Origin of the sequence: Legionella busanensis (assembly GCF_900461525.1) — a bacterium.
GTDB classification, from domain to species: domain Bacteria; phylum Pseudomonadota; class Gammaproteobacteria; order Legionellales; family Legionellaceae; genus Legionella_C; species Legionella_C busanensis.
Genome location: NZ_UGOD01000001.1, coordinates 2310487 through 2425829 on the forward strand (window position 1 = coordinate 2310487; position 115343 = coordinate 2425829).

Sequence of the window (115343 nt, forward strand, 5' to 3'; positions counted from 1 at the left end):
ATTCTTTTGCAAGAAGAATTAGCCCTCGACAAAGAATCTATCTACGATGCATATAAAAAAAATGACTATAAACGTATCAAAGAGTTAGCTCATAAAATGCGCAGTAGTGCTATTTATTGTGGTGCAATTAAATTACATAAAGCTTGTCAATATACAGAAGATGGTTTAAAGATTAATAATCCAAAGCTACTTGCGCAGTTAAGCTCACAATTACTAGATGTTATTGAAGAAACAAAATTAGCAATAGATAATTATTTAACTATATGAATATATTGCTCAATTAATTTAAATTAATTGAGCAATATATAAATTTTTATGGTGTAGTTACTGTTGTAGAAGTATCAGCTGGCACCGTAGTTGTAGTAGTTGTTGTAGCTGTAGCTGGCTGTATATCAAAAACTGTAGTATCAGCAGCATAGCAATACCATGGCATCGTAGTACCATTAACTGATACATTAATAGTTACCATATCAATATTACCTAAATTAGGTTGGGTACTGCTGTAGCATACTCGATTTGTACCATTAACTGTAACATAGTGATAAGTAGTTGTTGTAGCTGTAGCTGTAGTTGCTACATCTGCTGGTAATGTATATACAACTGCATCACCTGTACCTGATTGTTGTAATACAACAGGTTCACCTGTAATTACGACTCTGTCAGCTGCCGAGGCAGAAAAACTAACGCCTAAAACTAGTAGAGATATAATATTTTTTAACTTTTTCATCATAATTCGCTCCATGAAGTTAACTTGCAAAACCCTTTAAATCTAGTTCTACCCTAAAACTAGTTGATACAGGCGACGTAGAACGTTGGTTTAATTATAGTAGAAAATTAATCAAAAAGTATGCAATTATCTTGTTAAGATACAAGATCTTAATAAAATAGATTTATCTTTAATTGAAAGTCAGCTAGATTATTTACGCTTTTAATAATTAAATGAAAAAGATATTTATGAGGGTAAGATGGCATTCCTGACTTCAGTTCTTAGCTGCTATTGGATGTCTTCAGAAACGTTTTAGGAAACTTACATCTCGTAAAGCTTCGCACCACGCTTACAATCCGACTTCCTAAATAATGGTGTTAGCTGAGCAGAAACTACCATCCTTACTATTAAAAATAGCTCAATTTAATTATGATATCAAATTAAAATACAATTTGTTTAATTTTTATACAAATATTAGGACTATGAGTGAAACCGTTTCTCTTTAAGTTGGTCTCTATTTTAATTAAACTATCTTTACCATATATCTGACAAGAATAAAATCATTAGTAATTCCAAACTAACTGCCCACCAGTATTTCAAATAGAACATAATTTATTGCCTATAATTAAATTAAACGCGTTTTTATAATGAAGTTATGAAAGATAAAACAGCACCTTGGGTTATTGTAGGTGGCGGTCCAGTAGGAGAAATGCAAGCTGTGCTTTTAGGAGCAATTTTTCCTAAGCAAAATATTTATATCATAGACAAAGAAAGAGATGTAAAACGTCAGCACGGGCTTTTAATTTGGCCTGAAACAATTGAGCATATTATCCATCAGCTTGATCAAATTCGTAAGCACTTAGAGCCTAAAGGCCAGGAAATCGATCCAGGTGATAATCATACACGCATTACAAAAATTAATGAAACGATTGATTTTTTAAAGAAAAATTTCTTGCAGAATAGAAATGGTACTTTTATTCCTACACAAGCATTAATTGAAAAATTAAGAAGCCTATCTACGAAACGACCTAATATCCATTATAGATCAGATGAAGTTACTACTTCTCGGTTAAATTTCTCTGAAGATCACGAGATAACTAATCTACTGAAGACGGCAAGTTTAATTTTGGGTGCCGATGGAGCACGCAGCATAATTCGAAAAGATATATTTCTTGATCCTGAGGGCAATGAAAATAAAAAAATTGTGGCTGGCTATATTATTGAAATTAAATTTAAGGCACGCGCAAAGAAATCTTCATTTATAAAAGATCAAATTAATAAAACTGTTTTGCCAACGCTCTTTAGAGGCAACTTCCATGTTTGGATGCAAAGCAAAGATAATTCAACTACTTTGCGTATTTTTATTGATAAAGAAGTCTATGATAAATTAAGAAATAAGCGTGATAACAAAGGTCGAGCTTATGGAACCTTCGCTAACCCTTACCGCCGATTGATTGATTTACCTAAAGAATTTAGAGAGGCTATTGCTGAAGTTATTAGCTCTGTTATTGGTGATCAGAATATTGAGCATGACACTATAAAAATTACGACTTTAGCTTTATCTACCTTTACTGCAAAAAGACTAGTTACGGTAAGAAATGAAACACTTTACGCATTAGTTGGTGACGCAGCTGCAGGTTTAGTATTAGCCCGTGGTTTAAATAATGGATTAGAGTGCAGTATGGAATATGCTGCTGCTATGTATTATTCTTCTTTACACGAAGAAGACTTTGTTAAAAGTTTTTCTCAATATGAAACATTACTACAAGACCATATTCTATTAATTGATTCATATTGTAAATATTTGATTCAACAGCTCTTACCCCCTAATGAAAATAGCAATTCTCCTGTACCTACTTCTATTTCAGGCGCAGAATCGCCTAATGCTCCTAACCGCTTCCCGGAAGCAACACCTAAAGCAGAACAACTTGCAGACTCTACGGCATCTAGCAACCTGCCTCTTTTTAATACCGATCAACCTATAGATCCTGATCTAGCCAATCTAATAAAAAAGATTCGGGACAAGTATTTATATATCTTCAATCAGATTACAGATCACCCAGCAAGGAACAAACAAAAACATTACGATATGGTTACAAGATTAGCTAAAGAGTTTGAGGACTTTGTAAATAACTTACTTCCAAATACTTTAACTGAGGAGAAATGGAAAAAGATATTATTTGAAAAATTAATCAACAATACCTCACTTTTAGGAAAACCGAAAAGTGAATTCCATATTGCTGAAGAAAATAGCCAAACAATTACTGAAAAAAACTTAAATGCTATCAGACAAAATACTAGTTATTTAGGATTATATAATAGCCTATTGGGTTGCTTTTCAGTCTTTAAGCCGAAGTCTTCTACAAAGGCAAAACAGCTTACAAGAGATGAGTCATCTCAGCCACTCACCATTTCAGAAATTGAAGAAAAGATGAGTATCTATAAAAATTTATTGAAAGATAATGAATCACTTTACATCCAGACATTTTCTGTAGAATGGTATTATCTCAGCCAAAGAGTTTATGTAGAATTGGATAAATTAATTTCAAGTTTACTTAAAGATAGTACTACCAGACATGGTGTGTATCTTGACTATTTAACGCAACTAGATTTAATAATTGAATTCCTTTCTTCTAATTTAGAAGATGATTTAGAGAATAAAATATCTTCTTTTAGTCAAGGTATCGTAAATCCAGCAATTCCCTATAAGGACACTATACCTAGTGAATATTTAAAATTGCTCTTTAAGTTCGTAGATGAAACATATGATTCTGCTTATAAACAAAAAATTTTTTCGATATCCTACTAAAAGTAAGTTAAGTAAAAAAAGTAGTTCTTAATACTATTTAATAGCATCAAATGCCAAAATAGGAATCTTCTATGGTCATTAATATACATATTTTTATTAACTCAATTTTACTTTCCTTTATTAAGGAGAATATATACTCAAAGCTACACTTAGTTAATTACATAACTTAATTAATTTTTAAATTTCTATATCATGAGCCAGCCGGCGCCGATTGGCCCGAAAATAAGTTAAAGGTGAATGCGCTAATAAGTCAGATAACTTCTCCATATAAATACAAGCAAACCGATCAACCTGATAAGCAAAATAACTTTCCTCAGCCCCTGCTCTAAAAATACGACCCCAACGAGGATTATAAAAAGCTTGTTGTTCTTTGAGCAACGCTGTTATATGTGTATCAATTCTAGCAATTTGCTGCTGCCAATTATTAATTTCTTCTTGATAAATCTGAGTATCTTCATCAATACTTTTTGTGTATAAATCAATATATTTTTGCTCAAATTCTTTTTTAGTTTCCATTGCAGTAATAATTTGTTTCTCAACCGGTAAAGCACGCTTTTGTGAAGCTATTTCTTCACTTAGCTCTTCAACAACGAGCGCTGTTCGCCAATTACAATCTTTCTTTAATCGGAGAATATCCCCATAGATATGGTCACCGATATATAAAATTTCATCACCTTTAACTTGTAAGTCTTCTGTAAACTTACGAGCACAACCACCTTGATAGATCCCAGGTTTTATTGCACCATGAAAATTGGTCATAGTGCCATCCACAGGATTTACTGCAAGAAAGCGTGGATTATCATAGAAAAAACGTGGTTTACCAGCTAAGGTAATGACATATTCAAATAAATCGCGCCAATCTTCATTAGGCTCTAAAAAAGGATTAATAGCATATTCTAATAATAACTTCGTATAACTATATTCAGAATTAGTAAGAATAAATATTCGTTTTCCATAACGTTTTAATCGCTTTAATCCTTCAACAACTGCCTTTTCTTTAAGAACATAGTCATCAAGATGCTCACTAATATAATTTTTAATACTACCATCTGCATGCGCTTTATCAACACTACTTAATACATCTAAAGCAATTTTGTTATAAGTTGGTAACTCATTGGGATACTCATCTTTATAATCAATCAACTGACTGTATAAAACACAAAAAGCAATTGAAAATGAGGTATCAATAGCCATGTAATTAGGATCTTTTAAATCAACATAAATACTTTGATAAATCTTTTTTTGTTCAGGATAACTAATAAGCTTAGTACCATGATAACTTTGTCGAATGGCACCATATCGACTTAATTTTAAAATATTACCATTACGGCTATCGACAATCAGGCCACGAATTGCATCATCAAAATTAAACTGAAATTCGCGAATTTTAACTGGGTAATTTCTATCTTGAATAAGTTTTTCAATAACAATTTTGTAAACAAGTGTTTCAAAATTCTTAGTATTATAGCGTATAAGCGTATGATCCATATCTAAGCCTATGAGCTTAATTTTTTTCATATTTAAAATACGATTTACAAAAACTTTTTGATCCATAACTTTTCCTTTTCTTTAATACTATTAACTACCAGCTTACGTTAGAACCATATTTTTTTTGTAAATAATGAGCTAGAGCACGTATAGCCATTGCTTCTCCGCCTTCAGGTTTCCCTGGTTTACTACTTATATTCCAAGCCATAATATCAAAATGAGCCCAAGTAGCTGTAGTTGGTACAAATCGTTTCAAAAATAAAGCAGCTGTTATAGCGCCAGCATAAGGGGTATTTCCACAATTTGATAAGTCGGCGATACTTGAATCTAATAAAGAGTTATAATTTTCAAATAGTGGTAATTGCCAAATTGGGTCTTCTACTTCCATCGCTGCCTTTATTAATTCTTGTGCCAAACTTTCATTATTTGCAAACATTGCTGCAATTTCTGTACCTACCGCAACTCGAGCAGCACCTGTTAAGGTTGCAAAATCAATAATAAGCTCTGGATTAAACTCTGCGGCTTTTACTAACGCATCAGCCAAAATTAATCGACCCTCTGCATCAGTATTATCTACTTCTACAGTTAGCTTATTACGCATCGTTATAATATCACCTGGCCGAAATGCTTGCGGTCCAATCGAATTTTCAACAGCGGGTATGAGCACTTGTAAATGAACTGGTAATTGGCAAGCCATAATCCATTGTGCTAATCCTAAAGCGTGGGCCGCACCACCCATATCTTTCTTCATTAAACGCATGCCTGCTGATGGTTTAATATCAAGACCACCGCTATCAAAGCAAACGCCTTTACCAATCAAACAAATAGCAGGATGTTTAGGAGACCCCCACGTAAAGGAAACGAGTCTTGGTTTATTTTCTGACGCTTTACCCACTGTATAAATTGCCGGAAAGTTATTTTCTATTAATTCCTTATCAACCCATTGCTTAAAATTAGCCTGATATTGCTCGGCAAGATTTTGTGTAACCTGAGCAAGTTCTGCCGGCCCCAAATCATTAGTAGGCTTATTAATTAAATTCCGAATAAAAAAGATACTGTCCACTTGTCTCTTAATTTGAAGTAATTCTTCTTCTGAAACAATTAATCGTCGAGCAACTATGTCAGATGCTTGTTTATATTCAGTAAACTGGTATTGCGCTAAACCCCAAAAAATTAATGCCACTTGTGATAGCGCTTGGTCTGGCTTATATGAGCCCGCTGGAAGACGGGTAACCACATGCGCTATTGCTGAAAAAGTATCACGTTGCTCTCCTGCTCCTATATAGGCTTTTGCTAACGAGCCATCTTGATGGCTTACTAAACAGATATCCCCTAACCGTCCTTTAAATTGTTGCGAATTAAATAAATTACGTTCATAGTCAGTTAAATTAATTATATCTTTATTCCAGTATTCTTGCGTAATTAAAATTAGAGGACACGCCTGCTCGTCAGCGCATTGATAAAATAGTTCACTATTCATAGCTACTCCTTATTAAATCCGCGAAATTGTGCCACTCGCATACCAGAAAAATATAAAATTAGAAAATAAATAACTATGCTCACACTAACATGAAAAAAAAGTTTACCTAGCCTTAACCAAGGAGTAAGTGATAGCCAGTCAAATGTTGTGCCTGACATAAAATATAAATATAAAGCAATAACACTATTAGCTAGTATTAATTGCAAACAAAAAAATAACCACCCTGCTTTTGGTTTATATATTTTACGACGCCGAAGCAGGAATAACAAAATGCCACTATTAACATAGCCTGCTAAAGCAGAAGCCAAAGCTAAACCTGCATGGGCTAAAGGCCAAATGAGCAATGCACATAAAATACTATTCACTACCATAGCAATAGCGCCTACTTTAACAGGCGTTTTAATATTTTGTTTAGCATAAAAACCTGAGGCTAGTACCTTAACCATCATAAAGGCAGGAATACCGGACGCAAGTGCTATTAAGCTTTTTTGTGTTTGTATTAGATCAATATTTGTAAATTTGCCATAAGCAAAACAACTTGCTATCAATGGCATAGAGAAAAAGATAAGGCCAATGCTAGCAGGAATACCAATTAATAATATAGTCTTTAATCCCCAGTCAATTGCCAATGAAAAGTGAATATTATTTTCCTCAGCATGACGACGCGATAGGTGAGGTAAAATCACTGTAGCAATAGCCACACCAAAGACCCCTAAAGGAAAATCCGTTAACCTATCTGTATAGTATAACCAGGAAACACTACCTACTTTTAAAAAAGAAGCGAATATGGAATCGATAATTAAATTTAGTTGAGCAATAGAAACCCCAAATAAAGCAGGAAGCATTAATCGCATAACCCGTTTAACGCCTTCATCAGCGTAAGCCCGTGTTGGCCTTATTAATAATTGACGTCGATGTAAGAAAGGTAATTGAAATAAAAATTGCACAACCCCAGCAAACAAGACTCCCCAGGCTAAGGCCATTATTGGGGGATGACAATAATTTACTAAGAATAACGCTGATAAGATTAAAGATAAATTTAAAAATACCGGCGTAATAGCAGGCACAACAAAATGTCCATAAGTATTTAAAATAGCACCCGCCATGGCAGTCAGCGAAACAAGCATTAAATACGGAAAAGTAATTCTTAACATTTCTGTGGCCAATAATGTTCGACTACTATATTCACCGAAACCTGGGGCAAAAATAAAAATAATGACTGGCGTTGCAATAATGCCTAGCAATGTAACTAAAGTCAGTATAGAACTTAATCGACCCGCAACGCGCGCAATAAATGTGCGTACATCTTCATGTGATTGCGTTTGCTGATATTCAGCCAGAACAGGCACAAATGCTTGTGAAAAAGCGCCCTCTGCAAAAAGTCGACGCATAAAATTAGGTATTCTAAAGGCAACTAGAAAAGCATCCATGCCTGCTTGAGCACCAAATAAATGAGCCAATAACATATCTCGTACAAATCCTGTCATCCTTGATAAAAAAGTCATAAGGGAAACAAGTGTACTTGAACGTAGCAGGCTTTGTCGTTTCGGGACCATAGTTTCGATTGTAGACATAAATTTTAGAAATTATAAAAAAGTCTTATCATATAATGTTAATGTAGAGTTTTGCGACAATTAAATAAATTTCGTTAATATTTTTGCATACCAGTTTAATTAACTTATTGAAAATAAATTAAAATAAGATTATTACATTTAATTACTATAAATTCGATATAAAGATATAAGATTAATTTTATGTCTAGTTTTTGTCTACCAAAATAGACTTTAATAAAAACACCCTATCATAATAGGCAGCTTTCTTAAGGACGTTTACAGTTTAGGCAATTAGATTGTAGAGTATAGGCTTATCTTATGACAAAAAATCAGTATAAATTAATAGGCTTAATTGCTTTAGGCGGCACATTAGAATTTTATGATTTTACAATTTACGCTTTATTTGCGCCTTATCTTAGTCAACATTTCTTTGCCAATACTAATCAATTTATTACCTTAATTAATACATTTGCCGTTTTCGCACTAGGTTATTTAGCTCGTCCTTTAGGCGGCATTATTTTTGGCCATCTAGGCGATAAATTTGGACGTAAATCAGCCTTTTCATTATCAGTGTTTATAATGGCGATTGCGACTTTACTTATTGGGTGTTTACCTACTTACCAATCTATCGGTATGGCGGCACCTATTTTTTTAATTATATTAAGATTATTACAAGGCTTTTCAGTAGGCGGGGAAATTCCTGGCGCTGCTATATTTAGCAGTGAACATATGCCAACTAATCAAAAAGGTGGGGCCATTGGCTTTGTATTTATGTGTATTACTCTAGGAAATACTATTGGTGCTGGAGTTGGCTTAATTTTAACTACATTTTTAACCCCCCAGCAAATGCTATTGTGGGGATGGCGTATCCCTTTTATCTTAGGGTTTATAGTAGGTATTATTAGCTATAAGGTTAGAAATAAAACGCTAGAAACACCTACCTTTCTAGCAATATTAAAAGAAAATAACATACATCGTCTTCCATTGTTAGGGGTTCTCCAACTATCGCGGGTTAAATTATTCAGCGCTTTTTTATTAACAGCAGTGCCAGCAAGTATTATTTCTTTTTTTCTCTATTTACCTACCTATCTTATTAATAATATTAATATTCAGGTTTCACATACCTATGTCATTAACTTTTTTGCTTTCTTAAGTCTAGGTTTAATGACTTTTTTCTCTGGCCGCGTCTCAGATTATATAAATAGAACAAGGCTGTTAATAATCAGTACAATACTCTTGATTGTTTTTAGCTATCCACTCTTTTATGGCTTAAAGCTGTATGGCGACACCTTTTTATGGCTATTTATTTTAGGTCTAGCAGCTCTTGGCGGCATGGCAAATGGCAGCTACATCATTTTACTTCTTGAATTATTTCCAGCAAATATTCGTTATTCTGCAGTAGGCTTTAGCTATGGTCTAGGTATTGCAGTATTTGGTGGCATAGGCCCCCTGGCATTTACTTGGCTAATTCGCTACTTAGGAATATTAGAAGCGCCTGCGTTTTATATATTAAGTTGCGCAATTCTGACCTTATTTGCCGGTTTAGTAAATGTTTCTACAAGTAAATTCACAAAGTATGCAAATAAGCCCTTAATTAAAAAACATCCCATACACATAGAGTCTTAAAGCATTTATTTAGTGTATATATATTGACAAAAATAGAGTGATTAGGCATGATTGGCACTTTTGTGACACCTGAATGAGTGGAGATTTTTAAGTGGCAAATATTAAATCAGCAATCAAGCGTGCTCGTCAGAACGTAAAACTTCGCAAGCATAATGCTAGTGCACGTTCTATGTATCGTACTTATATAAAAAACGTTATTAAAGCCGTTGAAGCTGGTGATCAAGAAGCAGCACGTGCAGCTTATGCTAAAGCCCAACCTGTTATTGATAAAGCAACAGGCAAAGGATTAATTCATAAAAATAAAGCTGCAAGGATTAAAAGCCGTTTAAGCGCTCGTGTTAAAGCGATGGCTTCTTAAGTTTAATTCATAACATCGTTAATTTTAAAATATCTTCCATCCCGCTTAATTAAATAAGATCCGAGCCATCTGCTTCGGATCTTACTATTGGCTGGCCTAAAAAGTTATTTTCACTTGCTTGCTGATTAAGTTGCTCATAAACGCGCTTAGCTGGCATATAATGAGGGAATTGTTTTATTAACTGATTTAAAATCATTCTTGATGAAGCCTCATCTCCACGATTCCATTCGTTAATAGCATCCATATACATTAAATCTGCAGTCTGCCCTGCAAATACGGGAACCTGATTTAAATTAATAGGTTCAATATAACTGAAACGTTGTTCTTTTAAGGCACCCATCCAATGCACCATCTTACGAGCCTGCCAACTGCCATTATCACTAGCAAGCTTTAATAATTCTTTACCTTGTTCTGGTTGCCGCTCACCTAAAGAGCCATCAAGATAAAGAAGAGCTAATTGATATTGAGCATAGGCATTATTATTATTAGCTAATTCCTTATAAATAGATGCAGCATGTTGAGGGTCTTTATTAACACCTAGGCCATGTTGATACATGCGTGCTAGCGCTAATTTAGCTTTTGCATTACCTAAATTAGCGGCTTGTTGGTAAAAGTTTATAGCTTCTTGAAAACTCAGCTTCGTTGATACACCTGTTTCAGACAATAATCCAAGCTCATAAAGAGCGCTGCTATCGTCTGCTTGAGCGGCTTTTTTATACCAGCTCAGAGCTTGCTGCTCATCACGCTTGCCTAAGTCACCACGTAGATAAATACCCGCTAACTGATTCATTGCTTTTGCATAACCTTGCTCGGCAGCACGTGTATAAAGCTCTTGAGCTTTAGAGTAATCAACGTTTATAGCTTTACCCATTTCATAGATTAAAGCTAAATTATATTGAGCAATCTTATCTTGTTTGTTAGCTGCAAATGAGTAACTATTAAACGCATTCTGATAATCATTATCTACCGTTTCATAAATAAAACCTAGTGCTACTGCGGCAGGCGTATAACTATCTTGGGCTTCCCTATACCATTTTTTAGCTAAATCATAATTAGGTAATTTATCAACACGTCCTAATTGATAAAATTGGCCAAGCAGATACTGGGCAACAGGTTGATCTTGTTCAGCTGCTAATTGATACCAATAAAAAGCCTGCTCTTTATTTTCTTCCCCTCCTAACCCTTTATCATAAAGAAAAGCAAGTTTAAGCTCAGCCTCTTTATCCCCTTTATTAGCAAAATCCTGATAAATTTCTTTTGCCTGCTTCATATTATCTGGATTATTAGCCATTAGCATATAGTAATCGGCTAATAATATACCTGCCTTGCTATTACCTAATTGCCGTGCTTTATCAAGTTCTGGCAAGAAATCTTCCTTTAATTGGTGCTGTAGAATAGCTAAATTAAAGTTTGCATAAGAAAATCCTGCTTGTGCTGATTGCTGTAATAACTCTTTTGCTTTTGCAACATTTTTACTAAGGCCTTTTCCATTGCTATAGTAGGTACCTAAAATAAAGTCATGTGCTGGGTTATTAGAGGTTTGTTCATACCAATACATTGCTTCTACAGGGTCAGCAGCTACAGCAATGCCTCTCTCATACATTAAACCTAACAAGATTGCTGCAGTCGAATTGCCTTTTTGCGCTTCGTTTTTTGCAACATTGAATGCTTCTTTTTGTTTTACAGGATTAGCATCCATAGCGTTATAAAACGCTAGAGGTAATTGCGCTTCAATAACGCCCGCATTAACTGCACCTTGATACAAATTCTTAATAAGAGTCACTCTAGCTTGTTTAGCATTTTTACTAAGCGCATTATTACTATCTTTACTTAAAAAAGAGGCCAATTGATATTGGGCAGGGCCAAAACTATTGGAAGAAGCAATTGAAAGTAAAGCAAGTGTTTGCTCATGGTCTGGCTTAACAACTAACGTACCATCAGAAGCCACTAGCCCTTGCTCATAAATATTGGCTAAAACATATTGGGCATTAGGATTACCTTTAAAAGCGGCATCTGTAATCCACTGGACCCCCTTTTGATAATTAACAGGCTCCGTTTTTCCTTCTAAATATAAAAGACCTAAATTATATTCAGCTCGTAAATCCTGCTGCAGAGCTGCTAACTGAAAATAGGTAATTGCTTGAGGAATATTTTTAGCTACCCCAATCCCATATTGATAAAGCTGCCCTAATTCATATTGAGCACCTGGATCACCTAATATCGCTTGACTATATAATTGATTTAATACAGATTGTAAGTTGGCTTTATTTTGCCAGCCTGCAAGCTTTTCTTCTAAATAATCAAAGGGCTTAATTTCATTGCTAATTGGGTAAGTTGTACTTAACTTAACAAATGAATCAGGCTCATGCTTTAAAACTAAATACTGATCACGAAGTATACTTTCTATTCCTTTTGAATAAGGATAGCGTGGATAAGCCCAAGATGTATTATTAGCTACTGATGTTAAAGTAGGCGCTATAACATCAAAATAATCACTAATTGATATGTCCGCTGGCTCGACCATTACAAACTGCGGTTTATATAAATCTTGCCGCGTTATTTTATCTACATGTGGCGCTGGATTATAATTATTTTCTTTTAAAGCCGCTGGATTTTTCCATGCAGTATAGATTCCACTTAACTGATATTCTTTACCAAAACTTTCGCTCTTATCCTCACTTAACCATTTAGCAACGGCAATATTTGCTGCCAAAGAGGCTGGTTTTTCCTTAATTTTCTTTTTCGCTTCCTGTTCCCAATAATTAGCTAGCTCTAAATTAGCCGTTATACCTTTACCATCCTTATAAAGTTTAGCAACTGCTTTTTGAGCTTCTTTTGAGCCATTTTGGGCAGCCTTAAGTGTCCAATTAAAGCCTAATTTTTCATCATACAGAGGGCTTTTTTTATCAAGATAAAGTTCAGCAAGCGTAGTTTGAGCTTTGATATTTTGCTTTTCCGCAGCTTTGGTTAGCCACTCTTTAGCTTTAGCGCTATCTCCTTCCTTACGCGCTATTTCCCCATAAATAAACATTGCGGGCGGATAGTTTTCCTGGGCTGATTTTTCAACAAAACTTTTAGCTTTAGCCAAATCTTTGGTAACACCTTGTCCATTAACATATAGTTCAGCCAGTTTTATTTGCGCATTAAAATTTCCTTGAGCTGCTGCTTTAGTAAGCCAAATAACTCCCATCTTCTTATTTTGCGCTTGACGACTTTCTAAAAAATGCTCTGCTAAAGTATATTGAGCAATAGCGTTCCCATTTTTAGCTGCAGTAATATAATAATGTTTAGCAGCTTCGGGATTCTTTTTTACACCATAGCCATATAAATAAGCTGCTGCACAATACATATTAGCTGCAGTATCATTTGCCTCTGCTGCTTTTTTAAACCATTTAAATGCTTCTTCTGGATCCGCTTTATTTAAGGAATAATTAGCTAATAGGCGTTGCGCGGGTAAAAAACCTTTATTAGCCGATTCCATAAAATAACGTAAAGCTAGGGTGTCATTTCTTAATTCCCCATAACCATAAAGACGCATTAAACCAAGGTAGTAATTAGCTACCGGATCTGTAGACGCTAAGCCTGGTAGGGTTTTCGCTGCAAGCGTATAATTACCTTGTCGATAAGCCTCTAAACCATCAGCAGCATTGACCAATTGGCTTGAAGCTGTAGCAACTAAGCAAAACCATGGTAGCAATGATTTCATGGTAATCTTCCTTTTAATTTAATTAATACTTACCTTTAAATAAAATCCTTACATATCAATAGAAGGAATAATACCGTATCTCACTATGGCTCTAATTGCATCATTTTTGGAGCCTGTATTAGCAAGCCAATAATTACCTCGGTTATTTAAACCATATTTGACATTGGTATATTCACAAACTTGTAAATGATCTTGACAATTAACTATCCGCCCATAAGGTGATTTTCCTTCAGCAAGCGAGCAAATATATTTAACTACAGGTTCACTTGTTGCTAAAACAGCCCATTGCTTTCCAGAAATAGAATGGTTTAAATAAGCACTATAAGCACTATCTTCTGGACGCATTTGAAAGAGATTAATGGTTTGGTTTGTTTTATTAAAAACAACATAGAGCGACTGTGTTGCTCCCGCATCAGAAGGTTTTAATTTTAGTGTTTTTAAATCAAAAGCGTAGCCCTCATTACGACAGCCTATAGGATTACTTGTATTTTCTTTTTCTGCTTTTTCAGTTTTTATAGCTTTTTCGGTTTTTATAGCTTTTTCCGCAAAAAGGTTATTGCACCCCATTAAAAATAAGAGAAAGAACAAATTTTTTAGATTTTTTTGGCTTAGTTTGTTCATTGTCTTTTTCCACTTGCAGTTGATAAAATAGGTCGTACAGTTACTTTGGTACCTAGACCATTTGGACTGTTTGTATCTACAAATTCACGATTTAACCAAAGAGCGTCTTGCGTAAATAATCTCACACACCCATGACTGGCACGATAACCGGGAATATCATCAGAACCATGTAATGCAAACCCTTTATGAAAATACATACAATAGGGCATTTTTGCGCCGCCTTTACCGATTGGATAAACATTAGAGCGACACTTTTCATTTTCCTTACTAAAAAAGTGGAAGATACCCGTCATAGTACGGCAGGAATGACTACTATCTGGACATTTATCAATACCCGATGAAATAGGGCCCCATTTAACTAACTTTCCTTCAGCATTATAGGCGCCCCAGGCAAGTTTATCTTGGTCAACAATGACTTGCTTTTCACCTTCAGGCTTTATTTGTAAAGGAAAAGGAGCAAAATCTAACAGGGTCTTATTGGCTAAATTACGAGGTACTACAATTTCTTTACCATACCATAAATGGTTATAGCTACGATTAATACGCTGCACAATGTCACGCTGCTGTTCATCAGGAAAAAGTTTCTCCCAAGTTTGCCCTTTCCCAACTTTAATACATTCATATTGCGGATAAGCACAAAGTCCGTTTCCATAATAGGCATTGGCATGTACTGCAAAAGCAGGTATTAAAAGAGTAATCATCACCAAAATTCTTTTCATGACGTGACCCCTATAATTTAAGTAAAGGATTGCGCTTTAAATCCTTCTTCACTCTATGTCGGTTAACTACCTAAAAAGTTTAGTATTGCCTCTATTTTTAATTCTTGTTAAAACCCCTATTAACCTCTCAGTTAAAAGGTACTAGCGGCCTTCTTTATAGCTTTCATTAATATTGGATAAGCTAAATGAAAGCAGCTAATTGATAACTAAGCTATTGCAAAAACTAGGCCAATATCTAGTGTTTAACGAACTTGCTGTAATAAATTAATAAAATTAGACAGCCATAGCTTTACAAAAATAGAAAGCTTAGCTGTCGATTGATAATGGATTGGTGTGGAAGTAGATTAAGGATGAAAATGCTGATATATCCGCAAAGCGAGTTCCGCATTAATGCCGGCAACTTTTACAATTTCTTCAATAGGCGCTTTAGCAAGCTCTCGTAAGCCACCAAAGCGTTGTAATAATGCATGACGTCTTTTTGGGCCAACACCTTCAATCATTTCTAAAGAAGATTCAAGCCCTGCCGTATTTCTTTTTTTACGATGAGCCATAATTGCAAAGCGATGTGCTTCATCGCGTATTTGTTGTAATAGATGTAAGGCTGGTGAATCGCTTGGCAGCGTAATTTCCTTTTCTTGAGCCACAAGAATTAATCGTTCCCAGCCTGCTTTCCTATCTACACCTTTAGCAATACCTAATAAAGTAATACCTTCTATACCAAGCTCTTGTAGAACACGCTTAGCAACACTAACTTGTCCTTTACCACCGTCAATAATTAATACATCGGGTAAATTTTGCTCTTGTAATAAGCGTTTATAACGTCTTGATAAGACTTGTTGCATTGCCGCATAGTCATCAGATGGCGTAATACCATTAATATTAAATCGACGATAATCACTCTTACGGGGGCCCTCGGCATCAAACACAACACAGGAAGCGACTGTTAATTCTCCTTGCGTGTGGCTAATATCAAAGCATTCCATACGCTCGATAGGTTTTTCAAGTTCTAAAAGTATGGCCAAAGCAGTATAGCGTCTTGCCATTGTTGCTGCTGAAGCCTGATGCTCGCCCACTGCTAAACGCAGGTTATTCTTTGCAAATTCAAGCCACCGAGCTTTGATGCCCCGTGGGTTTACTTGTATCCGACATTCTTTACCTCGCAATTTGGTTAGCATATCTTTGAGAGGACCTAATTCGGGAACTGCTTCATCTAAAATTAGTAATTCAGGGATTCTCTCGGGAACTTCAACATAATAAAAAGAAATAAACGCCTCTAGGACTTGTTGACGTAATTCATCCTCTTGCATCGTTAAATCAGGTACTGTAGGAAAAAAGCTTTGACTAGCAATAACATGACCATCCCGAATAGAAATACACTGCACGCAAGCGAAACTTAGTCGAGCTTCAATCGCAATAACATCTGCATCGCCTCTTAATTGCACTACACCTTGTTGCTCTTGTACTAAACGTAAACTTTTAATTTGATCCCGCAATACTGCTGCCTGTTCATAAGCGAGCGTTTGCACGGCAGATTCCATACGCAATTCTAGTTCTTTTAAGATATCTTGACATTTTCCCTGAAGAAACTTAACAGCATCATTTACAGATTGCTGGTAATCATCTGCAGAAATATAACCTGCGCAGGGTGCTGTACAACGCTTTATTTGATATTGCAGGCATGGCCGAGAGCGAGTATTAAAATAACTATCCCTACAATTTCGAATTTTAAATACTTTTTGAATGGTACTTAAAGTATCGCGAACCATGCCTGCACTTGGATAAGGCCCAAAATAAGTGCCCTTTTGTGGCTTCTTTTTACTTCGGTACATTTCTAATCGGGGATAAGTATGTTCTGTCGTAAGATGAATGTAGGGATACGACTTATCATCGCGCATTAAAACATTATATTTGGGACGAAATGTTTTAATCAAACTGCTTTCTAAAAGAAGAGCTTCTGTTTCAGTTTTAGTAACTGTTACTTCAATGGAGGAAATTTGACTAACTAGAGAGCGGGTTTTGGCGCCCACTATCTGTCTGGAAAAGTAGCTACTTACACGTTTTTTTAAATTTCCTGCTTTGCCAATATAAAGAATGTCACCTTTTATATCTAACATTCGATAAACGCCAGGTTCCATAGTAAGGTTAGCTAAAAAATTACTTAATTCGTTTGATAAAATTTGCTTACTCATAGATTAATTACTAAGAATAGATACTCCCTTGCAATAACTAAAAGACTATATGCCAAGAGAATTCATTTGTTTGAGTTTAAACCTGATTTAATATAATTTGCTATAAGAGATTTCCCTCTTACATTAAATCAATATAGTTGATTTCAATTGTTCAAAGTCATAAAAAAGCTTCATTGCTTTTATGGCAAATCGTTTATTTGATCTAGAGCGCGCAAAATTACGCGATCATTTTTATCATAGCATAAAAAAGCTTGTATCTCTTTATACTTAACTCACATTAGTGATCATCTAATAACACATCCGACGGTTTTTCAATTACTTTATGTTTTAAGGCAAGATGGGTCAACTCTACATCGTTTTTAATACCTAATTTTTCAAAGATTCGATATCGATACCCATTAATAGTTTTTGTGCTTAAAAACAAGCGCTCAGCAATATCTTGTACCGTCATACCACTCGTAATCATTAACATGACTTGCATTTCACGCTCTGATAAAGCATCAAAAGGTGAACCTTGAACGTCCATCAGACTATTAATCGCCATTTTCTGGGCAATCTCAGCACTTAAATATTTTTCACCTTTTGCTACTTTACGAATAGCTGCGGCCATTTCTTGTACACCAGACTCTTTGGTGAGATAGCCCATAGCTCCTAGCTGTAAAATACGTGTAGGTAATGGTTCAGCACAAATTGCCGTCACAGCAATGATTTTAATATGAGGATTAGATTTTTTAAGACGTCTTGTTACTTCCCATCCATCAATACCAGGCATTTTCATATCCAGTAAAACGACATCTGGTCTGTGAGATTTCACCAACACTAGGGCTTCCTCGCCACTTGCAGCCTCAGCAACTACATCCATATCAGGCAAATCTTCTAAAAGTCGGCGAATACCCATTCTAACCAACGCATGGTCATCAACAATGAGTATTTTGATCAAGCGATGCTCCTTGACAATTTGTCAGCCAATAAACCCTTACATAACTTAACTATTTTGCTTACAGCAAGATAATATTATTATTTGAGCAAATAATGTAGTAACACTTGCAACTTTGTATTAAAGCAAAATTGCAAGTATGCAAGAGGTCTCACAATTCAAAAGTACGACGATATTAACAAGACTAACTAGGCATTACAATTAAAGAAATCTATTAAATTTTTGCAAACCTTAGCAATTGTGTCTTAGTAAATCGCCAAATGACTTTAAAATGGTCTAATTTAATTGCATATCGATTTTATTCTAGCTTTTAATGAATTTAATTGATTATATAAATTATAACAAAAGCGTTTTAACATGCATGAATATGAATGCTTGGATTATCTTTTTCCACCTCAAATAATGGCAAAAATTCCCCTAACTCACACGCTCGATGCATAAATTTTTCTATATCCTGGCAAACAAAATCATACAACACCTCATACTTGTCAATAACAAAGTAGATTTGCTGTAACTTATCAATGCGATAAGGCGTGCGGAATGCAGCCACTGGATCAAATAAAACGCGCATAGGTATATCGCTTTCAACACTATAAGCAGTTTCACTGATTGATGACAAAATCCCCCCACCATAAGCACGTAAACCATAATCCGTTTTAATTAAACCAAATTCAACAGTAAACCAGAATAAACGCTGCAACAAAGGCCATTGACTCTCTGGAAAAGCCAATACTTTACGAGCATAGTTACAAAGAAAATCAGCATATACAGGATCAGTTAGCATTGGGCAATGGCCAAAGAGTTCATGAAAAATATCAGGCTCTTTAATATAGTTTAGCTCTTCTTGACAGCGTATAAAGGTAGCAGCTGGAAAATGTCGCTCTGCTAATAACTCAAAAAATTCACGTGCAGAGATTAAAGCGGCTACTGGTTTAACCTGCCAACCAGTTAATCCAACTAATTTAGAACTAATATCAGCAAGTTGCGGAATATAAGTAGATGGTAAATTAAGTATTTGTAACCCTTTTAAAAACTCATCACAAGCGCGATTAGGTAAAATTGCCATTTGTCTTTCATAGAGCTGCTGCCAGATACCATTTTCCTCTGGGGAATAATCTATAAGTCCTTCTGCATTAGGTTGATGCGAGACATAGCGACTAACAAATTTCATAATAGCTCCTGGCACCCATAGTTATTTATGACGATTATTAAAATAATAGACTTCTTTGGGCAAACACATATCTGTTTATAAATAATTACTCTCTTAAATTAATCAATAGAGCTCTAATCCACTAATGTCAATATAAAAAATAAGGCGTCATCTATAAGACGATATGAATTAAATTATAGCTATTTATATTAGAAATCAAGAAATGCGCTTACCAATTTTAGAAATTGGAATAAACGTTTCAATACCCGTCTCTAAACGACGTTGCTCTCCCTTCCAAGCATGGCCATAAACTACTTCATAGGTCAGAGGATATTTACCATTAATAAGGAAAGATTCGTAGTTTCTTTCAAATGCCTTCCAGTGCCCTTTTGCAGTTAAACCTTGATTACGGCCTGGGTTTATATTGCGTACACCCTGGGCTTTTAGGCCAAGAATAAGTTCTTTTAAATTGCGATAATGAACCGTTAAATACTCCATATCAACAACAGGATCTAAAAACCGCTCTTTGAGTAAACAGTCACCAATATCATGCATATCCATAAAATTATTAATATGGGCATAGTTATCAACCAGCGACCAAGCTTGTTTTAATTCTTTAAAGGTATCAGGCCCTAATGTTGAAAACATGAAGCAACCATTAGATGACATTACACGATTTAATTCCCGCATTAAAGATGCTAATTTCCCCCAATGGATAACTTGGTTAGCAAAAACCAAATCAAATAACCCATCCGTAAAAGGTAACGTTGCCATATCAGCATTAACTAAAAACCATTTCCGCCAGAACGTTTGTTTTTGTTTGGCTTCTAATAGCATTTTATAAGCGATATCAATACCTAAAATAACTGCTTTAGGATATTTCTTTTTTAATAAAATAGTAAAAATACCAGGCCCACAACCTAAATCAAGTATAAAACGTGGGCTTATTTTTAAATAATCTAAGCGTTGAAATAATCGGCTACCTATTTCGGATTGAACTTTCGCTGCTTGTTCATAATGGGAGGCATGCTCATTAAAAGCATTGCAAATTTCTGTTTTAGGATTCATCATGTAGACGCTTAATTAATAGGAAGTTCAACGGATTATGCTTCATAATTTCGCAAGTATATCACGACTACTACGTTTAACTGCAGTATGTATTTTATGTAATCAATATCATCATGAACAACTTGCTATTTGCAATCCCTGCTTAAAACTTTTTATTCCTTTAAAATATGCATGCTCAATTTGTCGAGTCGCGTTACCTAGCAATTTCATTACACAGTGTAGCTATTGTCGCAAACAAAAGCCAACCTACGATCAGATATTAACAGCTTATGCGTTTGAAGAACCTTTGCGCACCCTTATTCATCAATTTAAATACTATAAAGCACTGTACTTAAGTACTTTATTGACTAAATTTATGTTAGATGCTTTGCCCAATCAAACCTATCGTCCTGACTGTTTTATACCTATACCTTTGCATTCTAAACGACTGTATAATCGTGGTTTTAATCAATCGGTAGTATTAGCTAAATTATTATCTAAGTATTTAAATGTCCCTATCGACCTCACGCTTGTACATAAAATTATAAATACACCTCCGCAAGCTACTTTATCTAGAAAACAACGCCAGCAAAACTTAAACGCTTCATTTATTGCTAAATCAAATCGCTATCAGCACGTCACTATTATTGATGATTTAATCACGACTGGTAACACAGCAAATGAGGTAGCAAAATTACTAAAAAAGCAGCATGTTCAACGCGTCGATGTCTGGTGTATAGCAAGAGCCTCTATTGATTCTATTTAGTGCACCATACGTTGTAAATCATTTAAAACTAATTGAATAAGAAATATAATAAATGCAATAAATGCTAAACGATAAAGAAGTACTTCTAAAGCAATAGAAATCGGTTTACCACGAATTTTCTCTATCATAGTTAATAAAATTGAACCACCATCTAAACCGGGAACAGGAAATAAATTGACGAGCCCAACTGCTAAGCTAAAATTTGCTATAAAATATAAAAAGATAACTATTCCTTGATTGAAAGAGCCGACGGAAACCGAGATTAAACCGATTGGACCAAGTAATGATGAAAAAGGGATAGCCCCAATTAAAACTTGCTTTAAAGCTAAAATTAAAAAAACTATCATGCGAATAACAGTATTGAATGCTTCACTAAGAGCCGTTAAAAGCGGTTTTGGCGCAACCTGTTTTTTATATTGAGGTGTTTTATCAATTGTTATGCCTAAGTACCCTGCTAGACCTTTGGTATTTTTATTAAAGGGCATAGCTAGATTTAATTTTAATTGTCTTTCTTGATTATTTGCATCAGCAACAGTGGCAATGACATCAGACTTACCTAAATTAACTATTAAGACATTTCCTACTTCTTGCCAAGAATTTGTTGGCCAACCCTCAATACTCACAAAACGATCAGAGGCCTTGATACCTGCAGCTGCTGCAATGCCTTGAGGGTCAATTTCTTTTATTACCGGATTTAACTGCTGATAACCTACCATATAAAAAATAGTTAAAGCCAACAAGGCAACTACAAAATTAGCGAAACCGCCCGCTAAAAGAATTATAATACGCTGCCAAGCTGGTTTTTTGTCAAAACAGTAAGGATAATCGCTAGGTTTAACTTCTTGAATACGTGAGTTTAGTAATTTAACATACCCGCCTATGGGCCATATGGCCCAAACCCATTCCTGTCCCTTTTTATCTTGCCAAGATAAAATAGGCTTACCAAAGCCAATAGAAATACGCTGGATTTTTATGTCAAATAATTTTGCCGCTAGTGCATGACCTGCTTCGTGTAAACCTACAACTAATATCAGAGTTAAAATGATAGCAAGTAAAGCAATAAACATGTTAAATCCAAATTAACGGGTATTATCAACCACTAATTGCAGCACAGGCCGACGTGTACGTCCAGAATTTAATTCACACCCTTTTCTATAGACTTCAAAGGTTCTATAAACTTGATTAGTCTCACTATCTACTAACTCTACATCATCGCCCTGATCATCCAATAAAGTGACGTTTAAACGAATTTCACGAAATTGAGTAATTTGATAGTGCTCTTTAAATAAACGCAATACACTTAATAAACTTTCGGCTACTTCTTCATTTGTATGTTTACCTTGCAAGATAATTTCCATTTCCTGCTCCTTATAAAAGGAATCACTATAGTTAGCGGCATAAATTAAAATGTCTTGAGTTATAGCGCCTCCCACTAAACTTTTATTACGTTGCAAGCGCATTCAGCTCAGTTATGTACTTATATACAAATTATTAGCCCCATTTACTTGCGCCTTATCTAAAGTTTAGTAGATGACGCTTATTAATACTTCTATAATTTATCTAAATGAAACCCTTGATTTTTTTATAAATTCGAACCTTAGCGAAAAAATTCAATCTTAAATTTTTAGGATGTCTATAAATGAAAACAGTTTTGGTTTACAATTCATAATTATAGCGTAACCGTGTAAATATATGGTGTTTGTTGCCTGTGGGCTCAATTACAAAACAGCTCCTTTAGATGTTCGTGAAAAAATTGCCTTACCTCCGGCAGTGCAGGGCGATTTTTTGCAAAATTTAATTGCTCAATCTGCAGTCAATGAAGCCGCTATTTTATCTACTTGTAATCGTACTGAGATTTATTGTGAAACAGAGGACCCTAAGGCATTAATTCCTTGGCTAGCAGAAGAACAACAAGTAGCTAAGCATGATTTATTACCCTTTTGTTATTTATATCATGGTGAACAAGGAATAAAACATACTCTACGTGTCGCTAGTGGATTAGACTCCATGATGCTTGGTGAGCCTCAAATTTTAGGCCAAATGAAACAAGCTTATAGACAAGCCTGTGAGGTGGGTGCTATAAAAAACAACTTACGATTCATTTTTGAGTATGTTTTTAAAGCCAGTAAACGGGTTAGAAACCGCAGTGGTATAGGCATAAACCCTATTTCAGTCGCTTATGCAGCAGTACAACTTATTAATAAATTATTCTCTAATTCTAAAAATTTGGATGTTTTTTTAATTGGATCGGGTGAAACGGCAACCTTAGTTGCAAAATATTTACATAAACAAGGTACGCATCGCTTTAAAGTGGCGAGTCGTACAAGAGAAAATGCACAACAATTAGCTATGAACTTTAATGGCGAAGCTCTAACAATTGGTGATATTCCTGAGCACTTATCTCAAGCTGATGTAGTCATTTCTGCTACTGCTTGTCCACTACCTTTTATTAATAAAAGCTTGGTAGAAAATGCACTAGCAAAGCGCAATCATGCGCCAATGTTTTTTTTAGATTTAGCAGTACCGCGAGATATTGAACCTGATGTAGGTAACTTAAAAAATGCAAATCTTTACAATATAGATGATTTGCAGACTATGATTGAACAAGGGATGAGTGAAAGACGCTTAGCAGCTCTACAAGCAGAACAATTAATTGATTGTGAATTAGATAACTACATCCGTTGGCATCGATCCCTACGAGCTAAGGAAGTCATTTGTGATTATCGTCAGCGTATGCAATCGCTCGCTGAAGAGGAATTGCATCGGGCAAAAACAAAATTATCTAGCGGGCTTAATCAAGATTTAGTATTACGTGAATTCTGCGATAGACTTGTAAATAAGTTAACCCATCATCCTACTATTGGTTTAAAACAGGCGGCCTGGGATGGCAGACAAGAATTACTTGATCTTACTCATTATTTATTTAATACCGAAAATGACCCCGTAACGTTATGAAAAAATCGCTCGAATTAAAATTGCAACAATTATTAGAACGTTTCCAGGAAGTAAGCCACTTACTCTCAGAACCTTCCGTGATTGCTGATCAAAATCAATTTAAAAATCTATCGAAAGAATATGCTCAACTTGAACCCTTAGCTAATTGTTATAATACTTATTTACAGGCAGAATCCAATCTTAAATCATTGGAAGAGCTAGTATCAGGCTCTGATCAAGAATTAGCAACGATGGCTGCGGAAGAAATTAATGAGGCAAAAGAAGAAGTAGATAAGCTTGAAGAAGAATTGCAATGGCATTTAGTTCCTAAAGATCCAGATGATTCACGCAATATTTACCTAGAAATACGAGCAGGAGCAGGCGGTGATGAGGCCGCTATTTTTGCTGGTGACTTATTTCGCATGTATAGTCGTTATGCTGAAAACCAAGGCTGGCATGTTGAAACTGTTAGTGCCAATGCTGGTGAGCATGGTGGTTATAAAGAGATTATTGCACGAATTTCAGGCAATGCTGTTTATGCACAATTAAAATTTGAATCAGGTGCTCATCGAGTGCAGCGTGTACCCGCAACCGAATCTCAAGGCCGCGTACATACCTCAACATGCACTGTTGCTATTTTGCCTGAAGTTGAAGAGATTGATGATATTGAAATTAATGCTGATGAACTGCGTATCGACACTTATCGCTCTTCAGGTGCAGGTGGTCAGCACGTTAATAAAACAGATTCCGCTATTCGTATTACTCACTTACCTACTGGCGTAGTTGTAGAATGTCAAGATGAGCGCTCTCAACATAAAAATCGAGCCAAGGCTATGGCTTTACTAAAAACTCGCTTGCTTGATGCAGAGCAAAGTAAGCAGCGGCAAGAACAGGCTCAGACGAGAAAGCTTCTAGTAGGCTCCGGTGATCGTTCAGAGCGTATTCGTACTTATAATTTTCCTCAGGGTCGTTTAACAGATCACCGGATCAATTTAACTCTTTATCAGCTCACTGATATCATTGAGGGTGATATATCAAGTGTACTTGACGCACTCAAACGTGAGCATCATGCTGAGCTTCTTGCAGAACTTGGACGCCATGAATAATAATATTAAATATTCTCTTGAGCTAGCAATAAGACAATTAGCCGAATATATTCCAGATGATGCGCGAACAGATGCTGAGATTTTATTAGCGCATGCGATGGGTAAAACCCGTACCTATATTTACACTCATCCTGAGGCTGAATTAACAAAGGAAGAATTCAAGCTTTTTCAACGATTTGTTGCCCGCCGTTCACTAGGGGTTCCCGTTGCATATATTATTGGGACACGCGAGTTTTGGTCTCTTCCTCTAAAAGTCAATGAAGAAACGCTTATTCCGCGGCCAGAAACAGAATTACTTGTCGAAATTGCTTTAAATTTATTAAAAAATTGCCCTAAAGCACGTATCTTAGACTTAGGAACAGGCAGTGGTGCTATTGCGCTTGCCTTAGCTAAGGAAAAATCGGACTGGGAAATAACAGCTTGTGATTGTAGCGAAGGTGCTCTAATAACAGCTAAAAAGAATGCGCATCATTTGAATTTATCTAATATTCACTTTTGTTATTCGGATTGGTTTTCACAAATTGAGGAGACGAAAAAATTCCATGCGATTGTTTCCAATCCACCTTATGTCGCAGCAAATGATCCGCATTTAATTTCTGGGGATTTACGTTTTGAACCGCAACTAGCATTAATTGGCGGTTCTAATGGTTTAGCTGCCTTAGAACACATTATTAAACATAGTATTGCTAGGCTTGAACCGAATGGCCTATTATTAATTGAGCATGGTTTTGATCAAAAATCTGCAGTTGCGTCTATGCTTAATAATTATGGCTATCAAGATATAAAATGTTGGCAAGATTTACAAGGACATGACCGAGTTAGTGTAGGAAAATATATAATTAGTTGATGACAGAGCTAATTTTTGGTATACCTAAGCGCCTTTAATTGTCATGTCCTTAGGTTTGCATCTGATTCTTTTAGTGATAAGAAAATCTTGAAAGAAAAGTCAGGTTTAAGTGCAATTAAGTGCAATTAACTCTAAATCACTTATACATAATAAGGCTTTAGAATTATTTTCGCTTAATATGCGCTTAAAGCTTTTGTTGAATTACAAACAAGGATAGGGCGTGTATGTGGATGAGTACCAACGTGGGAGGCAATTATGCCAGCGCAATCAGTTAAGTCAAAATTTAAAAGCGATGCTACAGGTAACATGGGTATTCCCTTCTATCAAGAGACTGAAGGTGAAGAGTACATGAATGAGAAGCAGCTAGCACATATTGAAAAAATATTACTAGCATGGCGCCAATCTCTTATGGAGGAAGTAGATAGGACTGTATCCCATATGAAAGATGAAGCTGCTAATTTTCCCGATCCATCTGATCGAGCCAGTCAGGAAGAAGAATTTAGCTTAGAGTTACGTACGCGTGATAGAGAAAGAAAGCTTATTAAAAAAATTGAAGACGCCCTTGAGCGTTTGAGAGATGCAGATTTCGGCTATTGTGAAGCATGTGGCATAGAAATTGGTTTACGTCGCTTAGAAGCTAGACCCACCGCAACGCTTTGTATTGATTGTAAAACGCTTTCTGAAATAAAAGAAAGACAGAACCAAGGTAGTTAATTCCTTCCTCTGACCAACGTTCCGCGCCTTGTGCGCGAAATCCATACTTAAGCGAAAACACTGGATCCCGCGGACAAGCCGCGGGACGTAGGTATCGTAAGATGTTGCATAGTTAAAAAAGTAGCCTGGGTGCAGGCCTTAAGGCCGTAACCCGGGTTTCACTTCGTTGCACCCAGGCTACTTTATAAACATGAAACTTTCGCCTACATTCCACAACTTGTTCGTGGAATCCACAATCGAGCACTACACCTGGAGCCTGTAGATAAGCGGGAGATGCTGCCTTAAAAAGCTTTAATTTAGTATTTAAATTTATAATAAGTTATTGATCTGATGTAGATAGCGTGACACGGTGCCTTTATTTTTATTTAAAATTTGGGTTGCGTTCTCTACTAACGACTGACGTTTATCTTGATGTTTATGAAGCTCTATAAGCTTACTAACTAATTCATCTGCATTATCTATTAAAATAATTGCATTAGCTTCTTCCAATGCTTTGCAAATTGCCCTGAAGTTGTGCGTATACTTACCACTAATAACTGGAATTTGCATGGCAATAGGCTCAAGTACATTATGGCCCCCAATCGGAACTAAGCTTCCACCTATAAACGCGTAATGACTGAGTTTATAAAAAGTTAGTAACTCACCAATAGAATCTAAAATTATAATATCTTCATCGCTTATCTCATGCGTAATCTGACTTCTTAAGCCCGTTTTATAGCCCATTTTGCAAGCTAATTGATAAACTTTTTGAAATCGTTCAGGATGACGAGGAGCAATTAATAATAAAACATTAGGTATATGAGCTTTTAATTGATTTAAACGATTTAAAACAAGCTGCTCTTCCCCTTCATGTGTACTAGCAACAATAATTCTTATACGATTTTCACCTAAATATTTATCAAACTGTAATAATTGTCTATTTGGAAGTGGCATTTGTAAATCGAATTTTATATTGCCTCCTACTTGGACCTTATTCTCTTTAGCACCTAATTGTTTAAAATAGGCGGCATCCTCTGCGCTTTGCGCAAGAATTAAATGAAATTTATTTAACAAAGGCTTAACTAAGTATTTAATCTTTTTATAACCGTTATAAGACTTTTTAGACAATCTAGCGTTTAATAATAATAACGGAATAGACTCTTTAGCTGCGATAGTAATAAGATTTGGCCACAATTCTGTTTCCATAATAATACCTAAACGTGGCTTATGAAACTTAAAAAAACGTCGTAAAGCTTGCGGTAAATCGTAAGGGATGTAACGATGTGTTAAGCGATTTTTAAAGTGGACTTGAACTTTTTCGGCGCCAGTAGGCGTCATAGTGGTAATTAGTAATTTTAGATTTTCTTGTAATAGCGCCTCAATCAAGGGGATAGCAGCAATGACTTCACCTAAAGAAACAGCATGGAGCCATACATCGTAGTGGTTTTTTGTTTTACCACCATAACCAAACCGTTCATTTATACGCTGTCTATAAGCCGGTAATTTTCGCCCTTTCCACCATAAGCGGAAAAGCAAATAAGGGCTTAAACAATAGAATAAAAAAGAATAAATTTGGCGCATATAAAAAATTTATAACAAAATATGTCATTATACCTGGTATAAAAGCTCTAACTCTAGCAGAAAAATTTAAAATTAGACTATAAAGATTGTTAAAACTTAATAAAACTCGTAATTCTTCAAAACACCTGGCAAAATTAAGGCTAAAATTAACAAAGGCCTTCTACTTTATTAATAGTAACACTTAGGTCATGTTTAATTAAAAGTATAACCATATTGGAACTATAATAGTGAATTTTCGTCATTTCTTTACCACCCATGCATGGTGGGGAAAAATTCTAGGAGGCTTCTTTGGTTACTTGATAGCCGGCGCCACTGGAGCTCTTTTTGGGATATTAATTGGTAATCTTTTTGATCGAGGCTTAGTTTCTCATTTTTCACGCCCGCACTGGACATATTATGATGAGAAGCGTAAATCGGTTCAAAAAATTTTTTTTCAAGCAACTTTTACAGTAATGGGTTATGTCGCTAAGGCAGATGGCCGGGTTTCGGAAAATGAAATTCAGATGGCTAGACAATTAATGGATGAAATGCGTTTAGGTAAAGAGCAGCAAATATTAGCCAAACGATTTTTTCAACAAGGCAAAGACAGTCACTTCAATTTAGACACCATGCTATCTACTTTAAGGAGCGTTTGTCGTGATAATCTTGAATTATTAAAACTATTTATGGATATTCAATATCGTTCAGCTCAAGTAGATGGGTTGACTGAAAAGAAAGTTGAAGTGCTTGATTCTGTATTTATACGTTTAGGTTTTGCACCCCTCCGCCAACAATACCGGTTCTATGAAGATTTCCATTATCGACGAAACACCAGATCCCAGTCCTCGTCTCATTCATCCTCAAGGCAACAGGGATCCTCCTATCAAGGCAACCGGAATTACAATTATCAGACGGCTTCACCACCTAATTCATTAGCACAAGCTTATGCACTTTTAGAAATCAGCCAGTCAGCTACAAAACAAGAAGTTAAAAGAGCTTATCGTCGCCTTATTAGTAAAAATCATCCTGATAAACTTATTGCTCAAGGTTTACCTGAAGAAATGATTAAAATGGCTAATGATAAAACACAAAAAATTACAAAAGCTTATGAACAGATTTGCACTAGTAAAGGTTGGTAGTACTTATTGTCTCATCATAGTAGTAATCTAATATGAATATGTAACTAGAGGATGTATCTATATCTGAGTGAATCATTCTATGACTGGGACTAATCACTACATTTGAATTACCTTAACTAACACGATAGCTAAACTTAAATACGATAAGTTAAATTCATAAAAACAGAGTAAAGAAAAGGGAAATAATCTTTAGCAGGATCAATTTCTGACTCACCATAGCCGGCGGTATAATTACCATTAAAACCTAGAGTAAAATGGCGATTTAGCTGAATATTAAAGCCCATGTCGAATGTAGGTGTTACACGCCAATCATTATTAATTGCATCAAAGCGATGAATAATGGCTGGCCCTGCCCCAGAATAAACACTTATTGGCGTATCAGGTATAACTAGCATAATTTTACCAATAAGCCCTATAGTTTCGGTATGGGTATTAAAATGACGCATATGATGATCAAAAGCGAATAAACTATCTTTATCAAACTTTACACGTGCAACTGGATAATGTCGATAATGGGACTCAAGAGCAAAATAAGGACTAAATTCATACCCGGAAAAAAATCCCCACATAACACCACCTTCCTTCACCCGAATAGGGATTGAAATACTCATAGCGCTATTTCTATTTTTCTTCGAAGGCACCAAACCATCCCACGTAGTTGAACCATAACCGCCTGATAATCCAAGATAAATAGTATTTGAGATAGAGGCTATTTCTGCTTGGGCAATACTCGGGAGTAATGCCATAAGAAAACAGCCTCTTAAAAGATTAGTTATTTTATACATTTAATTCACTTTAAAACGAAATTTATAGTTACCAACTTATTTACAAGCTTTTCCTGTACCACTACATAATCTACCGTTGGAATCTTTACCACCCTTACGATAGCAATTCCATGAATCAATACAAACCTGAGCAGATGTTTCATGTTGGTATGCACAAGCGCGCTCTAAAGTACCAAATAAAGCAAGCATACGTTGATATAATTGTTGCATATTACTGCAAACAGATTTAGGTAAACCTGAGCTAGTACAATGACATTGAGCAGATACTTTAAAAGAGCTACAAAATGCTGGACTTGATGGTAAAGATGCTCCCGGACAAGCTGCAAGGACATTTGTAGAACTAATTAACCCAATTAGAAAAATACCTAAAGTTGTTATTTGTTTTAACATCATCGATCCTTAATGTAGTTAATGAGGGATACTTTTTTGTTATATATCTAATTTTTAAAATATTCTATCTAACTATACAAGTAACTTTATTGAAAAGCCAACTTCAAAACTTAATAAAATTTAAATTTTTATTAATTAGTTAATAAATCTATTTTTAAGTTTAATAAGTTAATCTTCTGTTTTTTTATAGCGGGTAATATAATCTGTTGCTAAATCTTTTGCTTGCTGTAATTGACTAGGCGTTAGGAGCTTTTCTAGCTCATCTCGACTTTGAAGTGCGTCAGAAAAGTCATTAGCCACAGCCGTAGCAAACCAAGCATAAGCTTCTACTGGATTTGACGAGATACCAATGCCATCACGATAAAAGATACCTAATTTATTTTGCGCTTTTCCTAATCCCTGCTCTGCAGATTTACGCATCCAGCTGAGAGATAACTGTGTATCCTTACCTACACCATCTCCATAGAAATACATGTCAGCTATATTGTATTGAGCATTAGCATCCCCTTGCTCAGCACTCTTTTTATACCAAAAAAATGCTTTTTGAAAATTGGCGGGAACGACATTACCTACATCATAAAAAGTACCCAATTGTAATTGGGCTTTAGCATGACCTTGCTCTGCCGCTTTTTGAAAGAAATCAAATGCTTTATTCTCATCTTTCGGGACGCCCTCCCCATATTGATACAATAAACCGAGATTATATTGAGCACGAGTATTACCTTGATTCGCAGATTTAGTATACCATTCTAAGGCTTGTGCTAAATCTTTGTTAACGCCTATACCCATATCATACATATAACCTATTGCCAAAGCGGCTTCTGAATTACCCGCTTGGGCTGATTTTTTGTAATAGGACATGGCCATATTATAATCTTTGGGCACACCATTTCCATTTTCATACATATAACCTAAGCTATAAAGCGCTTGTGACTCATTTTTATCAGCTGCTTTTTTATACCATTCAAACGCCTTTTGATAACTATCTGGCAACTTTTGAAACCAATAAAAATCAGCTAGTAAAACCTGTGCATCAACGTTATCTTGCTTAGCAGCTGATAGTAACCACTGCTCAGTTTTTTGTGGATTATAAGTAACTCCTTGACCGTTATAATACATTTTTCCTAATAAATATTGCGCCTTTGCATCGCCCTTTTCTGCTTGCTCAAATAAAAGAAGATAAGCTTTTTCATAATGTTGCTGATTATATGCTTTCTCACCTGCTTCTGTGGTGGCAAAAATTGGATTTAAAAATATAGTAAGTAAAAAGAGCAAAAGAAAGCGTTTAAGGTTCATAAGCGCCTTATATTAATTGCTTTAGTAAAATATAGGCAAAAAGATTTATTTTAGCCAATCGAGCTTAGCATATTAAATTAGAATTATCTGACGCAGGTTCTCTTTTCCGAACTCTACGATGGATTTTTCCATCTTTACCATGAACAATTAAAGAGGTACCTTGTTTTTTGCTAATTTTTCTAGCAATTTCAGTAGCTAATTGTTGGGTTTTAATTTGCCTTCTAGTGGCACGAACGGCATTATCCTTAATAATATCCCATCCTATTTTACTATTAGGTAATACATGATGATATGTTTTACTTCTTCTCATAATTTCTATAACTTAGACTTTAATTATCTTAATAAAATTTGTTTAACGATTTAAACTATAGTTCTTGCAATTTGATGCTGAACTCTTATTAATTTTAGTACAAAATAACTAAACTTATGTTATTTTGCTTAATAAATTAGACTATATTAATTAAATAAATTAAGCATACTAGGTTTCATACAGAGCACGAGTATGAAGCTTAGTGAGAGACGCTATAATGCGCTAATATTTAAAAAGAAATTAACCTCTTATCAAGGGAATGATGATGACTATATATAATATCGGTGTAATTGTTGGCAGCATACGTAAAGACTCCTGGAACCGTAAACTTGCTAATGTTTTGATATCTCTTGCGCCTCAGTCGCTAAATTTAAAATTAATTGAAATAGATAAGCTTTCATTGTTTAACCAAGATGAAGAAAGCAACCCGCCAGAATCGTGGGTAGAATTTAAAAATCAAGTTAAAAAGGTGGATGGCGTATTATTTGTTACACCAGAATATAATCGTTCAATTCCAGGTGTATTAAAGAATGCTATTGATATCGCTTCTCGGCCCTACGGTCAAAGTGTTTGGGATGGTAAGCCTGGGGCCGTAATAAGCACTTCACCAGGCGCGCTAGGTGCTTTTGGAGCTAATCAACATTTAAGACAATGTTTTGTCTTTTTAAATATCCCCTGTATGCAGCAGCCAGAAGTTTATATTGGTAATGTAACAAAACTATTTGATGATCAAGATAATTTAACTAATGAAAACACGAAGGATTTTTTAACAACCTTTATTAATACTTATGCTAAATGGGTTGAAGCAAACGTTAAGCATTAATGAATTAAATTTATTATATTACTTGATGCTAGATAGGTATCCTCTATTGATTATTTAATTAAAATTCATGGTCAAAGCAGTAATAATTAACTTTCATTAATCCTTAATAATATAGGATGCTTTGACCTTGAAAAAGCTAACTTATCGACCTAAAAAGAAGACAAATAGTTTCTTTCAATCCTCTTTTGTGAGCTAGAAAAAAACTGTCCATAGACCATTCCATTCCTACTTTAATATGAAATAATTATTATGTTTAAATTTTTTAATTAACAAGGAATATAAATTGCTGCCTTTTAAATTTTTCTCTAATAATTTACCAAGTGTTCATATTTTAATGCCCGTTTTTAACACCGAGCCCTTCATTACTCAAGCACTTTCTTCTATTGCCGCACAAAATTATCCTGATATTACATTAATTATTTTTGATGATGCATCTACTGATCACTCTATACAGCATATTGATTCTTTTCTTAAACACCACCCAAGTTGGAAAGTCAAAGTTCATATTGAGCACACATCCAATAATCTAGGTATTTCTACTGCTCGACAACTTCTATTTGATTGCTCAAAAACACTAAATCCTCAGGCATATATTTTTTGGTTAGATTCAGATGATTATTATAAAAGCCCTAATGCCATCAGCACTGTTATCCACCAAATGCGTTCCACAGATGCAGACATTTGTCTTTTTAACTTTTCTGTTACTTTCGAAGATGAAACACAAAAATCTAACGCAACAGGGCTTTTAGCTGATAAAGCAAAAACGGAAGAAATGCTTCAAGCAGTGCAGGAAATTGAAACGAAAGTAGTATCGGCTTCAAGTTTTGATGTTATGCAATTTACTACTCTGGGTTGGACTAAATGCTATGCTCCGACAATTACTCTTCCTAAAACTGAAAAATATCCCTTTGAAGATTTTGTTTATATGAGTGCTTTACTCAAAGCAAATCGCATTACCACCCTTCCACCCCAGATAGAAATTATCAATTATTTAAGACGCTCGACATCTATTTGTGGGCAAAGGACGCCTGAAAATTTTCTAGTTCATATTCCAGCCCAATTAAAATGCTTTATGAAAAATGTATTTGAAGGTAAAAATTGTGATGAAGATACAATCAAGAAAGTTGAAATGGCTGCTGATTTTATCTCAAGAAAAATGAATCAATATCGAAAAACCTTAGAAAACCTAATTATAGCTAAAACTGATCCGGCATTTGATTTTAAATTATTAAAGAAGTTTGATAGTGTAACTTCAAAACTTTATTTGGACATCGAAAATCAAATTCAAGAACATTTATTTCAAAAAATTTATCCAACGTAGATTGGCACTACTTTTTTTCATCTGTATTCGATATACCAATGTATTTTTGTAATCACAAAATCCCTTATTACATGTTATTCATTAGATTCGTTTTTTTCGCTCAGGCAAAACAGAATTAACCTCACTTGGAAGTTCGTTGTATTGTGGTAAATTATCCGTGATCTCATACCAAGGTGACTTGGATGCAACAAAAATATTAGCTATTGGGCGACTACCAGGATCTTGTTCAAGCGCGCCAATCGGTAAACCAATATAATCTGGTTTGTCGACGTATAGGCTGATTAGATTAGAGCCACATTTTTTACAAAAGGTTTTTATTACTTTCTTAGAAGAATGGAACTTTGACAAATATTCTTCACCCTTTATCCAGGTGAAATTTTTACTTTCTACACTACAACGTGTTCTGAAAGCAGCGCCGTGCCATCTTCTACACATAGAGCAATGGCAGTTAACTATAGGTCCTAATGCGCCTTTAATCTCATAAGCAATTTCCCCACATAAGCATCTTCCAGTTAATTTGTTCATTAAGTTTGAATTCCTTTGAAAATCCTCAGAAATTTATCAAGGTTAATTAATATTTCTTAGTAAATTAAATCTATCTTCTATTCGTTAAACTGTGTATCTGATAGAAGCAGCCACACCAACTTCTTTTATTAGGCTAGGAAATAATAATTCTGATAATTAATCAGCCAAAGGTCAAGTTGCAAACTTGACCACATCAATCTAAGCTTACTATCTATCCTTAGATTATCTAATAGTACTTCTTAGACAAATATTCACATTTTGCTGAACTACCGTTATTTTAATTCGCCCAGATATTAAACTTAATTAGAGGATTTTTCAGATAAAGTTAAATACTTTCGCTGTTTATTATTTTCTCTTGTTTGCTTCAAACTATCTAAATTTCTTCATTTGCGACAAGTACATATTTCGTATTGTTAGTTCCCTAATGAGAATAAGAAGGAGGAATGCTAATTTCTTTTCTATAAGCAGAAAATAAAATGCAATTGGTGTTTTTTATACTTAATAATATATTAATTATACAAATGCTATAATTTGTAATCATTAAGATTAATTTTTAGTAAAGTAAACACTCATGCCTTTAAAAAATATCCGAGAAGAATTTTCCTATGTTAATAGACCGACTTCTATAATAATTCTTGGTGTTCCTCTTCAAGATTATATTAATAAAGCAAGAATAAACTTAGAGCGACTTCTAAAGGAATCACTCCCAAAAGAAGAACAACAAGATATAGAAGAGCAACTTGCTAAAATTAATTCACTTAAAGAAGTGACCATCCCTATAAAGGGCAGTAAATCATACTACTCCATGGCAGATAAGGCTGGAGGGGTCACAGAAAAAACCTGTTTAGTTGATGAAGATACATTAAAAAAGAATTTATTGGGACTTGCTTCAGCAGAAACCTATGCAGAAGTGAAGACAAATAAAATCCGCATGAATGCCATTATTAAACATCCTAAATCAGGAAAAAATACGGAAGTGCAAAGAGAAGCTATTGGTTTAGAAATTGCACGCATATTAGGTTTTAAGGTGACAGATAGCACCTTAATACTGCATCTTACTGGTAATGAATGGCGGCCTTGTTTATTTATACCATTTGGAAATATGGAATTGCTAACTGAGTTTATTGATGATGCAGAAAGTATGCATGGAAGACTTAAACAGACGTATTTTGAATCAGTAGAAGACTTTGGTAAATACAGTGCATTTTTTCGTTTATTATGCGATCCTGATTTTATGGGGAAAGAAGGTCAAAATAAGGGTTTAACTAAAGAAGACCATCCTAAAATATTGTATATTTTTGACCAAGTATTTATGACAACCAATAACTTTAGATTTGATAAAGCATTCAACCTTATTCCTGACAATTCATTATCTAAACTCCCTAAATTTTCACGTCATTTTATGGGTAGAAATAAGTCCGTTATTAACGATTCCAGTTTTGAAGAAAAAATTCAAGGCGCTATTAACATTCTGCGAAAAAAAGGTGAGATTAGGACCATGCTTGCAGAAGTCAGTAAGGCTAATAATACTAGATATAATGATTCTTCCTCTGTAAGAGAATTGCAAAATGATGCTGTGGAGTGTTTTAAAATTTTTAATGAACGTATTTGTAGCATTGAAGAGCTCTTTCCTTTGATTAAAATAAAAGGATGCCCAAAACAAGTTAGCGATTTAATAAAAGACAATGACGAAGACAATTTAGTATTATTAAAAAAAGCAATGCTAGTAACTCAGCTAATTAATAAACCTAAATTGTATGATACTTCAGGCAAACCTTATAGAGCGCCTTTTTTTAGCAATCCTTCTACATATGTAGAAAAAGTGTATATATTGAATAATCAAGTTACAATTTCCTTTGCTAGAGGAATTGGCCCAGCACTTTCTAGGATTAAAAAATCACTTTTAGAAGCACAAGGGTTTACTATTGCAGCAAATGAAGAAACTGCCAGTATTTCGAAGGATACGCTGCTAAAGCTCACTGAGCAAAGCTATTATAAAGAGCAAGAAGATAATATCGACGAGACATATAACTACCTTGATCTGGAAAGAATAGAAATGCTTGCAAACACGTATAACGAAAATAGTAACATTATACTGAGAAATCTGATTGATCAGGTCAAAAAATGTGGTATGAATCCAGGTCTCCTTGATGAGGTGCTGGATAATTTAGATAAAATACCCTTTAAAAATAAAGGATTTGTAGAACATATTAAGCAGTGCTGCTTATATGAAGTAATGAAATTAATGATTAAAAGGGAGCCTAGAATCAAGCAAGAATTAGAAGAAGGCATGACCAAAGCCAAGCAAGATGGAACATTAAAAGTACATATATTAGGAGTTTTAGCCAAAGAAAGAAAATCACTAAATAGTCACAGAAGTAGTTTTTTAAAATCTGTAACACTAAATAGTGACCAACATCTACCAGAGGAAAAAGCATCTAAACAGGAACTATCCGATCTTGAAGGTAATTTTAATAACTTAAAATCATATTAACCACTACAGCAGCTACTGGACAGTAAATTCATATTTGAAAATATTAAACTACCTCATTGATCTTGTGTTTTTGAATTGGTATTGTCGATATTAAATGTTTAATTTAATAGGAGAAAACAATGGAATGTAAATGTAACGTATGTGGCATGAGTGTTAAAGGAATGGTATGCGGTAAGTGTGAAGAGTCACTTGTAACCGATACAATAACATCAAAAGATAATAATCAAGTACAAGTAGCAAAATGCCCAAATGGATGCGGCAGAATTAAATCACCTACCTGCTGTGGCCAAGATATGGTTTGCTCTTAAATTTTTATTTATAAATAAAGTAAATGCTGCTAAGTGCTCATAGCAGCTTTATTAAATAATCTATTTCAATTAAGAATTGAAAAATTGTGAAATAAGTTTTGCCACTGGGGCTGGGTTATCCATATGAACATGATGTCCGCCCTGCACTTCATAAATGGTTAGCTTATTTAAACATGCGGCCCTGCTTTGAAATATTTCTTTTGGGTAAGCAACACCTTGCTTGGCACGGATAAGGCAAACGGGTATAGAAATAGCTTTAAATAGTTGGTTTAATTCATCTTCACCTGGAAGCGTTGAACTTACACAGCGTAAGCGTTGATCAAATGTCCAATGCCAGCCATTTTTACTTTTTATAGTTCCTCTGACAACTAACGCTTTTGCTGCTTGGTAGCTTATATTGCCAATTTTCATTCTATCTCGAATTGCTGTTTCCTGGTGAGGAAAGCAAGTACGTTGTTTTAAATTATAAGATAAATAAGTTTCTAGATCATAATAAAAATAGTTCATTCTCTGCTCACTAAAATTTAGTGTTGGCCCTAAAATATCAAGAAAAACTAGTCGGCCTACTTGCTGGGGCCTAGCTATGGCTATAATAGCGGCTAGTAATGAACCTAATGAATGAGCAATAATATCAAATGATTGCCATCCTAATTTCTTTATAAGATGTAACATTAAATACGCATCATTTTTCCAATTAGGCATGACCCCTTCTGGATAGGAGCTAGAAAATCCTGTTCCTGGATAATCGACAGCAACAAATTGCTGCTCAGGAAATAGCGGCGCTAAAAAATCAAAGCTCGCAGCATTATCCATTTTACCATGCAAACATAATACTAAATTTGGACACTGAGCATTCCAAATTTTTAAACCAATTTTAAAACCAAAAATACTGACACTTCTTTCTTCATAGGTCATCTTGAAAAGCCTTTTACAAACTAAATATATTTTAATACAAAAAATTTGGCTGCAATAAGTAAAGTAGTAATAAGACTATTTATAATAACTTGCAAACTTGAATCACAACTATAGCTTTTTTAGAATCGACACTTTTTAATATTTTTTCTAACTACAATTAATTAAGGAATTCCATGTCTCACGATAAATTTGAAAGTTCAGATAATAAAGATCTCAAGTTAGTAAGGCTGGCGCAAACTGCTGTATCAAGAAATTTAACACCTTATGCAACTAGTCAACTATTGAGGGGTTTTGATAAAAACAATTTACAACAATTTTTCTTTTACTACACTCTGTGTAAAGAAGGAAAAATAACTAATGAAAATTACGAAAATATTGTAAAAGAATTTAAAGATAAATTTAATAGTGAAATGATAGAAAGACACAAGCCACTGCCATACTCATCAAAAAGTTCTAATTTATATAAGGTAATCACAGCCGACCTAGAGAAAGCAAATCCATCTTGCGGTATGTAGATATTATTTTGTTATATGAGCGGGTGATGGGAATCGAACCCACGCTATCAGCTTGGGAAGCTAAAGTTCTACCATTGAACTACACCCGCATAACGTTAGGTTAGTTTAGCAAATTTTAATTTTATTTAACTAGCATTTTGACATTTTAATAAATCATCAAGATTATTTAGGGCTTTTTCATCTTGGATTGTTAATAAAGTGACCCAGGCAGCAATGATCTGATGATAAGTTAAAATCCTTTTCAGCCATTGTTTTTGCTTTTCTTCTTGTGCGATTTTCTCACTTAAAGCCTGCTGCCTTTTATTTAATATATTCCAATTAATTATGGCATTAGCAAGCATAAAATTTTTATTATTTATAGCCCATTCATAAATAATTGTATTACGATTTTTTTTATAAGCCACTAAATCAGGATCGTTTTGTTTTTCTGAAAGATATTGCAAATAATACATATCAAATTGATAAGGTTTTATATATAAATTTTCCTTAATGATGGCTTGGTAAAATTCTTTTTCAAAAACTTGCTGTTTAGCATTTAGAGGTGAATTAAGTGTTTGATTAGCTATCTCCTGCCAACTTGGCATAATGACATGTAAAGTAAGGTTCATCATACCTTCCCATATAGCTGTCAATTTTTGCTCTTGTTGTTCTAATTTCTCTTCCATTGTTTTTATTTTTTCTTCTTGTTCATTTAAAGGCAAGGCAGCAAAATCTCGAGCTTCTGGCATTAATTGAATGATTTTATTTTCGGAAGTCTGAACCATATTAATAAATTGTAAAAGATCATGATTATTAATCGATAAAAACCCCCTTTTATAATTTAAATAAATAGATTGAATTGCTTGATTATTATAATTTTTAATACGTGATTTAAAATTTTTTGAGCTAAACAATTTGGCCCATTGTAACAAATAATAATCAGACGTAGCTAAAGGTATATCGACTGTCATATCTTCAATTACGGCATTTTGATGTGCAGCAAACATAGTTTTAGCAGGATCTCTAATTTTTCTGCCATCAATAACACTATGACCAGTGTACCATTCTGTAAATGATCGCTCATACCCTTGATAGGTAGCGCCATTCGCGTCTGCTGTACAGCCACTGGCATAATGATCATCAGTCGAAGCAGTAAAGCCGCAAATTCTAGGATTAGCCGTGGGATACCGACCTTGGGTTGTAACAGACAATTGGTGAAAGCCGCCTGAATAACACTGAGACATAGCAAAAATAATGTATTGGCTAGGTATTAGAGATAGAAGAGAGGCCAATTCATTTTTAGATAAGCAGACTGTATTAAAGTTATTTTGATTAATAAAATTATTAATGAATGGTTTTTGATAATGCCATAGATCAATACAATTGTTGCCATAGGGATTTATACTGTTACTCTCTTGAAATTCATGCGGCATACCATGATCACTAATGAAAAGAAGTAAATTATCCCTTGGGTTAATTTGTTGTATTTTAGATGATAAAAAAAAGGTATTAATATTAAGCTTGTTCGCTTGTTGATTATTAGCAATAATCCCTGTAAACATAACATCTTGCTTATCATCTTCTGCATTAATAAGCTTATGAACGTCAAAAGGCACAGGCTGGGAAGTAAGATTATTACCCCCTCCAAAATATATAGTAACTGTTTGCGGAGAAAAGCGAGTCAGTAAGTATTCGTAAAGTATTTTTGTTTGTAAGTATTGCGTGTAGTGATTTAAGCCTGGATTATCGCCGCCTGATAATACTAAAATCTGTTGATTTGCATAAAGAGGAGCAATACCGAGTAAAAACATCATTATAATACTCTTTCGCATTTATTTGCCCATATTTAGTTCATTTTAAATAAATAATAGCCTCTTTTAACCTTTATTACTAAGGTAAATTTGTTATAGCTGTTAGAAAATAGATTGATTAAAATTATAATAACAATATAACAAAAGTGTAGGTTATTCATAATTTGTTGGGCCGAGTGGCCCAACCTACGATAGCGATAAGTAGCCTGGGTGCAGGCCCATAGGGCCTGCACCCGGGTTTCACTGCCTTGCACCCAGGCTACGTGTTTTATTTTTAATTGGCTTAAAATTTAAGCATTCGATAAATAAAAAAGTGAACTATTTGCGTTTAAAAACAAAAAGCATAAGAGCCTAGCTTAACGCTCGCTTAAATCTAAGATTACCTTATATAAGCCATAAATAACGCGGGCAAGACGTGGATAGTCGATAGTGTTTGGTAAATTAGATGCACGATGATAATTAGGATTACGAAATAAAGCAGTTCCAGTGACCATGATTCCTGGATAACCGTTTTGCCAAAAAGCCCATTGATCCGACCAACCTATACCTGTTACGCTACTTGGTGCAGCTAGGCCTTCTGAAGGGAAAGCGCTATGTTTGCGAAATAAAGCAATGGTCCTTTGTAGTAAATTTCTTGAGGAAAAGTTAGCTACAAAACCGATAAAATCGGCAGTATCAGGATAAAAATAAGAAAATGGAAATGGGTAATTTTGAGAATGTTTTGCGGTCGAATAATATCCTATACTTTCTAAGGAAAGCATAGCCACAACTTGGATATTATTTTCCTTTAAGGAATTAGCATAATAAAAACTACCCATTTCATGTGTTTGAAAAAAAGGAGGCTCTTCATTAACAAAAGCTACAAACCGTACCGTTTTATTCGTTTGATGACCTTTTAATAATCGCGCAAGCTCAAGTAGTGCAGCTATACCTGAACCATTATCGTCCGCACCTGGTGAACCAAATACTGTATCATAATGAGCGCCAATAATAATGACCTCATCTGGTAGTGTTAATCCTCTATGCTCAGCAATAATATTCTTAACAGGCTTATTTTGTGATAAATATTCCTGGGAAACGACCTGATAACCTAAACTTTTAAACTCTTTTTCAATATAATCTGCAGCAGCAAACAAATTACTTTCATGCCATAAATTTCGCTCACCAATTTCTTGGGCAAGTACATGAATATGTTTTTTCGTTCGCTTAACAATTTCTTCTTCTAAAACTGTTAAGGGTAAAAAAGGGCCACGATAAGATTTTCCTGGCATAGCTAACATATAAACTATCCCTAGTAATAGAAGTAGACATATGATGATAATAAACCAAGGCCATCTATAATACCTTTTTAATGGCATTTACCTTACCTAAGATTTATTAGAGTTCTTACCTAAACCGCATCTTTTACTTTATTGCAGTTGTAAACATTTTTGCGGTGCTCCTACACTATGTAAATTTCGCTCCTTGATACGTTTACGCCTTACACTAAAGCAAAATTTGTAAGTTAGGTAGAACGCTATTCCTAAAAAGAAGCTTATCCAGTTAAGCGAGCTCGAATCCTCAACATCGCTTGTGTGTGTATTTGACATACTCGAGATTCGCTTACTTCAAGCACTTCGCCAATTTCTTTTAAATTCAAATCTTGTTCGTAGTACAAAGATAATACTAAACGCTCTTTTTCAGGCAAGCCTTTAATAATTTCTGTTAAATGCTGCTTTAAATCAGTTTGAATAACGTGCGTATGAGGTTCTGTAATACCATTATTATCTGATTTAAGCATATCATCGGTGACGCCCAAATCCTCAAAACCATATAATTGACTACCAGCGGCATCCCTTAACATATCATAATATTCATCTAGACTAATGTTTAATTCAGCAGCTACTTCATTATCTTTTGCTTCCCGACCTAAACGATTCTCTACTGTTTTAACGGCCATTGCGATAACCCTGGCATTACGGTAAACCGATCGTGGAACCCAATCATTACGGCGAACCTCATCTAACATATGCCCACGAATACGTATACCTGCATAAGTTTCAAAGGAAGCACCTTTAGTAATATCATAATGCCTTGCCGCTTCTAAAAGGCCCATCATGCCAGCCTGTATTAAATCATCTAATTGAATAGAATGTGGCAACTTAGCCTGAAGGTGATGAGCAATGCGTTTTACTAATAACGCATAAGCTTTAATAAAAGTTTCTTGCTTTATTTGAGTAGCCTTGCCGTATGCTGCTAACGCATCCACGACTGTCTCCTTATTATCTTTATTCTTTGTTTTTAAATACGCCCTAATCTACTTTAAGAAAGCTAAATAATAAAAATACTAATATTCTTTTGATACTAAACGTTCTAAGAAGAAACTGGTATTTCCTCCTAAAGCCTGTTTAAAGGGCCAACGCTCTATTGTAACAGCCATCTGACAAAACGCCTTAGACGCACTACAGTTAGGGTAAGCCATTAGCACAGCCTGTTGCTTTTTCACTGCATCATGCATCCGTTCATCAAATGGAATAGCGCCTAAGTAATCAAGCCTTACATCTAAAAATTGCTCAGCCACCTGATAGAGTCGGTTAAAAAGTTCGCGTCCTTCTCGTAAGTTACGAACCATATTAGATAATATTCTAAAATGTGCCCAATTAAATCGTTTATGCATCACCTTAATTAATGCATAAGCATCTGTTAAAGCTGTCGGTTCATCACATACAATAACAATAATTTCCTGGGAAGACCGAGCAAAGCTTAAAACGGTATCGGAAATACCAGCAGCGGTGTCAATTATCATGTAATCAAAATCATCCGTTAACTCACTAAAAGCATCAATAATGCCAGCATGCTGTACTGCCGTAAGCTGAGTCATGTACTCAGTACCAGATGCAGCAGGAATTACAGAGATACCGTCAGGACCAGTTAATATTATATCGGTTAGGCGACATGTGCCCTGTATTACATGTGATAAATTATATTTAGCTGAAAGCCCTAACATAATATCAATATTAGCTAGACTTAAATCAGCATCAAAAAGTAATATTTTCTTTTTCTTTTGTGCTAAAGCCACTGCTAAATTTACCGAAACACTGCTTTTGCCTACTCCTCCTTTACCAGCGGAGACAGCAATAACTTTTACAGGTTTAAAATTAGACATATGGCGAAAGCTTGCCTCATTTCTGACTTCCTGCTTTCTTGTCATATTATCTCCCTTAAACCCAGCAGCTTCTTAAAAAATTCTTTTTTATTTATAGAAAATTATGCACTATTCGTGCCAATAAGAATGCGCTATTTACGACCTTTTTCATAACATGCCTTGCCAAGATTATTAAGTCGCTTTGATTTGCTATAAATAGAGGTAATTCGAATACCCCAACCTGCTTCAGATTTTTCTAATTCGCCCTGGGCAATAATCTCGCCATTCACACATAACTCTAAAGGTTCATCAAAAAACTGGTCTAGCTCAATGATATTTCCAGCTTTAAGCTTAATAAAATCATAAAGATTAATTTGTGTGGTGCCATATAAGACATCTATCATTACAGGTACTTTTGCTATTTGCGTGAGTTCATCTTTAGTAGGTTTACTTTTACTAATAGAAAATGGAGAAGTGCTTTTTTGTTTACGTTTTGTCATAACTTAATCTATCAACTAATTTCAATGCACGCTTATCAATATACCTTTCAATTGTTGCTGTAAAGACAGGTGTTTTTGCAAGGTTGATAGTGACAGTAGGCGTCAATTCTAACGGCAAAAAATCACCAACTTGCAAATTTAAGTACTCTTCAAGGGTTATTGTTTTATAAATTAGAGGAACATTAATTATCAAATTAACTGCTAACAAATTTTTTTCTGATAAGGATTTTTTTTCTTCTTTTAATACAGAAGGTTTTGTTTTTTTTAAATTAATTAATTGATTGCTAGGTCTTGCAATACCCAGCAATGCATCAATTTCTTCTTGCGATAAAATACCTTTTCGAGCCATAACCATCCTTAAATCTAGCTATTAAATTAGCCAATTAGCTTATTCTAACGATTGTTCTTTGCATTTATCTTGTGCTTTAGCTTCACACTTTGGAATACATTCTATATCAGTCGATGTTAAACAGTTTGCATTTACACATTCATTTTTATTATTTTGAATACACATATCCATATTAAAATCTTGTGTATCTTCCACAACTGTGGGCTCATCATCAGCATAAGCAGCAACTGAAAACCAAATCATAAAAGAACAAATTATTTTCCATAAATGATTCATAGATGCACCTTTTTATCTTTGTTTTTAATTATAGATAATTTATTAGGTAAACGTTTTACTTTATTAGCTATAATTGTTTAATCTTCAGAAAATTAAGCACTTAAATATTTATAGCACTACCCACTATACTAGGAATGTAAATGCGCAGTAAAAAAATGATTTTTTCAAACTTTACCCAAGCAATATCAGCAAAATCAGAATGTTACCGGCCTGAGAGGGAAGCCCAATTGGCAGCGCTTTTTAAATACATTCAAAATAATGATAAAACCCTACTTGCGAGAGGAAAAGGTTTAAGCTACAGCGACTGTTGCCTTAATCAAAATGGTATTATTGTTGATACATCACGGTTTAACCATTTTTTAGCTTTTGATGAAGATGAGGAAACTATTATTTGCCAACCTGCAATCACTTTTGCAGATCTCCTTTCCGTGCACCCTAGCTATATACCGCCTGTTATTCCGGGCACTTTGCATGCTACCTTAGGTGGTGGTATTGCTAATGACGTGCATGGTAAAAATAATATTCATTTAGGAACTATAGGTCATCATATTCAATGGCTTGAGTTACAAATAGGCGAGCAAACGTTTTACTGTAGTAATAAAGAAAATCAACAACTCTTTCAGGCAACCATTGGAGGGCTAGGATTAACCGGCGTTATAAAAAAAGTAGCTATTAAGATGCGCAAAGCTAGCCGAACGATTAAAGTACAAATAAAAAAATATTATCAATGGGATAGTTTACTGACTCATATGGAAGACCAAGCTGAGAATAATGATTATATGGTTGCTTGGCTTGATTTTTTAAATAATAATCGCGCACTCCTTACTTTTGGCAATCATTATCAGGAAGAAATTACCCATAAAACACCTCTTATACTGACCATACCTTCATTGCCTTTACGTTTAATTACTCGATTAGGGATGAAGGCTTATAATCAATATTATTTTCATCAAGTGAAAGAAACATCCACACTTCAATCTATTAATCAATTTAATAACCCTTTAGATTCTATTCAACACTGGAACCGCTTATATGGCAAACAGGGGCTTTTACAATTTCAAGGATTATTTAGCCCTAGTATAGCGATAAAGTTGTTAGCAGAGTTACAAAAAATTATTAACCACCATCATGCTGTACCTACCTTAGCTGTATTAAAATATTTTAAGCGGCCTGCAAATGGCTTATTATCCTTTGTTGAGCCAGGATTTACCCTGGCTATTGACTTTATTAATAACAAACAAGCTAAGCATGCAATAGAAAAAATGAATCAATTAATAACTGAAGTGAAAGGAAAAATTTATTTAGCTAAAGATTTATTTCTTACTCTTGAGCAATTTGAATCACAATATCCTAATCACCAGTCCTTTTGTCATATCTTGGGGCAATACTCTCCCCAAATAAGCTCTAACTTGTCTCGTCGATTAGGACTTAGTTTATGAAGCCAATAACATGGGTTATTTTAGGTGCAACGTCAATTATTGCTGAAGAATTTGCCCGGCTTGCAGGCCAACATAATCATTCTTTGTTGCTAATAGGACGAGATAAACAACAGCTTGCCATCATTACAGCTGATATACAACTTCGTTATCATGTTTCCTGTTCTTCTATTACTTTCGATTTTACCAGCAGTACTGATGAGCTTATTAAAATTTTACAAAAGACAAAGGAGGAACTTGCTTTATTTATTGCTTATAGTGATATGACAGATAATCAGTCTCTTACCTCCTTAGGCATTAAGACACTTGTTGCGACTAATATTACCAGCACAGTACAACTCATCTACGCCTATTTACAGAAAGAACAATCTGAACATCGAGTCATCTTTTTAAGTTCAGTAGCAGCTTGTCGCGGTAGAGCAAAAAACAGCTTATACGGTGCGAGTAAAGCAGCTATTGAGGTTTTTTTACAAGGCCTACAACAAACCCCAAATAAAAATCGTCATATTACTATTGTTCGTCTTGGCTTTATTGATACAGCGCAAACATTTGGCATGCCAGGTATTTTTTATGCCTCACCCCCTAAAAAATGTGCCCTGGCCTGTTGGAATGCGTCTTATGCTAATAAACCTTTAATTTATCATCCACATTTTTGGCGTTATATTATGGCAATAATTACGCGAGTGCCTTATTTTATTTATCGAAAGCTTAAATTTTAATAAGTTACTTAAAGTTAAAAATAAAATAAGTAGCCTGGGTGCAACGAAGTGAAACCCGGGTTACGGCCCTATGGGCCTGCACCCAGGCTACTTAATCGCTATCGCAGGTTGCTTACTTTAAGAACAAACAAGCTTAAGTGCCTATTTAATAAATTAATTAAGCAATTTTTTATAAAATGTTTTTATTATTCTTAAATGTTCTTGCTCTTGTAGAAAGGCTTTTTGGAATTTTTTGGCAACATCTGCCTTATTACTGTCTTTAAGTAAATCAATTAATAATTCCCAAGCGGCATTATCAGTAAGTTCAAGTGTTAATAAAGCATTTAAGCAATGCGCTATATTAGTACGGGGATCTGTTAAAACTTGCATGGGTCCCTGAGCAATCACCCCAACTACGTCAGCGCTAGGCGTCATTACTGTTGGGTCAGCCCCCAGTTGCTTTAAAGTATCAATAAGCAAAAACATATGCTCTTCTTCTTCATCACGGATATGTTTTAATTCTTTCACTAATTTAGGTTGTTTAAAGGCTGTTGCTTTGGCAATAGCTGCTTCATAAAGCCTAACACCACCTCGCTCATAGGCTAGACGCTCACCTAATTTATCAATTAATAATTCCGGTTGATTTCCCAACAGCTTATCTACTCCAGTTTTAATTGCCCCTTTTGCGGACCCAGGTAGTGGAATAGTTCCTAAAACGTTATTTACTGAAGTCATGTTGGTACGTTCTTTAGTTAATGCAGTCTCATTGCCTTTTATATCAGCAGGATGCTTTTTTACATAGTCTAATAAGCGTTTTGTATCTAGGGGTGACATTTGTGTACCAGTATGATTCATACCCATATTGACTGTCTTAGCCATAATAACTCCTTAGATAGTTGGACGGTTTAACTCAGTTCCGGGTTGCCAATTATAGCCTGCAGATACAATTTCAGCAGGTACACCGTCCGCATTATAACGTTTACGATAAGTTAAAGAATCAGCATTTTCTTTATCGCGTTTAACGTAATTAACGCCATCTGTACGTAAATCCACTTCAGCTGCTAATACTTTACGGACAAAGTCTCGCTGACTCTTAAACTCAATCATTGCTGGAAGTTTGTCAGCTAAAATTTCAGCGGGATCTCGATTTTCATGCTGCTTAAATAAATCACAAGCAATTTTTAAATGGGTAATTTCATAATCCAAGAAGCGTTCCCATATTTTTTTAATACGACTATTGGTTTCCTGTTCAACACAAGAAATATAATTATAGATTTCAGCAGCTTCATGAAGAATCCATTTTTCTATGAATGATTCTCTGGTATCCATAAGGGAACCATACTGCGTTACGTGTTGTTCTTCCACTGAAGCTATTTCAGCATACAATTGGCGTGCGATAGGATCTGCGAATGTAGGCCCTATATTCATATAGTAATCATGGGTCTGATATTCAGCTGCTGTAATCATAGTGGCATGCAGCTTGGTTATTAATGCCGCATTATCTTTATCATAAGGCGAACGTAAGTCATTGATTGGCGCTCGATGATGGAAAGTTGTTGGACGACCTGGAACAATGTCTGTATAACCTTGGAGAATATTATTGGCATCCTTTCCTTCTAATCTATCTAACAAGGCAGAATAGCGATAAAGATGGTCAAAATCTTCTAATAAGCCAAAGCGATAAGTCTGAGCTTGATAGGGATCGGGTTCATTTTGAGCAACAGCTGCAGTTACTTCAATAGCAACTTGCTCATAAGCAATAGTTGTTTCAAGTGGTGAATGATCAGCAGAAAGAAGCCAATTAATCATGGTTGCTTGATGCTGCTCAACTCGACGTACTTCAGCAAGAGGTAATTGTAAGCTACGGTGAAAGCGTGCACCGAAATGCTTAAGCCGAAGTGCATCTAATTCTATGCCATTTAGCAAAATAATCCTAATGCGAGTAAAAGCATCATCATCAAGTTTACTAATTGGTATACCACCTAATTCTCGCCATGTAAAATACTGTTTATTAAGTGGCGAAGATTTCTCCTGCAACAAATCCATAAAATTTATATCCATATAACACTCCTTTTAAATTGGCGCTTCCGTAATTTTATTGCCTTAAATTAGTATAGACTGTTCACATATAAACTTCATCGATGTTAAGTCAATTTATAATTGAATGATTTATAACTATTTCTCCTTAAAGCAAAAATCGATAAAATCATTATTTTATTAGGCGTGGATAGATTTATGATTTCTGCTTTAAAAGGATTTAAATTAAACTTTGAGAAATTTCATTATTTAATTTTCACTGTCATTTTTTTATTACTTATTAGTCTCAATTTTGACGCCTTAGCAACAAATCAAAAGGATGTAACGGTAACGCTTTTTCAATGGCGCTTTGACTCAATCGCGAAAGAATGTAAAACAACCTTAGGCCCCCTAGGCTATGGTTATGTAGAGATTTCGCCGCCACAAGAACATATTCAGGGTCCACAATGGTGGACATCTTATCAGCCTGTTAGTTATCGATTAATGAGCCGCTTAGGCGATGAAGCTTCCTTTAAAGCAATGATTGATCAATGTCATGCGGCGGGTGTTAAAGTGATTGTAGATACAGTTATTAATCATATGTCTATGTTGGAAAAAGGTGTGGGTATAGGAGGTTCTGTTTTTAGTAAATATAACTATCCTGGTTATTATCAAGTACAAGATTTTCATAGCTGCCATGCTGAAATTAAAGATTATAGTAATCGCTACGACGTACAAAATTGTGAATTAGGTGGCCTTCCTGATTTAGACACAGGTAGCCCTTATGTTCAGACTAAAATTGCTGAGTATTTAAATAAGTTAATTAAATATGGCGTTGATGGCTTTCGCATCGATGCTGATAAACACATTTCAGCCCACGATTTACAACAAATTCAGTTAAAACTTGCTGATATTAATAAAATATGGGCACAAGAAGTCATTTATGGTGAAGGGGAAGCTATTCATCCTAATGAATATATTGATCTTGGTTTTGTTGATGAATTTCGCTATGGCCGCGATTTAAAAAGGATGTTTGAGCAAGAGCGGTTAAGTTATTTAAATAATTTTGGCGAAGCTTGGGGGTATTTACCTTATAATAAGGCACGCACTTTTATTGATAATTGGGATACAGAACGTAATGGATCGACTTTAAATTATAAAAGTGGTACTAATTATATTCTCGCTAATATTTTTATGTTAGCCCATCCGTATGGTTCGCCAAATATCTTTTCTGGTTACGAATTTTCAGATTTTAATAGTGGCCCTCCTAATGGGGGTATAGTCATTGATTGTTTTCAAGACGGTTGGACCTGTCTACATAGAAGACGACAGATCGCTAATATGGTCAACTTTCGTAATGTAATTGCTGATGCGCCTCTAACTAACTGGTGGTCAAATGGTTATCAAGCAATTGCTTTTGGCCGCGGTAAGAAAGGATATGTGGTTATTAATCATGATACAACAACCTTAGAGATGACTTTTCAAACATCATTACCTGCTGGTATTTATTGTGATATTTTACATGCAGAATATACGAAAGCGGGCACTTGCCAGGGTGCCCAAGTTAAAGTAGATAGTAATGGTCGTTTTACCGCTCATATTCAACCAAATGATGCCATAGCATTTCATATTGGTGCAGCAAATTTGTAATAAATTTAAGCCCTTTTATCGATGTAAAAAATTTGTAACTATTTACGGGGTATATAATCAAAGAATATGAAGTAGTCCTAGTCATTCCATCACTTTTCTGTCATCCCCGCGTAGGCGGGAATCTATCTCTTAATTAGCACTGAGGCTAATTTCACCATGGATTCCCACCTACGCGGGAAAGACAATTCAAATAAATAGGCTTCTAAGCAGAAAAATTTGTATATCCTAAGCAGTTACAAAATTTAATGTTATGCATAATATTTTATCCCCATTGCAGCCTATTCTAGCAGGCTGCAACTCAAACCAGGGTTCTTTTTAGACAGAGTAATTTAATTCCTTTTGAGTAACTAAATTTTCAATTATCTCCATTACTTTTTCTAGATCTTTACCAGGATCTATATAAGTGAAGTTTGGATGCTCAGACTTTTTAATTGTATTTAAAAAAGAAACAACCAAATCCTTTTCCTCTAACTTAAGTTTATTTACTGCATATTTAAGCGTATCGGAATGCTCAGTACATTTTGACGACATGGAAGGTGCAAATAAAATCTTTTCATTTTCTAACCACTCCTGCTCGTCACTTATAATTAATGATTGCTGCACAGGCAAAATAGCTTGCAGTTGTGATAAAATATAATTCAAATGAGAATAATTAGTATGTGAAACAAGTACAAATTGCACATCATCATGGCTATTTAAAAAATTTTTAAATTTCGTTACCCGCTCTAATGAGCTTTTATCAAGCTCACACATCGAGTTAAAAATTTTATTAAATTCAGTAAAAGATATATTTACATCAAAATATTGATTAAATTGATCACAAAACTGTTTGACTGTAATATTTCCCAGTCGTAAAGGGGCTAGATTATTAGCCATCCATTGCCACACATCCTCACCTAAAACTTCCTTATGTTGCGTTTTAAACCAGTTTTCAAAACCAAGCTTTAAAACATCAAGTTTTGAAGAAACAAATTGTCCTAAAGAAAAAACTCCAATAATCATAAAAATTGCCAATTATCTTTAAATGGAACAAATTATATCAAAGTGCATTATTTTTACATATTAAAATTAATATATATTCGAAATAACCTAATAATATTCATTTAAAAATCAGTTATAAAAAATTAACTTAGCCGTAGATTAATTGATTCTCATCTTCAATAATTTTACTTTTCTTTTCTTGTTCACGCTGAGCAAATATACTCTTTTTAACTAAATGCGTAGCCGAATTTAAGCTTGACTCAATTGTAAGCGCATTAGGTTTGTTCTTAAAATCATCTGTACAGTTAATTAATGTTTGAACTAGCTTATCAGAAGAATTAGGATCATGCTTCCCATCGACGAACCGGTACCATAAATCAGGCTTTACTTTTAACAAAGCATCTACTAGTTTTTGGGCAAAAATGGGCGGCGCTTCTGTATCATCAGTACCCTGAACAATACGAACATCAATATTTTTAAGATTTATTAATAATGCTTCACTTAAAAGATTCAATCCGTTGTAAGCTTGCTTGAAAAGAGTGCTTTCAAAAACGGCAAGCGTTCTTTCAATAGGCTCTATCTTTTGTGGAATATTTCTTAAGTTTTCTAATGTTTCTTTACTTGGATTATCATTAAAATCTTCAAATGCAGTCCATAAATATTGGGCAGCAGAATCATTTTCGTTAACACAAAGCTGATAATATGCTTCTACAAAGCTTTGAGAAGAATTATTATCTATACCAAGTCCTTTTAACCGAGCAAAAGTAACTAAAATATCAAATGCTTCTGGGCCAAGTTCAGGAAAACGTTCTATAAACAATTTTTCATTATAATAAACATCCATCTCCTCAATAGTATTTAAGAAAATACCGTAAATGATAAGGCCTGTAACATGCTGCGGATATTTAGCGGCATAATACAAAGAAAGGGTTGAACCCCAAGAGCCGCCAAAAACTAACCATTGATTAATATTTAGCGCTTGTCTTAATATATCTAAATCTTGGGCCATATCATCAATCGTTAAGTGACCAAATTGTTTTGGATGAGCTGTTTCGGTAGCAACAGAAGGTTTCGATTGTCCTGTGCCACGTTGATCATAAAGAATAATATTATAGTGCTTTGGATCAAACCACTGACTACATTTAGGCGCAGAAGCACCGCCAGGTCCACCATGATTATACACAACAGCAGGACCATTAGGGTTGCCTCGCTGTTCATAATAAATAAAGGTGTCTTTTGTAACTTCTATGAACCCAGAGGAATGCAGTGCGGCGATGGGATATTGATCTAATTGAGGCATATTTATTTTTTATTATTTAATTTATTGCATTATATTAAAAGAATTAGCATAAAAGCCATTAATCTTTTTTGCTTGTTTATTAGTGATTTACTTAAACTAATTAAAAAATTTCTAGCTCTGTTAAAAAATACTTAAGTTATTGATATAATAGAATTTTTTATTTGATATTTGCACCGAGAGTTCATTTCATTTCACCAGGTTACTGATTACTATTTTCTAGATACCGTGAACAAGTCGCATAGGGTTGGGTAAATACTTATATTTAATTATAAAGCTAACTAAGCGTAAAGAATTAAAAATATAACGATTAGCCCTGTAATGAATTCCAACTAGACTTAATTATTTTTTTTATTAAGATTTTGAGCTAACAACTCCTTAATCTCTAATAAAATTTTATCTTGCGTACTAAGCCCACTATGTGTTTCTTCTTTTCGTCGTTGCAAAAGATTAATGAACTTAATAACGATGAATATAGCCAGTGCAATTAAGGTAAAATCAAAAACCGATTGTAAGAAAGCACCCCATTTAATAACGGCTTGCCCTATTCTAAATACTTTATCGGTAATATTGATACCACCTAGCAATAAGCCAATAAAAGGCATAATAATGCCATCGACTAGCGATGACACTATTTTACTAAATGCGCTACCTATTACAACTGCAACGGCTAGGTCAACGACATTGCCACGCATGGCAAATTGTTTAAACTCGCTTATGAAGCCTTTCATTTAATGCCCTTTATTTTACTATTTGTGCTGCAACCGTAGCTTTGATTTCATTGACTTTGGTAGCAAGATCTGCAGGAGCTTGACCTCCTCCTTGTGCCATATCATCTCTACCGCCTCCTTTGCCGCATAAAAGTTTAACTAACGTTACCGCTGATAGCTTACGATCAATTAAACTTTTACTTAATCCTGCAACAACATTAATTCGCTGCCCATCAATTACATATAAAACAATCACAGCATTATTAAGGCTGCCTTTTAATTGATCAAGTGTAGTACGTAAACTCTGATTATCCATATCAAGTTGTTTGATTAATAAGTTTACATCACCTATTTTTTCTACTTCTTTAGTTAATTCACTACCTTGATTCGCTGCAAGCTTTGCTTGTAATTTTGCTATTTCTTTTTCCTGTTGTTTAAAGTCTTGTAAAAATTGATCTACTTTATTTAATACTTTGTCAGTATTTACTTTGAAACGTTGAGCTATCACATCAAGTTGTTGAAGTTGTTGATTAGTCCATTCCAAGGCATGGGCACCGGTCATAACTTCAATTCTTCTTACACCACTTGCAATACCATATTCAGAGATAATTTTAAAAAGGCCAATATCACCTGTTCGCTTGACATGCGTTCCACCGCATAACTCTTTCGAAAAATCCCCTACAGATAAAACTCTTACTTCATCACTATACTTTTCACCAAATAAAGCTTCAGCACCGCTTTTTTTAGCATCATCTAGTGACATATTGTGAGTAGCAACTTCTATATTTTCTCTTATTTTATTATTAACCAAAATTTCTAATTGTTGGAGTTGATCTTTAGTTAAAGATTCAAAATGAGAAAAATCGAAACGAGCTCGGCTTGCATCAACTAGTGATCCTTTCTGTTGTACATGAGAACCCACAATATTTTTAAGTGCAGCATGTAAAAGGTGAGTTGCTGTATGATTTAAACGAATGGCATTACGACGCTCAATATCAACTTCGGCTTTTATATCCTCACCAACACTTAACTGACCCTCTAAGATTTTACCGTAATGTACAATAGCTTGGCCAAAGCGTTGCGTATCAATTACTTGAAAACGTCCCTCACCACTAATTAGATAACCTTGATCGCCTACCTGGCCACCACTTTCTGCATAAAAGGGTGTATTATCAAGAATAATTGCGCCCTTTTGCCCTTCTGTTAACTGCTTGCTCTTCTGATCCTCATGTAAGATAGCTAAAATTTTGCTATCCATATGGTCACTATCATAACCATGAAAGTTAGAGGCTTCTTCTTGAATGTGTACGCTTGAATAATCAGCTGTAAATTGACTGGCTGACTGTGATAATTTCCGCTGCTGCTGCATGCAATGATTAAAGCCTTCAACATCGACAACAAGGTTTTGCTCACGCGCAATATCTTGGGTTAGATCAAAAGGAAAGCCATAAGTATCATACAGTTTAAAGGCAACCTCGCCCGGAATCTCTTTCGTATTTAAACCCTGTATTTGCTCTTGTAATAAGCGTAAACCTTGCTCTAGTGTTTTTTCAAATTGGTTTTCTTCTTGGATAAGAACACGTTCAATTTGCTCTCTATTAGCCACTAACTCTGGATAAGCTGCACCCATTACTTCAATAAGAGGATTAATTAATTTATAAAAGAAAGGCAATGGTAGATTTAATTTACTGCCGTGACGTACAGCACGACGAATAATACGTCGCAATACATAACCTCGTCCTTCATTACTAGGTAAAACCCCGTCAGTAATTAAAAACGCGCAAGCTCGAATATGATCAGCAATAACCTTTAAAGAAGGATGATTGGCATTAACTGAGGGTAATAAAGCAATAATAGCTTTTATAATATGTTGGAAACTGTCTATCTCATAATTATTATGCACACCTTGGACAACAGCGGCAATGCGCTCTAATCCCATGCCTGTATCAACAGAAGGCTTTGGTAAAGGATGCAAATCGCCCGTCTTATCGCGGTTAAATTGCATAAACACTAAATTCCAGATTTCTATGTAACGATCGCCATCGGCTTCAGGGGTTCCTGGGGGCCCTCCAGGAATATCCGGGCCATGATCATAAAAAATTTCTGTGCAAGGGCCACAAGGACCTGTTTCGCCCATTGACCAGAAATTGTCTTTTTCACCACAACGTGAAAACTGATTAGGTGAAATACCAATTTCATTGAGCCAAATATTGGCTGCTTCATCATCATTCAAATAAACAGTAATCCATAGCTTTTCTTTAGGAAGTTTTAAAACGTCAGTCAAAAATTCCCAAGCATATTGAATTGCTTCGCGCTTAAAATAATCACCAAAACTAAAATTACCAAGCATTTCAAAAAATGTATGGTGCCTTGCAGTGTAACCTACATTTTCCAGATCATTATGTTTACCACCTGCGCGTACACAACGCTGCGCACTTACCGCGCGCGTATACAGTCTAGATTCAAGACCTAAAAAAGACTCTTTAAACTGAACCATACCTGCATTGGTAAATAATAAGGTTGGATCATTGATAGGCACAAGTGAGCTGGAAGGAACTAGTTGGTGATTTTTTGCTGTAAAAAAATCAAAAAATGCTTGTCTAATTTCAGAGCTTTTCATAATTACAAATTCATCGTTAATGACTAATTAAGTTGGCACAGTATACTCATTAATTTATAAAAACTCACTTTTTATAAAGTATATGCAAATATAGAATAATAGCGAAAAGACATTTTGGGAAGAAAGGATGACTTTTATAAAAATTTACGACAAAAATTTAACAAATTATTTTTGATAACGATGTACAATTTTCGCAGCGATTTCAGCAGGAAAGCCACGATAAAGTAAAAAACGGATTTGTTTTTGTATATCAGAAATCAGTTGGCTATTTGCATCTTTAAATTTTTTTTGCCAAACGAGATAAGCTTGTTCTTCCCATTGTTCTTGGTAAGTTTCCAGCGTTTGCGCTATTAATTCTTTATTAATATATTTAGCCTGTAATTCTTGCATAATTCTTACAGGCCCATAGCCTTGCTGAAACCTAGTATGACAAAGTGATTCAGCAAATCGCTCATCACTTTGTAAATTAAGCTCTTGACACTTTAAAACAGCTTCTTTGCTTTCTTGTAGGAAAAAGCCTTTGCTAGTTAATTTATTAATTAATTCACGCATTCCATGTTCGCGCCTTGCTAATAAACGCACGGCGCAATCATATGCCTTAGTCATCCATAGACTCTAATTCTTCTTCAGCAGTTACCTCTTCAGGTTGAATAGCTCCTTTTTTATTTAATAACTCTGTTCTAATTTGCTTTTCTAACTCTGCAGCCACGTCTGCTTTTTCTTTAAGATAAACACGCACATTTTCCTTACCCTGGCCAATTTTTTCTTGCTTATAACTGTACCAAGCACCTGATTTTTCAATCAGACCTAATTGCGTACCTAAATTAATGATTTCACTTTCACGTGAAATACCTTCATTATAAAGAATATCAAAATCAACAGTCTTAAAGGGAGGTGATACTTTATTCTTAACAACTTTAACACGTGTCTCATTACCTAGTATTTCTTCACCCTTCTTAATTGAGCCAACACGGCGGATATCTAAACGCACAGAAGCATAGAATTTTAAAGCATTACCACCTGTGGTTGTTTCAGGGTTACCAAACATAACACCAATTTTCATACGAATTTGGTTAATGAAAATAACTAAGGTATTTGAACGTTTAATGTTAGCTGTTAATTTACGAAGCGCTTGTGACATGAGTCGAGCTTGTAAACCGACGTGCGCATCACCCATGTCGCCTTCAATTTCTGCTTTGGGGGTTAAAGCGGCAACAGAGTCAATGATAATAACGTCTACTGCTGCTGAGCGAACGAGCATATCGGTGATTTCTAAAGCTTGCTCACCTGTATCTGGTTGAGAAATTAATAAGTCGTCAACATTCACACCTAATTTTGCAGCATAACTAGGATCAAGTGCATGTTCTGCATCGATAAAAGCAGCCGTACCACCTGCTTTTTGGCATTCTGCAATAACTTGTAATGTTAAGGTAGTCTTACCTGATGACTCAGGACCATAAATCTCTACAATACGACCTTTGGGTAATCCGCCAATACCTAACGCAATATCAAGTCCTAAGGAACCTGTTGAGATTGCTTCGATATCTCGGCTTAATAGATTATCATCACCTAAGCGCATGACAGAACCTTTACCAAATTGACGTTCAATTTGTGCGAGAGCGGCGCCTAAAGCTTTTTGTTTATTAGTTTCCATGATGTTATCCACAATAGTCTACAAAGAGTAAATTATCCCACATATAACTGCCTGCATCAAACAATTATTAACCATTTGATAAATTATTAAGACAATTAAATACGCGTTATGAACACAAAATAACGTGTGTTTTTAAAGTAGTTGATTGAGTAATAAAAATATAAAATTTAAGCTATTGAAAATAAGTTTACTTCACTTGTTAGGTTCATAAATCTAATCAGTTAACCTTCCATAAAAAATGGATTAGAGTTCCTGCATAACTTAAAGATTTACTTCCGTGCAAAGTACAAAAATTTCAAGGAGCAGTGTTTCCAAAGAAGTCTAGCAAGCACCACAAAAACATTTGTAACGCAGCAATAAACTAAAAGATGCAAGTTATGCAATAGCTTTATTTAATCTTCATTAGAAAGCCACCTATTATAGTTTATCTAGATCTTATACAAATGCTTTGCATTTACAGGATAACGTTTGTTTAGTGTTATAAAAAAAATCGTTATTTCTTTTAGGGTGAACTCATCTTATTTAACAAAGTTTGAATACCCTTAAAAGCCTCCTGACATGCAAGCAAACGAATCCGTGTCCTTGTTTTAGCTTGGAAATAATGATGTTCAATTTGCGGTTGCTCACCTCTTAATGCGAAGGCTAAGTAAACAGTTCCTACGGGTTTTTTTAAACTACCACCGGTTGGGCCAGCAATGCCTGTGACCGCTATAGCAACATCAGCTGTACTTCGCGCTAAAGCCCCTTGAACCATTGCTTGAGCTACTTCTCTACTTACTGCTCCATGCTTCTCAATAAGCTTTAAATCGACATCAAGCATTTCATGTTTAGATAAATTACTATAAGTCACAAATCCTCGATCAAACCAAGCTGAACTTCCAGACAAATCAGTTAGGAAACTTGCTATTAATCCACCCGTACAGGATTCCGCTGTAGTAATAACTAACTGTTTCATTTTCAATGTGTTAGTTAAATCTAACAAGGATGTTTTTAAATCAGCCATGGTTAAGTAAGATCTAAATAAAAAATAAGTTCATAAGTTAAATTAGCTAAGCGGGTTAACCCTACTTAATAAATTCATTAATTTAATATTAATTTAATATTAATTTAACCAATAATAGCGCAGAATTTAAACATTAGATAAGATAATATAATGAAAAACGATTCCCCCATTAATAAATGGGGGCATCTCTAACATGACTATCCTATGTTAATATTAGAGCCTGTTAGCCTCAATGTTACAATTCTATATTAACTAATTATGGATTAGTTTTAGTAGTGTTTGCATCTTGAGATTGAGTGTTTGCTTTATTTACATTAGCATCGCTTGAAAGCTCAGCATTAACATCTTTATTAGCATTATTTAAATTGCTTTGTGTTTGATTATCAGTTGCAGTATTGTTTCTATTAGCATCATTTTCACCGCAAGCAGTTAATGACAAAGCTAGAAAAGTAGAAGCAAGCAATATGGCTAAACGTTTCATAATATTTCTCTCCATAGTTAAAATTCTGTTTAATGCCGTTTAATAGTCTAGCAAAAATTTGTCTTAAGTGAAGGACTTAAGTTAAAAAACATCTTTATTAGTATAGTCGCACTTAATCTATTTTGCAGAGTTTGTTAAAATGTCCAAATTTATAGCAGCGAGTTGTTATGTCTACTAATCATACACCAATGATGCAACAATACTTAAGCATCAAAGCTCAATATCCTGATATGCTTTTATTTTATCGCATGGGAGATTTTTACGAGTTATTTTTTGAAGATGCAAAACGAGGTGCTCGTTTATTAGATTTAACACTAACCCATAGGGGCCAGTCCGCAGGCAAACCTATTCCCATGGCAGGGATACCTTATCATGCTGTTGAAAACTACCTCGCTCGACTTATTAAGAAGGGAGAATCCATTGCAATTTGCGAGCAGATTGGCGACCCAGCTACAAGTAAAGGTCCAGTTGAGAGGCAAGTAACACGTATTATTACACCAGGTACGGTTACCGACGATGCCTTGCTAGATTCGCGGCGAGACAATTTATTACTTGCTATTTATCTTAATCGCCAGCAATTTGGTTTAGCTTGGGTGGATTTAAGTGGTGGGCGATTTTATCTATCTGAAGCTAAAGATAAAAGCCAATTACAAGCTACAATCAATCGCCTTAAACCTACTGAAATCCTTATTAACGAGAATTTTCCGGTTAATAACTTTCAGATCAATTACGCCGTTATAAAAACTCGCCCTGCTTGGGAATTTGATTTACACCGAGCTCGCCAACTATTGTGTGAACAATTTGCGGTGAATAATCTTAAAGGACTAGGTGAGCCAGACTATATTAATGCCTTTCCTGCTGCAGGCTGTTTATTATTTTATTTACAAGCAACCCAGCGTCAAAGCTTACCGCACCTAAAGCACTTAACACTTGAAAAAGATGACGATTACTTACAACTCGATGCAGCGACGCAAAAACATTTAGAACTCTTTGAAAATTATCAAGGTGAACGTACCAACTCTTTACTTGCCATTCTTGATCATACTGTTAATCCTATGGGTAGCCGCTTATTAAAGCGCTGGTTAGGCAGACCACTGCGCCAACATGCCTTACTTAAGCAACGTTTAGATGCAGTAAGCGAACTACTTATCAGTCGGCAAGACATTAAGCTACATATTTTATTAAGTGAATTTTGTGATATTGAAAGAATTTTATCTCGAATTGCTTTACGTTCAGCGAGGCCTCGTGATTTAGTTAGCTTAAAACAAGCATTGTCATTGGTACCTTCTTTATTAGAAACTTTAAAAACTAATCAGTCTACTTTAATTCAACAACAAATTAGTCAATTAATACCGCAGCCTGATTTAGTTGATCTTTTAACTAAAGCAATTGTCGATACGCCGCCTGTTCTTATTCGAGATGGTGGTGTTATTGCTTTAGGTTTTGACGAAGAACTAGATGAATTACGTGCTTTAAGCACCAATGCTAATGAGAAAGTTTTAGAATTAGAAACTAATGAAAAACAGCGTACAGGCCTATCGTCATTAAAAGTAGGGTTTAATCGCGTGCAGGGTTATTATATTGAATTAGCGCGTGGTCAAGCAGATAAAGCGCCTGCTAACTATCAACGTAAGCAAACGCTTAAAAATGTCGAACGCTACATTACACCTGAATTAAAATCATTTGAAGAAAAAGTGTTGTCTGCCCAAGCTAAAGCACTTGCTCGAGAAAAATGGCTTTATGATAATTTATTAACTGTACTCATCGATTATATTCCTACTTTAAAAGACATTGCTGACGCTTGTGCAAAACTCGATGTACTAGCCAATTTTGCTGAGCGAGCTTATAACTTTAATTGGTGTAAACCAACCTTGGTATCGGAAGATATTATTCAAATTAACCAGGGACGTCATCCTGTTATTGAACCGCTTTTAAAAGAAGAATTTATTGCAAATTCACTTATGCTTAAACCCAAACAAAATATGCTTCTTATTACCGGCCCAAACATGGGTGGTAAGTCAACATTTATGCGCCAAAATGCTTTAATAGTATTATTAGCGCATTTAGGCAGCTATGTACCTGCAAAAGATGCTATAATAGGCCACATTGATAAGATTTTCACTCGTATTGGTGCAAGTGATGATTTAGCCTCGGGACGTTCAACGTTCATGGTTGAAATGACAGAGACAGCAAATATTTTGCGCCAAGCAACTGAAAAAAGTTTAATATTAATTGATGAAATTGGTCGTGGTACAAGTACTTATGATGGTATGGCACTTGCCTATGCTACTTGTGCATACCTAGCTAGCAAAGTAAAAGCATATACTTTATTTTCTACTCATTATTTTGAGTTAACAAAGTTACCACAAACATTTTCCTGTATTAAAAATGCTCATTTGCAAGCTAAGCTAACTCAAGATAAGATAGTTTTTCTATATCGTCTGGAAGAAGGTTATGCAAATCGTAGTTATGGGTTAGAAGTCGCACAACTTGCAGGTATTCCAACAGAAGTCCTTGAGCTTGCTACTCAATATCTACAAACTGTACCTTCTATTAAAGAACCTGAAGTAAAGGCTCATGAGAAAATAGCTAAGCCTGAAACCAATATTCTTAGGCTTTTAGCAGAGCTTGATATTGATAATTTAACGCCCCGTATGGCTTTTGATCTAATTTGTAGATTAAAACAAGAAACAGACCACGTATTATGTTAATGCTTTAAACAAATATGAACAATAGACCTTTTATTAGCAAAAATATCAAAGTGATTAGTCACAAAATTATAGTTGAGAATTAAGTATGAATAAAACAGTCCGCTTGCTCATTATTATTTTATGCCTACCCTTATTTATTGCTGCGGAAGATGTTAAGAATATTCAAATCAATGGTGTAAGTGGAAAATTACTTGATAACATTCAAACAAGGCTGACTGAAATTGCGCAAAATAAATCATTAAAAGAGGAATCAGAAGAAGAACTAAGAGCACAGGTTATAAAGGCCATGACGCCTTATGGCTTTTTCAAACCAACCATACGAATTTCATATCAACCTAATAAAATCATTTTTAATATTATTCCTGGACCAAGATTAATAGTAACTAAAATTGACACAAATATTATTGGTGCAGGAAAAGATAATCCTCGTTTCAGCCAAGCTTTGAAAGAATTGCCTATTAAATCAGGCAAACCTTTCAATAGTGCTAATTATGAAACAGCTAAACAAAATTTAATGAGTGTTGCTGAACAGGAAGGTTACTTACGAGCATCGTTTGAAAAATCTGAAGTACTTATTGATAGGAAACAATATAAGGCTACTATTATTCTTATTTTTGATACAGGTCCGCAATATTACTTTGGCCAAGTTCGTTTTGACCCAACTTACATTTCACCTGATCTTTTACATAGATTTGTGCCTTTTAAATATGGTCAACCTTATTCCGCTGATAAAGTTTTAGAGTTTAATAATTATTTAAGCGGCAGCGGTTATTTTAAAGCAGTTAATGTGCAACCTAAACAAAATGAAAATTCACAAATTATTCCCCTTGATGTTCATTTACAGCGGGCATCAAGAATTAATTATTCTTTAGGTCTAGGATTTGGTACAGATACAGGTATTCGTGGAAAAGCGGGTGTTCATGTTGTCCCTGTTAATCGAGCAGGACATAAATTTAATGCTGTTGCTTTAGGCTCTTTTAATGAAAATACCTTACAAAGTCAATATGTAATTCCTGGCCAAAATCCTATAACAGATCAATATGAAGCGCTAGGTAGCTTTTCTAATTTAAATTACAATGCCGCTTACAGTAATTCACTATTACTTTCATTAGCGCAACGTCACAATTTGCCCACCTTCCAGCGCTTACTGTCTTTAAACGCTCTTTACGAACGCTTTAATTACGATGATCAACCTACCTTTGGAAACAAAACTAAAAATACTTTATATCCTAAAGCTACTTTTACTTGGCTTAATAAGTCTGATCAACTTTTCTCGCCAAATGGTTATAAAGTTACTTTAACAGGTTTAGGCGCAACTAAAGCACTATTTTCAGACATTAACTTTTCACAAGCGTTACTTGATGCTCGTGCTGCCTATATGGTGAACCCTATCAGAACACGTTTCTTCTTCCATACTATCCAAGGAATAACAGTAATTAATGATATTTATCAATTACCTGTTTCTTTAGGTTTCTTGTTAGGTGGCTCCGATAATTTAAAAGGTTATAATTATAATGCGTTAGGGCCTGGTAAAATTTTAACCTATGGCGGTATTGAGGTCCAAAAAGAAACGGTAGAAAATTGGTATGTTATTGGTTTTTATGATGTCGGTGATGTGTATAAACCTCGCGCTAAGAATATTAAACAAGATGTTGGACTTGGCCTAATGTGGGTCTCCCCTGTTGGGCCGATTAAAATTGGTATAGCACAGGCGATTGAGTCAGACTTTAAATTGACTTCCGGTAAAAAACCTAAGTTAGTTATTAATATAGGACCTGATTTATAATGCATGTTATTTATCGAACACTTAAAATTACTTTTTACAGTTTGCTAATTACCCTTTTATTATTAGCTACTATTGCTCTTTTCTTACTAGGAACGACGCCTGGTTTATGGACGTCAATTAAAATTGCTGAATATATTGTTCCGGGCAAGCTAAGAGTTAATTCCGTTAAAGGAAATATTTTTAATCATATTGGACTTAAAAATATTGCTTATTCTGATAAGGATTATGCTGTAAATATATCTAACTTTGAGCTAAATTGGTCTTTAACAAATCTATTAAAAAAACAGTTAACTATTAACAATTTACAAGTTGATGAAGTTAACCTCGTTACAGTTGCAAAAGAGCAGGAAACAGTAACCTCAGAACCTAAGTTTAGCTTACCTCGTTTTAATTTACCTCATTTACCTCTAAGTATTGTTATTCATAATGCAGACATTAATCGTATTAAAATCAATCAAATTAATTCCACTAAGGAAATAGAAAAGATTCACCTGCAAGCTAAACTTACTAATCAAGAATGGCAATTTCAAAATGTGAGCTTAATAGTAAATGATCATATTATGCAAAGTAATGCAGTTATTAGCTCGATAATGCCTTATCCCGTAACTATATCTGCTCAAATAAAACCTGCTCATTTAACCCAAGTTGGTTTAAATGGGCAAATTCTTTTAAGTGGTAACTTTCTTAATTACTCCCTCAATGGTCAATTTACCAACCCAACGCCTTTTACTATTAAAGGCAATATTATTAATGGGTCCCAACTAAATTTAGTTGGTAATTGGGAAAACCTAACTTGGCCCCTTAGCAAGGATTATCAATTTATTAGTAAACAGGGCCAATTAAAAGTTACGGGTGAATTACCTAATTTAACCCTTTCTTTAAATGGGCAAATTAATGAGCCTCTTTCCTCTACATTACAGGTAGACGCGTCCACTAGCGCCACAAAAGCTCACGCAAATGCAACTCTCTTATCTAAAATTGGTAATGTCAGCTTAAATTTATTATATGATAATAATCAACTACCTCACTTGAAAGGCAATTTAAAATCGCGCCTAATTGATGAAGATGAACGATTGGGCTTACCAATTAAAGAAGTTCAAGCTGAAAATTATTTTTCTGGCGAATCACTTCCTAATCTATCACTAGATAGTCAAATTACTGGGCGTTATAATGATAATCCTATTAAAGTAATAGTTCACTACGCTCAACAAACACTAAATGCTACAGTAGATTTAGGACCTAATCATTTTCAAGTAAATGGCTCTGCACCATTTCCTTGGCACTTACAAGCATCTATACCACAACCATCCTTATTACATCCCTCTCTAAGTGGCCTTAATACAATCATTACAGGTCAAGCTGCGCTTTTAGGCGAGCAACAAGGTAATCTACATCTTTCTATAAATAAAGGCGAGTTTAACTCTCCTGAATTTTCTGCTATAAAATTTAATGGTGGTAAGTTAGCTGCAAATCTTGATGAAACACAACTAAGAGCTACTGGGAATCTTATTCTTGATGATGCTAAAAAATTACTTTTATCGTTTAGTTTGCCTAAATTTAATTATTTCAAAGGTCACTTAAAGCAGCAAAGCGTTAACGGGAATTTAAAACTTATGGTAAATTCCTTAGCTTTTTTAAGCGATTTCAGCCCAGAAATTAAAAGCTTGCAAGGACGTTTAGGAGCGAATTTAAAAGTAACAGGCACCCTTGGCAAACCTACTATTGATGGCGAAGTTCAATTAACTAAAGCAAGCATAGCTATGCCTAGCTTAGGTATTAATTTAAATCCAATCGAATTAACGCTACTTAGTAGTAATAAAAAATGGCAAGCTCAAGGTGAAATTAGTTCAGGCGGTATTCCTTTATTTATCAATGGTAATGGTGAATTTATGCCAAGTGTTAAAGGGGCACTTACCGTTAAAGGTGAGCAAGTTCCTTTAATCTCTAGCAAAGAGTATTTAATTAATGTCTCACCTAATTTAAACTTTGAGTTTACCCCAACTGATTTAAAAATGACGGGACAAGTTCTTATCCCTAAAGCTATCATTAAACCGCAAACCTTTTCAAACTCAGTAAGTTTGACTGATGATGTAGTCTTTGTTGATAAAAAAGAATCCCCCAATCCTTACAATATTGATACTGATGTTAAAATTGCAATGGGCGATAACGTTAGCCTGACTGTAAAGGGTTTAGAAGGCCATTTGGTTGGTTCGATTAACCTTCGCCAGCTTCCCAAAGGTCCGCTCACAGCAACAGGTGAACTAGATGTAAAAGATGGAAAATATCAAGCTTACGGTCAAGACTTGACTATTGAAAAAGGTCAACTTTTATTTACGGGTGGCTTAATCAATAATCCTGCTATTCAAGTACGTGCTATCAGAAAATTTAACAACACCACTAATAATACGCTTGCTGGTTCAAATCATTTATTTGATTTTAATTCTTCTAATGTTCAATCACTGGACTTCGGTAAATACACGACAGTAGGTATTGAAGTGAAAGGACGCTTAAGTAAGCCAAAAGTAGAATTATTTTCAGTACCGTCTACTTTATCTCAAGCCGATATTTTATCAATGTTACTTCTTGGTAGACCAGCAAACCAAGCCGATAAATCAGGCGCCCAATTAATATTAGCTGCCGTCTCAGCGCTTAACCTTGATTCCAGCAGTGGAGGTACGCAGCTCTTATCGCAATTAAAGCAAGGCTTAGGCATCGATTTTAATATAGAAAACAATATTCAATATAATCAAAAAACTAATGAAAGCACAGATAAAACTAGCTTAGTTATCGGCAAATCTTTATCAAAAAGATTATATTTAAGTTATAACGTCGGTTTATCAAAAGCAGATACCAATGTTTTGACTTTAAAATATTTACTCAATAAATTTTTTAGTGTGCAAGTTAATGCTAGTACGACAGGTAGTGGTATTGACCTATTTTACACCCATCAGAAGGAATAAGTTGTATGTCTGATTATCATTTATCTTTACGTTTAAAAAGATTACGCCGTACGCCCTTAATTCGAGCGTTAGTGCAAGAAACGCGTTTGCATCCACAACAGTTTATTGCACCTATCTTTATAGACGAAACAATTAATACTAAACGCGAAATTATTAGTATGCCGGGGCAGTTTTGTTTACCTATTTCTGATTTAACCGAAGAGATTGATGAAATTTCTGACCTTAATATCCCAGCTGTTTTATTATTTGGTATTCCTACACATAAAGATGAGATTGGCAGTGCCTCGCTAAATTCCACAGGCATTATTCAACAAGCAGTTCAACGAATAAAACAAGCTAATCCTAATATAGTAGTTATTACTGATGTTTGCTTTTGTGAATACACAAGCCATGGTCATTGTGGTGCTTTACAAGATGATCTAATTGATAATGATGCAACATTAGCACTATTAGGTAAACAAGCAGTTAGCTATGCAGAGGCTGGGGCAGATTGGGTTGCGCCTAGTAGTATGACTGATGGCATGGTTGGCGCCATGCGCCAAGCGCTTGATAACGCAGGTTTTTATCAAACAGCTATTTTAAGTTATGCAGTAAAATACTGCTCTAGTTTTTACGCCCCATTTGGCGAGGCAGCGCAAGGTGCACCACAATTTGGTGATCGTAAGACTTATCAAATGGATCCAGCTAACAGCAATGAGGCTTTAAGAGAAGCGGCTATTGATTTAGAAGAAGGCGCTGATATGCTTATGGTTAAGCCTGCTATGAATTATTTAGATATCATTTATAAGATTAAAAATCATTTTCCTGAAGTGCCTTTAGGTGCTTATCAAGTAAGCGGAGAATACTCCATATTAAAAAATGCAATACAGCAAGGTTTAATTAATGAAGAACGAGCAATAACTGAGAGTCTTTTAGCAATTAAACGTGCTGGCGCTGATTTAATCATCTCTTATTTTGCTAAAGACATAGCTCGTTTCTTAAAAAAATCACTCTAACTTAGCTGGTGAAGCTTATTTATCAAATATCGTAAGATTAGTCTAATGTGACAAAATTTTTGGCAATATATACTTATCAAGAAATTTTATTGCCTTAAATTCAAAAACACTTAACAATGTGATTATTTTAAATTCATTGATAACTTTTGAGGAAACATGATATGCCTTTGTCGGAAGTTTATGCAGAAACAGCCCGAGATTTTGATCAAAGGGTAAAACAAGTAAGGAAAGAAGCAAAAAATATCTTGTCAATATACCCTCATCATTTTAATGATGAACTATTATATTTGACTGTGAAATCTATCTTAATACAAAATAAGATTGATGCCTATACGGAAGTTCCAGAAACTAAATGGAAAGAAATAATTAATAAGAAAACTCTTTTTAATGCGATTCTTGACTATCATTTTTTCATATTTGATACGCAACTCTTTAGGCAATTGAATTGGCTTAATTCAAATGATGTGCCTACGGAAGAAGATAGCATCCGTATACGAAAAGAATTTTTAGATAAATTATGTAGCATTCGTAATAAAAAATTTGAAGGCTCTACTATTGAAGAAGCGATTCGTTTTAAATTAAAACAAGCCACAGAGTTAAGTGATGTCATCACGCAGACGAATTTGGAAACTCTTAAAGATCGCAATACTCTAAATATCATTCAAGTTATTTCCAATATACTAAAATTATTTTTTATGAGTATTTTTTATCCATTTTGTTTCGATCCTATAGTCTCAAACAAATGCAGCATGGGAAATTCAGTAGGTACTCTTTGGTCTGGTAAATCATTAAATAGTGTTCATATGGAACATTTAAAAGCTAAATCGGAACAATTGGAACATACATGTAAAGAAGTAAATGAATATTTAGACATTCAGCAAGACGAAGAGGCTGAAAAATTTCCTACAATATGAGTTATTGAGCTTTATGAGTGAAGTTATTTTAATTGATGACAGAAAACCATATTTCATAATAAAAGAACAGCAAGGCATGCTGTTTTTAGGATTTCGCAGAGTTTGGTAAAAAAACTAAAAGTTGGTTTTATGATTTTAAATCCTATCTTATTACGAAGCGCGGCAAGTTTATTCCAGTTAATTAGTCACTTTTCACTATTGGGCTAAAAAAAATGAGCTTATTAAGCTCATTTTTAAATAGAAACGTTTTTTAACTGCTTAAGAGAGATAAGCTTTTTTAAGTAATTTACACTACTTAGTCATGACTGGCGGTTCAGCACTGTCCATGGTCCATACGGCTTGGAGCGCAACTAAATCAGCTTTCCCTTTAGCTCTTGCGTTAATACTATAAGTACTGCCAGCACCAGCAGGATCAGTTCTATTGATAGGCACGCTACCAATACCAAATAGATGAGTATACCCGAAATCTACCCCTAAATTTTGATTATATTGGTAATGAGTACCAGCTGATAGTGCCCAGCGATCAGAATCAGCTATACGTATATCACGAAACTCATCAACCGTTGGCGTTTGATCATAGCCACCACCTACACGAACTAACCATTGATCATTAACACGATAATTAGCACCAATAGCTGCACGCCAAGTATTACGGTAGTCCGTAACTGATTCAGAAAATAGTCTAGCCTGCCCTCTTCCAGCTGCAAAGCCAGCCACTTTATATAGTTGGATAGAACGTAATGTATGCCAATTTGTATAGACAACAGAGCCTAATAATGCCAATCTTTCATTAAGATCATGGTAACCACTTAATGTAACAATATCTGGCAGCTGAACGCTATTACTTGAAAGATCATTACTCCAAAATACAGGATCGCCAAACGTTGAAGCAGCAAGAATAGCAGATGTAGGCGATACATTAACTAAGCCTGATCTTGCCAAGGGACCTGTTAAACGACTCCAGCCATGAAACTTATGATTAACTTGCGACTGATAATTGATACCAATTCTAGAATGGTTGTCATTAAACAAGGCTAGGGCACCAGCATGAAAACCAACACCAAACGAATCACCTTTATTATATGAGTAAGAGTCAAGTATTGTGGGGCTTAAACCTGGTACAGGTAATTGACCAAAAGCAGGCGAACCAAGTACTCGATTTAATTTTACTCGCGCATACTGCAAATCAATGCCAAGACCTAGAGATAAATAATCAGTTACACGGCCGCCAATTTCAGGAGCAAGATTAGTTGTAATTACTTCACTATAAGTTGCTTGATAACGAACTGGGCTCGTTCTACTCCAATTAGTTGCTAAACCAAAAGGCGCATTAACGGTTAAACCAGCGGTAGCATTTGGACCTAAAGGGTAAGCTAAATGAAAGAATGGTACAAAACCATCATCTGCACCATCTAAATCATTAAACGATTGAGTATAAGTTCGTAAAGCAGGAATAGGAACAGTCGAAGTAAAAAATGTACTTGTTCCGGTAATTTTAGAGGAAGGAAAAATTCCTACGCCTCCAGTTACTACTTGTGGATTATGTATTAAAGCTAAACCAGCGGGGTTATACCAGCCAGTTGAGGCGTCAGCTACTTCAGCAGCAACACCAGCGGCAAAGTTTCCAGTAGCTACAGCACTTGATTCCGTATATAGGGAAAAACTTCCAGCATAAGTATTACTTACTAAAATAGTAGCAATTGTAGTACTCAGGATTGTTCTCATAGGTTTTTGTATGCTCGACACACCTAACTCCTTACATTATAAAATGCATCCTAAATCTGCAGAGCAGAACATAATAAATGAATTAAAGTTATTTTCAAATGATTATCATAAAAAAATTATAATTAAATCAGCGTATTATGCATATAAAATTCAATATGCATATCTAGGAATCATAATGGTTTTTTATTACAAACAGGACTTACAAAAAATACCAAGGTTAAGACAAAAAAGAGGTTTAATGAGGAAGTTTAGATAGATAGACTAAATAACCGAATTAAACCTGTTTTTTTAAAGAAGAGATTAGTGTTTTTCGTAAGCTCTAACAAATTTAACTCGCTAACTTGTCAGATAAAGGACTCCATGATAATGTGGTTTTTCTTTGTGCGGACAATTTTATGCAACAAGTAGTGACAAAATTTGGCGGTACCAGTGTCTCCTCTTTACAAACCTGGGAAAATATTGCACAAATTACAAAGCAGCATATTAAAAGTGGTGTTCAACCTATTATTGTCTGCTCAGCTATGGCTCAAATTTCAAATAAACTTGAGAAAGCAACAGAAGCCGCCTTATTTGATCAACATAAAGCCATTGAAGATGACATTATTGAAAGTTATCTCTCCCTTGCTCAAACACTCAATGTTTCACCCGATTTAATTAAAATTGAGATTGCTCAACTTAATCAATGGTTAACAGGTATTGCACTACTTAAAGAAGCACCTGCTAAAACGCGAGCTCAGATTTTAAGTTTAGGTGAATTAATGATGACCCGACTTGGTCATGCTTTTTTACAAAAAAAAGAAATTTCTTGCCTATGGTTTGATGTCCGTGAAGCTTTAGTTTCAGTACCTGTCGCTGGTAATGATACTATTAATTTTCTAACGGCACGTTGTCATTGTGATCCAAACCCTGAACTTAAAAAAAGGTTACTTAATTCAGGCACACAAGCCATTATTACTCAAGGTTTTTTTGCTGCTAATCCGCAAGGTGATACTGTTTTACTTGGCCGTGGGGGTTCGGACACATCAGCAGGTTTACTCGCTGCCATTGTCGGTGCGAAAAGTTGTGAAATTTGGACTGATGTACCTGGAATTTATACAGCCAATCCTCATCAATTTCCACATGCACGTCTTCTTAAACAACTCAACTATGATGAAGCTCAAGAAATTGCTTCTATGGGTGCTAAAGTTCTCCACCCTAATTGCTTACCGCCCGTACGCCAAGCTAATATCCCTTTGATTGTAAAATACACAAATATGCCTGAACATTCAGGCACACGGGTTACTCAAGATAGTGATGAGCTAGCGCCACCCATTAAGTCAATTCAAATAAAACATAGTATTGTTCTAATTTCTATTGATACTTTAAATATGTGGCATCAAGTCGGCTTTTTAGCTGATGTTTTTGCAGCATTTAAACACCATGGTTTTTCGGTTGATTTATTGTCTTCATCCGAATTTAATGTAACCCTATCTTTAGATACCAATGCAAAGCTTCATGAAAGACATAATCTTGAAGCATTAATAGAAGACTTAAATCAATTTGGTAAAGCAAAAATTATTGAGCCTTGTAGCGCCATTAGTTTAGTTGGTCATCATATTCGTACAATTCTCCCCAAACTAGGCCCTACCCTAGAAGTTTTTGAAGCTAAACAAATATATTTAATGTCATTGGCTTCGAATGACTTAAATTTAACTTTTGTTGTTGATGAATCACATGCAGAAAAACTCTGCCAAAAACTACATAATTTACTTATTGAAAGTAACCCACAAAGTTTTTATTACTCAAAAAGCTGGCATGAGGAGTTTGGCAATCCTGGACAACGTAATATCCCTTGGTGGGAAAATAAACGTGATAAGTTGCTTGATTTAGCATATAGTCATTCACCTTGTTATGTATATGATCGAGAAACGCTTACAACACGCGCAGATGAATTATTAAAATTGCAAGCAATTGATCAACTTTTCTACTCTGTTAAAGCCAATGCTAACAGCGATATTTTAAAAACCTTTTATAAAAAAGGACTAGGATTTGAGTGCGTCTCCATCAATGAATTACAATTCATACTAAAATTGTTTCCGGATATTGATCCAAAACGTATCTTTTTTACTCCTAACTTTGCACCTAAAAACGAATATGAATTTGCTTTATCTCTAAATTGCTATCTAACTATAGATAGCTTATACCCTTTAGAAAACTGGCCAGAATTATTTAAAAATAAATCAATTTTCTTACGTGTTGATCCAGGAAGTGGCGCAGGTCATCATAAATTTGTTTGCACAGCTGGAAATGAATCAAAGTTTGGCATACCACAAAGTGATTTAGAGATAGCTCATAAACTTATTGCTGAACATCGAATTTCTGTGGTCGGCCTACATGCTCATTCTGGTAGCGGTATCTTAACCACAGAGCTATGGCAAAATACGGCACAAATGTTAACGTTGCTATTGTCCTTATTTCCTGATGTTAAAATTGTGAATCTAGGTGGCGGCTTAGGTGTCGTTGAAAAGCCAGGCCAACAACCTTTAGATCTCGCTGCATTAGATGCTGCTTTGCTCGCTGTAAAAACTCGTTTTGCACACTTATCCTTTTGGTTAGAACCAGGACGCTACTTTGTCTCCGACAGTGGCGTTATTCTAGCTAAAGTTACTCAATGCAAAGAAAAGGGTAAAGTACGATTTATTGGTATTGAAACAGGCATGAACTCATTAATACGTCCTGCTTTATACGGCGCTTATCACGAAATTGTTAATTTGACTCGCTTAACAGATGAAAAGACAGATTTTTCGCATGTGGTTGGCCCAATTTGTGAATCTTCAGATACACTAGGATATGATCGTCTTTTTCCTCGAACTTTTGAAAACGATATTATTTTAATTGCTAATACAGGTGCCTATGGCCATTGTATGAGTTCTAATTATAATTTAAGACCTCCTGCACAAGAATTAGTAGTAGATTAACTATGCTTAAGGATAGTAAGCAACGTGAACAAGCAACCGATCCAAAATGTTCTTTTATTGTTCAAGCACCAGCTGGCTCAGGTAAAACAGAGTTATTAACCCAACGTTATTTAAGGTTACTAAGTACAGTAACTTCACCTGAGCAAATTGTTGCCTTAACTTTTACACGCAAAGCAGCCAGTGAAATGCGTGAGCGAATTATAACCGCCTTACAACGCGCAGAACATGGTGTTGAAGCCAATACGCTTCATCAGCAATTAACTCAGCGCTATGCTAAAGACGCTTTAAATCATAGTTTAAAATACAATTGGCAGCTCCTTAAACAGCCAGGTTGCTTAAAAATTATGACTATTGATGCATTGTGTCAAACCATTAGTCAGGCCATTTTTTTAAATGATGAGCAAATTCCTTACGCTAAAGTAAGTGAAGATTCGCACGATCTTTATCAACAAGCAATACGCGATTGGTTAACTGATGTACTTAACAAAGACTTTTTACATAATCCCTTAAAAATATTACTTCATCATCTTGATAATCGCCAAGATCGATTAGTTCTTTTACTAAGTGACCTACTTAAAACGCGGGAGCAATGGTTGCCTGCTGTTTATGCAGCACACGAGCAGACAAAGAAAAATTTTGAACAAGCTCTTTACTTGATTGAGCAACATGAATTACAGCGCTTTCTTAGTAGTTTTCCCTCAATACTATGTGAAGAGCTACGTAAATTATGTTCGCAATTTGCCATGCTTGATTTAGAAATAAATCAATCAAGACAACCACTAAGAGAGTGGACAACAGTTAATCAATTTAATCGCCAAGTAGCAAACTGCTTAGCTTCTTTACTACTAACTAAAGATAATAAGCTACGGAAAAGCTTTGATCACCATGTGGGTTTAAAACGAGATAGTTGTAACAAAGAAACTTATGAGGATTTAAAAACTAGAAGTAAAAATATTTTATATAATTTAAGCAACATTCCACAATTTTTAAAATTATTAATCCGTTTAAAAAATCTTCCAGCTCCCTATTATAATGATGAGCAATGGGAAATTTTACAAGCACTACTTGCACTTTTACCTTTGTTAGCTGCCCACCTACATGTCACTTTTTGTAGCAAAAATCAAGTAGACTTTACTGCTATTTCACAACAAGCTTTACTTGCACTTGGTGATGATTTATATCCTACAGACTTAGCTCTTTACCTTGATCATACGGTTCATCATATTCTTGTTGATGAATTTCAAGATACATCTTTGCAGCAGTTTCAACTGCTTAAAAAACTTGTTCAAGGCTGGAGCCCAGAAGATGGTAAAACATTATTTATTGTTGGTGATCCTATGCAGTCAATTTATCGTTTTAGACAAGCTGAAGTAGGATTATTTATTAAAGCGCGTGAAGAAGGATTAGGTGGTGTTAAGTTAATACCACTTGAGCTTAGTGCGAATTTCCGATCTACTTCAGTGATTGTTGATTGGGTTAATGATCACTTTAGCTCTATTTTTCCTCTTCATGATGACATTGAAACCGGCGCTATTTCGTTTCACGCCTCTAGTGCTGTAATAAATTCATCCACAGAAAGCTGGATAAAGGCGCAACAATTTAACGATAAACAACAAGAAGCAGAAGCAGTTGTTCAATTAGTTGAACAAGAATTAATTAATTATCCAAAAGATACCATGGCTATATTGGTGCGCTCACGTACCCATTTAGCGGAAATAGTTCCTTTGCTGCGACGAAAAAAAATTCCTTTTCAAGGCGTAGAAGTTGAAAAGTTATCAAGTTTGGCACATTTAGTTGATATTTGGTCATTGACTAAAGCGTTACTGATGCCTGCTAATCGGCTAGCTTGGTTAGCTGCTCTAAGAAGTCCCTGGTGTGGCATTTCTTTAAAGGACTTATATCAAATCGCTAATTTTAATAAGCATCGTTCAATTTATTATACACTGGCTCACTTAGATAAATTAACACAATTAAGCAAAGAAGGTTTAATTCGCGCCCGTTATTTTTATACTGTTATGCAACAGGCTTTAAATACTCGTCAGCAAAAACCGTTAATAGAATCCTTAATTGAAATTATCAAACAGTTGCATGGTGATTTACTATTAAGTGATTCACAACAATTAGACATTGAACAATTTTTTAATTTGCTCAATAGATTTACGAAAGATGGGCAAATTAATGATATAAAACAATTTGAAATAGAGTTCAAACGACTCTACTCTCAAAATACGTCGTCTTCACGACTACATATTATGACTATTCATAAATCCAAAGGCCTGGAGTTTGATACTATTATTCTACCGAGCTTGGGCAGTAAATCGCAGCAACAGGATAGACCGCTAATTCGCTGGTTAAAATTACCTAGACAAGTTGGTGATGACTTACTCCTTATGTCTCCTATTCGGGCAGCTCAGCAAGAGCAATGTCTCTTATATAATTATTTATCAGATATTGACGCCGAAAAGGATAGCTATGAACAGCAGCGCCTTTTATATGTTGCTGTAACACGTACTAAAAAAAGGCTTTATCTTTTTGATAATCACCAAAAATTAACGCCTAATACTTTACGTGAATTCTTAAGTAAACAATCATTTACCTCCATAGATTACCCTCCTTCCATATCCAACCTACAAGTGATATTACCTATATTAAAGCGCCTACCTTTAGAGCACTACATACAAGCTAAAGAAATACCACCTCTAGCGCGATCACATATATCAATTGAACAAGATATATTGACCAGCCAAACGAATGAAGCTATTTATGAGTTACTCTATTGGATTTTTAACAATCATCCAAAAGATATTACTGAATTACCTTGGATTATGCTTCAGAAGCGATTGCAAATGATGGGCTTTACTCACAGTGAGCAAACTAAAACCATTCTTACTATTCAATCCCAAATTGCAGCAATGCTAACAAGTGAGCTTGGTCAATGGCTTTGTAAATTGCATACAGATGAACGTAATCAATATGAATTACTAATTAATGAAGATGGCTACATTAAAACGAGATTAATTGATAGAACGTTTTATGATCAGGGTGCCTATTGGTTAATTAATTTTAAAACAACCCCTGCTACCCAAGAACAGCAACGATTAGATCAAGAAGAATTAAATAAAAATATAGAACCTTTAAAAGAGATCATTAAGGTGCCAATGCAGTTAGGGATTTATTATCTTCCAACCCAATTTTGGCTATCTTGGAAAGTCGAAAATAAAGCACAGATTAATACTTGTACATTGCTCTGATCCTATTAATACAAAAAACTTGTATCTCAATCTCTCATTATTTTGCGTTTAACTAGGCATGACTATTCATAAAACCTTACATACCGCAACTTAGTCGCGATATCTAGAACAAAATCGGCCACCTTTGAAAGGTATAGAAATTAATGCCAGAAAATCGCTGATTGCTTTTAGTTAATTTCACCATCTCCTGGATGCCCCGAACAAGTTAGACACGTAGGCGATAGAAGTCAGTAGATATCAGAATATAACTTAGTTTATATTAAATACTTAACATTGAAGCTTTGGAAAAGCCAGACTCTTCCTGATGTTTTAACTCTCTTGCATCAAAAACTTCTATCCCCTGCTGCTTACATTTTTGCAGCTGCTTAATAAAATCATTATTGTTAGGATATAACTCATATAATCTTTGCTCTGAAATTTTATCTATTCTGTTATATTCTAAATCTTCCTCAAATTCTTTTCGATCATAATAAAGCTTTCGCATTTTTATATCTGCGACTTGATCTTGATAATATTTTTTCTTAAAAGTAGATTCGTTTAAAATTTTTATATAGCCCTTAATTTTTTCGATACATTGAGTAATCTGCTGTAATAAATTTTTAACCTGTAAATCCGGTAGCGCTGTAGTAGTAAGCTTAGCTTGATGTTCATCACGCCATAAATTAAAGTGATTTATAAAACTATCAATAGCTTCTTCTTTTTCTTGTATAACGCCATTGTCGCACAACTGATTTAAAGGATGCTTCATTTGCAAGAACTCACGCTGTAATTTATAGAGGCATGGTTCTTTACTCGCTTTGCTACTTCCTAAGTCATCAATTAAGTCAAAAAGAGTCGATTTGTAAGTTTCAGCTTTGTGAATTAAATAAAAGTAATAATTATCTAACGCTTGATCATTTTTTAAGTCATCAAATACCTGACTGACTAATTGTTCTTGTTCAAAATTAAGTTTATCAATAATAATTAGGGCACTTTGCGTTAGTTTTGGTTGATAAGGTTTAGCGCGTGCTTGAGATATTAACTCTTTTGCTAGCTTAATGTGTAATTCTTTATTTTCTAAGGCTTTTAACAAGTTTTCTATTTTTTCTTGAAAATCATCTTTTTTTAAAAAGCTCTCTACCTGAACTAAGTAACTATTAAGAAGTTTGCTATTGTTAATTAGATTATCTTCATCTTGACTTACACTAACAGGTGGTAAATTTTCTTTTATATTTTTAAATGAATTCTGCTTATTTAACTGCTTAAGATAGGCTAATTCCTCAATAGAATAACTAAAATTATTTTCCTTTAAAAAAGCGGATGAGAAATAACTTAAATTGTGTTTATAGTATTCACAATAGCTGTAATTTCGTTTATCCGACTTAGACTGATTAACCAACGCCCTTAACTCTAAAATCTCCTTTCTAAAGCTAGGAACAAAAGGTAAAAAACTAAAAAAGTTCTGAACCCTAAGTCTGAACATGCTTGGTAATTGTTTATCTAAAAACGCTCTCAAAGATATAAATTGCATAATTTTAAATAGTACACCAGGATTTGGGATACTATTATCCATAATGTTGATTTTATGTCAACATGAAATCAAATTTTGTCAATTTGAATAAATTTAAATTTATAAGTTAATCCAATTTACTTTGGTTAACTAAAGCGTCTGATTCTTCTTTTATTAATTGATCAATAACATTTTTTTTCACCGCCCAATTTTTAATAAAGGTTTGATTAATTGCAGTACAATTATCACCAAACCAAGGGCCTAACTGAACTATCACTAAAGGAATTGCGGTTTTAAGACAATTATTAACCTCCTGTTGTATTTCTTTTTTACATAAATCACCTTGTTGATAACAAGAGTCAATCAAATTATTAAGCAATGTTTCCCAATTCTCAGGAGGTTCAGCGCCTAAAAATTCTTTATTTAATATCTTAGGCAAACTATTTTTTACTAGCCATTTTATACGCATAGGCGACATGGGTTTTTGACATAATTTTTCTTCAAAATCTTGTTTTAAATCCTTTCCAATAAGAGATATTTGTTTTAAGTCCGGACAAGATGGTTGTTGCGACTCAGCAAATAAAGGGAGATAAAAAAAGCTAACAGTTATGATTAGAATTATTTTTAATAATTTCATGATCATCCTTAAAATTATTTAATTGAAATTGGTCAATTTACAAATAAATCAATTCAGTTATTATAGTCTAAAAATAATTACCCTATGATTACCATGACTATTTCTTCTTACTCTGGTGAGATTTTACAAACAACTAAAGACGAACTTCTTAATTTAACGGCCGCAGAAATGGACTTTAAATTTAATGAAGAGAAAGAAGGAAGTCACCTTGCAGTTTATCTACAGGCAGGTTTTCCAGTTAATTTCTTACAAAAACATTATCTACCTACTATTAAAGCGAAATTGGAACATATTTACCCTTCTTTAAAAATTGATGTTCATCTAGACTCTTTTATTAAAGCCCATCAAACGCAATTGGCAGGTAAAGGATTACGAGGCGTTAAGAATACAATTGCCATAGCCTCAGGTAAGGGTGGTGTAGGTAAATCAACTGTGACAGTTAATTTAGCTACCGCATTAGCGCGTGCTGGTGCACGTGTAGGAATTTTAGACGCTGATATTTATGGACCTAGCATCCCTTTAATGCTCGGCCAACATAAACCAGTTGAAATTAGTGGAGAACATTATTTACCTGTTAAAGCGCATGGCATTGAAGCAATGTCAATTGGCTATCTCATGCCAAGTGACGAGCAAGCATTAATCTGGCGTGGTCCCATGCTTGCTAAATCTCTTATTCAAATGTTGAATTTAACCTTATGGGACGAACTAGATTATTTATTTATTGATCTTCCTCCCGGTACAGGCGATATTCAATTAAGCTTGGTACAGAAAATTCCTTTAACAGGCGCTGTTGTTATTACTACACCTCAACCCGTAGCAACACTGGATGCTCAGAAAGCAATTCAGATGTTTGCCAAAACAAATATTAATGTATTAGGTATCGTCGAAAATATGTCTTATCATAATTGTAGCCAATGCGGTCATCAAGACAGATTATTTGGTGAAGGTGGTGGACAGAAGTTAGCATCCAATTTCAATCTTCCGCTACTAGGCCAGTTACCTTTAGACCAACATATTCGCAATCACTGTGATATTGGCCAACCTACAGCAATTTTAGCGAATAATGAATTATCAACAATTTTTACTAAAACAGCATTAAATTTAGCCATTAATATAGCAAAAAAACCTTTAAATTACGCCGACCGATTTCCACCTATCGTAGTCGAATAAATTCTAGTGTTTGCGCACTATAACTTTTGATTAGGGTGTGTTGACACTTAGCTCTTACAGATTAGTTAAAAAAGTATTTAAGTCTTATCTACTTTTTTTCTCGTCTTTACTAGTCGAACGGCGACTGGTGTTTTTGAGGCTATTTTTAAGTAACGTCATAAAATCAATTAAATCGTCATTTTTCTCTGTAGGTTCTTCTGCTTTTCTTTTCGTAGTCTTCGTCGATTTCTTCTCTTCAATCCATTTCATTAATGCATCACGATATTCATCATGATACTTCTCTGGCTTCCATTTTGCACTCATTTCATGAATTAGATCAGTAGCAATTTTTATTTCCCGATCATTAATATGGTAAGCTTTTAAGCCTTCATTAGGAAAATCAAATTCATTTTCACTACGAATTTCCTGATGATAACGAATAACATATAAAATCAAAGCTTCTTCATGAGGTAAAATTAAAGTTAGATATTCTCGATTGCGAATGACAATTTTAGCTATACCAACTTTTTCAGTTTTCTTTAAAGCTTCGCGCAATAAAACATATGCCTTTTTATTAGAGCTATCTGGGACCATGTAATAAGGTCTATCAAAATAAAGGGAACTAATATCACTTAAATCGACAAATTCCTCTATATCAATTGATTTAAATGCTTCAGGTGCGGCGTGCTTAAAATCCTCATCATCAAGAACGACATAACTACCTTTTTGAAATTCATACGCTTTAACAATCTCATCCCAAGGAACTTCTTTGCCTGTTTCTGCATTAACCCGCTCATAGCGAACCCGCGATTGATCGCGTGCATCTAAAAGATGAAAACGCAACTCATTTTTTTTCTCAACGGGGTATAAATTGACAGGAATTGCCACTAATCCAAATGATATATATCCTTTCCAAACTGGTTTTGTCATAATTATCCCTGTTATTGATTTTAACCAATCCTTAATTGAGTATAGAATAAAAATAACTGATGTGAATCAGCTAACATACTTTTTGAGTTTATTAAGGCAGGTGTCTAATGCTTATAGTAAAAAGAAATTATAGAGAGTGATATCCAGCAAATTTTGCTGGATATCATGTTGAGGTGATCAATATAGGTAATTAAGCGCCGCCGCCTGTTCCAGTAGCACTACCGCCAGTTGTATCCCCACCACCTGTAGTACCAGTTGTTCCAGCAGCACCGCCTGTAGTTCCAGTACCTGTAGTACCTGTACCGGTAGTACCACCAGCACCTGTAGTACCAGTGCCTGTAGTACCACCAGTGCCTGTAGTACCAGTTGCTCCGGTAGTCGTCGTGGTAGTACCCGTGGTATTAGCGTTATCAGTATGACGGCCAAATAAGAAATAAAGGACAAGAGCAGCGATAACAATAATTCCAATTATCGTTAAAATTCCCGTACGCTCATTATTAACCATGTTATTCTCCTTAAATCATAATTGTTAAAATAAATTAATCTTATTGACCAGCTCCACCTGCACCAGCTCCACTACCACCTGTAGCACCGCCCATTGAGCCCCCTGATGTACCAGTACCACCTGTAGTGCCGCCCATTGAGCCACCTGTTGTACCAGTGCCACCTGTAGTACCTGTTCCCATTGAACCACCTGTTGTACCAGTACCACCTGTAGTACCTGTTCCCATTGAACCATCTGTTGTATCGGTACCACCTGTAGTACTAGTACCCATAGAGCTATCTGTATTACTTGATGCATCAGTACCCATATTAGTACCTGTACCATTTGTATCTACACCATTATCCGTACTCATAGTATCATTAGTGCCATCACCTATAGGATCAGTACCTGTTACATCACCACCTGTAGTATCAGTACCCATAGAATTACCAATACCACTATTATCTGTACCGGTAGTAGTAGTATCGATACCCGTACCGGTATTTGTACCTGTAGTATCAGCACCTGTGCCAGTTGTGGTAGAATAACTACCATTTGAAGAATCATTTGTTGTATCTGAATCAGAAGATGCAGCAGCATTAACAGCAGAAAAGACCATAGTAGTAAGCATTACTGAAAGTATCCGTTTCATAGCAGCGACTCCTTTATTTGTTAATTTAAACATTTTTCTATTTAGAAATGATTAGGAATTTAAACTCTCTATTAATCTTAAGCCGAGTTCATTTATCGTTGATTCGTTACTGATTCCAGCCATTGTTTATGACGTCTCTCATCAGCCCATCCCCTGCTTAATATTTCAACAGAATCAGGCCATATATACTTGTGAGAATTAATGCGTTCATAAGCTGTATTTGTATCTACTTCATTGCTTATCATCGCTTTTAAAATAGCTTCATCACCAAGCATATTTGCTAATACCACTTTACCTTGGGTAAGTAATTGTTTAAGACTAGGTCCATCAGGGGCTTTTTCTTGATGGCTTTCTAAGAGTGCTGTTATTTCTTGGACATGCCTTTGATGATCATTTTTAAATTCAGTTAATTTACTACGGTACTCAGCATTATCAACTCGATTGATAGCTGCTTCATAAGCTTCAATAGCATCATAATCAAGTTCACAAAGCTCGTATAAGGCATCCTTAAAATGCTCTTGGGTTCCAACTAATGTTGTCATTATCATTCCCTTGTTTATAATTAATTGACATCTATATCAAACCATACCTCAGTAAATCCTTTTTACTTCAAGATAAAGTCCTTTATCATAATATTACAAATTTAATAATTAGCAAGCGATTACAGGAAATCAAGGTTAGGGATAAAATAATTAATTTATCCCTAACAGTTGCAGGCTGCCTTTTATTTAACAATAAAAAGCCTATATCTTTTTATCCTGAACTTACCGTCTACTTATCTTCTTCATTACGAAGTGGAATATCCATTTTCTTTTCAATGATTTTCTTTTCCTTTTGCATGGCTAATTCCATTTCCTGTGCTTCATCAGAAGATAATTCTTTTTTAGCATCTTTGAAAATTTCATTTTCTTCTTCTTCAATATGATGCATTAAAGAATCTGCCATTTTTTGAAATAACTTTGTCCAAGCAGCACCATTTAGAGTTTTATCTGATAAACGATCTAACATTTGCTCAACTTCTTCATGCTCTTCTTTAGCATGTGGAATTTCTTCTTTAGTTGCTTCTTCCTTTTTTAAAGGCTTATAAAATACTTTTTCTTCAGCTTTACTATGAATAATAATTTCTTTTTTTAATTGATTAAATAAATCGTCTCGTTGCTCAGTAGCATGGGGATCTAAGTGCAATATTTTATTAATCAGTTCTTTAGCTACCCGATGATCTTTTTTTAGATAGGTAAAAATGGTCATTTTATTCTCCTTATACCTCAATAAATCAGTTCAGATTTAAAATCATGTCGTTAATTAAAATACTAATTTTCTATTGAAAACAACAACTTCTTCAGTCGCGTCCCTTTTAGTATACACTAATTATCTTGAATTAAAATTTGTTTAAATTTAGATCAACTTATGAGTTAAGTATAGAAGTAAAATAGTAAAATTAACCAATGGACCTTTTTCCAAAGGATTAACTTAGCCTTAATTAAGGCTAAGTTGTCTTAGTTATAATTGATTTTTTGGAGGATTTAAGGATTCTTCTATATGTTGTAAGGCATCTGCTTTCTTTAGACCAAAGAAACTGAAAATCCGATGATAGCCCAAAGCTGCTCTTACGCCTTCATCATTTCTTACATCGTCACCTTTTCGAATTGCTTCTTGTAAAGCTGTCTCAATAAGCGTTGCTTTTTTTTCACACCGAATGGCAAAGAAACTTTTTGAGGCTTTACGTAATCGATCAATTTCGTCTTGTACATATTTCACACCACTGGGAGAGCTTACCGTGCTTTTATTTAAATTATTTTCTTCAAGTATATTTAAGTTTGTGTCAAACGACACTTGAGGTTGATTATTTTCAACTTTTTTTATAATTGAATTATTTAATTCTTCTAGCTCCATTTTATTTTCGACCTGTTTCTGCGGTGATAGCTTAGGCGATGAATAAGGTGTGATTATAGTCATTTCAGGCTTTAAATTTGGACTTGTCGATGGTGTATTTATAAGTTCTCCTTTATCATCTGGATTTTCTTCCTCATCGCTAAATTCCTCCTCATCACTTGCATCATACAATTCACTTTCAGAACCGTAATTATCCTCTGAAAACCAATCATCTTCGTCAAATTGGACTGTCGCTTTTACACTATCTTGTCTTAACCAAGTCATTAATCCATTAAGCATTGCCTCAATAATAAATTTATAATCTTCATCTAATTGATCTAAATCAGTTTCGGTAACTTGCGTTAATAATTGATCATGCTTGAGACGATATTTTTGTATAATTTCTTGATACTCTTCTTGTAAAGGAGCGAGTAAATCTGGCGGTAGTTTAAAATCTTTATCAAGCATCGTTAACCAATCTAGATTAGACATAGCTATTCTTAAAAATTCTACGCAAATTGGACCACAAGAAACAAGCGGGCCATTATCTTTTTCAGTACTTTGAATAGTATGTGGCGATGAAATAATATTAGCTATGTTCAGACTGTCTTTATCAAGTTTCGCTAACTCAGTACCTATTCTATCGTGTTTAGATAATCCTATTGGATTAAAGATAATTATATCTACTTGGCCTTTAGGATTTCTTCTTAAAAAACCAGCGATATAATGTGCGCCACCTGTTTCCGGCTTAACCATAAACGGAAAAAAAACTTTATGTTGATTTTCCGCTTGCTGAAAAAAGTTAATTAATACAGAAAAAAAGTTAACGACATTAAGTCTATCATCATCGAATGATACATAAGGCGGCAACATAACATCTTTAATAGATTGATTAGTGCCAAATGGAAAATTATCTTTTATATCATTATAATATTTCCAGACTAGCCTTTGAGCATCATCTATATGATACCAAGTTTTGAAATCACGCCCATCTTTCACAAAGTTACCTTCTTTACGATATCTAAACTCCCTTGATGCTCTAGTTAAAACTTGCGAATCATCATTCTTAAATACTTCTTCTGGTCGAGTCGCCATTTCATTGCCTTAATTTGGATTTATTGTTAGATAAGAAAGCACAATGATAATTTTTATATTTATAAAATCAAACTATTTTCATCTATAATTTAATTGATTTACTAACTTAGATTATATTTTTGCTTAATGAAGCTAAATAATGCTATAAACACTAGTTTCATTCCTATTTTGAGTGCTTTTTATGCTAAAATAGCTCTCTTTAAAAAGAAGTGATCAAGTCATGTCTGATAATTATACGGCTCAAGCAATTGAAGTATTAAGCGGCCTTGAACCAGTACAACGCCGGCCAGGAATGTATACTGATACAACTCGGCCTAATCATTTAGCACAAGAAGTGATTGATAATAGTGTTGATGAAGTTATTGCTGGTTTTGCCAACAGTATTACAGTGACACTCCATCAAGATAATTCCATCGAAGTTACGGATAATGGCCGTGGCATGCCTGTAGATCTTCACCCGCAACTTGGTTTAAGTGGGGTTGAGGTTATTATGACACGCTTGCATGCAGGTGGAAAATTCTCGGATAAAAATTATACTTTTTCAGGTGGTTTACATGGCGTTGGGGTTTCTGTCGTTAACGCATTATCAGAGCATGTAGAAGTTACTATTAAACGTAATGGCGTTGTTTATCAAATGTCTTTTGCTAATGGTGATAAGACACAAGAATTAAATGAAGTAGGTGTGGTAAAAAAACGAGATACGGGTACAACAATTCGTTTTTGGCCTAATCCCAAGTATTTTGATTCACCTAAATTCTCAACTAAACAATTAATGCATGTATTAAGAGCAAAAGCAGTGTTGTGCCCTGGTTTAGCGATGACATTCATTAATAATATAACCCAAGAGAAGGCTTTTTGGTGTTTTGAGAAAGGGCTTGTTGATTATTTAAAACAATCTTTGCCAGCTGACTATTTCCCTGATGAACCTTTTACAGGTGAATTTTCAAGTGATGAAGCTACCGTTGACTGGGCGGTTGCTTGGTCACCTAATAGCGCTCCTTCTGGCTTAAACGAAAGTTATGTGAATTTAATTCCAACCATTCAAGGCGGAACGCATGTTAATGGTTTACGTGCAGGCCTCTTTGACGCGTTAGCTGCTTTTTGTGATTTACGTAATTTACTACCACGTGGGGTAAAATTAACTGCTGATGATTTATGGGAGCCTTGCCAATATATTTTGTCAGTAAAAATGAAAGAGCCCCAATTTGCTGGTCAAACCAAAGAGCGACTTAGCTCAAGGCAAACGGCAGCTTTTGTAACGGGAGTAATTAAGGATGCTTTTGCTGTATGGCTTAATCATCATCGTAACTTTGGTGAAGCCATTGCTGCATTTGCTATTGAGCGCGCTCAAAGGCGACTTAAACAGTCTAAACAAGTCGCTCGTAAGCGTGTAAGCCAAGGTCCAGCTTTACCAGGTAAGCTTGCTGACTGTTTGCAACTTGATTTAAAACAAGCTGAATTATTTTTAGTAGAAGGAGATTCGGCAGGCGGTTCTGCAAAGCAAGCACGTAATAAAGATTTCCAAGCTATATTACCCTTACGTGGTAAAATACTTAATACTTGGGAAATTGATTCCTCTCATGTTTTAGCCTCTCAGGAAATTCATGATATATCTGTTGCTATTGGTGTTGATCCTGGCTCTGAAGATATATCTGGCTTACGTTATGGCAAAATTTGTATTTTAGCAGATGCTGATTCAGATGGCGCTCACATTGCCACCTTAATTTGTGCCCTTTTCCTTAGACATTTTAGACCACTTGTGAAAGCAGGACATGTATTCGTTGCTATGCCGCCTCTTTATCGCATCGATGCAGGCAAGCAAGTTCATTATGCTCTTGATGAGGAAGAAAAACAAAAAATCATTACTAAGCTTACTAAGTCAAATGCAGGGAAAATTAATGTACAACGTTTTAAAGGGCTAGGTGAAATGAATCCTATCCAGTTACGTGAAACAACTATGGATCCTAATACACGACGCTTAGTTCAGTTAACGCTTGAAGATGAAGACACTTCTATGTCAATTATGGACATGTTGCTTGCTAAAAAGCGAGCTACTGATCGCAAAGCGTGGCTAGAAGACAAGGGAAATTTAGCTGATCCAGCGTTATAAATGCTGGGTTAGTCATCGAGTCGAGCCTAGATAGCCAACCAAAGATCTAAGGGTGCTCATTACAGGTGTCAAAATAATTTGCTCTAGATGAGAATTTAATAGTAAAAAAAGCTCCTGAATTGACTCTTAAAGGCACTTATTTATGTGCCTTGTCTTATCTAGACTTTAACCTAACTAATCTTTTCAGAAAATTACTTAAATCACTCAATAACATTGAAATTTGGTAACAAGAATAAATAGATAAAAGAGAAGCTAAGACTTACTAAACAAAAAACTTAGACAAATCGTTTATAATTAATGTATCTATGAGAGATTTTTTCTGGCCAAAGAACTATCTAACAAGAGTTACTGTAAAATGATTACGGAGGGTTTATGAAAGAAAAAGATGCAATAGAATTAGAAAAAATATATGGCTCAGCAGCCGTTGCAAATAAATTGAGACGAATTGCAGACGCTATTGAACAAACCAAAGGCTTCCAAATACAAATAAACAAAAAACGTATTTATGTACCCATTGACGTGTATGTTGAGTTTGAGTACGAAAAGGAAAGTGATGAATGCGAGCTTGGAATTGAAATAAAGTGGAAAAAAAATAAGAGTTAGTTTTCTTGAGAAGTTAAATATTAATCATTTTACTTTTTAGATGGTGATTAAAATAATAAGTTTAAGGTTTTTTTTTCAAACATTTTATCTTTAAACTCTTCTTAATTTATTTTTATACTTAATTTATAGAAATTATATTTATACCTAATTACTCCTCTTAAATTCTTTATATTATGATTTACATAATATTTACTCTCAGATCCTTATCAATAACAAATTCTAAATTGAAATTAGGCGTCTTACAAAACAACTACAATTGAGAAATTACCCAACATTTTGACTTAATTTTTTTATTTTCATATATGCTGCTTGCTAAAAAGCGAGCTACTGATCGCAAAGCATGGCTAGAAGACAAGCATACTTTAGATGATCCAGCACTATAAACGCTGGACTGGTTACCTACTTTGATCAAAAAATCCTTATACCTTTTATTATTTTATTCTAAACATTATTTTGAAATACAGTTTTAGCACTGTTCTTATCAAATTTAACCTTAAGCCTTCTTATTATCTTTTTTTATTTAATTATCTCAATTAAACTAATTATTTGTTAAAAGCAATCGCTTAATGAGTAAACTGCACCTATTTTTATATACTCTTATAGCTTAACCTACTTGCACTTTTTAATCAGTCTAAATGTAAATTATTAAATATATTTAATTATATTTTTACTAGTATGTATAATATACGACCATAAATTGAGTAGTATTAACTTGTATGTCTAAGCTTAAAACAGAATTAAACTCTTTTATTGATAAATTAGATAAACTAGATTTTATGTCTGAATGTTTTGCAAGGCTAAAGGAAAAAGTTGATGAAGTGCTACTCTTTGGTAAAGCAAATAGCCCAATTGCTGAGAGAGTAGTCAGCCTTTACTGTACAAATAGCAATAATAATAAAAATCAGTTCTTTCCAGTTAACCACTCTAGAAAAGAGCTTGATGTGCTTCCCGCAGTAATAGCTGATAGCCTTCGTTTCTTTGATAAAGAACAAAGAAATCTACAAAAAATTATTGAGCCATTTTCCCTATATTCTAAGTATTTTGAGGACGCTTATTTGTATGGAACAGGAACATGTGAAAACTATGCCATCGTTGGCGCTTATTTCCTAATGGCTGAATTTGATGATATTGAGTTATCAATAGAAACCTTAAATTCAGATCAGAGTCATACTTATATTAGAGTCCATACAACACCTGAATATGTTTTTGATTTTTGGGGCGATTTTTTATGCGAATATACTGATACGCCAACCTGGAATGAATGTGTTGGTGAACTATATCCACGTAATGATAAATCTCACACTAAAATTAATATTACGTTTTCTAATCGTGAGCAATTAATTAATCTAGGCGAAGATATTTTTTCCAAAAAAAATGAAGAACAACGACTTAAAATAATTAATCAAGTTGAAATACTACTAGATAAAGAGTATCAATTTGACAAAAATATTTCAAAAAATTGTGACGTAAGGTAAGCGCTTAGCTGTGTTGAATTTAGTTTTATCACTAAATTTTTCATATTGAAAATAATGATAGTTTTTACCTAAAATTATTAATAATAGTCTTGATAGGATGCAATGTAGAAAAGCTTTTGGTTGCCTAAAACATTAAATGGCTAATAGTCGATGGTAAACTTTACATTATACAAAGCAGAGATATTACCGCATAAATTATATTAGAGAATTACCTACGCGTAAGCCTAATTTAAACTTACATGTAGGTAATTATTACTGTTTAACGATTATAAATTGTGTAGTTAAGTTGATTTAATGAACCACTTGCAGCAACTGAGTAATCACTTGCAGGTGAGGTATCTGCATAACTACAACCTAAACCAGTATTAGCTAAGTTAAAATGAATTTTAACTGTTTTACTTGGTAAAGTTATAGTGTGAAATACAAGTTCGCCAGTCATAGGTAAATTAGTTGTATTATTTACTGTAAATACTTGCTCTGTTTTACTATCAAGTTTTTGAATACCACCAGGGCTTAACTTACCACCATGTAATTTAATCTTAGTTACCAATAAATCATCAGCCAAGTCGTTTTTTAGCTTAATTTCAAATCCATCACAAGGAAGAGCTGCAGCCATCTGTGATACAAATAAGGAAGCCAGCGCTGCTAATTTTATTGTTTTCATATTTAAACTACCTTTTAAAAATTGGCTCTATAACAAAGCCTTATTAAAAATAATTGCACCTATAAAAATGTAATATTTTCATTAATTAGATTTTTAATAGGGTATTAATCAAAATTCATTTAAAAAATGAACAAGGTAGTATCTTTAAATATCAAAAATTAATCAAGGTGTTTTTATTTATTAGATAAGTGTTTTAGAATTAAGTTAAAAATATGAATTTAGGTTATTAAATTAATATTTGCATAAAAATAAACCTTAATTGCGCTACGCTACATTAAGGCTACATGATTGAATTTAAATGCTAGAACTAAGGGTTAAGACATTGCTCGATGATAAACATTAATACCATGATTAACGACATCAACTAAATTAGCCGGTTTAGGAATTGTCGAGTTACTAGAAAAAAAGGCTATTCCTGCTTGTACTCCGCGTACGTAGTTAGCAGCCGCACCTAAACAGTTTAAAGTATTAGGCGCAATCGCTTCAAAAGCATGAATAGCGACATCTGGTAAATACTCTATAGCGGCAGCTTCAGGATTATTAATATATTGCATCATAACAAGGCCTGCAACTAGTGCATTATAACCTCGATAAACGGTACCCCAGTTTAATAAATTATACATGCTTACTTGGTGTTCTTGCTTCTTTATTTGTCCAGTTTGCTTCATGCTATTACTCCTTTATAAATTAAACCAAATAATATTTATAGGCATTATATCTTATCATTTTTTAGATAAAAAGTTGCAAAAAAATTTAATATTATTAGAGGCTTACAAAAATTTGTGTGGCCTTTATGAAGCAGCGAATAATAAAGATTGTATTTGTTAAATTATCAAAAGGTTTATGTTTCATTATTCTCAATATATCTAATTTTTTTCGCCTGTATTAATACTTCTAATCAAATATTAGGGCTTAATAATAGCAACGCCGAAAAAATTTAATCAGATAAACCACCTGTAATTAAACAAATAACAGTATGGATCACCCCTCCATAGTTTCGGCTATGAAATCGGTCTATCTCTAATCTATTAGTTAAATTTGAGAACAGGGCTATACTGTACTAATCTTGAATTAGAATTAATTTGAGAGAAAACAAAATGCGCATAGCAGTTTCCGGCACTCATTCTGTTGGAAAAAGTACCTTTGTCAAAGATTTCTTATATGCATATCCTGATTATAAACATGAGGAAGAGCCCTATCGTGTTTTAAGAGAGTTTTATGATATTAAGTTTGGTAATAAGTCCACGCGTTTTCATAATGGTATACAGCTTTATTATAATATCACTCGCGTACAGAGTTACCTATCTTCATTAGATAATGTCATTTTTGATCGTTGTCCTATCGATTATATTGCTTATTCCCTTTATACCGCTAATCACAAACAAACTGATATTAATCTCGCTTTTGTAGAGGGTATGATTGAGCCTGTACTTAATTCACTTAAAAACCTTGATCTCATCTTGTTTATTCCAATCACTGAAAAACATTTAATAGAAATAGAAGATGATGGTATTCGTCCTACTGATCAAAGTTATCGTAATGAAGTAGATGCTATATTTAAATCAATTTATAGAGAGAAATTATTTGGCATTATGTCCCAGGCGAATTTACCTAAAGTAATAGAAATTTGGGGTACACGCGAACAAAGAATAACTCAAGTTTCGGATTTATTAAATGAAGAAAAGTAAAGAGCCTGTCTGGATGAAAAAAGGGCCAGCTCAGCATTTTTATCAACATCTTCTTAAAAATAAATCGATTGTGCAACAATGGCTAACTATTTTAAGGTCAGCTTGGGGTGATCCCGGGCATCCAGATTTAGAAAAATATTTAGATGTTTCCTATAAAAAACAAGTTATTAAGAGTAAAGATAATTTAGACATTCCAATTTCTCTTTTCATACCTAAACAATTAGATAGTTCTGCAGTCTTTATTTATATTCATGGAGGTGGATGGATTGCACCTACAGCTGGAAAGCATCAAGCTTGGGCTAAAAAAATTGCTCACTTAAGTAAGATAAAAGTTATCAGCATTGATTACCGTTTAGCACCTGAGCATCCTTATCCAGCGGCTTTAGAAGACTGTGTGACGGTCTATGAATATATACGAGCTAATTCTAAGGCTAAAGTTTTTATTGGGGGCGATTCAGCTGGTGGTAACCTTGCAGCTGCAGTAGCACTTTATTGCGCTGATCATGCCATTGCCATACCTGATAAAATACTATGTTTATGCCCATTAATGGACTTTCATTTTGAAAACTACCCTTCTATTTTCGAGCTCGGTATAGGTAACCCTCGGGGAGATTCTAGCTTATTAGCGTTTGAAAGATTTTGCTATGTTCCAGACAAAAAAGATTGGAAAATTCCTTACGTCAGTCCTATGTATGGACAATTGCAGAACTTACCCGAAACGTTGATTTTAATTGCAGAAGATGATCCATTACGGGATGATAATATTGCTTTTGTTGAAAAATTAAAGGCAGCCAATGTTAAAGTAACTATTTTATCCTACAAGGATATGCCACATACTTTTTATACCTACCCTCAATTTTTACCTAAACAAGCGCAATCTGCTAATGAAGCAATTAGCCAATTTATTATTAAATAATGACTGAAGTAGCTCGGGTAGCTTAGATACAATGTTGAATCCATCCAGATAAGGTAGTAGGTGATGGAAGTAGAGTAAATTACCGCTACTATCCATTCTACTAAATCTACTTAAAACTTAATACTTTCTGAGTTAAACTATTTCTGTAAAACCACTAATAATTTTACTGCTTTTTATTCATATGATTTTGTTGGGTTTCCTCAGCTAATATCTCTTCGGATTTTAATTTTTTTCCAGCAGGGACAAAAAAACCTCCTCCTCGCTTTTTACCAAAACCTGCTGGTACAGGGTAACCATGTTGTGCCAACAGGTCTTCTACTATCTTCGTGTTCTTATTTACCGCATTAATATCTTCGACTTTTGGCAAGGCAACTGTTTGTTTTGGCACCTGTGTTAATCTCTCGCCCGCTGGCTTAATAAAATTATTTTCTTTACCACTTTCTGGTAACGGAATTTTTGATTTTTTTAGCAAATCTAGTAATTCTGGACTACATTGTAGATGACTGTAATCAACGCTTTTCTCTTCTACTTTCTCTTGAGTAGAAGTTCCAGCCGGTTGTGCAATCACATCCATTGAGTATGCTTGGTTTGGCTGGGGTAAATAAGTTTCTGAATTTTGCGTAAATTCTTCTGTATTCCCAGTTAAAGCAGACAAAATATCTAATTCTTCTAAAGGATCTATCTCTTGATCCCCAAACATCTTTTTCCATAGCAAGTTATCTAATTGAACAGATTCTTCAGATTGGCCAGCTGCGACTTCTGGATTAAAAACTGGATTATCATGTTGTTCGCTACTTTCAGTCCTTTGTAAATCTAATTCAATTGGATGAAAAAAGTTATATAATTGAATATCTTCTTCAATTAAGTTTGGCATATCTCCTAAAGTAAATTCCTGCTGAACTTCCTCTTTTTGTTCCACTATAATAGTAGGATTACTTTGTTGCTTGGTCGTTTTATCCTCAGTTTCTAAGTACGCTTGAAGAGAGGCAATTAATGCTTTAGGTAAAGAGGAAAATTGCGATTTATATTTCTCTAAAATATAATCACACATTTGCTTTTCTGTAACAAGAAATACTTTTTTAAGTTGGACAATACTCTGGCCAGCTTTGATAATTTCATCAACTTTTGGTTCACTAAGCTTTGTTAGTAAATTAACACTAGGTATTGGCTTTGTAGTAAGTGGCATAATAGCTCCTAATTAAAATATAGAACAAATATTATACAAAATTTTTATTAATGAATTATTAAATATTGATAAAATTTTGCACAAATAGAATTAATTACTACTTATTTAGATGGTGAATACATTGAATTAGTACTTATAATAAAGTTAGTTGAATTTAATAAAATCTTTAATAATCAATTGCTTGTTTTTTAATATGTTATTTATACTTTATATGTCTGGGTGTAATTTATTTCTTTTTGTTGCAAATAAAGTAAAAATTATAAAAACTCAAATCGAGACACTGTTTAGCTGTATATAGCCGAAATAATTAGTTTATAAAAACCGCTTCATTTTGATTATCAGCTCTCTTCCTTTAATTGTTGTCCTAGGCTATCTTTAAGGACTGAAAGCCTCTTACCAGGATGATAAATTGCTTAAGTTTACTCTGATCACCCCCTAATCGGTTATTGCTATTACCTAACTAACCTAAAGTGTAAACTGTTTATTATCTGTGCCTAAATGGTTAGATAACAAATCACTATATTTCGTAGAAAAGATGTGAAAAATTGGGTCATACTCTTGTATTAATTGAAAAATTTCACCTACTTCCTTATCTTTTCTTCCTTGTTGGCTGATTAGAGCATTCACTAACTGATAAAAAGCGTCCCGAAATTCGCTATGTAATAAAGTGTTACTGTTAGCGCTTATAAACTCTTTTTGTGCATCATACGGTAGCTTAACCACTAGTTTAATTAAAGCTTGCAAAGCTGCATAACGAACATGCCACTCCGCATCCTTCAGTTTGGCTTCAATCTCTGTACATATTTTGCTTAGTTCAGTCAGCGGCACATGTAGGGCAAGTACTGCTAAACATTTTACTGCTGCTCGACGCATATTCTTATCTGCATCAGTTAATTTAGTCCTAACTTCCGTGCAAATTGCACTAAGCTCATGCGGTTGTCCGTATGGTGCAAGCCAGGATAAAGCATATGCCGCATCAGCATGCCCAGCTCCAGCATTCATTTTAGCCCTAGCTTCAATACATAGAGAAGTAAACTCCGGGCATTTTATATATGTTGCAAACCCAACTAAACATTTTACCGCAGCTTGGCGAACGCCCCACTTTGCATCAGCCAATTTAGCTTTGACCTCAATAAGTGTTGTGTTGACCTCGCTAGGTTGAGCAAATGGTAAAAGTGCTGCTAAACACTTTATAGCTGCTTTGCGAACCTCCCAATCAGGGTCATTCAATTTAGCTTTAATCTCAATAAGTATCTTACTAATATCGCTTAGTTGAGCATGTGGCAAAAACGCCGCTAAACAATATAAAGCGGCTTCACGTGTAAACTCGTCCGCATGAGTCAATTGAGCTCTAGCTTCATTACATATCATACTAAGCTCAGCGGCTTTCATACACGTTGCAAGCACAGTTAAACATTTTACTGCCGCTTGGCGAACTTCCAAACTTTCATCAGTCAATTGCGCTCTAATCTTAGTGCATATCATCGTAAGTACGATGGGTTTTACGTATGGCACAAGGGCTGCTAAACATGTTACCGCTGTGTGACGAACAGAACCGTAAAAATTACTCAATTTAAGACTAACCTCAGCGCATATGTTTGTAAGCACAATAGATTGGGCAAACGGCGCAAGCGCTGATAAACACTTAATTGCTTGATAAGCATGCTTACTTGGCTCTTTTACCATTGCGCTCACAGAACTAATAAATATATCTAAATAAAGTGGTGGAAGATAAGGTACTAAATGAGTCAGCCAATTTAAGGCCAAGCAGATTTTTTCGCTATCCGTACTCTTTAATTGCGCCTCAATTTTATGGATTAGGCTAATATCAATTAAAGCAGGCTTATTCTCTAGTTTGCTTATAACCAATAAAGCGGGTAATTTACTTTTAAAATTTAATAAAGGATTTTTGATAAGCTTAAATAAAGCATCGATTAATTGTTTTCGATTTTCATCCCTCAAATAAGCTACGTCAATGACCGGGTTTACTTTCTTATTTAATAAGCTGTCTAATACATGTTGCTGATAAACAATCGCTTCAGGTCCTTGCTTAAATAATAAAGCAAGGGTCGCAATAAACGCTTGGTATTTATCCACTAATTGACATTGCTTATACAAGGTCTTGGCAGGTAATTTAGCATGAATAAGAAGAGCAATTTCTACGGGTAATGCTGCAAAAAACGTAGGCGATGGCATAAATAATAGCTTTAAAAAATGATTATTTTATGCGCATATTTAATTTTTGCAATCACTTTCGCACTAAGCACCAGCTTAATTACATAATTGTTTTAAGTAGGGTCTTAAAAACAATGTTTTTTAAGACTTACTCATTTCCAATTAATACTAATCAATTAATTTATTGTAATAACGATAAATTAGTTCATATACCAAATATAATATTAGTTGTACTGAGCGTACTACAATAGATCTACCCTCCCCTGCTATGTTATGACATGAATCGCGTGCTTGATAGACTTTTTACAAAATCACCTTCCTTTAGAGCCTTAGAGATAACTTTATCTAATTCCTCTTTGGAATAGGCCTCTTTCTTAGAGAAAATTTTGAGTGGCCATTTTTTTTCTGTATCTGGCTTGATTGACTTATCAATGAAATGGTCAATGGCTTTTACCGCCTTAGAGTCTAATTTTGTATCTAAAGATTGTTGTATCGCGGTAAGTATAATCTCTACTTCTTGCTTCAAAAGATAGGGAGGGAGTTTTTTATGAAACTGAAGATAACCTTGAATTAAATCATCTACCAAAGAGACTAACAATTCTTTTTTATCGCTTAAAGAGTGATAACTATCAAAACTGTCTTTATATAAAGCTAATCGATTTGTTTCTACTAAGAAGTCATACTGCCCATTAAGGCGTCTTTCCGAGCTAACATATGCAACATTTTCTTTAAAAGAAATTTCCTCACTATATTGTAAATGAACTGTAACACTATTAGGAATACGAGCTTGCATGCCAATCTCAACTATTTCATTGTCACCGTTTCTTAATTCGGGTGGATGATTACGACCGCCAATAAAAAAACATAACGTTCCATCCTCGCATACCTTATTAATTAAGGTAGAAAAGACTTGGTTAGGATTTATAAGTCTATCTACACTTCTTAAGTACTCAAACATGGCTTTATTTTTGCCATCTATATCATTATCCCATTTTCCATCATTTACTGAGAAAGGATCGCTTATCTCATTTTCAGCCCCCAAAACTAAAATACCCTTGTTAATTGCTGCTAAAATAAGAGTGAACAAAACAATATCTGCTCCTTTAAAACCTTTTAAAGGGGTTTTTTCACCTTTTCTTGCTTGCGCCAACGCATCATATAACGCCTGATTTTGCTCTTGGTTTAAATGTTCAAGCACAAAGACTACTTTTCTTTTGGATTGAGCTAAAACATCTATATTAGCTAGCAAAGCAGCTATAGATGGGCTTTTCCCATGTTCTTCCCCTACTAAAATACTAGAAAGCTGGTCATTAGTGATTGCTGTTTTTAATAAATTTCTAAAGGTTTTCTGTCCATCTAAAATAATTTGATTAGTAATGTTCTCAGAAGAAGATGCCATAGCTAAGCCTTGTAAATAAGGAATATACTTATATTTTGGCTAACCTTAGCTATTATGCAAGTTGACCTATTAGAAAGGATGATAGAATTGAAATAAATTCTCATTAATAAAAATTTACCTTTTATTTAAATATCCTTATCTTGCGCTTAATAATTTCTAAAACTTTTAGAAAAGAGCTTTAAAATCTATCTTTTACGTCTATTTCTAAAAGATTTTTTTTACAGTCAAGGTCTCCCCTGATTAAGTCGCATTTATGTATAAATTTTTAAGCCAGCAAAGCTTAATATTAAATATTTTGAACAAATTGATTAATTTTTATAAAATGAATTATAATTAAGAGATTATGATAAGACGTTTTATTCAAGCTGCGATACTTATTTTTTTCTCTGAAGTAACAGCCTCTACTATACTAGGATTTGAAGAACATGCTCCCCCTTCGCTAGCGGATCATCTTCATTTGTCTCCAAATGATCCGGTGGACGGGGGCTGGCTTCCTAATCTTACGGGCTTGCCACTTAATAACCAAGTTAGTTTATTAAATGCGCGTGTGGTTGACCTGGTAAAGAATGAAAAAGATAAACAATGCGCTTTAGTAAATTCAAATCTTAGGCTGCTGATTTTTCAGCATTTTCTCGTTTATCAATATATGGCCAATGCCCAAAATACTTATTTTGATGATCAAACAGCTTATCAATGGGCCCATATTTTAGCGATGATTCTTAAAGAAAGTAGTGGTGATTCGGCAGGCATCACCGATATGAATGGTCATTCAATTTCTACTTATAAACCCCAAACTAATTTAGAGCAATGGAGACAAATATTAACTCTTGCCCAACAAAGGCATATTCAATTTAATTATCAAACCAACTTTGGTTTAACCCAAACGTCAGCGGATAGGTTATTTAATGCATTTCACTTAGGGCGTAATACATCATATGATACTGCTTTTTTAGAAGGTAAAGAAGGTGCTGCAACCCCAAGGAAAGTAGATTTAAATACCGCAATTGCTATCCGCAGGCTAATTTGGTTCTACCAAGATTTTGCTCAAGGTAGGATATCACAAGCAGATAGTCGTCTTCATCAAATGAATATTAGTGATCCCTATTTTATGGACCAATATCAAGCAGGTTTAGAAATGACAGTTGTATATTGTGGCACACGCTTCATGTTTCGTGAAAGTCAACTAAAAAAAGGCTTATTAAAAAAAGCTGTTGCCTCTATTGCTTATTGCAAACTTGGCAATTCAAAGAGTGGATATGGCTTACATGAAATAGATCAAGAATGCTTCGCCCAATGGGTTACTTTATGCCCAGCTTTAAACATCGATATTGCTCTCCTTACCCCTCTTAGTTATTTCGCTACTCGGGGAGAAAAGCCAATTTGTGAAGAAACCTTTAAAGAGTTAATTAATAAAAAGTCACTTGCCAAACAATCGTTATAAGGTTTTCTATAAATGAATACTTAATAGTTTTATTAAAAAATAATCTTTTTGAGACTATTTTTAACTCTTCCTTTCCCAGTATCAATTATTAATATAAAAATAATATTATTCTTTCTCAAGAGGAAGGCTAAGTGTAAAATTAGCACCTTGATTAATACCTTTTGACTCTACCTTTAGCTCTCCACCTAAGTCAATTGCTAACAAAGCACAATTATGTAAACCATAACCATGTCCATTTGATTTAGTAGTAAAGCCAAATGAAAAAATTTTTTGTAGATCTTCCTTGGCTATACCTATGCCGTTGTCTTTAATAATAACTTCAAGCCATCTTTTTTCTGTAAGTAGCTCTAACCTTATTACCAATCTTTTCTCATTTTTATTACTGATTGCTAAAGAGTCGATAGCGTTTTTAATTAAATTAATCAGAATTTGTTGTATTTTATTTTTAACCGATAAAAAAGATGGAAGTGGCTTAAATTGCCGTTCTACATTAATATTAACTTTTCTAAGCCGATTAGCAAATAACGGCAAAATATCTTCAATTAACTCAGTGAGTTCAATAGGCTCAAGAAGACTTACACCAGGGCGACTAGATTCTTGTTGCATTATAATGAGTTGATTTACATGTGTGAGGTTTTTGTCTAAATTTTCTAACTCTTCTTGTCTTTTTACTTTTTCATTTTCTAATTTTTCAATTAACCCTTTAAAATAAGGCATAACTACTTTACCGCGCTCATCATGAGCTAGAAAATAATCTAAATTATTTTTATTTTTTTCTAGCAAGTCTAACAACTTAGGTAATTTAGCTATCGATGATTGTTGATTAGTTTCTGTGAGCAAAGCAACGGAAGTATTAATACTATTTAAAACATTCCCAACATTGTGAAGAATACTGGTAGCAATCTCAGCAACTCCTGCAGAGCGAGAGGTTTCAATCAAAGTTGTTTTAGCCTTATCTAGTTTAAGTAACATTCGATTTAGGTGCTCTTGTAATTCGCCTATTTCATCTTGACTCAAGATAGGAAGTAAGGGCTCTAAATTATCATAATCAATATTTTTAGCAAACTGACTAAGATAAATAAGAGGATTTGATATTATTTTTGCTAGAAAAAAACTAAGAATGACAATAACTAATATAATGATAAGATTTAAAAACAAAGTTAGGTTTGTTAAATGGCGAGCAGCCAGATTAATTTTTTCACGTTCATCATCAATATTAGCTGACTCTTGTAAGAGTAATGTGTCAATGTAATGATTAAGTTGCTTTCCTTTATTTTGTAGTATTGTTTCTTGGTCATTGATACGCGGTATATGTTGCTTTTGTTCTTTAGCAGAAAAAACATTTAAAGCAGAAATCATAACCTCATCTCGCAAATTAGTAAGTCGCTTTACATGTACATCTACTTGCTGATGATGATAATAACTGTAATTTTTCGCTTGCTCTCCTAGCTCTTCTAGCAAAGATAAAAACTCATCCTTAACAGCGCCCACCTTGTCAGGTGTATTAGTATTCCCCGCTGTTTGTTGAAATTTAACACTTAAATTTTCAATAAATAAATTAATGCGATTATTTAAATTTTGCATTCTTAACAATGATTCAAGCCGTGGGACAGTGCTATCCACGAAAATCAAAAAATTTTTTTTAACATCTAAGTATTTCGTTAGTAAATAAAGGTTAACCGGTACAAAAAGCATGACTACTAAGAACATACTTAATAAAATTTTATGTCGAATACTCATTTACTCATTTACCACTATAGTTTGTGACTGTGCCTGCAAAACAGCATGAGCTACTTTCTCGCCCAACTTTAATCCTTCGCTGCCATCGATAGGAAAATGAATTCCTCCCCAAACACGGCTTGAGCTTGCCTGGTGAGCCTCTTCCCACCAAAGCGATTTATTTTTAGGAAAATAATACGTTAAAATCGTTGCTGCAGCAGCAGAAATACAGGAGTGTCCAGCCGGGTAACTTGGATGGTTTGGCGTAGGCATGACTGTATGAATATTAGGATTTAACATAAACGGACGCTTTATCCAATAAGTATATTTCGCATTAAATAATGCTATTACTGCATCGGCTATGCCCATAGAAAGTACTGAGCGAACAAAGACTACTTTAGAAAACGGAATTTGCTCTCTATCCATGTAATCATTAGCAAATTTCAACCAAATACCAGGTGGTGTAACGGTGGAAGGATTTCCTGCCCAAAATACGACAGCCTTAGTCTGTTCAGGCGTGATACTAGATAACGCTTTTTCTGTTTGTTTAAGTTGTGCTTGCCATGCGGGGTCATTAGGCTTAGGTGGATTAGGGGATAAATATTGTTTTACAGAGCTAATAAACCATGGTGCCCAGGAGCCAACTTCTTGCCCAAAAAATGGTTTAACGCCAGCCCAATAGCCTTCTCCGGCAAGTTGAGGAGATAAACGCTCGTTTAGTCTGTCTTTTGCAATCCGTTGTTTGATTTTACCTAAAACAAGATCACTTAAGCGGCGTGAAAAACGATCATCATTATTAACAGTAAGCTTAATATTTAAACAGCTATCAGGGAAGAATAAGCAAAGCACTTCACTAGAGACTATATCAAGACTCCCTATAAATTGATGTTTCGAATTAAATGCCAAAAAAGCGGCATCACGCTGGGCTGTCGTGACATAAGCATAGAGTTTTGAAGCTGGCGCATCAGCTAATTTATGAGATTTAACTAAGTCAAACATTAAATTATCCCATTTTTTTAGGGAACTTGTAGTCATTAACTTATTAGACTGTAATTGAAATAAAGATGCTTGTTCCTCTGGCGTATATGTAAAATAAGTAGGTAATTGCTGGGTTTTAGTATTAGATAAATAAAAATAAAGGCCAGTTAGAATAATAATTAGTGATACGCTTAAGCTTAAGGCTAACCAACCCTTTTTCATCGTTATTCCTTTCGGACTTGTTTTAACATATCCTTAATTGCATCAGGATTGTTTAATAATTGGGTCAGGTCTTCTGCAGGCAAGGGTTTACTAAAATAAAAGCCTTGAATTTGATCACAGCGGTACCCTTTTAAAAAATCAAGCTGCTTTTGTGTTTCTACTCCTTCAGCAAGAACATCTAAATTTAAACTTTTCGCCATCGAAATAATTGCCTGAATAATTAGCTCATCATTCCCATTACACTGAATATTATTTATAAAAGAGCGGTCTATTTTTAATCGATTTAAAGCCATTGTACGTAAATGATGTAAATTAGAATAACCCGTACCAAAATCATCTAATGCAATTTGTATACCAAAGCTTTTTAATTCATTAATCTTATCAATAATAGAAGGGTTAATAATGGCGCTTTCACTTAATTCTAGCTCAAGGTATTGAGGTGCTAGATTTACTTCACTTAATATCGACTTTACTTTTCCTATAAAATCAATCTGACTTAACTGTTGAGAAGTAATGTTAACAGCCATCCGTATCGGTGCTAAACCTGCTTCTTGCCAAGCCTTATTTTGTTTACATGCTTCTTTTAAAGTCCACTCACCTATAGGAATGATTAAGCCTGTACGCTCTGCAATAAGAATAAAATCTATCGGCAAAAGTAGGCCTTTTGAAGGGTGCTTCCAACGTATCAATGCTTCAACGGCTTCTAATTTATGCTCTTGTATATGAAATTGTGGCTGATACCATAATTCTAACTCTTTTTTTGCTAACGCTTGATATAATTCCGTTTCAAGCTTTAACTGCTCTAATACATTCTCATTCATTTCATAAGAGTAAAATTGAAACTGATCGCCGCCTAACTTTTTAGCATGATACATTGCTGTATCAGCATTACGTAAAAGATTATCTACCTCCTGGCCATCTTGAGGACATAAAGCTACTCCCATACTACTAGTAACACCTAAAGTATGACCCATAATTTGTAAAGGTTCTTTAATAATATGGATTACTTTGTTAGCAATTTTTGCTATGTCGTCTAGGTTAATTAGTTCAGTAATCAGCAATACAAACTCGTCTCCCCCAAGCCTTGCTAACGTATCAAAAGAGCGGACTGCAGATTGTAAGCGTTGCGCTAACATATGCAATAATTCATCACCTGCTGAATGTCCTAAACTATCATTAATTAATTTAAACCGATCTAGGTCAAAAAATAAAATAGCAAATTGGGTTTGATAACGCTTATAAGTAGCGATGGCTTGCTGTATTCTATCTTGAAGAAGTACTCGATTAGCTAACCCTGTGAGGGCATCGTGTGTCGCATGAAATTTTAGTTCTTCCGTCCTTTTTTGTACTTCTTGTTCAAGCGATAGCGTATAAACGCGCGACTCCCGAAGCAACTTCCACTTTCTTGTTAATGCATAAGCTAATTGACGTACTGCAATATGATCAAAAGGCTTTTTTAAGATAAGAAAATTATCGCTATGTCCTAATTCTTCAATAGTTTCTTCCCAAGTATAATCAGAATAGGCTGTGCATATCACTACATGAAGATCAGCATCAATTTTCCAGATATTTTTAATCGTCTCAATGCCATTCCAACCCGGCGGCATACGAATATCTACAAAGGCAAGTGCATAGGGTTTTTTATCTTCAATTGCCTTTTTGATAAGTGCTGCGCCTTCGTGACCTTGCGTTGCTGTATCGATTTTAAAGCGTGGTAAAATTAAATTATCTGGAGAATTAGGGATTTTCTCAAATAGTTTTTCTTCAAACTCTTCAAGTTCATTTGGAATAGGTTTTGTAAGTATTTTTAGAAAGTCTTTATGAATTTCTACATTATCATCAATGATGATAATACGAAAATCATACTTAAGATCATCCATAAGCTCATTTTAATAAATTTTTATTCTATTATAGCAAATAATGAAATTAATTTTCTTTAGATAAGCATCTTATTAAGATTAGAGGCTAGGAAGTTTTTAAAAGTCCTTTCAAAAGATTTATGAGCCTTATATATTAATAATGGCTATATGTAAGGTTTTAAGCTTAAGTCACTTTTAATACTCGTCCAAACTACTTGCCATATTTTAAAAATCGACAACTTCATTTAAGATGCTTAAACGCTATTAAATTAAAATTAACTTAGCATAGCATAGTTAATTTAGGCGAATAATTACTAATTTAAAGTTAAATTTATAGAAAGTCCAGCTCACGCGTACTTAATAGTAATCGCTAGAGATGTGTTGCTGTAATGAAAGCGCTTAACAACTAACTTAATTGATTCTGCTAACCTGTGTTTTTGAGACATTTTATATCCTTCATTATTATAATTATCTAATGACATAATTAAGCTGGATTTAAAATCTATATTAGAAATATAACTTTAGTAAAACAAAGTAAAATTAGTGTTTCGAGCCTGCAGATCTGCGAGCAACTACAACCACTAATTTGTTTCCCGCTATAAAATAAGTTAATGTTTACTAAACATAGGCTTAATACAAAAATATGAAAAAAAATTTAGCTTACCTATTTATAGCCCTATCGCCTTCATTAACTTTAGCTAAAGCTTTAATAGATAGTGATGTAGTAGATAAGCTAAAGGATATGCAAAAAAAATTCATACAACAATCTAATGTAGATAAAGAGCCTAAAATTTCTCTGTTAATTTTTTTACACTCTTTTAATGAGAAAAAGGCTTTTTTAAAAGATATTAATCAATATTCTAGTATTGAAATTAAAGATATAAGCTTTATGCCAGCTGTAACTATTGTTATTCCTGCTAGGACATACTTATTCAATAAGTTAGCAAGTCACCCTGCCATAGCTCAAATTTCCTCTTACAACTTAGGAAAAACTGAACTTGATATTAGTACTCAGATATTAAAATTAACACCATCTATTGTATATCCCGAAGTGAGTAATTGGTGGGACCATGGTTATACAGGTCATAAAGGAGTTATTGGTTTGATTGATGATGGGGTCGATCCTAATCACCCTGCATTAGCTAATAAAACTCTAATTATAAGAAAGGAAGAAGGATCGCTATATTCAAATTATCTAAATGGTGTACGTTCATCTCACGGTACAGGTGTTGCTTGTATCTATGCTAGTAATAATAAAACTTATAAAGGGATTGCTTATGGCGCTAGTAAAATTGTTTTAGGACTATCAGGTAAAGAGACACCAAATATTGAAGATATCATGTTAACCATGAGCACCTTAGATTGGATGCTAACACGAGCAGAAATTAAGCCCACAATCATTAATTACAGTATGGGTAATGGGAAAATCGCTTGCTCGAACTGCCCTGAATGGAGTGGGCTTGCTAAGGTAGTTGATTATGTTGTTAATAATAAAAAAATTCTGTGGGTTAAGTCAGCTGGTAATGCAGGTTATATAGCGCCAACTAAACAGGCTCCATTTGCTACTACTTTAACTGTACCTGGTGATAATTATAATGCGCTGACTATTGCGAACATGAACCCTATTATTAATGAAAATGGTATTGATTATAAAACAGCTAATCGTGACAAACACAGTATAAGGTCAACAAGCAGCCGAGGCCCTACACCCTCTGGTAGACGTAAACCCGATTTAACAGCACCTGGCCATAACACTAGAACTTGTGCGCCTGATCCAGAAACTTATCATTTTAAATACACCGACAGCATGGATTATAAAAATGGTTATCGCCTAATGACAGGAACTAGTGCTGCAGCTCCTCATGTAGGAGCAGCCATCTTATTAATCCAAGATGCAGGTATTACTAATCCTATAGCAATAAAAGCTCTACTTATTAATAGTGCTGATACTTGGACTGATAGTGATAAAGCTGAACCTTATGACGGTATTATTAGAAATCATTTTCCTATTATGGGATCTAAATGGAATCGTACTTATGGCTGGGGCTATATTAATATGGAACAAGCCTTTGCGCAGAAAGGATATATCATTGAAGATAAATTAACATTAAATAATTCCTCTCTAACCTATGAAGCTTTTCTAAATGTAGGTGAAAAAATTACGCTTGTACATGAACGACGTGTAGGCTATTTTAAAGACAGTACCGAATGGAAGCTTAGCCATCTTTCTTTAGAACTAATTGACAAGAATACGGATAAAATTATTGCTTTTGATGATAGCCCAATTGATACTGTTCATCAGGTAGCAAATTGTAGGCTATCAAATGGCAAATGCGCGCCTAAAGATAAAGCTCGGCATGTTTTAGTACACGTTAAGCTTCTAAGTCAAACGATTGATGGTAGTGATAGTGAGCCTTTTGCACTAGTTCTAAAAACGCCTAATACTTCAGACAACTCCTAAAACAAGAATGATGTGGTGTTAAGACACTGTTTGAATGTTTAAAATTTTTGATGTGAGGCTATTCTACCAAGCCTTATGAATGTGGGAATTTAAATTCGTTTATAAGTTTCAAACAACTTTAGTAGAAGGTAAACAAACTATGGCTCGCTACTTAATTATTGCAGCAAGCAGTGCAATTGGACAAGCGGTTAGTAAACTTCTCAAAGAACAAGGAGATGAAGTTATAACCACCACGCGCAACAAAGATAAAATAACACCAGATTTTACTTTGGATGCTACTGATTTTGATGCAGTTGATAAGGTTTTCGAGCAGGCAGGTACCCTCGATGGCGTTGTGAATTGCGCAGGTTCTTTATTACTTAAAAGTGCTCATCTCACAAGTTTTGATGAATTTCAAAACACAATTAATGCTTCTTTGACTACATCATTTGCCATTATTCGTGCTGCAGGGAAATACATGAGGCATGGTGGCTCTGTGGTACTCATTGCTTCAGCAGCAGCTTTAACAGGCTTGGCTAATCATGAGGCTATTGCAGCAGCTAAAGCGGGGATTATCGGTTTGGCTCAAGCGGCGGCTGCGACCTATGCCTCATCTAATTTGCGTATTAATGTAGTAGCTCCTGGGATGGTTAGAACCCCTCTTACTGATTCTTTATTTTCTAATCAATTAATAGCTAAAGTATCGATTTCTATGCATGCGTTGGGGCGAGTTGGAGAACCTTTGGATATTGCAAGAGCTATCTTATTTTTTCTTAATACCAGTAACAATTGGATAACCGGCCAAGTTCTTGCCGTGGACGGCGGGTTAAGTGCTGTTCGTCCTAAGCTAAAAATTTAATTTATCCTTTTTAGCCAGCATAGGTCGGGCTAGAGACCCGACCTATGCTGGCTAATTCCAAAATATTATAATATAAAGCTATTTTTTTTAATTAAACTTTTAAATTCACTGAGGTGCATATCATTTCCATCGGGCCTAAGACCACAACCTTTTGTACCCATATTATAAATTTTAGTATGCGCGTCTTTAAATGCATCCTGTATTAATTGTGCTGTAATACTCTTTCCTCTAGCGTGCCAAACATTGGCTCCTTCTAAATTGATAAAAGGCGAGGTTTTATTTTGGGCATGCCTAGCATAGTCTCGTAATACATTAATATTTCCCACTTGATAAGCATTTAATACTTTTTGTAAAACAAAGATTTTATTATCGCGCCGTCCATCTTGATGCCGTAATCGAAAAAACACATTTCTCTGTATTTTTAATTCAGTTAAATGCAATTCAATATTTTTAATAAGGTCTGAATTTGGTATAAATTGGCTTAAACATTTACTAGCTGAAAATTCAATCTTATCTTCTAAATCTTCATCAACGCTCAAATCTTGCTGTACGTCTGCTGGTTTACCTGGCCTTAAGAGGCCTAGTTTTGGGAAAAAAACTAACTTACTAGTAGGCATACAATCACTATCTCGAACCCAACAACCTAAGTCATTACTTAATTTTTGTTGGGCCTTGTCGCGTATAACTTGGCTTGTAAAGAGATTATTACCAAAGAAAAAATCCGTACCCCAAAAAATGCGTATCTGGTTATGAGTAGTTACAAACTGTTTTGCTAAATAAATAGGATTATCTTTATCTATTGCAGCTGTTTCTTTATCGTAATGTCTTGCATGACTAAAAAATGCATCTAACCTTCCCTCTGTATCTCTACCTGTAATAGCAAGGCACATACAGCCTAATAGGCCCTCTGTCCAGAGCATATCTATAGGTCCATTTTCAATATCTTTTAAGATTATTCCGGGTCCTTTCCCTGGGTGGTTACCATTTAAACCAATCACTCTTGATATATCCGTTTCGTACCAATCAGTAGAACCAATAAAGATATTATTTGCTCCTAAATTAATATTTTTCCCCCAATGATGCCCACATTGCTGTAATTGTCTAATTTTTTTTTGAATGTCAAATTTTGTATTGGCCATATCAATAAACTGTTTTTTAAATATATAGTTAGTACTGAAATATCGGCCAGAGGCCTGACCTATAATTGCTAGTTGATTTAAAAGTATCTAAGTTTTAAGAAATCACAAATTATAAAGTTAATTTATCTATTAATTAGTCTTTAACTTATTTGATTAAATAATATATCTTTAGTATTGAAAAAGTCACTATGATCCTATGGCATATTAAATGATGACAATCGCCCCTTTAGTTAATAATCATATGGATGACTTCAGAGCTGATAATTTAAAGACACTTAATGAGGCAAATATTTTAAATAATTTAACGAGGCAATATATTAAAGAGCATACATTGTGAACAAAAGGAGGTATTAGCTGTATTTATCTATTTCTTTATTTATTATTCTTTACTTATACTTAATTGAAACCTATTTATTTTTTTTAACACTATCTTCTTTATGAATTGCTTCTTTACCGGACTTAGTACTTTTGACTTTTAGCTTGGGATTACTTTCAGATGCCTTATATGTTTTACTACCCAATTTGGTATCTTTAGTAAGTTTTTTTTCAACAGTGCCTTTAGTTTTTCCTTGAGGAGAATTCCAAATTACTTTATCCCCTTTTTTAAGTTTACTCATATTAGCCTCCTAATTTATTAGTTAAAAGTAAGCTTTTAATAAAAACAGTTTCACGTAAAACCTAATCTTTTTCTGCTTGTAACTTCTTTTAGACCATTTATAACCTGAATCACTACCCAAAAGCCAAGCAATTGTCACTATCCATTTCCAATTTTTTTAATATAGTTAATTATTAATTAAAGACTGTTATTTAATGTGCCAAATTTTTTCTTTATAAATTAAGTAAACGTTAAATATTTCATCTTGCATTAATTTTTCAAAATTATCACTTTTAATATCAAGCCCCCCTGTATAACTACCAAAAGAAGGCATAACTATTTTATTTTGATTCACTAAAAAACATTTACCAGTAATTTTTTTAATTTTCAACTTAGGATGATAATGGCCTACTATTTGGTATGGAGTATTAGGTAAAAAGTCATGAGTAAAAGTAATACTTTCTAATTTCCAGTATGTACAAAAATAAATATTCGTTGCAAAGCTAAGTATGACCTTTTTATCGTGATTACCCATCAACCAAATCCATTTATCTAACCGAGTAGAAATATGTTTAAGCAGTTTTTGTGCTGAATTATTTATACGTAAAAAAGCGTTTGGATCATGAAGATTATCACCTAAAGATAAAAGTATTTTGGGCTTGAAATAATCAATTACATGCTCAAGGCGTTTAAGCGTATCCCACGTATCGTATAAAGGAAGTGGATTTCCACGTTTAGCATAATATGAGCCTTTCTCTAAATGAAGATCAGCAACAATAATTAATTGTTGTGCTGGCCAATAGATAACCCCTAAGCTACTTAAAATTAATGGGTAATCAGCAAATATTACTTGCACTAACTTTTTTTCACTCTCGTTAATTAACAATTTCTTTAACCTCATTAATTAATTTATCGGCAATAGCTTCAATTTCAGCATAGGATAATACCTCTTCTTCTGCTTCACCGCTTATTTTTTCAGTTACATAGTTAGACAAAATAGGAATAGCGAATGGAGATGGACGACTTAATACATTTAGATGAATTTTATGATGAAAGCGTTTTAACAGATTAGTTAACCTTTCGATGTCTAGAAGTAATTTATCAACCTCTTTACGTGTAATTTTGAGTAAAATATGTTCAGGTTCGTAACGCTGTAATACATCATAAATTAAATCTGTACTAAACGTGACTTGTTTCATAGATTTATGCGTAGAGGCTATTTGACGTTCCGTTAAGCCACTGATAATAGCAATTTGTCTAAAGGTACGTTTTAATAATAATGATTTAGATAGCCATACTTCTAACTCTTCATATAAAATCTTGCTAGTAAATAGCTCAGAAATAGTTTGTGATTCAATCATATTAATTGTACTGATAGCTAAACCATAATCGATAACTGTAAAGTTAATAGGTTTTAACTTTAAAGCTTCTAGACGCTGAGTTAATAACATCCCCAAACTATGATTAGCTCGTCGGCCTACAAAACTATAGATAACCAAATAATTTCTTTGCTTATACCTAAATTGCTCAACTAAAACAGCTTTGTCATTTGGAATTAATGAAAATTTCTGTTGTAGTTTTAGCCACTCACTAATCTTAGAAGGAAATTTTGCCCAAGCCTTTGGTTGATTAATTAACTTAAGTACTTCATGGGCTAAAAAAGTAGATAAAGGCATGATTCCGCCACGATAGGAAGGTAATTTGGGTTCAGGCGCCTTTATTTTACGTGTTTCAACATACATATCATGTATGCGAACATATTCTAAAACTTCACCAGCAAACAGAAATGAATCGCCTGCCTTTAATTCCTGAATAAAAGACTCCTCAATATCTCCTACATATCTATCCTTCCTTTTATTAATAACTTTTACACGTAAACGGGCTGCTTCAATAATTGTTCCAATATTTTGACGATGACGCCTTACCACCTTAGAGGAACTAGGAATATACTTATAGTTTTCTTTAATTAATCTATGATATTGCGGGTAATGTTGTAAGGTATAACCGCCATTAACAGCAAATTGAAACAACTTTAAAAAAATAGCTTTTTTTAAATTACGGTAAGGATAGGCACTGCAAATTGTTTTAAATAAACTTGTTTTTTGAATAGGATGACTACAAGCACTATTAATAATGAATTGTACGACTACATCCAAAGCGCCTGGATGCATTTCCTCGTCATCTAATTTACCTTTAGCAACAGCATTAATAGCCGCCATAGATTCTAAGGCATCGAACAAATTAGTAGGTACAATGTAAGCTAGACTAGCTTTATTAAATTGATGATTAGAACGACCAATTCGCTGTATTAAACGACTAATACTTTGAGGCGCACCTACTTGAATGATTGCATCTATATCTCCCCAATCAATTCCAAGTTCTAAAGCTGAAGTTGCTATTATTGCTTTAATTTTACCTTCAACAATGAGCGACTCTGTTTTTAAGCGTTGTTCTTTACTAAGTGAGCCGTGATAAATTGCAATGGCTAAATTTGCTTTATTATGCATCCAAAGCTGATGAAATAAATACTCAGCTTGGGCGCGAGTGTTAACAAAAACAATAGTTAATTTATGTTTGAGTAATAATTCATAAATGCTAGAAATAGCATATTTAGCTTTAAAGCCACTATAAGGAATTGTACTAGTACTTAGTAAATGCACTAAGGGTTTGTGATGAGATTTGATGTTTAAGATATCTACTTTACTTCCTACAGGAACAAGCCAACTGGCTAATTTTTGTGGCTCTGCCACTGTTGCTGATAATCCAATACGCATCGCTTGAGGAGAGTATTGATGTAATTGAGCCAAAGCCAAGCTAGTAAAATCACCCCGTTTATTAATGGCTAAGCTGTGAATCTCATCGATAATAATTAACTTTAACTTCGAAAAAAAAGTATGTGCAGTAGTATAGCTTAATAAAAGCATTAAGGACTCTGGCGTAGTTAACAAAATGTTGGGAGGTTTTTTAAGTTGTTTTTGTCGTTGATAAGAAGAAGTATCACCTGTACGAATAGCAACCTCAATGGCAAGCGTCATCTCCTTTATAGGTAGGAGTAAGTTGCGATGAATATCTTGTGTTAATGCTTTTAAGGGAGAAATATAAAGCGTATGTAAACCTTGCGGTTGATTTAAATGAATATCAACCAGAGCCGGCAAAAAACTTGCTAATGTTTTACCACCGCCTGTTGGTGCAACTAATAAGGTAGATTGATTCTTAGCAAAGAGAGCAAACATTTTTTGCTGAAAAGCGTGCATAGTCCAGTTTTTTTGCGTAAACCACTGAGTCAAGAAGGTGGGAATTAAATGGTTAACATCCTTTAAATGCATTATTATCCTATTATGCAGGTTGTTATTTCAAATTAAGATCTTATACTTTAAAAAAGATTAAAAGAAGTAATTAAGGTGCATCCCAAAAAATGGCTAGCAATTAAAAAAGAAGGCTTATACTGTATTCCTGGTCAATTTTACATTGACCCAGTTTGCCCTGTCGATAAAGCCATCATAACTCATGCTCATGCTGATCATGCTCGCTCAGGACATCAAGCAATTATTGCGCATACCGCAACGATTGATATTATGAAAGTCCGTTACACTGACAACTGCGCTAATCAATTACATGCTTTATCTTATCATGAACACTTACTATTAAATGATGTAGAGCTTTATTTATTACCAGCAGGACATATTCTAGGTAGTTCACAAGTAGTAATTGAATATAAAGGTTCGCGTTTAATCATTTCAGGTGATTACAAACGAACATTTGATCCCACCTGCGAGGGTTTTATTGCTGAACCTTGTGACGTTTTTATTACTGAAGCGACTTTTAGCTTACCAATATTTAAACATCCACCTATTGAAGTTGAAGTAAATAAATTACTTCATTCTGTAGCTATTTTTCCAGAGCGCTGTCATCTTGTAGGTGTTTATGCTTTAGGTAAATGTCAACGTTTAATTAAAACGTTGCGTATACTTGGTTATTTTGAAACTATTTATATTCATGGTGCACTTAAGAAATTATGTGACTATTATGAATCGCAAGGTATTAAATTAGGTCATTTAGAGCCGGCTAGCACATTAGATAAACATAACTCACAAGGAAAAATTGTTTTATGTCCGCCTAGTGCGTTACACGATAAATGGAGTCGACGCTTTGCCCAAGTCATAATTTGTATGGCTTCAGGATGGATGCAAATTAGAGCACGGGCAAAACAAAAAGGGATTGAATTACCCTTAATCATTTCTGATCACGCTGATTGGTATGAGTTAATTCAAACTATTCATGAAATTAATCCTAAAGAAGTTTGGGTAACGCATGGACGAGAAGAAGCTCTAGTGCATTATGCTACCCAGCAAGGTTATTGGGCTCAAGCTTTGCATTTATTAGGGTATGATGACCCTGAGGATTAATAATGAAAAAATTTGCTCATTTGCTAAGTACGCTCTATTTTACTTATAGTCATTTAGATAAGATGATTTTAATTCAACAGTTCTTTAAAGAAACACCTGATCCTGAGCGTGGTTTTGCTTTAGCAATTATGGCTGACACACTGGTTTTTCCAACTTTTAAGCGCTCTTTAATCAAAGAGTTAATGCAAGAAAAAGTTGATCCTGTATTATTTGAACTATCTTACGATTATGTTGGTGATATGTCTGAGACTGTTGCCCTGCTCTGGCCTAAACCTACAGAAGATGATAACAAAGAGTATGATTTACCGCCTCTATCAGTTCTTATTTCTAATTTTAACTCATTACCGAAAGACCAAATTAAATCTTATTTAAGTGAGTTATTAAATCAATGCAATGCCACAGAGCGTTGGGCGCTTTTAAAATTAGGAACAAGTAGCTTACGCATTGGTATTTCAACACGTTTCTTAAAAAAAACTTTAGCCGAATATGGCCAAGTAAATATACAGCAAATAGAGAAAATTTGGCATGGATTAGAACCCCCTTATATTGATTTATTTGCATGGTTGGAAAAGAAAACCTCTGAACCTATAGTTAGCGAGAATATCTTTTTTCACCCAATTATGTTGTCTCATCCTTTAGAAGAAAAAGATATTGAATTAATTAATCCGCAAGAATTTTCGTTTGAAAGAAAATATGATGGTATTCGTGTACAAGTAGTCTCAACAACAAAAGGTAAAGCATTGTTTACTCGTACCGGAGAAAATATTAGTGCTACTTTTCCAGACCTCCTTGAATTAATTCAAGGAGAAGTTGTTTTAGATGGTGAGTTGATAGTTCACACCTCTACAGGTATCGGTAGTTTTAATCAATTACAACAGCGCTTAAACAGAAAAACACCTTCAAAAAAGTTACTTATGGAGCTTCCTGCAGGCCTTATTGTGTACGATATTTTAGTCTGGAATCAAGTTGACCTCACGACATTAATGTTTAAAGAGCGGCGAAAAAAATTAAACGAGTGGGTAGAGGCCTTTCCATCCAATAGAATTTTATTATCAGAACTCTTGACCGTGCAAAATAATCAAACTCTACATCAATTAAAAGAGCAGATTCTAGCTGAAAATCATATAGCTGTTGAGGGAGTTATGATTAAGCGTAATTTGAGTCCTTACATTGCAGGGCGCCCTAAAGGTCATTGGTATAAATGGAAGCGCAACCCTTTTATTGTAGATGCAGTAGTTATGTATGCACAGCGAGGTCATGGTATACGCTCTTCATTTTATTCCGATTTTACCTTCGGATTATGGCAAAATGAAATACTTTTACCTATTGGTAAAGCTTATTCTGGTTTCACAGATAAAGAATTAGTACAATTAGATCGCTGGGTTCGACACAATACTATCCAACGCTTTGGACCTGTACGTGAGGTAGAAAAAAAGCTTGTTTTTGAGATTGCTTTTGATGCTGTTAATTTATCAACACGTCATAAATCAGGTTTAGCTTTACGGTTTCCGCGTATTAATCGTATACGTTGGGATAAACCGGCTGCTGAAGCTGATCAATTAGATACCCTAATGCAACTCCTTTAGTAAAATTCTGATTGCTAGGGCATATTAATTTGATTGTTGACAGTTATATTTTGAAAATTTGGCATAAGCTGCGCCCTATCAAAGCTTTCTAAATTTTAATAGACTTACTTAGCATATAGCTCTCAACCATGAATACTTTAAGTTTGCTAAGATGATGAATAGAACTTATACATAATGTTCTTTAGAATACTTATTATCTTAAGCTAAGTTAAAAAACTGCCTAAAATTGAAAATCAATTTAAAATTTTGCGTGTAGTAAATAGCATTAGGTTTTAAACGCTTTTTATAAATTTAGTTAAGACGTAGCTTTTATCATCCAAGCAATAATATTTTTTGCAAAATTAAATTGATGAAGATAGAAGACCCTAAATTAATGCATCAGGGTCATTATGATTTTACAAACTGAGAGGTTGATTAGGTTTAAATTCAATGTGTTTTGAACGAATACATTCATGCATTTCGCTAACTTGTTTTAAAATTTGATTTGCAAGGTACCCTGGTTGATTCTTAATAGGTCCCATCGTTTTAGCAAACAAGTCGTAACTATTTTGATTAAGGGATAATTGCCCACCCAA

The 115343-nt window shown here is 34.4% G+C and carries 96 protein-coding genes and 1 tRNA gene (2 of these 97 only partly in view); 37 read left to right on the forward strand and 60 right to left on the reverse strand.

Annotation, left to right across the window (positions count from 1 at the left end; all coding sequences use genetic code 11):
• Nucleotides 1–267 carry the 3' end of a response regulator gene (locus tag DYH30_RS10305; RefSeq protein ID WP_115331579.1) on the forward strand. 555 nt of this gene lie to the left of the window's left edge, so only the last 267 of its 822 coding nucleotides appear in the window; its start codon lies beyond the left edge, outside the window; its stop codon occupies nt 265–267.
• 46 nt (nt 268–313) lie between these two features.
• Here the strand turns inward: DYH30_RS10305 and DYH30_RS10310 are convergent, their stop codons facing one another.
• Entirely contained in the window at nt 314–730 is a 417-nt protein-coding gene (locus DYH30_RS10310) for a hypothetical protein (protein ID WP_115331580.1), read from the reverse strand.
• A gap of 631 nt (nt 731–1361) precedes the next feature.
• Between DYH30_RS10310 and DYH30_RS10315 the strand changes: the two genes are divergently transcribed.
• Complete coding sequence (locus DYH30_RS10315; protein WP_115331581.1) at nt 1362–3515, forward strand: FAD-dependent oxidoreductase; 2154 nt, start codon at nt 1362–1364, stop codon at nt 3513–3515.
• Between the two features lie 177 nt (nt 3516–3692).
• Here DYH30_RS10315 and DYH30_RS10320 read toward each other — a convergent pair whose 3' ends face one another.
• Genes DYH30_RS10320 through murJ form a run of 3 tightly spaced genes read right to left on the reverse strand, consistent with a single transcriptional unit; the run spans nt 3693 to nt 8057 of the window.
• Nucleotides 3693–5069, reverse strand: coding sequence for an HAD-IG family 5'-nucleotidase (locus DYH30_RS10320; RefSeq protein WP_115331582.1), 1377 nt, complete (start codon nt 5067–5069; stop codon nt 3693–3695).
• A gap of 28 nt (nt 5070–5097) precedes the next feature.
• Nucleotides 5098–6483: a leucyl aminopeptidase family protein gene (locus tag DYH30_RS10325; RefSeq protein ID WP_115331583.1), complete on the reverse strand. Its 1386-nt coding sequence runs from the start codon at nt 6481–6483 to the stop codon at nt 5098–5100.
• Nucleotides 6484–6485: 2 nt separating this feature from the next.
• Nucleotides 6486–8057 carry a murein biosynthesis integral membrane protein MurJ gene (gene murJ / locus DYH30_RS10330; protein ID WP_115331584.1) on the reverse strand — a complete coding sequence of 524 codons (1572 nt, stop codon included), beginning with the start codon at nt 8055–8057 and terminating at the stop codon, nt 6486–6488.
• Between the two features lie 297 nt (nt 8058–8354).
• Here murJ and DYH30_RS10335 point away from each other — a divergent pair, with 297 nt between their 5' ends.
• Together DYH30_RS10335 and rpsT are read left to right on the forward strand one after the other, a co-directional pair.
• Nucleotides 8355–9662, forward strand: a complete 1308-nt coding sequence (locus DYH30_RS10335) for an MFS transporter (protein ID WP_115331585.1) — start codon at nt 8355–8357, stop codon at nt 9660–9662.
• A 91-nt stretch (nt 9663–9753) separates the two neighbouring features.
• Nucleotides 9754–10020: a 30S ribosomal protein S20 gene (rpsT, locus tag DYH30_RS10340; RefSeq protein ID WP_115331586.1), complete on the forward strand. Its 267-nt coding sequence runs from the start codon at nt 9754–9756 to the stop codon at nt 10018–10020.
• 49 nt (nt 10021–10069) lie between these two features.
• Here the strand turns inward: rpsT and DYH30_RS10345 are convergent, their stop codons facing one another.
• From DYH30_RS10345 to bioC, 7 genes are all read right to left on the reverse strand, one after another.
• Complete coding sequence (locus tag DYH30_RS10345) at nt 10070–13726, reverse strand: tetratricopeptide repeat protein (RefSeq protein WP_115331587.1); 3657 nt, start codon at nt 13724–13726, stop codon at nt 10070–10072.
• Between the two features lie 48 nt (nt 13727–13774).
• A complete protein-coding gene (locus DYH30_RS10350; protein ID WP_115331588.1) occupies nt 13775–14347 on the reverse strand; it encodes an endopeptidase IV in 573 nt (190 codons plus the stop codon).
• Complete coding sequence (locus DYH30_RS10355) at nt 14344–15066, reverse strand: L,D-transpeptidase (RefSeq protein WP_115331589.1); 723 nt, start codon at nt 15064–15066, stop codon at nt 14344–14346. The genes DYH30_RS10350 and DYH30_RS10355 overlap by 4 nt, the downstream gene beginning before the upstream one ends.
• A 344-nt stretch (nt 15067–15410) precedes the next feature.
• Nucleotides 15411–17255: an excinuclease ABC subunit UvrC gene (gene uvrC / locus DYH30_RS10360; protein ID WP_115331590.1), complete on the reverse strand. Its 1845-nt coding sequence runs from the start codon at nt 17253–17255 to the stop codon at nt 15411–15413.
• A 277-nt stretch (nt 17256–17532) separates the two neighbouring features.
• Nucleotides 17533–18195 (reverse strand): two-component system response regulator LetA, encoded by a 663-nt coding sequence (gene letA / locus DYH30_RS10365; protein ID WP_165482654.1) that lies wholly within the window; start codon nt 18193–18195, stop codon nt 17533–17535.
• A gap of 349 nt (nt 18196–18544) precedes the next feature.
• Nucleotides 18545–19363, reverse strand: a complete 819-nt coding sequence (gene phhA, locus DYH30_RS10370) for a phenylalanine 4-monooxygenase (RefSeq protein ID WP_115331592.1) — start codon at nt 19361–19363, stop codon at nt 18545–18547.
• A gap of 195 nt (nt 19364–19558) precedes the next feature.
• Entirely contained in the window at nt 19559–20410 is an 852-nt protein-coding gene (bioC, locus tag DYH30_RS10375) for a malonyl-ACP O-methyltransferase BioC (protein WP_115332556.1), read from the reverse strand.
• A gap of 37 nt (nt 20411–20447) precedes the next feature.
• Here bioC and DYH30_RS10380 point away from each other — a divergent pair, with 37 nt between their 5' ends.
• A complete protein-coding gene (locus DYH30_RS10380) occupies nt 20448–21155 on the forward strand; it encodes a ComF family protein (protein WP_115331593.1) in 708 nt (235 codons plus the stop codon).
• Here DYH30_RS10380 and DYH30_RS10385 read toward each other — a convergent pair.
• Nucleotides 21152–22222 (reverse strand): M50 family metallopeptidase, encoded by a 1071-nt coding sequence (locus DYH30_RS10385; protein WP_115331594.1) that lies wholly within the window; start codon nt 22220–22222, stop codon nt 21152–21154. The genes DYH30_RS10380 and DYH30_RS10385 overlap by 4 nt on opposite strands.
• A 12-nt stretch (nt 22223–22234) precedes the next feature.
• Complete coding sequence (locus DYH30_RS10390) at nt 22235–22615, reverse strand: hypothetical protein (RefSeq protein WP_242604665.1); 381 nt, start codon at nt 22613–22615, stop codon at nt 22235–22237.
• 232 nt (nt 22616–22847) lie between these two features.
• On the opposite strand from DYH30_RS10390, the gene hemA reads away from it, so the two are divergent.
• From hemA to dksA, 4 genes are all read left to right on the forward strand, one after another.
• Entirely contained in the window at nt 22848–24110 is a 1263-nt protein-coding gene (hemA, locus tag DYH30_RS10395; protein ID WP_115331595.1) for a glutamyl-tRNA reductase, read from the forward strand.
• A complete protein-coding gene (prfA, locus tag DYH30_RS10400) occupies nt 24107–25195 on the forward strand; it encodes a peptide chain release factor 1 (RefSeq protein ID WP_115331596.1) in 1089 nt (362 codons plus the stop codon). Before hemA ends, prfA begins: the two co-directional genes overlap by 4 nt.
• Nucleotides 25188–26042, forward strand: coding sequence for a peptide chain release factor N(5)-glutamine methyltransferase (gene prmC / locus DYH30_RS10405; RefSeq protein ID WP_115331597.1), 855 nt, complete (start codon nt 25188–25190; stop codon nt 26040–26042). Before prfA ends, prmC begins: the two co-directional genes overlap by 8 nt.
• Nucleotides 26043–26297: 255 nt before the next feature.
• Nucleotides 26298–26756, forward strand: coding sequence for an RNA polymerase-binding protein DksA (dksA, locus tag DYH30_RS10410; protein WP_115331598.1), 459 nt, complete (start codon nt 26298–26300; stop codon nt 26754–26756).
• Between the two features lie 309 nt (nt 26757–27065).
• Here the strand turns inward: dksA and waaA are convergent, their stop codons facing one another.
• A complete protein-coding gene (gene waaA / locus DYH30_RS10415) occupies nt 27066–28316 on the reverse strand; it encodes a lipid IV(A) 3-deoxy-D-manno-octulosonic acid transferase (protein ID WP_115331599.1) in 1251 nt (416 codons plus the stop codon).
• 227 nt (nt 28317–28543) lie between these two features.
• On the opposite strand from waaA, the gene djlA reads away from it, so the two are divergent.
• Nucleotides 28544–29434 carry a co-chaperone DjlA gene (djlA, locus tag DYH30_RS10420; RefSeq protein ID WP_115331600.1) on the forward strand — a complete coding sequence of 297 codons (891 nt, stop codon included), beginning with the start codon at nt 28544–28546 and terminating at the stop codon, nt 29432–29434.
• A gap of 134 nt (nt 29435–29568) precedes the next feature.
• On the opposite strand, the gene DYH30_RS10425 is transcribed toward djlA, so the two are convergent.
• The 4 genes from DYH30_RS10425 to DYH30_RS10440 form a co-directional block, all read right to left on the reverse strand.
• Nucleotides 29569–30219: an outer membrane beta-barrel protein gene (locus tag DYH30_RS10425; protein WP_115331601.1), complete on the reverse strand. Its 651-nt coding sequence runs from the start codon at nt 30217–30219 to the stop codon at nt 29569–29571.
• A 36-nt stretch (nt 30220–30255) separates the two neighbouring features.
• Nucleotides 30256–30609, reverse strand: coding sequence for a hypothetical protein (locus DYH30_RS10430; RefSeq protein WP_115331602.1), 354 nt, complete (start codon nt 30607–30609; stop codon nt 30256–30258).
• A 168-nt stretch (nt 30610–30777) separates the two neighbouring features.
• The gene (locus tag DYH30_RS10435) at nt 30778–31905 is read right to left on the reverse strand and encodes an SEL1-like repeat protein (RefSeq protein WP_115331603.1); all 1128 of its coding nucleotides are present in this window, start codon (nt 31903–31905) and stop codon (nt 30778–30780) included.
• Between the two features lie 64 nt (nt 31906–31969).
• Nucleotides 31970–32215 carry a DUF2188 domain-containing protein gene (locus DYH30_RS10440; protein WP_115331604.1) on the reverse strand — a complete coding sequence of 82 codons (246 nt, stop codon included), beginning with the start codon at nt 32213–32215 and terminating at the stop codon, nt 31970–31972.
• A gap of 265 nt (nt 32216–32480) precedes the next feature.
• Between DYH30_RS10440 and DYH30_RS10445 the strand changes: the two genes are divergently transcribed.
• On the forward strand, nt 32481–33038 hold the full coding sequence (locus DYH30_RS10445; protein WP_278043113.1) for an NADPH-dependent FMN reductase: 558 nt from the start codon (nt 32481–32483) through the stop codon (nt 33036–33038).
• Nucleotides 33039–33321: 283 nt separating this feature from the next.
• Nucleotides 33322–34359, forward strand: a complete 1038-nt coding sequence (locus DYH30_RS10450) for a glycosyltransferase family 2 protein (RefSeq protein ID WP_115331606.1) — start codon at nt 33322–33324, stop codon at nt 34357–34359.
• A gap of 81 nt (nt 34360–34440) precedes the next feature.
• Here the strand turns inward: DYH30_RS10450 and DYH30_RS10455 are convergent, their stop codons facing one another.
• Nucleotides 34441–34884: a GFA family protein gene (locus DYH30_RS10455; RefSeq protein WP_115331607.1), complete on the reverse strand. Its 444-nt coding sequence runs from the start codon at nt 34882–34884 to the stop codon at nt 34441–34443.
• A 571-nt stretch (nt 34885–35455) separates the two neighbouring features.
• Between DYH30_RS10455 and DYH30_RS10460 the strand changes: the two genes are divergently transcribed.
• Entirely contained in the window at nt 35456–37378 is a 1923-nt protein-coding gene (locus DYH30_RS10460; protein ID WP_115331608.1) for a hypothetical protein, read from the forward strand.
• 119 nt (nt 37379–37497) lie between these two features.
• Nucleotides 37498–37686 carry a hypothetical protein gene (locus DYH30_RS10465; RefSeq protein WP_115331609.1) on the forward strand — a complete coding sequence of 63 codons (189 nt, stop codon included), beginning with the start codon at nt 37498–37500 and terminating at the stop codon, nt 37684–37686.
• A 69-nt stretch (nt 37687–37755) separates the two neighbouring features.
• Here the strand turns inward: DYH30_RS10465 and DYH30_RS10470 are convergent, their stop codons facing one another.
• Complete coding sequence (locus tag DYH30_RS10470; RefSeq protein ID WP_115331610.1) at nt 37756–38601, reverse strand: alpha/beta fold hydrolase; 846 nt, start codon at nt 38599–38601, stop codon at nt 37756–37758.
• A 173-nt stretch (nt 38602–38774) separates the two neighbouring features.
• Between DYH30_RS10470 and DYH30_RS10475 the strand changes: the two genes are divergently transcribed.
• On the forward strand, nt 38775–39116 hold the full coding sequence (locus DYH30_RS10475) for a hypothetical protein (protein ID WP_115331611.1): 342 nt from the start codon (nt 38775–38777) through the stop codon (nt 39114–39116).
• Nucleotides 39117–39134: 18 nt separating this feature from the next.
• On the opposite strand, the gene DYH30_RS10480 is transcribed toward DYH30_RS10475, so the two are convergent.
• From DYH30_RS10480 to DYH30_RS10515, 8 genes are all read right to left on the reverse strand, one after another.
• A tRNA-Gly gene (locus DYH30_RS10480) sits at nt 39135–39205 on the reverse strand.
• 36 nt (nt 39206–39241) lie between these two features.
• Nucleotides 39242–40909 (reverse strand): restriction endonuclease subunit S domain-containing protein, encoded by a 1668-nt coding sequence (locus tag DYH30_RS10485; protein WP_242604664.1) that lies wholly within the window; start codon nt 40907–40909, stop codon nt 39242–39244.
• A gap of 353 nt (nt 40910–41262) precedes the next feature.
• Nucleotides 41263–42186, reverse strand: coding sequence for a M28 family peptidase (locus DYH30_RS10490; RefSeq protein ID WP_115331613.1), 924 nt, complete (start codon nt 42184–42186; stop codon nt 41263–41265).
• A gap of 254 nt (nt 42187–42440) precedes the next feature.
• Entirely contained in the window at nt 42441–43154 is a 714-nt protein-coding gene (locus tag DYH30_RS10495) for an RNA polymerase sigma factor FliA (protein WP_115331614.1), read from the reverse strand.
• Between the two features lie 78 nt (nt 43155–43232).
• A complete protein-coding gene (locus DYH30_RS10500; RefSeq protein WP_165482113.1) occupies nt 43233–44096 on the reverse strand; it encodes a MinD/ParA family protein in 864 nt (287 codons plus the stop codon).
• A gap of 86 nt (nt 44097–44182) precedes the next feature.
• Nucleotides 44183–44530 carry a FliM/FliN family flagellar motor switch protein gene (locus tag DYH30_RS10505; protein WP_115331615.1) on the reverse strand — a complete coding sequence of 116 codons (348 nt, stop codon included), beginning with the start codon at nt 44528–44530 and terminating at the stop codon, nt 44183–44185.
• Nucleotides 44517–44879, reverse strand: a complete 363-nt coding sequence (locus tag DYH30_RS10510; RefSeq protein ID WP_160116196.1) for a FliM/FliN family flagellar motor switch protein — start codon at nt 44877–44879, stop codon at nt 44517–44519. Before DYH30_RS10510 ends, DYH30_RS10505 begins: the two co-directional genes overlap by 14 nt.
• A gap of 39 nt (nt 44880–44918) precedes the next feature.
• Complete coding sequence (locus DYH30_RS10515) at nt 44919–45155, reverse strand: hypothetical protein (RefSeq protein WP_115331617.1); 237 nt, start codon at nt 45153–45155, stop codon at nt 44919–44921.
• Nucleotides 45156–45295: 140 nt separating this feature from the next.
• On the opposite strand from DYH30_RS10515, the gene DYH30_RS10520 reads away from it, so the two are divergent.
• Both DYH30_RS10520 and DYH30_RS10525 read left to right on the forward strand, forming a co-directional pair.
• Nucleotides 45296–46594, forward strand: coding sequence for an FAD-binding oxidoreductase (locus tag DYH30_RS10520; RefSeq protein ID WP_115331618.1), 1299 nt, complete (start codon nt 45296–45298; stop codon nt 46592–46594).
• Nucleotides 46591–47310 (forward strand): SDR family NAD(P)-dependent oxidoreductase, encoded by a 720-nt coding sequence (locus tag DYH30_RS10525; RefSeq protein ID WP_115331619.1) that lies wholly within the window; start codon nt 46591–46593, stop codon nt 47308–47310. Before DYH30_RS10520 ends, DYH30_RS10525 begins: the two co-directional genes overlap by 4 nt.
• 153 nt (nt 47311–47463) lie before the next feature.
• Here DYH30_RS10525 and DYH30_RS10530 read toward each other — a convergent pair whose 3' ends face one another.
• Both DYH30_RS10530 and DYH30_RS10535 read right to left on the reverse strand, forming a co-directional pair.
• Entirely contained in the window at nt 47464–48168 is a 705-nt protein-coding gene (locus tag DYH30_RS10530; protein ID WP_115331620.1) for a ferritin-like domain-containing protein, read from the reverse strand.
• Between the two features lie 9 nt (nt 48169–48177).
• Nucleotides 48178–49350, reverse strand: coding sequence for a hypothetical protein (locus DYH30_RS10535; RefSeq protein ID WP_207385763.1), 1173 nt, complete (start codon nt 49348–49350; stop codon nt 48178–48180).
• A 174-nt stretch (nt 49351–49524) separates the two neighbouring features.
• On the opposite strand from DYH30_RS10535, the gene DYH30_RS10540 reads away from it, so the two are divergent.
• A complete protein-coding gene (locus DYH30_RS10540; protein WP_115331621.1) occupies nt 49525–50955 on the forward strand; it encodes an alpha-amylase in 1431 nt (476 codons plus the stop codon).
• A gap of 315 nt (nt 50956–51270) precedes the next feature.
• On the opposite strand, the gene DYH30_RS10545 is transcribed toward DYH30_RS10540, so the two are convergent.
• The 8 genes from DYH30_RS10545 to DYH30_RS10580 all read right to left on the reverse strand — a co-directional run bounded on the left by DYH30_RS10545 (nt 51271) and on the right by DYH30_RS10580 (nt 59701).
• Complete coding sequence (locus DYH30_RS10545) at nt 51271–51957, reverse strand: hypothetical protein (RefSeq protein ID WP_115331622.1); 687 nt, start codon at nt 51955–51957, stop codon at nt 51271–51273.
• A 127-nt stretch (nt 51958–52084) separates the two neighbouring features.
• The gene (locus tag DYH30_RS10550) at nt 52085–53236 is read right to left on the reverse strand and encodes an alpha/beta fold hydrolase (RefSeq protein WP_115331623.1); all 1152 of its coding nucleotides are present in this window, start codon (nt 53234–53236) and stop codon (nt 52085–52087) included.
• Nucleotides 53237–53571: 335 nt separating this feature from the next.
• A complete protein-coding gene (gene mscL, locus DYH30_RS10555) occupies nt 53572–53964 on the reverse strand; it encodes a large conductance mechanosensitive channel protein MscL (RefSeq protein ID WP_115331624.1) in 393 nt (130 codons plus the stop codon).
• A gap of 10 nt (nt 53965–53974) precedes the next feature.
• Nucleotides 53975–56563, reverse strand: coding sequence for an alanine--tRNA ligase (alaS, locus tag DYH30_RS10560; protein ID WP_115331625.1), 2589 nt, complete (start codon nt 56561–56563; stop codon nt 53975–53977).
• A gap of 165 nt (nt 56564–56728) precedes the next feature.
• Complete coding sequence (gene recX, locus DYH30_RS10565) at nt 56729–57169, reverse strand: recombination regulator RecX (protein ID WP_115331626.1); 441 nt, start codon at nt 57167–57169, stop codon at nt 56729–56731.
• A complete protein-coding gene (gene recA, locus DYH30_RS10570) occupies nt 57162–58217 on the reverse strand; it encodes a recombinase RecA (RefSeq protein ID WP_115331627.1) in 1056 nt (351 codons plus the stop codon). The genes recX and recA overlap by 8 nt, the downstream gene beginning before the upstream one ends.
• Before the next feature lie 502 nt (nt 58218–58719).
• Complete coding sequence (locus DYH30_RS10575) at nt 58720–59220, reverse strand: CinA family protein (protein WP_115331628.1); 501 nt, start codon at nt 59218–59220, stop codon at nt 58720–58722.
• 256 nt (nt 59221–59476) lie between these two features.
• Complete coding sequence (locus DYH30_RS10580; protein ID WP_115331629.1) at nt 59477–59701, reverse strand: hypothetical protein; 225 nt, start codon at nt 59699–59701, stop codon at nt 59477–59479.
• A 167-nt stretch (nt 59702–59868) separates the two neighbouring features.
• On the opposite strand from DYH30_RS10580, the gene mutS reads away from it, so the two are divergent.
• The 5 genes from mutS (at nt 59869) to DYH30_RS10605 (ending at nt 69067) form a co-directional block, all read left to right on the forward strand.
• The gene (gene mutS / locus DYH30_RS10585; protein WP_115331630.1) at nt 59869–62412 is read left to right on the forward strand and encodes a DNA mismatch repair protein MutS; all 2544 of its coding nucleotides are present in this window, start codon (nt 59869–59871) and stop codon (nt 62410–62412) included.
• Nucleotides 62413–62497: 85 nt separating this feature from the next.
• The gene (locus DYH30_RS10590) at nt 62498–64198 is read left to right on the forward strand and encodes an autotransporter assembly complex protein TamA (RefSeq protein WP_115331631.1); all 1701 of its coding nucleotides are present in this window, start codon (nt 62498–62500) and stop codon (nt 64196–64198) included.
• Complete coding sequence (locus DYH30_RS10595; protein ID WP_115331632.1) at nt 64198–67158, forward strand: translocation/assembly module TamB domain-containing protein; 2961 nt, start codon at nt 64198–64200, stop codon at nt 67156–67158. Before DYH30_RS10590 ends, DYH30_RS10595 begins: the two co-directional genes overlap by 1 nt.
• A gap of 5 nt (nt 67159–67163) precedes the next feature.
• The gene (gene hemB, locus DYH30_RS10600; protein WP_115331633.1) at nt 67164–68153 is read left to right on the forward strand and encodes a porphobilinogen synthase; all 990 of its coding nucleotides are present in this window, start codon (nt 67164–67166) and stop codon (nt 68151–68153) included.
• Nucleotides 68154–68314: 161 nt separating this feature from the next.
• The gene (locus DYH30_RS10605) at nt 68315–69067 is read left to right on the forward strand and encodes a hypothetical protein (protein WP_115331634.1); all 753 of its coding nucleotides are present in this window, start codon (nt 68315–68317) and stop codon (nt 69065–69067) included.
• A gap of 291 nt (nt 69068–69358) precedes the next feature.
• On the opposite strand, the gene DYH30_RS10610 is transcribed toward DYH30_RS10605, so the two are convergent.
• A complete protein-coding gene (locus tag DYH30_RS10610) occupies nt 69359–70813 on the reverse strand; it encodes an OmpP1/FadL family transporter (protein ID WP_242604663.1) in 1455 nt (484 codons plus the stop codon).
• A 374-nt stretch (nt 70814–71187) separates the two neighbouring features.
• Between DYH30_RS10610 and DYH30_RS10620 the strand changes: the two genes are divergently transcribed.
• Both DYH30_RS10620 and DYH30_RS10625 read left to right on the forward strand, forming a co-directional pair.
• Nucleotides 71188–73749: a bifunctional aspartate kinase/diaminopimelate decarboxylase gene (locus tag DYH30_RS10620; protein ID WP_115332560.1), complete on the forward strand. Its 2562-nt coding sequence runs from the start codon at nt 71188–71190 to the stop codon at nt 73747–73749.
• A gap of 2 nt (nt 73750–73751) precedes the next feature.
• A complete protein-coding gene (locus DYH30_RS10625; RefSeq protein ID WP_115331637.1) occupies nt 73752–77000 on the forward strand; it encodes a UvrD-helicase domain-containing protein in 3249 nt (1082 codons plus the stop codon).
• A gap of 259 nt (nt 77001–77259) precedes the next feature.
• Here DYH30_RS10625 and DYH30_RS10630 read toward each other — a convergent pair whose 3' ends face one another.
• Both DYH30_RS10630 and DYH30_RS10635 read right to left on the reverse strand, forming a co-directional pair.
• A complete protein-coding gene (locus tag DYH30_RS10630) occupies nt 77260–78552 on the reverse strand; it encodes a hypothetical protein (protein WP_115331638.1) in 1293 nt (430 codons plus the stop codon).
• A gap of 64 nt (nt 78553–78616) precedes the next feature.
• Nucleotides 78617–79126: a hypothetical protein gene (locus tag DYH30_RS10635; RefSeq protein ID WP_115331639.1), complete on the reverse strand. Its 510-nt coding sequence runs from the start codon at nt 79124–79126 to the stop codon at nt 78617–78619.
• A gap of 93 nt (nt 79127–79219) precedes the next feature.
• Between DYH30_RS10635 and apbC the strand changes: the two genes are divergently transcribed.
• The gene (apbC, locus tag DYH30_RS10640; protein WP_115331640.1) at nt 79220–80296 is read left to right on the forward strand and encodes an iron-sulfur cluster carrier protein ApbC; all 1077 of its coding nucleotides are present in this window, start codon (nt 79220–79222) and stop codon (nt 80294–80296) included.
• An 84-nt stretch (nt 80297–80380) separates the two neighbouring features.
• Here the strand turns inward: apbC and ku are convergent, their stop codons facing one another.
• The 6 genes from ku to DYH30_RS10670 all read right to left on the reverse strand — a co-directional run bounded on the left by ku (nt 80381) and on the right by DYH30_RS10670 (nt 85308).
• Nucleotides 80381–81205: a non-homologous end joining protein Ku gene (gene ku, locus DYH30_RS10645; protein WP_115331641.1), complete on the reverse strand. Its 825-nt coding sequence runs from the start codon at nt 81203–81205 to the stop codon at nt 80381–80383.
• Nucleotides 81206–81395: 190 nt separating this feature from the next.
• Entirely contained in the window at nt 81396–81710 is a 315-nt protein-coding gene (locus DYH30_RS18170; RefSeq protein WP_115331642.1) for a hypothetical protein, read from the reverse strand.
• Between the two features lie 40 nt (nt 81711–81750).
• Complete coding sequence (locus DYH30_RS10655) at nt 81751–82341, reverse strand: hypothetical protein (RefSeq protein WP_115331643.1); 591 nt, start codon at nt 82339–82341, stop codon at nt 81751–81753.
• A gap of 92 nt (nt 82342–82433) precedes the next feature.
• Nucleotides 82434–82883, reverse strand: coding sequence for a DUF892 family protein (locus DYH30_RS10660; RefSeq protein ID WP_115331644.1), 450 nt, complete (start codon nt 82881–82883; stop codon nt 82434–82436).
• Nucleotides 82884–83112: 229 nt separating this feature from the next.
• Nucleotides 83113–83589 carry a hemerythrin domain-containing protein gene (locus DYH30_RS10665; RefSeq protein WP_115331645.1) on the reverse strand — a complete coding sequence of 159 codons (477 nt, stop codon included), beginning with the start codon at nt 83587–83589 and terminating at the stop codon, nt 83113–83115.
• A gap of 252 nt (nt 83590–83841) precedes the next feature.
• Nucleotides 83842–85308, reverse strand: coding sequence for a hypothetical protein (locus DYH30_RS10670; RefSeq protein ID WP_115331646.1), 1467 nt, complete (start codon nt 85306–85308; stop codon nt 83842–83844).
• 220 nt (nt 85309–85528) lie between these two features.
• Between DYH30_RS10670 and parE the strand changes: the two genes are divergently transcribed.
• The 3 genes from parE to DYH30_RS10685 all read left to right on the forward strand — a co-directional run bounded on the left by parE (nt 85529) and on the right by DYH30_RS10685 (nt 89496).
• Nucleotides 85529–87418, forward strand: a complete 1890-nt coding sequence (gene parE / locus DYH30_RS10675) for a DNA topoisomerase IV subunit B (protein ID WP_115331647.1) — start codon at nt 85529–85531, stop codon at nt 87416–87418.
• A 372-nt stretch (nt 87419–87790) separates the two neighbouring features.
• Nucleotides 87791–88021 carry an amphi-Trp domain-containing protein gene (locus tag DYH30_RS10680; protein WP_115331648.1) on the forward strand — a complete coding sequence of 77 codons (231 nt, stop codon included), beginning with the start codon at nt 87791–87793 and terminating at the stop codon, nt 88019–88021.
• Nucleotides 88022–88737: 716 nt separating this feature from the next.
• Nucleotides 88738–89496: a hypothetical protein gene (locus tag DYH30_RS10685; protein WP_115331649.1), complete on the forward strand. Its 759-nt coding sequence runs from the start codon at nt 88738–88740 to the stop codon at nt 89494–89496.
• Nucleotides 89497–89755: 259 nt separating this feature from the next.
• Here the strand turns inward: DYH30_RS10685 and DYH30_RS10690 are convergent, their stop codons facing one another.
• Both DYH30_RS10690 and DYH30_RS10695 read right to left on the reverse strand, forming a co-directional pair.
• Nucleotides 89756–90160: a hypothetical protein gene (locus DYH30_RS10690; RefSeq protein ID WP_115331650.1), complete on the reverse strand. Its 405-nt coding sequence runs from the start codon at nt 90158–90160 to the stop codon at nt 89756–89758.
• 314 nt (nt 90161–90474) lie between these two features.
• Nucleotides 90475–90828, reverse strand: a complete 354-nt coding sequence (locus DYH30_RS10695) for a hypothetical protein (protein ID WP_115331651.1) — start codon at nt 90826–90828, stop codon at nt 90475–90477.
• A 429-nt stretch (nt 90829–91257) separates the two neighbouring features.
• Between DYH30_RS10695 and DYH30_RS10700 the strand changes: the two genes are divergently transcribed.
• Nucleotides 91258–91848, forward strand: coding sequence for an AAA family ATPase (locus DYH30_RS10700; RefSeq protein ID WP_115331652.1), 591 nt, complete (start codon nt 91258–91260; stop codon nt 91846–91848).
• On the forward strand, nt 91835–92764 hold the full coding sequence (locus DYH30_RS10705; RefSeq protein WP_115331653.1) for an alpha/beta hydrolase: 930 nt from the start codon (nt 91835–91837) through the stop codon (nt 92762–92764). The genes DYH30_RS10700 and DYH30_RS10705 overlap by 14 nt, the downstream gene beginning before the upstream one ends.
• A gap of 163 nt (nt 92765–92927) precedes the next feature.
• On the opposite strand, the gene DYH30_RS10710 is transcribed toward DYH30_RS10705, so the two are convergent.
• The 3 genes from DYH30_RS10710 to DYH30_RS10720 form a co-directional block, all read right to left on the reverse strand.
• Entirely contained in the window at nt 92928–93950 is a 1023-nt protein-coding gene (locus tag DYH30_RS10710; protein ID WP_115331654.1) for a hypothetical protein, read from the reverse strand.
• 465 nt (nt 93951–94415) lie between these two features.
• Complete coding sequence (locus DYH30_RS10715) at nt 94416–96146, reverse strand: HEAT repeat domain-containing protein (protein WP_115331655.1); 1731 nt, start codon at nt 96144–96146, stop codon at nt 94416–94418.
• 250 nt (nt 96147–96396) lie between these two features.
• Nucleotides 96397–97524, reverse strand: a complete 1128-nt coding sequence (locus DYH30_RS10720; protein WP_115331656.1) for a TraB/GumN family protein — start codon at nt 97522–97524, stop codon at nt 96397–96399.
• 343 nt (nt 97525–97867) lie between these two features.
• Here DYH30_RS10720 and DYH30_RS10725 point away from each other — a divergent pair, with 343 nt between their 5' ends.
• Nucleotides 97868–98965 (forward strand): hypothetical protein, encoded by a 1098-nt coding sequence (locus DYH30_RS10725; RefSeq protein WP_115331657.1) that lies wholly within the window; start codon nt 97868–97870, stop codon nt 98963–98965.
• A 105-nt stretch (nt 98966–99070) separates the two neighbouring features.
• On the opposite strand, the gene DYH30_RS10730 is transcribed toward DYH30_RS10725, so the two are convergent.
• From DYH30_RS10730 to DYH30_RS10740, 3 genes are read right to left on the reverse strand one after another with little or no spacing between them, the layout of a single operon-like run.
• Nucleotides 99071–100705 (reverse strand): ATP-binding protein, encoded by a 1635-nt coding sequence (locus tag DYH30_RS10730; RefSeq protein ID WP_115331658.1) that lies wholly within the window; start codon nt 100703–100705, stop codon nt 99071–99073.
• A complete protein-coding gene (locus tag DYH30_RS10735) occupies nt 100706–101884 on the reverse strand; it encodes a vanadium-dependent haloperoxidase (RefSeq protein WP_115331659.1) in 1179 nt (392 codons plus the stop codon).
• A 2-nt stretch (nt 101885–101886) separates the two neighbouring features.
• Nucleotides 101887–103764 carry an EAL domain-containing protein gene (locus tag DYH30_RS10740; protein ID WP_115331660.1) on the reverse strand — a complete coding sequence of 626 codons (1878 nt, stop codon included), beginning with the start codon at nt 103762–103764 and terminating at the stop codon, nt 101887–101889.
• Nucleotides 103765–104386: 622 nt separating this feature from the next.
• On the opposite strand from DYH30_RS10740, the gene DYH30_RS10745 reads away from it, so the two are divergent.
• Nucleotides 104387–106204: a S8 family serine peptidase gene (locus DYH30_RS10745; RefSeq protein ID WP_115331661.1), complete on the forward strand. Its 1818-nt coding sequence runs from the start codon at nt 104387–104389 to the stop codon at nt 106202–106204.
• A gap of 139 nt (nt 106205–106343) precedes the next feature.
• Nucleotides 106344–107042, forward strand: a complete 699-nt coding sequence (locus DYH30_RS10750; RefSeq protein ID WP_115332561.1) for an SDR family oxidoreductase — start codon at nt 106344–106346, stop codon at nt 107040–107042.
• A gap of 65 nt (nt 107043–107107) precedes the next feature.
• Here the strand turns inward: DYH30_RS10750 and DYH30_RS10755 are convergent, their stop codons facing one another.
• Nucleotides 107108–108181 (reverse strand): hypothetical protein, encoded by a 1074-nt coding sequence (locus DYH30_RS10755; protein WP_115331662.1) that lies wholly within the window; start codon nt 108179–108181, stop codon nt 107108–107110.
• Between the two features lie 208 nt (nt 108182–108389).
• Here DYH30_RS10755 and DYH30_RS18575 point away from each other — a divergent pair, with 208 nt between their 5' ends.
• Nucleotides 108390–108518, forward strand: coding sequence for a hypothetical protein (locus DYH30_RS18575; protein WP_278043112.1), 129 nt, complete (start codon nt 108390–108392; stop codon nt 108516–108518).
• A gap of 70 nt (nt 108519–108588) precedes the next feature.
• On the opposite strand, the gene DYH30_RS10760 is transcribed toward DYH30_RS18575, so the two are convergent.
• The 3 genes from DYH30_RS10760 to DYH30_RS10770 form a co-directional block, all read right to left on the reverse strand.
• Nucleotides 108589–108798 (reverse strand): hypervirulence associated TUDOR domain-containing protein, encoded by a 210-nt coding sequence (locus DYH30_RS10760; protein ID WP_115331663.1) that lies wholly within the window; start codon nt 108796–108798, stop codon nt 108589–108591.
• 186 nt (nt 108799–108984) lie between these two features.
• Nucleotides 108985–109662 carry a ligase-associated DNA damage response endonuclease PdeM gene (gene pdeM, locus DYH30_RS10765; RefSeq protein WP_160116197.1) on the reverse strand — a complete coding sequence of 226 codons (678 nt, stop codon included), beginning with the start codon at nt 109660–109662 and terminating at the stop codon, nt 108985–108987.
• Complete coding sequence (locus DYH30_RS10770; protein WP_115331665.1) at nt 109652–112102, reverse strand: ligase-associated DNA damage response DEXH box helicase; 2451 nt, start codon at nt 112100–112102, stop codon at nt 109652–109654. The genes pdeM and DYH30_RS10770 overlap by 11 nt, the downstream gene beginning before the upstream one ends.
• A 75-nt stretch (nt 112103–112177) precedes the next feature.
• Between DYH30_RS10770 and DYH30_RS10775 the strand changes: the two genes are divergently transcribed.
• Both DYH30_RS10775 and DYH30_RS10780 read left to right on the forward strand, forming a co-directional pair.
• A complete protein-coding gene (locus DYH30_RS10775) occupies nt 112178–113182 on the forward strand; it encodes a ligase-associated DNA damage response exonuclease (RefSeq protein ID WP_115331666.1) in 1005 nt (334 codons plus the stop codon).
• 2 nt (nt 113183–113184) lie between these two features.
• Entirely contained in the window at nt 113185–114768 is a 1584-nt protein-coding gene (locus DYH30_RS10780) for a cisplatin damage response ATP-dependent DNA ligase (protein WP_115331667.1), read from the forward strand.
• 395 nt (nt 114769–115163) lie between these two features.
• On the opposite strand, the gene DYH30_RS10785 is transcribed toward DYH30_RS10780, so the two are convergent.
• Nucleotides 115164–115343, reverse strand: the 3' portion of a protein-coding gene (locus DYH30_RS10785) for a U-box domain-containing protein (protein WP_115331668.1). Its footprint extends 939 nt past the window's final position; the window shows 180 of its 1119 coding nt (coding positions 940–1119); its start codon lies beyond the right edge, outside the window — the gene reads right to left on this strand; the stop codon is at nt 115164–115166.

Excerpts from the sequence above, each read along its gene's own strand:
- DYH30_RS10310 (WP_115331580.1), bottom strand. The coding sequence starts at position 730 with ATGATGAAAAAGTTAAAAAATATTATATCTCTACTAGTTTTAGGCGTT.
- DYH30_RS10315 (WP_115331581.1), top strand. The coding sequence starts at position 1,362 with ATGAAAGATAAAACAGCACCTTGGGTTATTGTAGGTGGCGGTCCAGTA.
- DYH30_RS10320 (WP_115331582.1), bottom strand. The coding sequence starts at position 5,069 with ATGGATCAAAAAGTTTTTGTAAATCGTATTTTAAATATGAAAAAAATT.
- DYH30_RS10325 (WP_115331583.1), bottom strand. The coding sequence starts at position 6,483 with ATGAATAGTGAACTATTTTATCAATGCGCTGACGAGCAGGCGTGTCCT.
- murJ (WP_115331584.1), bottom strand. The coding sequence starts at position 8,057 with ATGTCTACAATCGAAACTATGGTCCCGAAACGACAAAGCCTGCTACGT.
- DYH30_RS10335 (WP_115331585.1), top strand. The coding sequence starts at position 8,355 with ATGACAAAAAATCAGTATAAATTAATAGGCTTAATTGCTTTAGGCGGC.
- DYH30_RS10345 (WP_115331587.1), bottom strand. The coding sequence starts at position 13,726 with ATGAAATCATTGCTACCATGGTTTTGCTTAGTTGCTACAGCTTCAAGC.
- DYH30_RS10350 (WP_115331588.1), bottom strand. The coding sequence starts at position 14,347 with ATGAACAAACTAAGCCAAAAAAATCTAAAAAATTTGTTCTTTCTCTTA.
- DYH30_RS10355 (WP_115331589.1), bottom strand. The coding sequence starts at position 15,066 with ATGAAAAGAATTTTGGTGATGATTACTCTTTTAATACCTGCTTTTGCA.
- uvrC (WP_115331590.1), bottom strand. The coding sequence starts at position 17,255 with ATGAGTAAGCAAATTTTATCAAACGAATTAAGTAATTTTTTAGCTAAC.
- phhA (WP_115331592.1), bottom strand. The coding sequence starts at position 19,363 with ATGAAATTTGTTAGTCGCTATGTCTCGCATCAACCTAATGCAGAAGGA.
- bioC (WP_115332556.1), bottom strand. The coding sequence starts at position 20,410 with ATGAATCCTAAAACAGAAATTTGCAATGCTTTTAATGAGCATGCCTCC.
- DYH30_RS10380 (WP_115331593.1), top strand. The coding sequence starts at position 20,448 with ATGCTTCATAATTTCGCAAGTATATCACGACTACTACGTTTAACTGCA.
- DYH30_RS10385 (WP_115331594.1), bottom strand. The coding sequence starts at position 22,222 with ATGTTTATTGCTTTACTTGCTATCATTTTAACTCTGATATTAGTTGTA.
- DYH30_RS10390 (WP_242604665.1), bottom strand. The coding sequence starts at position 22,615 with ATGCGCTTGCAACGTAATAAAAGTTTAGTGGGAGGCGCTATAACTCAA.
- hemA (WP_115331595.1), top strand. The coding sequence starts at position 22,848 with ATGGTGTTTGTTGCCTGTGGGCTCAATTACAAAACAGCTCCTTTAGAT.
- prfA (WP_115331596.1), top strand. The coding sequence starts at position 24,107 with ATGAAAAAATCGCTCGAATTAAAATTGCAACAATTATTAGAACGTTTC.
- prmC (WP_115331597.1), top strand. The coding sequence starts at position 25,188 with ATGAATAATAATATTAAATATTCTCTTGAGCTAGCAATAAGACAATTA.
- dksA (WP_115331598.1), top strand. The coding sequence starts at position 26,298 with ATGCCAGCGCAATCAGTTAAGTCAAAATTTAAAAGCGATGCTACAGGT.
- waaA (WP_115331599.1), bottom strand. The coding sequence starts at position 28,316 with ATGCGCCAAATTTATTCTTTTTTATTCTATTGTTTAAGCCCTTATTTG.
- DYH30_RS10425 (WP_115331601.1), bottom strand. The coding sequence starts at position 30,219 with ATGTATAAAATAACTAATCTTTTAAGAGGCTGTTTTCTTATGGCATTA.
- DYH30_RS10430 (WP_115331602.1), bottom strand. The coding sequence starts at position 30,609 with ATGTTAAAACAAATAACAACTTTAGGTATTTTTCTAATTGGGTTAATT.
- DYH30_RS10435 (WP_115331603.1), bottom strand. The coding sequence starts at position 31,905 with ATGAACCTTAAACGCTTTCTTTTGCTCTTTTTACTTACTATATTTTTA.
- DYH30_RS10440 (WP_115331604.1), bottom strand. The coding sequence starts at position 32,215 with ATGAGAAGAAGTAAAACATATCATCATGTATTACCTAATAGTAAAATA.
- DYH30_RS10445 (WP_278043113.1), top strand. The coding sequence starts at position 32,481 with ATGACTATATATAATATCGGTGTAATTGTTGGCAGCATACGTAAAGAC.
- DYH30_RS10455 (WP_115331607.1), bottom strand. The coding sequence starts at position 34,884 with ATGAACAAATTAACTGGAAGATGCTTATGTGGGGAAATTGCTTATGAG.
- DYH30_RS10460 (WP_115331608.1), top strand. The coding sequence starts at position 35,456 with ATGCCTTTAAAAAATATCCGAGAAGAATTTTCCTATGTTAATAGACCG.
- DYH30_RS10465 (WP_115331609.1), top strand. The coding sequence starts at position 37,498 with ATGGAATGTAAATGTAACGTATGTGGCATGAGTGTTAAAGGAATGGTA.
- DYH30_RS10470 (WP_115331610.1), bottom strand. The coding sequence starts at position 38,601 with ATGACCTATGAAGAAAGAAGTGTCAGTATTTTTGGTTTTAAAATTGGT.
- DYH30_RS10475 (WP_115331611.1), top strand. The coding sequence starts at position 38,775 with ATGTCTCACGATAAATTTGAAAGTTCAGATAATAAAGATCTCAAGTTA.
- DYH30_RS10485 (WP_242604664.1), bottom strand. The coding sequence starts at position 40,909 with ATGATGTTTTTACTCGGTATTGCTCCTCTTTATGCAAATCAACAGATT.
- DYH30_RS10490 (WP_115331613.1), bottom strand. The coding sequence starts at position 42,186 with ATGTTAGCTATGCCAGGAAAATCTTATCGTGGCCCTTTTTTACCCTTA.
- DYH30_RS10500 (WP_165482113.1), bottom strand. The coding sequence starts at position 44,096 with ATGACAAGAAAGCAGGAAGTCAGAAATGAGGCAAGCTTTCGCCATATG.
- DYH30_RS10505 (WP_115331615.1), bottom strand. The coding sequence starts at position 44,530 with ATGACAAAACGTAAACAAAAAAGCACTTCTCCATTTTCTATTAGTAAA.
- DYH30_RS10510 (WP_160116196.1), bottom strand. The coding sequence starts at position 44,879 with ATGGCTCGAAAAGGTATTTTATCGCAAGAAGAAATTGATGCATTGCTG.
- DYH30_RS10515 (WP_115331617.1), bottom strand. The coding sequence starts at position 45,155 with ATGAATCATTTATGGAAAATAATTTGTTCTTTTATGATTTGGTTTTCA.
- DYH30_RS10520 (WP_115331618.1), top strand. The coding sequence starts at position 45,296 with ATGCGCAGTAAAAAAATGATTTTTTCAAACTTTACCCAAGCAATATCA.
- DYH30_RS10525 (WP_115331619.1), top strand. The coding sequence starts at position 46,591 with ATGAAGCCAATAACATGGGTTATTTTAGGTGCAACGTCAATTATTGCT.
- DYH30_RS10530 (WP_115331620.1), bottom strand. The coding sequence starts at position 48,168 with ATGGCTAAGACAGTCAATATGGGTATGAATCATACTGGTACACAAATG.
- DYH30_RS10535 (WP_207385763.1), bottom strand. The coding sequence starts at position 49,350 with ATGGATATAAATTTTATGGATTTGTTGCAGGAGAAATCTTCGCCACTT.
- DYH30_RS10540 (WP_115331621.1), top strand. The coding sequence starts at position 49,525 with ATGATTTCTGCTTTAAAAGGATTTAAATTAAACTTTGAGAAATTTCAT.
- DYH30_RS10545 (WP_115331622.1), bottom strand. The coding sequence starts at position 51,957 with ATGATTATTGGAGTTTTTTCTTTAGGACAATTTGTTTCTTCAAAACTT.
- DYH30_RS10550 (WP_115331623.1), bottom strand. The coding sequence starts at position 53,236 with ATGCCTCAATTAGATCAATATCCCATCGCCGCACTGCATTCCTCTGGG.
- mscL (WP_115331624.1), bottom strand. The coding sequence starts at position 53,964 with ATGAAAGGCTTCATAAGCGAGTTTAAACAATTTGCCATGCGTGGCAAT.
- alaS (WP_115331625.1), bottom strand. The coding sequence starts at position 56,563 with ATGAAAAGCTCTGAAATTAGACAAGCATTTTTTGATTTTTTTACAGCA.
- recX (WP_115331626.1), bottom strand. The coding sequence starts at position 57,169 with ATGACTAAGGCATATGATTGCGCCGTGCGTTTATTAGCAAGGCGCGAA.
- recA (WP_115331627.1), bottom strand. The coding sequence starts at position 58,217 with ATGGAAACTAATAAACAAAAAGCTTTAGGCGCCGCTCTCGCACAAATT.
- DYH30_RS10575 (WP_115331628.1), bottom strand. The coding sequence starts at position 59,220 with ATGGCTGATTTAAAAACATCCTTGTTAGATTTAACTAACACATTGAAA.
- DYH30_RS10580 (WP_115331629.1), bottom strand. The coding sequence starts at position 59,701 with ATGAAACGTTTAGCCATATTGCTTGCTTCTACTTTTCTAGCTTTGTCA.
- mutS (WP_115331630.1), top strand. The coding sequence starts at position 59,869 with ATGTCTACTAATCATACACCAATGATGCAACAATACTTAAGCATCAAA.
- DYH30_RS10590 (WP_115331631.1), top strand. The coding sequence starts at position 62,498 with ATGAATAAAACAGTCCGCTTGCTCATTATTATTTTATGCCTACCCTTA.
- DYH30_RS10595 (WP_115331632.1), top strand. The coding sequence starts at position 64,198 with ATGCATGTTATTTATCGAACACTTAAAATTACTTTTTACAGTTTGCTA.
- hemB (WP_115331633.1), top strand. The coding sequence starts at position 67,164 with ATGTCTGATTATCATTTATCTTTACGTTTAAAAAGATTACGCCGTACG.
- DYH30_RS10605 (WP_115331634.1), top strand. The coding sequence starts at position 68,315 with ATGCCTTTGTCGGAAGTTTATGCAGAAACAGCCCGAGATTTTGATCAA.
- DYH30_RS10620 (WP_115332560.1), top strand. The coding sequence starts at position 71,188 with ATGCAACAAGTAGTGACAAAATTTGGCGGTACCAGTGTCTCCTCTTTA.
- DYH30_RS10625 (WP_115331637.1), top strand. The coding sequence starts at position 73,752 with ATGCTTAAGGATAGTAAGCAACGTGAACAAGCAACCGATCCAAAATGT.
- DYH30_RS10630 (WP_115331638.1), bottom strand. The coding sequence starts at position 78,552 with ATGGATAATAGTATCCCAAATCCTGGTGTACTATTTAAAATTATGCAA.
- DYH30_RS10635 (WP_115331639.1), bottom strand. The coding sequence starts at position 79,126 with ATGAAATTATTAAAAATAATTCTAATCATAACTGTTAGCTTTTTTTAT.
- apbC (WP_115331640.1), top strand. The coding sequence starts at position 79,220 with ATGACTATTTCTTCTTACTCTGGTGAGATTTTACAAACAACTAAAGAC.
- ku (WP_115331641.1), bottom strand. The coding sequence starts at position 81,205 with ATGACAAAACCAGTTTGGAAAGGATATATATCATTTGGATTAGTGGCA.
- DYH30_RS18170 (WP_115331642.1), bottom strand. The coding sequence starts at position 81,710 with ATGGTTAATAATGAGCGTACGGGAATTTTAACGATAATTGGAATTATT.
- DYH30_RS10655 (WP_115331643.1), bottom strand. The coding sequence starts at position 82,341 with ATGAAACGGATACTTTCAGTAATGCTTACTACTATGGTCTTTTCTGCT.
- DYH30_RS10660 (WP_115331644.1), bottom strand. The coding sequence starts at position 82,883 with ATGACAACATTAGTTGGAACCCAAGAGCATTTTAAGGATGCCTTATAC.
- DYH30_RS10665 (WP_115331645.1), bottom strand. The coding sequence starts at position 83,589 with ATGACCATTTTTACCTATCTAAAAAAAGATCATCGGGTAGCTAAAGAA.
- DYH30_RS10670 (WP_115331646.1), bottom strand. The coding sequence starts at position 85,308 with ATGGCGACTCGACCAGAAGAAGTATTTAAGAATGATGATTCGCAAGTT.
- parE (WP_115331647.1), top strand. The coding sequence starts at position 85,529 with ATGTCTGATAATTATACGGCTCAAGCAATTGAAGTATTAAGCGGCCTT.
- DYH30_RS10680 (WP_115331648.1), top strand. The coding sequence starts at position 87,791 with ATGAAAGAAAAAGATGCAATAGAATTAGAAAAAATATATGGCTCAGCA.
- DYH30_RS10685 (WP_115331649.1), top strand. The coding sequence starts at position 88,738 with ATGTCTAAGCTTAAAACAGAATTAAACTCTTTTATTGATAAATTAGAT.
- DYH30_RS10690 (WP_115331650.1), bottom strand. The coding sequence starts at position 90,160 with ATGAAAACAATAAAATTAGCAGCGCTGGCTTCCTTATTTGTATCACAG.
- DYH30_RS10695 (WP_115331651.1), bottom strand. The coding sequence starts at position 90,828 with ATGAAGCAAACTGGACAAATAAAGAAGCAAGAACACCAAGTAAGCATG.
- DYH30_RS10700 (WP_115331652.1), top strand. The coding sequence starts at position 91,258 with ATGCGCATAGCAGTTTCCGGCACTCATTCTGTTGGAAAAAGTACCTTT.
- DYH30_RS10705 (WP_115331653.1), top strand. The coding sequence starts at position 91,835 with ATGAAGAAAAGTAAAGAGCCTGTCTGGATGAAAAAAGGGCCAGCTCAG.
- DYH30_RS10710 (WP_115331654.1), bottom strand. The coding sequence starts at position 93,950 with ATGCCACTTACTACAAAGCCAATACCTAGTGTTAATTTACTAACAAAG.
- DYH30_RS10715 (WP_115331655.1), bottom strand. The coding sequence starts at position 96,146 with ATGCCATCGCCTACGTTTTTTGCAGCATTACCCGTAGAAATTGCTCTT.
- DYH30_RS10720 (WP_115331656.1), bottom strand. The coding sequence starts at position 97,524 with ATGGCATCTTCTTCTGAGAACATTACTAATCAAATTATTTTAGATGGA.
- DYH30_RS10725 (WP_115331657.1), top strand. The coding sequence starts at position 97,868 with ATGATAAGACGTTTTATTCAAGCTGCGATACTTATTTTTTTCTCTGAA.
- DYH30_RS10730 (WP_115331658.1), bottom strand. The coding sequence starts at position 100,705 with ATGAGTATTCGACATAAAATTTTATTAAGTATGTTCTTAGTAGTCATG.
- DYH30_RS10735 (WP_115331659.1), bottom strand. The coding sequence starts at position 101,884 with ATGAAAAAGGGTTGGTTAGCCTTAAGCTTAAGCGTATCACTAATTATT.
- DYH30_RS10740 (WP_115331660.1), bottom strand. The coding sequence starts at position 103,764 with ATGGATGATCTTAAGTATGATTTTCGTATTATCATCATTGATGATAAT.
- DYH30_RS10745 (WP_115331661.1), top strand. The coding sequence starts at position 104,387 with ATGAAAAAAAATTTAGCTTACCTATTTATAGCCCTATCGCCTTCATTA.
- DYH30_RS10750 (WP_115332561.1), top strand. The coding sequence starts at position 106,344 with ATGGCTCGCTACTTAATTATTGCAGCAAGCAGTGCAATTGGACAAGCG.
- DYH30_RS10755 (WP_115331662.1), bottom strand. The coding sequence starts at position 108,181 with ATGGCCAATACAAAATTTGACATTCAAAAAAAAATTAGACAATTACAG.
- DYH30_RS18575 (WP_278043112.1), top strand. The coding sequence starts at position 108,390 with ATGATGACAATCGCCCCTTTAGTTAATAATCATATGGATGACTTCAGA.
- DYH30_RS10760 (WP_115331663.1), bottom strand. The coding sequence starts at position 108,798 with ATGAGTAAACTTAAAAAAGGGGATAAAGTAATTTGGAATTCTCCTCAA.
- DYH30_RS10770 (WP_115331665.1), bottom strand. The coding sequence starts at position 112,102 with ATGCATTTAAAGGATGTTAACCATTTAATTCCCACCTTCTTGACTCAG.
- DYH30_RS10780 (WP_115331667.1), top strand. The coding sequence starts at position 113,185 with ATGAAAAAATTTGCTCATTTGCTAAGTACGCTCTATTTTACTTATAGT.